Annotated in this window: 111 protein-coding genes, 1 tRNA gene and 1 pseudogene (2 of these 113 only partly in view); 52 read left to right on the top strand and 61 right to left on the bottom strand. The window is 65.6% G+C overall.

Features of this window, described 5'->3' with window-relative positions; translation table 11 throughout:
• Positions 1 to 557, top strand: the 3' portion of a protein-coding gene (locus ACFCV3_RS00540) for a hypothetical protein (protein ID WP_376024757.1). It extends 112 nt beyond the left edge of the window; only the last 557 of its 669 coding nucleotides appear in the window; its start codon lies off the left edge, out of view; the stop codon is at positions 555 to 557.
• On the opposite strand, the gene ACFCV3_RS00545 is transcribed toward ACFCV3_RS00540, so the two are convergent.
• A complete protein-coding gene (locus tag ACFCV3_RS00545; RefSeq protein WP_376024759.1) occupies positions 545 to 1,741 on the bottom strand; it encodes a JmjC domain-containing protein in 1,197 nt (398 codons plus the stop codon). The two genes, ACFCV3_RS00540 and ACFCV3_RS00545, sit on opposite strands and share 13 nt — an antisense overlap.
• 222 nt (positions 1,742 to 1,963) lie before the next feature.
• On the opposite strand from ACFCV3_RS00545, the gene ACFCV3_RS00550 reads away from it, so the two are divergent.
• Both ACFCV3_RS00550 and ACFCV3_RS00555 read left to right on the top strand, forming a co-directional pair.
• Entirely contained in the window at positions 1,964 to 2,491 is a 528-nt protein-coding gene (locus ACFCV3_RS00550; RefSeq protein WP_376024760.1) for an RNA polymerase sigma factor, read from the top strand.
• Entirely contained in the window at positions 2,488 to 3,657 is a 1,170-nt protein-coding gene (locus ACFCV3_RS00555; RefSeq protein ID WP_376024762.1) for a hypothetical protein, read from the top strand. The genes ACFCV3_RS00550 and ACFCV3_RS00555 overlap by 4 nt, the downstream gene beginning before the upstream one ends.
• Positions 3,658 to 3,713: 56 nt before the next feature.
• On the opposite strand, the gene ACFCV3_RS00560 is transcribed toward ACFCV3_RS00555, so the two are convergent.
• Entirely contained in the window at positions 3,714 to 6,698 is a 2,985-nt protein-coding gene (locus tag ACFCV3_RS00560) for a S8 family serine peptidase (protein ID WP_376024763.1), read from the bottom strand.
• 237 nt (positions 6,699 to 6,935) lie between these two features.
• On the opposite strand from ACFCV3_RS00560, the gene ACFCV3_RS00565 reads away from it, so the two are divergent.
• The 6 genes from ACFCV3_RS00565 to rpsT all read left to right on the top strand — a co-directional run bounded on the left by ACFCV3_RS00565 (position 6,936) and on the right by rpsT (position 16,741).
• A complete protein-coding gene (locus ACFCV3_RS00565; protein WP_376024765.1) occupies positions 6,936 to 9,647 on the top strand; it encodes a BTAD domain-containing putative transcriptional regulator in 2,712 nt (903 codons plus the stop codon).
• A 133-nt stretch (positions 9,648 to 9,780) separates the two neighbouring features.
• Positions 9,781 to 9,975, top strand: coding sequence for a mersacidin/lichenicidin family type 2 lantibiotic (locus ACFCV3_RS00570; RefSeq protein WP_376024767.1), 195 nt, complete (start codon positions 9,781 to 9,783; stop codon positions 9,973 to 9,975).
• Between the two features lie 71 nt (positions 9,976 to 10,046).
• Positions 10,047 to 13,133: a type 2 lanthipeptide synthetase LanM family protein gene (locus ACFCV3_RS00575; protein WP_376024769.1), complete on the top strand. Its 3,087-nt coding sequence runs from the start codon at positions 10,047 to 10,049 to the stop codon at positions 13,131 to 13,133.
• A 3-nt stretch (positions 13,134 to 13,136) separates the two neighbouring features.
• Positions 13,137 to 14,993 carry an ABC transporter ATP-binding protein gene (locus tag ACFCV3_RS00580; RefSeq protein ID WP_376024770.1) on the top strand — a complete coding sequence of 619 codons (1,857 nt, stop codon included), beginning with the start codon at positions 13,137 to 13,139 and terminating at the stop codon, positions 14,991 to 14,993.
• A complete protein-coding gene (locus tag ACFCV3_RS00585) occupies positions 14,969 to 16,408 on the top strand; it encodes an FAD-binding oxidoreductase (RefSeq protein WP_376024772.1) in 1,440 nt (479 codons plus the stop codon). The genes ACFCV3_RS00580 and ACFCV3_RS00585 overlap by 25 nt, the downstream gene beginning before the upstream one ends.
• Before the next feature lie 72 nt (positions 16,409 to 16,480).
• A complete protein-coding gene (gene rpsT, locus ACFCV3_RS00590) occupies positions 16,481 to 16,741 on the top strand; it encodes a 30S ribosomal protein S20 (protein WP_132407082.1) in 261 nt (86 codons plus the stop codon).
• A gap of 80 nt (positions 16,742 to 16,821) precedes the next feature.
• On the opposite strand, the gene holA is transcribed toward rpsT, so the two are convergent.
• On the bottom strand, positions 16,822 to 17,805 hold the full coding sequence (gene holA / locus ACFCV3_RS00595) for a DNA polymerase III subunit delta (protein ID WP_376024774.1): 984 nt from the start codon (positions 17,803 to 17,805) through the stop codon (positions 16,822 to 16,824).
• A gap of 252 nt (positions 17,806 to 18,057) precedes the next feature.
• Here holA and ACFCV3_RS00600 point away from each other — a divergent pair, with 252 nt between their 5' ends.
• The 3 genes from ACFCV3_RS00600 to ACFCV3_RS00610 all read left to right on the top strand — a co-directional run bounded on the left by ACFCV3_RS00600 (position 18,058) and on the right by ACFCV3_RS00610 (position 19,359).
• Positions 18,058 to 18,219 carry a hypothetical protein gene (locus ACFCV3_RS00600; RefSeq protein ID WP_376024776.1) on the top strand — a complete coding sequence of 54 codons (162 nt, stop codon included), beginning with the start codon at positions 18,058 to 18,060 and terminating at the stop codon, positions 18,217 to 18,219.
• Between the two features lie 55 nt (positions 18,220 to 18,274).
• On the top strand, positions 18,275 to 18,691 hold the full coding sequence (locus ACFCV3_RS00605; protein ID WP_376024777.1) for a PPOX class F420-dependent oxidoreductase: 417 nt from the start codon (positions 18,275 to 18,277) through the stop codon (positions 18,689 to 18,691).
• A 101-nt stretch (positions 18,692 to 18,792) separates the two neighbouring features.
• Positions 18,793 to 19,359 carry a cysteine hydrolase family protein gene (locus tag ACFCV3_RS00610; protein WP_376024779.1) on the top strand — a complete coding sequence of 189 codons (567 nt, stop codon included), beginning with the start codon at positions 18,793 to 18,795 and terminating at the stop codon, positions 19,357 to 19,359.
• Positions 19,360 to 20,105: 746 nt separating this feature from the next.
• Here the strand turns inward: ACFCV3_RS00610 and ACFCV3_RS00615 are convergent.
• From ACFCV3_RS00615 to ACFCV3_RS00625, 3 genes are all read right to left on the bottom strand, one after another.
• Positions 20,106 to 22,700, bottom strand: coding sequence for a ComEC/Rec2 family competence protein (locus tag ACFCV3_RS00615; protein WP_376024781.1), 2,595 nt, complete (start codon positions 22,698 to 22,700; stop codon positions 20,106 to 20,108).
• A complete protein-coding gene (locus ACFCV3_RS00620) occupies positions 22,687 to 23,343 on the bottom strand; it encodes a helix-hairpin-helix domain-containing protein (RefSeq protein WP_376024783.1) in 657 nt (218 codons plus the stop codon). Before ACFCV3_RS00620 ends, ACFCV3_RS00615 begins: the two co-directional genes overlap by 14 nt.
• Before the next feature lie 117 nt (positions 23,344 to 23,460).
• Complete coding sequence (locus ACFCV3_RS00625) at positions 23,461 to 24,303, bottom strand: DegV family protein (RefSeq protein ID WP_376024785.1); 843 nt, start codon at positions 24,301 to 24,303, stop codon at positions 23,461 to 23,463.
• Between the two features lie 53 nt (positions 24,304 to 24,356).
• On the opposite strand from ACFCV3_RS00625, the gene ACFCV3_RS00630 reads away from it, so the two are divergent.
• Positions 24,357 to 24,866 (top strand): pyridoxamine 5'-phosphate oxidase family protein, encoded by a 510-nt coding sequence (locus ACFCV3_RS00630; protein ID WP_376024787.1) that lies wholly within the window; start codon positions 24,357 to 24,359, stop codon positions 24,864 to 24,866.
• Positions 24,867 to 25,452: 586 nt separating this feature from the next.
• On the opposite strand, the gene ACFCV3_RS00635 is transcribed toward ACFCV3_RS00630, so the two are convergent.
• The 4 genes from ACFCV3_RS00635 to leuS form a co-directional block, all read right to left on the bottom strand.
• Positions 25,453 to 28,017 carry a helix-turn-helix domain-containing protein gene (locus tag ACFCV3_RS00635; RefSeq protein WP_376024788.1) on the bottom strand — a complete coding sequence of 855 codons (2,565 nt, stop codon included), beginning with the start codon at positions 28,015 to 28,017 and terminating at the stop codon, positions 25,453 to 25,455.
• Between the two features lie 162 nt (positions 28,018 to 28,179).
• Positions 28,180 to 28,374, bottom strand: a complete 195-nt coding sequence (locus tag ACFCV3_RS00640) for a hypothetical protein (RefSeq protein ID WP_376024790.1) — start codon at positions 28,372 to 28,374, stop codon at positions 28,180 to 28,182.
• Positions 28,375 to 28,443: 69 nt separating this feature from the next.
• The gene (locus ACFCV3_RS00645) at positions 28,444 to 28,848 is read right to left on the bottom strand and encodes a YjbQ family protein (protein ID WP_376024791.1); all 405 of its coding nucleotides are present in this window, start codon (positions 28,846 to 28,848) and stop codon (positions 28,444 to 28,446) included.
• Positions 28,848 to 31,328, bottom strand: coding sequence for a leucine--tRNA ligase (gene leuS / locus ACFCV3_RS00650; protein WP_376024793.1), 2,481 nt, complete (start codon positions 31,326 to 31,328; stop codon positions 28,848 to 28,850). Before leuS ends, ACFCV3_RS00645 begins: the two co-directional genes overlap by 1 nt.
• A gap of 249 nt (positions 31,329 to 31,577) precedes the next feature.
• Between leuS and ACFCV3_RS00655 the strand changes: the two genes are divergently transcribed.
• Entirely contained in the window at positions 31,578 to 32,021 is a 444-nt protein-coding gene (locus tag ACFCV3_RS00655; RefSeq protein WP_376024794.1) for a DUF3574 domain-containing protein, read from the top strand.
• A gap of 10 nt (positions 32,022 to 32,031) precedes the next feature.
• Here ACFCV3_RS00655 and ACFCV3_RS00660 read toward each other — a convergent pair whose 3' ends face one another.
• The 3 genes from ACFCV3_RS00660 to ACFCV3_RS00670 form a co-directional block, all read right to left on the bottom strand.
• Positions 32,032 to 32,922 (bottom strand): helix-turn-helix domain-containing protein, encoded by an 891-nt coding sequence (locus tag ACFCV3_RS00660; RefSeq protein WP_376024795.1) that lies wholly within the window; start codon positions 32,920 to 32,922, stop codon positions 32,032 to 32,034.
• Entirely contained in the window at positions 32,919 to 33,686 is a 768-nt protein-coding gene (locus ACFCV3_RS00665) for a phytanoyl-CoA dioxygenase family protein (RefSeq protein ID WP_376024796.1), read from the bottom strand. Before ACFCV3_RS00665 ends, ACFCV3_RS00660 begins: the two co-directional genes overlap by 4 nt.
• Before the next feature lie 97 nt (positions 33,687 to 33,783).
• Entirely contained in the window at positions 33,784 to 35,172 is a 1,389-nt protein-coding gene (locus ACFCV3_RS00670; RefSeq protein WP_376024798.1) for a CHRD domain-containing protein, read from the bottom strand.
• A 133-nt stretch (positions 35,173 to 35,305) separates the two neighbouring features.
• Between ACFCV3_RS00670 and ACFCV3_RS00675 the strand changes: the two genes are divergently transcribed.
• Entirely contained in the window at positions 35,306 to 36,445 is a 1,140-nt protein-coding gene (locus ACFCV3_RS00675) for a DUF4303 domain-containing protein (protein ID WP_376024800.1), read from the top strand.
• 3 nt (positions 36,446 to 36,448) lie between these two features.
• Here ACFCV3_RS00675 and ACFCV3_RS00680 read toward each other — a convergent pair whose 3' ends face one another.
• From ACFCV3_RS00680 to ACFCV3_RS00700, 5 genes are all read right to left on the bottom strand, one after another.
• Positions 36,449 to 38,224: a GMC family oxidoreductase N-terminal domain-containing protein gene (locus ACFCV3_RS00680; protein WP_376024802.1), complete on the bottom strand. Its 1,776-nt coding sequence runs from the start codon at positions 38,222 to 38,224 to the stop codon at positions 36,449 to 36,451.
• Positions 38,224 to 39,117, bottom strand: coding sequence for a hypothetical protein (locus tag ACFCV3_RS00685; protein ID WP_376024804.1), 894 nt, complete (start codon positions 39,115 to 39,117; stop codon positions 38,224 to 38,226). Before ACFCV3_RS00685 ends, ACFCV3_RS00680 begins: the two co-directional genes overlap by 1 nt.
• Positions 39,118 to 39,181: 64 nt before the next feature.
• Positions 39,182 to 39,415, bottom strand: coding sequence for a hypothetical protein (locus ACFCV3_RS00690; protein ID WP_376024806.1), 234 nt, complete (start codon positions 39,413 to 39,415; stop codon positions 39,182 to 39,184).
• 13 nt (positions 39,416 to 39,428) lie between these two features.
• Entirely contained in the window at positions 39,429 to 41,114 is a 1,686-nt protein-coding gene (locus tag ACFCV3_RS00695) for a sodium:solute symporter family protein (RefSeq protein ID WP_376026421.1), read from the bottom strand.
• A gap of 131 nt (positions 41,115 to 41,245) precedes the next feature.
• Positions 41,246 to 42,241, bottom strand: coding sequence for an endonuclease/exonuclease/phosphatase family protein (locus tag ACFCV3_RS00700; RefSeq protein ID WP_376024808.1), 996 nt, complete (start codon positions 42,239 to 42,241; stop codon positions 41,246 to 41,248).
• A 152-nt stretch (positions 42,242 to 42,393) separates the two neighbouring features.
• Here ACFCV3_RS00700 and ACFCV3_RS00705 point away from each other — a divergent pair, with 152 nt between their 5' ends.
• Both ACFCV3_RS00705 and ACFCV3_RS00710 read left to right on the top strand, forming a co-directional pair.
• Positions 42,394 to 43,005, top strand: a complete 612-nt coding sequence (locus ACFCV3_RS00705) for a hypothetical protein (RefSeq protein ID WP_376024810.1) — start codon at positions 42,394 to 42,396, stop codon at positions 43,003 to 43,005.
• A gap of 81 nt (positions 43,006 to 43,086) precedes the next feature.
• Positions 43,087 to 45,198: a hypothetical protein gene (locus ACFCV3_RS00710; protein WP_376024812.1), complete on the top strand. Its 2,112-nt coding sequence runs from the start codon at positions 43,087 to 43,089 to the stop codon at positions 45,196 to 45,198.
• A gap of 113 nt (positions 45,199 to 45,311) precedes the next feature.
• Here the strand turns inward: ACFCV3_RS00710 and ACFCV3_RS00715 are convergent, their stop codons facing one another.
• The 5 genes from ACFCV3_RS00715 to ACFCV3_RS00735 are packed head-to-tail and all read right to left on the bottom strand — an operon-like array spanning position 45,312 to position 52,197.
• A complete protein-coding gene (locus ACFCV3_RS00715) occupies positions 45,312 to 46,325 on the bottom strand; it encodes an ABC transporter substrate-binding protein (protein ID WP_376024813.1) in 1,014 nt (337 codons plus the stop codon).
• 11 nt (positions 46,326 to 46,336) lie between these two features.
• Positions 46,337 to 48,556, bottom strand: a complete 2,220-nt coding sequence (locus tag ACFCV3_RS00720; protein WP_376024815.1) for a glycoside hydrolase N-terminal domain-containing protein — start codon at positions 48,554 to 48,556, stop codon at positions 46,337 to 46,339.
• A gap of 5 nt (positions 48,557 to 48,561) precedes the next feature.
• Positions 48,562 to 50,223: an ABC transporter substrate-binding protein gene (locus ACFCV3_RS00725; RefSeq protein WP_376024817.1), complete on the bottom strand. Its 1,662-nt coding sequence runs from the start codon at positions 50,221 to 50,223 to the stop codon at positions 48,562 to 48,564.
• Positions 50,224 to 50,251: 28 nt separating this feature from the next.
• Positions 50,252 to 51,202 (bottom strand): carbohydrate ABC transporter permease, encoded by a 951-nt coding sequence (locus tag ACFCV3_RS00730; RefSeq protein ID WP_376024819.1) that lies wholly within the window; start codon positions 51,200 to 51,202, stop codon positions 50,252 to 50,254.
• The gene (locus ACFCV3_RS00735; protein ID WP_376024820.1) at positions 51,199 to 52,197 is read right to left on the bottom strand and encodes an ABC transporter permease; all 999 of its coding nucleotides are present in this window, start codon (positions 52,195 to 52,197) and stop codon (positions 51,199 to 51,201) included. The genes ACFCV3_RS00730 and ACFCV3_RS00735 overlap by 4 nt, the downstream gene beginning before the upstream one ends.
• A 536-nt stretch (positions 52,198 to 52,733) precedes the next feature.
• Between ACFCV3_RS00735 and ACFCV3_RS00740 the strand changes: the two genes are divergently transcribed.
• Both ACFCV3_RS00740 and ACFCV3_RS00745 read left to right on the top strand, forming a co-directional pair.
• Positions 52,734 to 52,895: a hypothetical protein gene (locus ACFCV3_RS00740; RefSeq protein ID WP_376024822.1), complete on the top strand. Its 162-nt coding sequence runs from the start codon at positions 52,734 to 52,736 to the stop codon at positions 52,893 to 52,895.
• 244 nt (positions 52,896 to 53,139) lie between these two features.
• Entirely contained in the window at positions 53,140 to 54,384 is a 1,245-nt protein-coding gene (locus tag ACFCV3_RS00745; protein WP_376024824.1) for an MFS transporter, read from the top strand.
• 95 nt (positions 54,385 to 54,479) lie between these two features.
• On the opposite strand, the gene ACFCV3_RS00750 is transcribed toward ACFCV3_RS00745, so the two are convergent.
• From ACFCV3_RS00750 to ACFCV3_RS00760, 3 genes are all read right to left on the bottom strand, one after another.
• On the bottom strand, positions 54,480 to 55,484 hold the full coding sequence (locus ACFCV3_RS00750) for a TerC/Alx family metal homeostasis membrane protein (protein WP_376024826.1): 1,005 nt from the start codon (positions 55,482 to 55,484) through the stop codon (positions 54,480 to 54,482).
• Between the two features lie 138 nt (positions 55,485 to 55,622).
• The gene (locus ACFCV3_RS00755; protein ID WP_376024827.1) at positions 55,623 to 56,339 is read right to left on the bottom strand and encodes a TRM11 family SAM-dependent methyltransferase; all 717 of its coding nucleotides are present in this window, start codon (positions 56,337 to 56,339) and stop codon (positions 55,623 to 55,625) included.
• Positions 56,340 to 56,988: 649 nt separating this feature from the next.
• Positions 56,989 to 57,183: a hypothetical protein gene (locus ACFCV3_RS00760; RefSeq protein ID WP_376024829.1), complete on the bottom strand. Its 195-nt coding sequence runs from the start codon at positions 57,181 to 57,183 to the stop codon at positions 56,989 to 56,991.
• Between the two features lie 90 nt (positions 57,184 to 57,273).
• Between ACFCV3_RS00760 and ACFCV3_RS00765 the strand changes: the two genes are divergently transcribed.
• From ACFCV3_RS00765 to ACFCV3_RS00775, 3 genes are all read left to right on the top strand, one after another.
• The gene (locus ACFCV3_RS00765) at positions 57,274 to 57,876 is read left to right on the top strand and encodes a cell wall protein (RefSeq protein WP_376024830.1); all 603 of its coding nucleotides are present in this window, start codon (positions 57,274 to 57,276) and stop codon (positions 57,874 to 57,876) included.
• 13 nt (positions 57,877 to 57,889) lie between these two features.
• The gene (locus ACFCV3_RS00770; protein WP_376024832.1) at positions 57,890 to 58,714 is read left to right on the top strand and encodes a MauE/DoxX family redox-associated membrane protein; all 825 of its coding nucleotides are present in this window, start codon (positions 57,890 to 57,892) and stop codon (positions 58,712 to 58,714) included.
• 218 nt (positions 58,715 to 58,932) lie between these two features.
• Positions 58,933 to 60,990, top strand: a complete 2,058-nt coding sequence (locus ACFCV3_RS00775) for a PQQ-dependent sugar dehydrogenase (protein ID WP_376024834.1) — start codon at positions 58,933 to 58,935, stop codon at positions 60,988 to 60,990.
• Positions 60,991 to 61,077: 87 nt separating this feature from the next.
• On the opposite strand, the gene ACFCV3_RS00780 is transcribed toward ACFCV3_RS00775, so the two are convergent.
• The 6 genes from ACFCV3_RS00780 to ACFCV3_RS00805 are packed head-to-tail and all read right to left on the bottom strand — an operon-like array spanning position 61,078 to position 64,076.
• Complete coding sequence (locus tag ACFCV3_RS00780) at positions 61,078 to 61,212, bottom strand: zinc-binding dehydrogenase (protein ID WP_376026423.1); 135 nt, start codon at positions 61,210 to 61,212, stop codon at positions 61,078 to 61,080.
• Positions 61,173 to 61,436, bottom strand: a complete 264-nt coding sequence (locus tag ACFCV3_RS00785) for a hypothetical protein (RefSeq protein ID WP_376024836.1) — start codon at positions 61,434 to 61,436, stop codon at positions 61,173 to 61,175. Before ACFCV3_RS00785 ends, ACFCV3_RS00780 begins: the two co-directional genes overlap by 40 nt.
• 48 nt (positions 61,437 to 61,484) lie before the next feature.
• Positions 61,485 to 62,003 (bottom strand): NUDIX domain-containing protein, encoded by a 519-nt coding sequence (locus tag ACFCV3_RS00790; protein ID WP_376024837.1) that lies wholly within the window; start codon positions 62,001 to 62,003, stop codon positions 61,485 to 61,487.
• Between the two features lie 44 nt (positions 62,004 to 62,047).
• Entirely contained in the window at positions 62,048 to 62,659 is a 612-nt protein-coding gene (locus ACFCV3_RS00795; protein ID WP_376024839.1) for a hypothetical protein, read from the bottom strand.
• The gene (locus ACFCV3_RS00800) at positions 62,656 to 63,378 is read right to left on the bottom strand and encodes a hypothetical protein (RefSeq protein WP_376024841.1); all 723 of its coding nucleotides are present in this window, start codon (positions 63,376 to 63,378) and stop codon (positions 62,656 to 62,658) included. Before ACFCV3_RS00800 ends, ACFCV3_RS00795 begins: the two co-directional genes overlap by 4 nt.
• The gene (locus ACFCV3_RS00805) at positions 63,375 to 64,076 is read right to left on the bottom strand and encodes an ATP-binding cassette domain-containing protein (RefSeq protein ID WP_376024843.1); all 702 of its coding nucleotides are present in this window, start codon (positions 64,074 to 64,076) and stop codon (positions 63,375 to 63,377) included. The genes ACFCV3_RS00800 and ACFCV3_RS00805 overlap by 4 nt, the downstream gene beginning before the upstream one ends.
• A 121-nt stretch (positions 64,077 to 64,197) precedes the next feature.
• Between ACFCV3_RS00805 and ACFCV3_RS00810 the strand changes: the two genes are divergently transcribed.
• From ACFCV3_RS00810 to ACFCV3_RS00830, 5 genes are all read left to right on the top strand, one after another.
• Entirely contained in the window at positions 64,198 to 65,052 is an 855-nt protein-coding gene (locus ACFCV3_RS00810; protein ID WP_376024845.1) for a sensor histidine kinase, read from the top strand.
• Complete coding sequence (locus tag ACFCV3_RS00815; protein WP_376024846.1) at positions 65,049 to 65,786, top strand: response regulator; 738 nt, start codon at positions 65,049 to 65,051, stop codon at positions 65,784 to 65,786. The genes ACFCV3_RS00810 and ACFCV3_RS00815 overlap by 4 nt, the downstream gene beginning before the upstream one ends.
• 67 nt (positions 65,787 to 65,853) lie before the next feature.
• Positions 65,854 to 66,264: a GNAT family N-acetyltransferase gene (locus tag ACFCV3_RS00820; protein ID WP_376024848.1), complete on the top strand. Its 411-nt coding sequence runs from the start codon at positions 65,854 to 65,856 to the stop codon at positions 66,262 to 66,264.
• A 257-nt stretch (positions 66,265 to 66,521) separates the two neighbouring features.
• Entirely contained in the window at positions 66,522 to 66,668 is a 147-nt protein-coding gene (locus ACFCV3_RS00825; RefSeq protein WP_376024850.1) for a hypothetical protein, read from the top strand.
• Between the two features lie 20 nt (positions 66,669 to 66,688).
• Positions 66,689 to 69,763, top strand: a complete 3,075-nt coding sequence (locus tag ACFCV3_RS00830) for a BTAD domain-containing putative transcriptional regulator (RefSeq protein ID WP_376024852.1) — start codon at positions 66,689 to 66,691, stop codon at positions 69,761 to 69,763.
• On the opposite strand, the gene ACFCV3_RS00835 is transcribed toward ACFCV3_RS00830, so the two are convergent.
• The 7 genes from ACFCV3_RS00835 to ACFCV3_RS00865 form a co-directional block, all read right to left on the bottom strand.
• Complete coding sequence (locus tag ACFCV3_RS00835) at positions 69,747 to 70,487, bottom strand: ABC transporter permease (RefSeq protein ID WP_376024854.1); 741 nt, start codon at positions 70,485 to 70,487, stop codon at positions 69,747 to 69,749. The two genes, ACFCV3_RS00830 and ACFCV3_RS00835, sit on opposite strands and share 17 nt — an antisense overlap.
• Entirely contained in the window at positions 70,484 to 71,416 is a 933-nt protein-coding gene (locus ACFCV3_RS00840) for an ATP-binding cassette domain-containing protein (protein ID WP_376024856.1), read from the bottom strand. The genes ACFCV3_RS00835 and ACFCV3_RS00840 overlap by 4 nt, the downstream gene beginning before the upstream one ends.
• A gap of 67 nt (positions 71,417 to 71,483) precedes the next feature.
• Positions 71,484 to 72,146, bottom strand: coding sequence for an SGNH/GDSL hydrolase family protein (locus tag ACFCV3_RS00845; protein WP_376024858.1), 663 nt, complete (start codon positions 72,144 to 72,146; stop codon positions 71,484 to 71,486).
• The gene (locus tag ACFCV3_RS00850) at positions 72,143 to 73,606 is read right to left on the bottom strand and encodes an FAD-dependent monooxygenase (protein WP_376024860.1); all 1,464 of its coding nucleotides are present in this window, start codon (positions 73,604 to 73,606) and stop codon (positions 72,143 to 72,145) included. The genes ACFCV3_RS00845 and ACFCV3_RS00850 overlap by 4 nt, the downstream gene beginning before the upstream one ends.
• A gap of 93 nt (positions 73,607 to 73,699) precedes the next feature.
• Positions 73,700 to 74,800, bottom strand: a complete 1,101-nt coding sequence (locus tag ACFCV3_RS00855) for a serine hydrolase domain-containing protein (protein ID WP_376024862.1) — start codon at positions 74,798 to 74,800, stop codon at positions 73,700 to 73,702.
• Between the two features lie 76 nt (positions 74,801 to 74,876).
• Positions 74,877 to 75,230, bottom strand: a complete 354-nt coding sequence (locus ACFCV3_RS00860) for a DUF2200 domain-containing protein (RefSeq protein ID WP_376024864.1) — start codon at positions 75,228 to 75,230, stop codon at positions 74,877 to 74,879.
• A 12-nt stretch (positions 75,231 to 75,242) separates the two neighbouring features.
• Positions 75,243 to 75,611, bottom strand: coding sequence for a YciI family protein (locus ACFCV3_RS00865; RefSeq protein ID WP_376024866.1), 369 nt, complete (start codon positions 75,609 to 75,611; stop codon positions 75,243 to 75,245).
• Between the two features lie 163 nt (positions 75,612 to 75,774).
• Between ACFCV3_RS00865 and ACFCV3_RS00870 the strand changes: the two genes are divergently transcribed.
• Entirely contained in the window at positions 75,775 to 76,551 is a 777-nt protein-coding gene (locus tag ACFCV3_RS00870; protein WP_376024868.1) for a phosphotransferase family protein, read from the top strand.
• 78 nt (positions 76,552 to 76,629) lie between these two features.
• On the opposite strand, the gene ACFCV3_RS00875 is transcribed toward ACFCV3_RS00870, so the two are convergent.
• The 4 genes from ACFCV3_RS00875 to ACFCV3_RS00890 form a co-directional block, all read right to left on the bottom strand.
• Entirely contained in the window at positions 76,630 to 77,160 is a 531-nt protein-coding gene (locus tag ACFCV3_RS00875) for an AAA family ATPase (protein WP_376026425.1), read from the bottom strand.
• Positions 77,161 to 77,217: 57 nt separating this feature from the next.
• The gene (locus ACFCV3_RS00880) at positions 77,218 to 77,343 is read right to left on the bottom strand and encodes a hypothetical protein (RefSeq protein WP_376024869.1); all 126 of its coding nucleotides are present in this window, start codon (positions 77,341 to 77,343) and stop codon (positions 77,218 to 77,220) included.
• A 263-nt stretch (positions 77,344 to 77,606) separates the two neighbouring features.
• Entirely contained in the window at positions 77,607 to 78,041 is a 435-nt protein-coding gene (locus ACFCV3_RS00885; protein ID WP_376024870.1) for a hypothetical protein, read from the bottom strand.
• Between the two features lie 234 nt (positions 78,042 to 78,275).
• Positions 78,276 to 78,701 (bottom strand): YybH family protein, encoded by a 426-nt coding sequence (locus ACFCV3_RS00890; RefSeq protein WP_376024872.1) that lies wholly within the window; start codon positions 78,699 to 78,701, stop codon positions 78,276 to 78,278.
• A 324-nt stretch (positions 78,702 to 79,025) separates the two neighbouring features.
• Here ACFCV3_RS00890 and ACFCV3_RS00895 point away from each other — a divergent pair, with 324 nt between their 5' ends.
• The 7 genes from ACFCV3_RS00895 (at position 79,026) to ACFCV3_RS00925 (ending at position 83,976) form a co-directional block, all read left to right on the top strand.
• Positions 79,026 to 79,490: a helix-turn-helix domain-containing protein gene (locus tag ACFCV3_RS00895; RefSeq protein WP_376026427.1), complete on the top strand. Its 465-nt coding sequence runs from the start codon at positions 79,026 to 79,028 to the stop codon at positions 79,488 to 79,490.
• Positions 79,491 to 79,950: 460 nt separating this feature from the next.
• Complete coding sequence (locus ACFCV3_RS00900) at positions 79,951 to 81,141, top strand: helix-turn-helix domain-containing protein (RefSeq protein WP_376024874.1); 1,191 nt, start codon at positions 79,951 to 79,953, stop codon at positions 81,139 to 81,141.
• A gap of 253 nt (positions 81,142 to 81,394) precedes the next feature.
• Positions 81,395 to 81,595, top strand: a complete 201-nt coding sequence (locus ACFCV3_RS00905; protein ID WP_376024876.1) for a hypothetical protein — start codon at positions 81,395 to 81,397, stop codon at positions 81,593 to 81,595.
• Complete coding sequence (locus ACFCV3_RS00910; protein WP_376024878.1) at positions 81,573 to 82,013, top strand: hypothetical protein; 441 nt, start codon at positions 81,573 to 81,575, stop codon at positions 82,011 to 82,013. Before ACFCV3_RS00905 ends, ACFCV3_RS00910 begins: the two co-directional genes overlap by 23 nt.
• Before the next feature lie 365 nt (positions 82,014 to 82,378).
• On the top strand, positions 82,379 to 82,639 hold the full coding sequence (locus ACFCV3_RS00915; RefSeq protein WP_376024880.1) for a hypothetical protein: 261 nt from the start codon (positions 82,379 to 82,381) through the stop codon (positions 82,637 to 82,639).
• A gap of 21 nt (positions 82,640 to 82,660) precedes the next feature.
• Positions 82,661 to 83,515 (top strand): DddA-like double-stranded DNA deaminase toxin, encoded by an 855-nt coding sequence (locus tag ACFCV3_RS00920; protein WP_376024882.1) that lies wholly within the window; start codon positions 82,661 to 82,663, stop codon positions 83,513 to 83,515.
• Positions 83,516 to 83,526: 11 nt separating this feature from the next.
• Entirely contained in the window at positions 83,527 to 83,976 is a 450-nt protein-coding gene (locus ACFCV3_RS00925) for an Imm1 family immunity protein (protein WP_376024884.1), read from the top strand.
• A 29-nt stretch (positions 83,977 to 84,005) separates the two neighbouring features.
• Here the strand turns inward: ACFCV3_RS00925 and ACFCV3_RS00930 are convergent, their stop codons facing one another.
• The gene (locus ACFCV3_RS00930) at positions 84,006 to 84,338 is read right to left on the bottom strand and encodes an Lsr2 family protein (RefSeq protein ID WP_376024886.1); all 333 of its coding nucleotides are present in this window, start codon (positions 84,336 to 84,338) and stop codon (positions 84,006 to 84,008) included.
• A 78-nt stretch (positions 84,339 to 84,416) separates the two neighbouring features.
• Between ACFCV3_RS00930 and ACFCV3_RS00935 the strand changes: the two genes are divergently transcribed.
• The gene (locus tag ACFCV3_RS00935; RefSeq protein WP_376024888.1) at positions 84,417 to 84,734 is read left to right on the top strand and encodes a hypothetical protein; all 318 of its coding nucleotides are present in this window, start codon (positions 84,417 to 84,419) and stop codon (positions 84,732 to 84,734) included.
• An 11-nt stretch (positions 84,735 to 84,745) separates the two neighbouring features.
• On the opposite strand, the gene ACFCV3_RS00940 is transcribed toward ACFCV3_RS00935, so the two are convergent.
• Both ACFCV3_RS00940 and ACFCV3_RS00945 read right to left on the bottom strand, forming a co-directional pair.
• Entirely contained in the window at positions 84,746 to 84,934 is a 189-nt protein-coding gene (locus ACFCV3_RS00940) for a hypothetical protein (RefSeq protein WP_376024890.1), read from the bottom strand.
• Between the two features lie 161 nt (positions 84,935 to 85,095).
• Positions 85,096 to 85,869: a hypothetical protein gene (locus ACFCV3_RS00945; RefSeq protein WP_376024892.1), complete on the bottom strand. Its 774-nt coding sequence runs from the start codon at positions 85,867 to 85,869 to the stop codon at positions 85,096 to 85,098.
• Positions 85,870 to 86,281: 412 nt separating this feature from the next.
• Here ACFCV3_RS00945 and ACFCV3_RS00950 point away from each other — a divergent pair, with 412 nt between their 5' ends.
• Positions 86,282 to 88,357, top strand: a complete 2,076-nt coding sequence (locus tag ACFCV3_RS00950; RefSeq protein WP_376024894.1) for an SGNH/GDSL hydrolase family protein — start codon at positions 86,282 to 86,284, stop codon at positions 88,355 to 88,357.
• A gap of 81 nt (positions 88,358 to 88,438) precedes the next feature.
• On the opposite strand, the gene ACFCV3_RS00955 is transcribed toward ACFCV3_RS00950, so the two are convergent.
• Positions 88,439 to 89,038 (bottom strand): hypothetical protein, encoded by a 600-nt coding sequence (locus ACFCV3_RS00955; RefSeq protein WP_376024896.1) that lies wholly within the window; start codon positions 89,036 to 89,038, stop codon positions 88,439 to 88,441.
• Positions 89,039 to 89,590: 552 nt separating this feature from the next.
• Complete coding sequence (locus ACFCV3_RS00960) at positions 89,591 to 90,208, bottom strand: hypothetical protein (protein ID WP_376024898.1); 618 nt, start codon at positions 90,206 to 90,208, stop codon at positions 89,591 to 89,593.
• A gap of 398 nt (positions 90,209 to 90,606) precedes the next feature.
• On the opposite strand from ACFCV3_RS00960, the gene ACFCV3_RS00965 reads away from it, so the two are divergent.
• From ACFCV3_RS00965 to ACFCV3_RS00975, 3 genes are all read left to right on the top strand, one after another.
• The gene (locus tag ACFCV3_RS00965) at positions 90,607 to 91,107 is read left to right on the top strand and encodes an EndoU domain-containing protein (RefSeq protein ID WP_376024900.1); all 501 of its coding nucleotides are present in this window, start codon (positions 90,607 to 90,609) and stop codon (positions 91,105 to 91,107) included.
• A 466-nt stretch (positions 91,108 to 91,573) separates the two neighbouring features.
• Positions 91,574 to 92,377, top strand: coding sequence for a hypothetical protein (locus ACFCV3_RS00970; protein ID WP_376024902.1), 804 nt, complete (start codon positions 91,574 to 91,576; stop codon positions 92,375 to 92,377).
• Positions 92,378 to 92,381: 4 nt separating this feature from the next.
• On the top strand, positions 92,382 to 93,446 hold the full coding sequence (locus tag ACFCV3_RS00975; RefSeq protein WP_376024904.1) for a hypothetical protein: 1,065 nt from the start codon (positions 92,382 to 92,384) through the stop codon (positions 93,444 to 93,446).
• 458 nt (positions 93,447 to 93,904) lie between these two features.
• Here the strand turns inward: ACFCV3_RS00975 and ACFCV3_RS00980 are convergent, their stop codons facing one another.
• Positions 93,905 to 94,060: a hypothetical protein gene (locus ACFCV3_RS00980; protein WP_376024906.1), complete on the bottom strand. Its 156-nt coding sequence runs from the start codon at positions 94,058 to 94,060 to the stop codon at positions 93,905 to 93,907.
• A 458-nt stretch (positions 94,061 to 94,518) separates the two neighbouring features.
• Between ACFCV3_RS00980 and ACFCV3_RS00985 the strand changes: the two genes are divergently transcribed.
• The 9 genes and pseudogenes from ACFCV3_RS00985 to ACFCV3_RS01025 all read left to right on the top strand — a co-directional run.
• Entirely contained in the window at positions 94,519 to 94,725 is a 207-nt protein-coding gene (locus ACFCV3_RS00985; protein WP_376024908.1) for a hypothetical protein, read from the top strand.
• Positions 94,726 to 95,665: 940 nt separating this feature from the next.
• Complete coding sequence (locus tag ACFCV3_RS00990; RefSeq protein ID WP_376024910.1) at positions 95,666 to 96,865, top strand: type IV secretory system conjugative DNA transfer family protein; 1,200 nt, start codon at positions 95,666 to 95,668, stop codon at positions 96,863 to 96,865.
• Positions 96,862 to 97,818 carry a replication-relaxation family protein gene (locus tag ACFCV3_RS00995; protein WP_376024911.1) on the top strand — a complete coding sequence of 319 codons (957 nt, stop codon included), beginning with the start codon at positions 96,862 to 96,864 and terminating at the stop codon, positions 97,816 to 97,818. The genes ACFCV3_RS00990 and ACFCV3_RS00995 overlap by 4 nt, the downstream gene beginning before the upstream one ends.
• A complete protein-coding gene (locus ACFCV3_RS01000; RefSeq protein ID WP_376024913.1) occupies positions 97,815 to 98,822 on the top strand; it encodes a DNA-methyltransferase in 1,008 nt (335 codons plus the stop codon). The genes ACFCV3_RS00995 and ACFCV3_RS01000 overlap by 4 nt, the downstream gene beginning before the upstream one ends.
• A gap of 44 nt (positions 98,823 to 98,866) precedes the next feature.
• Positions 98,867 to 99,685, top strand: a complete 819-nt coding sequence (locus ACFCV3_RS01005; RefSeq protein WP_376024915.1) for an antirestriction protein ArdA — start codon at positions 98,867 to 98,869, stop codon at positions 99,683 to 99,685.
• Between the two features lie 120 nt (positions 99,686 to 99,805).
• Positions 99,806 to 100,204, top strand: a complete 399-nt coding sequence (locus tag ACFCV3_RS01010; RefSeq protein WP_376024917.1) for a hypothetical protein — start codon at positions 99,806 to 99,808, stop codon at positions 100,202 to 100,204.
• Between the two features lie 241 nt (positions 100,205 to 100,445).
• Entirely contained in the window at positions 100,446 to 100,829 is a 384-nt protein-coding gene (locus ACFCV3_RS01015; RefSeq protein WP_376024919.1) for a helix-turn-helix domain-containing protein, read from the top strand.
• On the top strand, positions 100,783 to 101,526 hold the full coding sequence (locus ACFCV3_RS01020) for an ImmA/IrrE family metallo-endopeptidase (RefSeq protein ID WP_376024921.1): 744 nt from the start codon (positions 100,783 to 100,785) through the stop codon (positions 101,524 to 101,526). Before ACFCV3_RS01015 ends, ACFCV3_RS01020 begins: the two co-directional genes overlap by 47 nt.
• Positions 101,523 to 102,395 (top strand): annotated as a pseudogene (locus tag ACFCV3_RS01025) (recombinase family protein); the annotation flags it as partial. The gene ACFCV3_RS01020 and the pseudogene ACFCV3_RS01025, both read left to right, overlap by 4 nt.
• A gap of 198 nt (positions 102,396 to 102,593) precedes the next feature.
• Here the strand turns inward: ACFCV3_RS01025 and ACFCV3_RS01030 are convergent.
• From ACFCV3_RS01030 to ACFCV3_RS01065, 8 genes are all read right to left on the bottom strand, one after another.
• Complete coding sequence (locus ACFCV3_RS01030) at positions 102,594 to 102,731, bottom strand: hypothetical protein (protein ID WP_376024923.1); 138 nt, start codon at positions 102,729 to 102,731, stop codon at positions 102,594 to 102,596.
• A gap of 204 nt (positions 102,732 to 102,935) precedes the next feature.
• Complete coding sequence (locus ACFCV3_RS01035) at positions 102,936 to 103,100, bottom strand: hypothetical protein (RefSeq protein WP_376024925.1); 165 nt, start codon at positions 103,098 to 103,100, stop codon at positions 102,936 to 102,938.
• Positions 103,101 to 103,272: 172 nt separating this feature from the next.
• Positions 103,273 to 103,348: transfer RNA gene (locus tag ACFCV3_RS01040), tRNA-Ala, on the bottom strand.
• A 259-nt stretch (positions 103,349 to 103,607) separates the two neighbouring features.
• The gene (locus tag ACFCV3_RS01045; RefSeq protein ID WP_376024927.1) at positions 103,608 to 104,255 is read right to left on the bottom strand and encodes a histidine phosphatase family protein; all 648 of its coding nucleotides are present in this window, start codon (positions 104,253 to 104,255) and stop codon (positions 103,608 to 103,610) included.
• Entirely contained in the window at positions 104,252 to 104,674 is a 423-nt protein-coding gene (rsfS, locus tag ACFCV3_RS01050) for a ribosome silencing factor (RefSeq protein WP_376024929.1), read from the bottom strand. The genes ACFCV3_RS01045 and rsfS overlap by 4 nt, the downstream gene beginning before the upstream one ends.
• Before the next feature lie 8 nt (positions 104,675 to 104,682).
• Complete coding sequence (gene nadD, locus ACFCV3_RS01055) at positions 104,683 to 105,258, bottom strand: nicotinate-nucleotide adenylyltransferase (protein WP_376026429.1); 576 nt, start codon at positions 105,256 to 105,258, stop codon at positions 104,683 to 104,685.
• A 37-nt stretch (positions 105,259 to 105,295) separates the two neighbouring features.
• Complete coding sequence (locus ACFCV3_RS01060; protein ID WP_344149127.1) at positions 105,296 to 105,451, bottom strand: hypothetical protein; 156 nt, start codon at positions 105,449 to 105,451, stop codon at positions 105,296 to 105,298.
• An 80-nt stretch (positions 105,452 to 105,531) separates the two neighbouring features.
• The gene (locus ACFCV3_RS01065) at positions 105,532 to 105,660 is read right to left on the bottom strand and encodes a hypothetical protein (protein ID WP_272948569.1); all 129 of its coding nucleotides are present in this window, start codon (positions 105,658 to 105,660) and stop codon (positions 105,532 to 105,534) included.
• A 147-nt stretch (positions 105,661 to 105,807) separates the two neighbouring features.
• Here ACFCV3_RS01065 and ACFCV3_RS01070 point away from each other — a divergent pair, with 147 nt between their 5' ends.
• Complete coding sequence (locus ACFCV3_RS01070; RefSeq protein WP_132405165.1) at positions 105,808 to 106,260, top strand: Lrp/AsnC family transcriptional regulator; 453 nt, start codon at positions 105,808 to 105,810, stop codon at positions 106,258 to 106,260.
• Here the strand turns inward: ACFCV3_RS01070 and ACFCV3_RS01075 are convergent.
• Entirely contained in the window at positions 106,190 to 107,380 is a 1,191-nt protein-coding gene (locus tag ACFCV3_RS01075) for an MFS transporter (protein WP_376024932.1), read from the bottom strand. The two genes, ACFCV3_RS01070 and ACFCV3_RS01075, sit on opposite strands and share 71 nt — an antisense overlap.
• An 85-nt stretch (positions 107,381 to 107,465) precedes the next feature.
• Between ACFCV3_RS01075 and ACFCV3_RS01080 the strand changes: the two genes are divergently transcribed.
• Positions 107,466 to 108,329, top strand: coding sequence for a winged helix-turn-helix transcriptional regulator (locus tag ACFCV3_RS01080; protein ID WP_376024934.1), 864 nt, complete (start codon positions 107,466 to 107,468; stop codon positions 108,327 to 108,329).
• The gene (locus ACFCV3_RS01085) at positions 108,326 to 108,985 is read left to right on the top strand and encodes a 4'-phosphopantetheinyl transferase family protein (RefSeq protein WP_376024935.1); all 660 of its coding nucleotides are present in this window, start codon (positions 108,326 to 108,328) and stop codon (positions 108,983 to 108,985) included. The genes ACFCV3_RS01080 and ACFCV3_RS01085 overlap by 4 nt, the downstream gene beginning before the upstream one ends.
• On the opposite strand, the gene ACFCV3_RS01090 is transcribed toward ACFCV3_RS01085, so the two are convergent.
• The 3 genes in view from ACFCV3_RS01090 to obgE are tightly spaced (at most 22 nt apart) and all read right to left on the bottom strand, a layout consistent with a single transcriptional unit that may run on beyond the window.
• Complete coding sequence (locus ACFCV3_RS01090) at positions 108,970 to 110,214, bottom strand: glutamate-5-semialdehyde dehydrogenase (protein WP_376024937.1); 1,245 nt, start codon at positions 110,212 to 110,214, stop codon at positions 108,970 to 108,972. The genes ACFCV3_RS01085 and ACFCV3_RS01090 overlap by 16 nt on opposite strands.
• A gap of 22 nt (positions 110,215 to 110,236) precedes the next feature.
• Positions 110,237 to 111,349 (bottom strand): glutamate 5-kinase, encoded by a 1,113-nt coding sequence (proB, locus tag ACFCV3_RS01095; RefSeq protein WP_376024939.1) that lies wholly within the window; start codon positions 111,347 to 111,349, stop codon positions 110,237 to 110,239.
• Positions 111,350 to 111,355: 6 nt separating this feature from the next.
• Positions 111,356 to 112,424, bottom strand: the 3' portion of a protein-coding gene (gene obgE, locus ACFCV3_RS01100; protein WP_376024941.1) for a GTPase ObgE. The gene runs 515 nt beyond the window's last position; only the last 1,069 of its 1,584 coding nucleotides appear in the window; its start codon lies off the right edge, out of view; its stop codon occupies positions 111,356 to 111,358.

Raw genomic sequence — 112,424 nt, forward strand, 5'->3', positions numbered from 1 at the left:
ACCACGACATCGGTATGGAGGCACATTCGTTGCCTGGCGAGGTCCTCGCACTGCGCACCCCGTATTGCCAGCAAGGCGATCGTGACCTGGGCGTTCTGGAGATTCCCGCTGGAGTGGATGGGCCTGTCGCGCAATGCTGGACCGACTTCCTGCGGCACCAGTGCACCGTACTCGAGACCACTGCCTGGCTGACCCGCCGACATCTGGGATGCTTCCACAGGCGAGGGAAGGCCCGCTTCGACCTGGCCTACGCGATCGCGGTCGAACTGCTCCACCTCCGGGCAGCTGAGTCGGGAACGATCCAGATGGTCAGTTCCGCGGCGCAACTGCCCGCGGAACTGACTTGGTGGTGGGACGAGCAGGGCTGGGGTCTTGCCGCGGACAAGCCATCGCGGTTCATCGCCGTCTCGGACAGCATCCAGATATTCGGGCTCCTGGGTACCGATGGCGTTGTCGCAGGCACCGAAGGACCAATTGATGTCGCCGCGGGCTGGCAGAGCGGTGCATCTCTGGCTGGTCTGGCACGCGCCCTGATCGGAGCAGGTCAAGTCCTTTGAAGCAGGCCCGAAACAATGAGAACCCGGAGCAATTGAAGCGCGTCACTGCGACTCAATCCCAGCTCCTCGAGCTCCGCCCCGGAAATCGCCGGAGCTTCCAGCGATTTCCGTATTGCCGGCGTAAGCACTGCCGGCAGATCGATGGCTTGGGCCCCGAAGCTGAGCTGAACATTGCTGCCCGAGGTCACAATTCTATGCGCAATACCGGGTGTACGGCTGAGCGAAACCGAACGGTTCAGGTCACGTAAGGTCTCGTACTGAGCGATGACGCGCACCGGACCATCGAGCTCTGCTTCGATCTGGAACTGCCGGGCTCCCTGCAGATCCTCGAGGCTCGACTCGAGGGTTCTGATCAGATCTTCTGTCTCCGCTGCCCCACCCCCGGGCCGGGCATGACCACCCCGTACGCCGAGACGGCCGAACTGAGGGAGCAGCGATTCGGCGAACTCGGCTTCACTTGTGTCAAGGATCGAGAATGTCAGGTGACAGGACACCTCCCCCTCCGTGTTCGCCGCGTGGATGGAACCGCGGCGGACATAGAGACAGTCGCCGGCCTCGAGCACCAGCTCCGCGGCAGGCTCTGCACTCGAGCGCCGTTCGCGTTCCGAAGGGGAAAGCATCGGCCAGGTCCGGTAGCGGCTGGCCGCCGCCTCGCTGTCCGGAAAGATGTGCCAGCGCTTGGTCCCGTGCACCTGGACCACCAGTACGTCGTGTTCGTCGAAATGCGGCCGGAGCCCTTGCGACGCGCGTGGGGTGACGTAACTGTTGCATTGCACCCTGAACCCCAGCTCCGCAGCCAGGGCGCGGGCAACCTCGCGGATCGGCTCGTGGCATTGCTCCAGGTAGTTGACGATCATCGTGTGACCGTCCTGGAAGTGGCTCAGGACACGTCGGGTGTCGACCGGCCGTACTGCCGTGCCCCCACCGGAAAGCGGCGTCCGGCTGAAGGCGTCAGCTGGGACTTCCCGGCCGTCCTTGACCAATTGCACGGCCGGGTGCCGAATCAGTCCGGTGGCCAACAGCTCATCGACAACAGCAAGCGAGAAAAGGCCCTCGACAGAGCCGGCTGCCCCAGCTTTCCAGAAATACCACGGCCGCCGACCGAAGACATCCTCCCGGAACTCGCCGAGGAAAGGAATCACGGGACTTGTGCGTACATTCGGTTTGTCAATTTCAGCAACCACGTCAAGCCTCCAGCACAGAGAATCCGGAAGACCAGTTCCTCAACTCACCGACGCTCTATGATATTCGCACCGCGCTTCACATTAACAACAACAGACTGCAACCACAATATGACTGCACGTTCATGCAATCTCACCCGGCGCCCTTGACCCGCGGCCGGAGCGACTGCGTGGATCGTGCAGCGTTTCGGGCGGACGGGCGTCTCTGGGGGTGTGACGAATCAAATGGTGAGCATCAGCGGCCCTGTCCGGGCCCTGGCGCGTGATGACGCGCAGACCGCCGTGTCGGCGCTCTATCAGCAGCACTGGGCAGGGCTCGTCCGCCTGGCCGTGCTGGTGATGGACGACCGGCAGGCGGCGGAGGACGTCGTGCAGGAGGTTTTCGCCGACCTGTACCGGCACTGGCCGTTGAAAGACCAGGCAGCGGTGCTGGGCTACCTGCGGACCGCGGTCCTCAACCGCAGCCGCTCGGTCCTGCGCCGCCGCCGGGTCGCACGGCTGTACATCCCACCCCACCAGGCCCCCAACGCCTCCGCCGAGAGCGACGTCGTCCTCGGCGAGGAGCGGCTCCAGGTGCAACGGGCACTGCAGGCCCTGCCCACCCGGACCCGCGAGGTTCTGGTGCTCCGCTTCTACCTCGATCTCCCGTTCGCCGAGATCGCCCAGCTCCTGGGCATCGGCGAGTCCAGCGCCCGCTCGAACGCCTCCCGCGGCCTCGCGACGCTGACCGACCGCTTGAAGGACATCCGATGAACGACACCGAATCCCGCCTCCGCGACTACCTCGACACCAAGGCTGCCACCGTCCCCGGCACCGCCCAGGGCCCCGGCCTCCTGACCGACACCTCGCCCCGCCGCCCGATCTGGCCAATCCTCGCCACCGCTGCCTCAGTAGCCGCCGTACTGGCCCTGACCGTCACCGTCCTGACCCACGTGGGCGCCGACAAGGCGGAACCCGCCGGCAAACCAGCTCCGCTGACGAGTGACGTGCCGCAGGTGCCGTTCACCATCATCGATGCCAAGCACAACCGGACGGTGTACGACGGCAGCCAGAAGGTCGCGGCTCCCCCGGAACTGCACGGATTCAGCGCCCGCGTCGACGGCGGCTGGATCGCCAGGTACTACAAGATGTCCAAGAGCAAGACCGACCCCGACGTGACGGACAGCTCGATCGGGATCCTGCAGCCGGACGGCAAGTACCGCGCGGTGAGTACTCCTTGGGCCGACACCCCCGTCGTCTCGCCCGACCACAAGCAGATCGCCTTCGTCGGCCGCGCCAAGCGCGGCGACGAGAAGAACAACTGGCTGGCCGTCGTCGATGCCCGGACCGGTACCGAGGTCGCGAGGGTCTCGCTACCGGACGTCACACCCGTCCTGAGCGGCTGGAACCGCAGCGGCATCTGGATCTCGTCCGGTGGATTCAACAAGTCGGGGCTCGCCGTCTGGCGGCCGGGCGACTCGACTGTCACGCGGGTGCGGATGCCCGCCGGATTCGGAGCGATAGAGGTGAACCCGGCCGACGACACGATCGCGTTCGGTACCACCACCGGAGCCAAGCGCTGCCTTCAGGCCGCTGCGGTGCGGGATGGCAAGCTCGACGTCCTGCAGGAGTACTGCGACCGCGGCCCGGTCGCGATCTACCCGGTCCTGTCGACCGATGGAAAGACCATGCTGCACAGCGCGGACAACCTCGCCGTCGACGTCGCCACGGGAAAGACCACCAAACTGAAACTGCCGCATCCGATCATCGTCTACCCCAAGCCGATGTTCGAAGACGCGACCAAGGTGCTGGTCGTCACCCAGGCCGCGGGCAATGACGCCAACGCGCAGAGCCTGTACCGCTGCGATGTCACCAGCGGTGAGTGCAAGCTGGTCCGGACCGAGAAGAAGGGCAACCAGATCGTCCTCGCCCAGCCCTGAGGATGACGAAAGGGCGGTCCCACCGTGGTGGTGGGACCGCCCTTTGTTTGTTCGTCCTAGCTGTCTACGCGGAGGACGGTTGAGCCGGTGCCGGCTCCGCCGTCGGTGTAGGTGAGCTGGCCCAGGTAGCGGGTGCCTGCCGTGAGGCCGGTCCAGTTCGCGGTGACCGTGGCCTGGGCGGCGGTGGTTACCGCTTGGGCGGCCGGGGTGACCGTGAGGTTGGGCTCGGCTGTGGTGAGGGCCCAGTGGTTGAGCTTCACGGTCTGGTTGTCGGCTCCGGCGAAGTAGTCCAGGTACACGTCGTACGAGCCGGCCGCCGGGGCAACCAGGTTCGCCTCCTCCTCGGACGATCCGCCACCACTGTTCGCCAGCACGGCCGTCGTACCGGCCTTGTAGACGTAGATGTCGACATCCGTGGCCGCCGGGTAGTCCGCGTCGAACGTCGAGAACCGGGCGTACTTCGTGCCGGCCGGGATGTTCACCGTGATCTTCGCGACGTGGTCGTTGACCTGCGGGTTAGTCGTCGGGAACGACACCCCGCCCGCCTTCTTGATGACGGCCTCGCCGACCGTCGCCGCGGTCAGGCCGACCGAGGTGGTGTTCAGCGTGCCGGTGTAGCCGGCCGTGATCGGCACCTGCACCGAACCGCTCACACCAGTGCCGTTGACCTGCACCGGCGCCTTCACGGTCAACGGCTTGACCGCCAGCGTGCTCGACACCGAGTGGAACGCCGACTTCCAGGTCAGCGTGCCGAACGAGTACTGCTCGAGCGGCGCACCGGCGTTCTCGATGGTGACCTTGTACGTCGCAGTCTTGCCGGGCAGCGTGATCAGCATCTTCGGCGACACCGTCACCTTGAGGCCGGTCACCCCCTCGACCTTCGGGAAGTAGACCTCGGGCAGCTTGCTGACGCTCTTCACGGTCCGCGTGATGGTCTGCTTACCGGCCAGGTCGCCGATCGCCATCGTCGGGTAGTTCAGGTCGCTCGGGTCGATCTTGCCGCCCGCGCACAGCTCGTGCGTGGCCGCCACCTCGCCGGCGCCGCAGACGAACTTGGCCCAGTCGGTGTAGGTCGAGTCGTAGACCAGGCCCGGGTCCAGGGCCTTCTTCGGCTGGACCTGACCGGCGCCGTACCCGAACGGGGTGGCCGCCGTACCGGAGTCGTTCTGGATCGGCTTGCCGGAGGTGTCCTTGGCGGTCGCCGTGGTCGCGAGCGCCGACTTGATCGCCATCGGCGACCAGTCCGGGTGCTTGCTCTTCAGGACGGCCGCGATACCGGCGACGTGCGGCGTCGACATCGACGTACCGCTCATGAACGCGTACTCGCCACCGGCCGCGCTGAACGCGGTCGTCGCGGCCAGCACATTGGTGCCCGGAGCCATCATGTCCGGCTTCAGCAGGTCGCCGTTACCGGCCGGGGACGGGCCACGGCTGGAGGAGGCGGCCACCTTCGGTGCCACCACCTTGACCGGCGTACCGGCGCTGATCGTCGCGGTCGGCGTCGCCGTACCGCTCACGTAGGCCTTGACGCCCGGGGTGGCCTTGTCGTCCAGGTGGACCGACGGGACCGTGTGCAGGTCGGAGTCCAGGGTGCCCGGGACGATGTTGACCAGGATCATGCCGACGCCGCCGGCTGCCTTCACCTGGGCGCTCTTGTCGACCCGGGCGTTGACGCCGCGGTCGCAGACGACGATCTTGCCGGTCACCTTGGCCGGGTCGAGCGTGCCGGCCTGGCAGAGCACCAGGTTGGCCGGGTTCGCACCGGCGAGGCCGGCGTCCTTGGCCAGGATGACCGGGGAGCTCGCGACACCCGCGCCGATACCGGCGCCGGTGTACTTGCTGCCGTCGCCGAACGTGACGGTGGTCTGGATGTCCCGGTCATGGGTGCCGTTGGCAACGGTCGTCACCCACGGGTAGGTCTTGCCGACCGTGGAAGCGCCCGGGCCGGTGTTACCGGCGCTGACCGCGACGAACACGCCCGCCTTGGCGGCGCGCAGGAAGGCCAGACCGGTCGCGTTCACGTACGTCGAACCGGTGCCGGAGATCGAGTAGTTGATCACGTCCACGCCGTCGGCGACCGCGGTGTCGATCGCGGCGATGATGTCCGCGTCGGTACCGGAACCGCCACCGGTGGCGTCCACCGCCCAGAGGGCCTTGTAGATCGCGAGCCGGGCCTGCGGCGCCATCCCGGAGCCCTTGCCGTAGTCGCGGCCCATCACGGTCATGTCGACGCCGTAGTTGCCGCCCGCGGTGCTCGCGGTGTGCGTGCCGTGGCCGCCGAAGTCCCGCGGCGACTTGAACTCGTCCGCGATCGGGCGGCTGCCGATGCCCTTGTCGAAGTAGCGGGCGCCGATCACCTTGTTGTTACAGGTGACGAGCGGGGCCTCCTCGCCGGCCTGGCAGGTGCCCTTCCACTTCTTCGCGATCAGCGCGTCGGACGCCTTGCTGGTCTTGATCGGCGCGAAGCTCGGCCGCTCCGGGACGAAACCGGAGTCGATGACACCGATGATCACGCCGTCGCCGGCCTTGTCGATTCCACCGGCCTGCTGCCAGGCGCCACCCTTGCCGGACATCCCGAGGAAGCGCGGCGTGTCGACGGTGTCCTGGTGCTGCAGCTCACTGGGCTCGACGCTCTTCACACCGGACGACTTCGCCAGCTTCACGGCGTCGTCGTACGACATCTCGGCGGAGAAGCCGGAGTACGTGTAGTTGTAGTCGTAGAGCTTCTTGGCGTCCGGCGTGACCTTGAGGACCTGGTCACGCTCACGCGTCAGGTGCTGGACGTAGCCGACGACCGGAGCAGCGCTCTTGAGCAGCTTGCCGCCGGCCGCGACCCGGGTGGCGGGCAGACCGGCGATGTCACCGTCGTACTCGGCCACGGGCGCGTCGTCGAGCTGGACGACGTACGAGCCGGTCACCGACTCCTTCACCAGCGGGTCCGGCAAGGACGGCGAGTCGGCTGCCTGGGCGTGAACCAGGGGCAGCCCGGCCAGGGACGCGGCGAGCGCGCTGACCAGAATGATCGGGGTACGGCGGGACAAGGGGGTCCTCCAGGACGGTGAGGGCTCGTGACTGACCGGCGCTGGGGGCGAGCAGCGGTACGGGGCCCTGAGTATGCCGCCGGATCCTGGACGGTGTCACGCCCGGCACGGACATGTCATCCCACCGCAAGGGAAAACCCCGATGCCGTCGGCGGTCGGCGAAGGACCCTTTCAGCAACTGTCGAAAGGGTATTTTTCTGGAGGCGGGCCGGTTTCATCGGAGGGAGGGAGGGATGCATGATTCGAATTCTCGGGTCCTTGGAGATACGGCAGAACGACGACTGGCGGCCACTGACGGCAGCCAAGCCGAGGCAGTTACTGGCGGCTCTGATCTGCCGGTCGGGCTCGGCCGTGTCGGTCGAGCGGCTCTTGGACGAAGTGTGGGGTGAGCATCCACCTGCCACCGCTCGGCAACTTCTGCACGGATACGTGGCGACGCTGCGCCGGATGCTGGGCGACACCGACGGCGTCGCACTGGTCACCACACCTTCCGGGTACGAGTTGGTCGTCGGCCCCGGCGGGCTCGACTCGCTGAGGTTCCTGGATCTCGTCGCAACCGGCGGTCGCCTGCTGCGTGAGGAACAGTTCGAGCACGCTTCGGCGACCTTCGCGGAGGCGATCGCGTGCTGGCGAGGTGACGGGGCGCTGGCCGGGGTGACGGCGACGCTCGCGGTCATGGCCGAGCGCGACCGGCTGGAAGCGGCGCTGCTGGCCGCTCACGAGGGCCGGGTGGAAGCAGAGCTCGGCTGCCGACGCCATCGCGAGATCCTGCCGGCCCTCGACAGGCTCGTTCGGGAGCATCCGCTCCGCGAAGAGTTCCGTCGCCAGCAGATGCTCGCGCTCTACCGCTCCGGCCGGCAGGCCGACGCGCTGGCGGCCTACCAGGACCTTCGCCGGAAACTCGTCGAGGCCCTCGGAATCGAGCCCGGTACGCCGGTCCAGCAGTTGCACCGGGAGATCCTCGACGGAACCGGCTCGCAGCCGGCCCACGCGACACCGTGGCAACTCCCGCCGGACCTGTTGTACTTCACCGGCCGAGCCGACGAGCTCGCTCTGCTGGGCGCGAGATTGACCAGCGGTCCGGCACCGGTGGTCGCGATCAGCGGTCCCGGCGGCATCGGCAAGTCTGCTCTCGCGATCCATGCCGCCCACGCGGTCGCCCGCGCGTTTCCCGACGGCGTCCTGTACGTCGACCTGCACGGCGCGACCCCTGGCCTGTCCCCGCTCGAACCGCAGGCGGTGCTGGCCAGATTCTTCCGCGCTCTCGGTCTCTCCGCCGAGCAGATTCCGGACAATCGTGACGAAGCGGTCGCGCTGTTCCGCTCGAAGCTCGCCGGCCGGCGGCTGCTCGTCGTACTGGACAATGCGATAGCTGCCGATCAGGTTCGATCACTGGTACCCGCGACCGGCGAGTCGGCCGCGATCATCACCTGTCGCGAGTTCCCGGCGGCGCTCGACAGTGCCACGCACCTTCCGCTGAGCGGTCTCAGTGAGCAGGACGCGATCGGTCAGCTGACCGCGTTGGTCGGTGCCGACCGAGTCATTCGCGAGCGGGAAGCGGCCGCCGAACTCGTCCGGTTGTGTGGCCACCTCCCGTTGGCCATCCGGATCGCGGGTGCCCGGCTGGCCCGCCGGGCCGGTTGGGCGCTGCAGACGATGGTCGATCGGCTCACCGACGAGCGGCATCGGCTGGACGAACTGGCGTCGGAGAATCTCGCCGTACGGTCCAGTTTCGACGTGAGCTACTCCTCACTGGCCGACAGCCTCGACGTGCGGGATCTGGCCGCCGCACGGCTGTTCCGGTTACTCGGTCTGCTCGACGGAGGCGACTTGAGTCTGCCGCTGGCCGTCGTACTGGATGGGCGAACGCCGGCCGAGGTGGACAGGTCGATCCAGCGATTGGTCGACGGGCAGTTGCTGTCTTCGACTGCCCCGGGGCGATACGCCCTGCATGATCTGCTCCGGCTGTTCGCCCGCGAGCTCGCCGAGCAGTTCGAGGATTCGACCGACCGGGTAGCCGCCCGGAGACGGGTCGCGGGCTGGTATGTGGCGACCGCGCGATTGGCCGGCCAGCTGGCGGCTCCGGAGGATCCGCGGTGTGCAGGGGACACCACCGGGGCCCTCTCGTTGTCCGGCGACCGGCAAGGACAGCAGTGGCTGGAGAGCGAGCGGCCGAATCTGCTCGCGGTGGCACGCGGCGCGGCCGGCGAGCCGGAGTTCGCCTGGGTCACCATCGAACTCGCCACGATCCTGCGGAATCTCCTCGACATCAACGGTCTGTGGGACGACATGGCGGAGCTGGCCGACTGGTCCTGGACCGCGGCCCGAACCGTCGGTGACCGGAGTGCCGAAGCTCGTGCCCTCAACGACCATGGTGGCGCGAACATCCGGCGCCGCCGCTACGACGAGGCCGCCCGCCAGCTGCACCGGGCCCTCGCCATCCGGACCGCGCTCCGCGACGAATCCGGACAGGCGGCCACGGTGGGCAACCTCGGCCTCGTCTACCGGCACCTCGGTCGACACGACAAGGCGATCGGCTACCTCGAGAACGCCCTCGAACTCCGCCGTCGGCTGGGGGACCGGACGGGTGTCGTGCGCACGCTCGACAATCTCGGCCTCGTTCTCGGGGACGCGGCACAGCCGAGCCGCCGGATCACCTGCCACGAGGCCGCGTTGTCGCTGGTCCGGCAACTCGGCGACCAGCGCCTCGAGGGGCTGGTGCTGAGCAACCTGGCCGATGCCTACCGGGCCGGCGGCTCGCATGCCCGCGCCATCACCACCGCTCGGGAAGGTCTGCGCATCTGTCGTGAGCAGCGCCATCGGGCCGGCGAAGCGGAGGCGTTGCGCGCCCTCGGAACGACGCACCTGGCCCTCGGCGACCGGTCGAAGGCGGACGAGTACCTGCTGGCCGCCCTCCGGATCGACGAGAGCTTCAAGGATCCGCAATGACCCGGCCAGACGCTTCCACAGACCGGTTCCAGCGTCGCTGCAGCCGGACTCCAGTGCGGCTCCAGCCCTGCTGCCTACCGTGACTCGGCGAGTCCGGCGACCGCCGGGCCGTGCCGAGATACGGAGGTTCCCCATGCCGACCCTCGAAGTGATCAACGCCTGGACCGACTTGGACGTTCGCGCGGCGCTGTCGGAGGCCGAGCTCGCCCAGGTGCCGGTCCACCCGGCAGGCGATCTGGACGAGGAACTGCGTCAGTTGCTGCCGGAGAACTCCGGTGCGACCACGCACTGCACGCAATGGAGCGGCAGGCCGGTCTGCTGCTGCTGATCTCGTTCGAGGTCCGGGCCGGATGCTGTCACGTCCGGCCCGGACGCCGGTCCGTCTGAAGAGGAGATCCCGTGGAGTCATTGCACGCCGTTCCGCTCGCCGACCGCCGGCCGGCCCGGCCCGGCCCGGTGGCCGAGGTAGCTGAACGCCGGCTGGAACGCTGGCGGGAATTCCTCCCCGACGCGGACCTCTGGGTACGGCGCCTCGGTCAGGCCGGCCTGGACGAGCGGAGACTGCTCGGGCTGCTGAGCGAGTCCGAGCACGCGCCCCGCATCGGTCCCGTACCCGGCGACCCGGGTGACTTTCTCAGCGAGGACTTCGAACGTGCGGCCGCCGGCCTGCTCGGCCCGGCCCGTCGTCGCATGCTGGCCGCGGTCACCAGCGCGGCCGGCGCCTCCGAGGTTGTCGACTGCGACTCGATCACGACGCAACTGTTCGAGCCGTTGTGCACGTCGGTGCATCGGATGATGAGCCGGACGATCACGCTGGAGCTCCACCTGGCCAAGCTCCGCGGAGAGCTCGGCGACGGCACCAGTGCCGAGCGGTACCAGAAGTTTCTGGCGAGTCTGGACGACCGCGAGCGTCAGCGCCGGTTGTTCACCGACTATCCGGTCCTGTGGCGGCAGCTGAGCGTGCTCACCGACCAGGCCGTGGCCAACGCCCGGATCCTGACCGAACGGCTCGTGACCGACGCGGCCGTCATCGGTGAGATCTTCGGTGCCGGCGTCGATCCTGGTGCGGTCGACACTGTGTTCCCCGGTACCGGCGACCGGCACCGGCGCGGTCAGAGCGTCGCCAGGATCCGCTGGACCAGCGGGCTGGAGGTCGTCTACAAGCCGCGATCCCTCCGCGTCGACCAGCACTTCACGGACCTGATCGAGCATCTCAACGCGGCGGGTCTGACGCATCCGCTCCGTACCGCCCGGGCCGTCGACCGAGGAGAGTACGGCTGGGTCGAGTTCATCACCGCGAAGCCGTGTGCGGATCTGCCCGCGGTCCGGCGGTTCTATCACCGCCAAGGCTCGCTCCTCGCCTTGCTGGAACTGCTCGGCACCAACGACATGCATGCCGAGAATCTGATCGCATCCGGGGAGGACCCGGTGCTCATCGACCTCGAGACCCTCCTGCAGCCCGGGCTACCGGCTGCGACAGCGCGGGCCGGTGACGCGGAGAACGCCGCGGCCACCGCGGCGCGGCGGTCGGTCCTCCAGGTCGGACTGTTGCCGACGCTGACCTGGCGCAGCAAAGACGGTGGTGGCGTCGACATCAGTGGTCTGGGCAGTCGGCCCGGCCAGCTCACCGCGGTCGGCTACCCGGTCCTGACCGATGCCGGTACCGACGCGATGCGAGTCCAGCTCGAACGTCTGCCGGTCGACCTGCCGGATCATCGGCCGGTGGCCAAGGACGTCGAGCTGAACCTGCTCGACTACACGGATGACCTGATCGCCGGCTACACCGAACTGCACCGGCTCTGTCGCGATCACAAGACCGCACTGCTTGCGGACGACGGACCGCTGGCGGCCTTCGCCGGCGACACCGTCCGGGTGGTCCTGCGGTCGACCATGGCGTACGCGACCGTGCTGCAGACCGGATTCCATCCGGACCTGCTGCGCGACGCGCTGGAACGTGACCGGCACTTCGACTACCTGTGGCGTCAGGTGGTGGATCAGCCGATGCTCGCGGATTTCGTCGCCGCCGAGCAGCGCGACCTCTGGCGCAACGACATTCCCTTCTTCACCTGCCGGGCAGACGACGGCCAGCTCGTCGACAGCGATGACCGGCCGGTAGGTGCGCCCTTCCGGTCCGGCTTGGAGCTGGCCAGGGCCCGCTTGGCAGCCCAGGACGAGGAGCATCTCGATCGGCAACTTGCCCTGATTCGCGGCTCGCTGGCCACCGCGGCGATCAATGCCGCCGATGAGGTCGTGCTGCCGGAGTACGCCCTGCGGCGGGCGGACCGGCCGGCCTCCAAGGATGAGCTGCTCGAGGTCGCGGTGAGTATCGGGGATCAGCTGGCAGCAACGGCCTTCAAGGCCAGCAGCTCTGCCCAGTGGCTCGGTCTGAGCTCACAGCTGGGCCGCAACTGGACGCTCGGCCCGCTCGAGCCGGATCTGTTCAACGGCCTGTCCGGTGTCGCACTGTTCCTCGCCGAACTCGGCCGGGCGACCGGTGACCGCCGGCATCTGGACCTTGCCGTCCGGTCGGTCGCCACCATCCGTTCGCAACTCGCGCGCGACGCGGCGGCTGAGACCGGCGGGATGGCAGGTCGGCCCGGCATCGCTTACGCCCTGGCCCGGTTGTCGTCCCTGCTGGGCGACGACTCGCTGCTCACCACGGCCGCGGAGCTGACCGCCGGGCTCGGCGAAACCATTGCCTCTGACAACCAGTACGACCTGGTCGCCGGGTCGGCCGGCACCATCGCCGCGCTCCGTGCTGTTCAGGCACTTCGTCCGGACAGCACGGCCACCGCGATGATTGCCGCGGCTGCCGACCGGTTGCTGGCCACCTCGGAACCCTGGGATCCGGGGATCGGCTGGCGCCCGGCCGGGATGCTTTCGGCCGGCCTCGCGGAGGTTCCGCTGGCCGGGCTGGGGCACGGTATGGCCGGGATCGGCTGGGCCCTGGCGGAGGCCGGGCGGCTGACCGGATCGTCGGCGTACACCGAGGCCGCGCGCCGGACGATCGGGTACGAACGCACGCTCTACGACGCCGGCCGAGAATCCTGGCTCGACGTACGGACGACGTCGGCGGCGGACCAGATCTCCATCCGCGCCTGGTGTCACGGCAGCGTCGGCATCGGGCTCTCCAGGGTTCGGATGCTCGACGTCGTACCTGGAGCAGCTGATGAACTGCAGGCAGCGATCGAGGACACTCGGCGGCACGGCTCCGGGCTGTCGCATTCCCTGTGCCACGGCGACGCCGGCAGCATCGAGCTGTTCCTGCTTGCGGCGCTCGCTCTGGATGACGCCGATCTGCTGGCCGAAGCCCAGTTGCAGGCCGCCGGACTCGCGGCCGGGATCCGTGCGTACGGTCCCGTCTGCGGCGTGCCGTTCGGTACGCCGACGCCGAGCCTGATGGTCGGCCTGGCAGGGATCGGATTCAGCCTGCTGCGGGCCGCGGATCCTGCCGGCGTACCGTCTGTCGCATTGCTGGACTGGTGACGGATGGCTCTGCTGGATGCTGTTCACGCCCCGGTCACCGAAGCAGGTCCGCGTCAGCTGGCGCGCTTGGTCAAAGCCGCCTTGGGGATGGTGTGGGCCAGCGCACGCCGCGAGTTCTCGGGCGTGCTGGTGGCCGCGGTCCTCGGTGGTGCCGGATCGGCCCTGCAGGTCTACCTGACCGGCCGGCTCGTGGCCGCCCTGACGAGCGCCGGCGCGGGCCTGCCGGCGGGCCTGGGCGTACAAATCTGCGCCCTGGCCGGGGTGACGATCGGACTCGGCTTCCTCGCCTCGTTCCAGCGTGAACGGGAACGAGTGGTCGGCGAGTTGGTCGCGCGGCACGCTCAGACCCAGGTCCTGGAAGTGTCGGCCCAGGTGCCGATGGAGTCCTTCGAGGAGCCGGGGTTCTACGACCGCCTCCAACGGGCGATGGTGACCGCGGAGATCCGGCCCGTGCAGCTTGCCTCGGGGCTGCTGAGCACACTCGTGGCCACTACCGGCGCCTTGGGTGTGGCGGTCGGCCTCCTGACCATCAGCCCCTTGCTGGGAGCCCTCGTGCCGGTGGCCGCTGTCCCACTCTGGCTTGCCGCGCACCACGCGAACCGCGCGCTCTACATGTTCACCTTCCGGATGACCCACGACGACCGGACCCGTGCCTATGTGAGCGACCTGATGGCCTCCAAGGAGAACGCCGCCGAGGTCCGCGCGTTCGGCTTGGCAAGCTTCTTCCGGGGCCGCTTCGACCGCCTGTACGACGCCAGGCTGGCGGCAGTCCGCGACGTTGCCGGGATCAGGTTGCGGGCCAGTCTCGCGGGCGGGCTGGGCAGTGGGCTGGTTGTCGGAGCAGTGATCTTGCTCGCCGTACGGCTGGTCGCCACCGGCAGCTTGAGTCTGCCGGAGGCCGGTACGGCGATCGTCGCGGTTGCCCTCCTCGCGCAACGGCTGGCGGCGGCCACCGACGGCGCAGCCCGGTTGCACGAAAGCACCTTGTTCGTCGAGGATTTCGTCACCTTCGTCGAGCCGGAACGTGCCCGGGTCCGCGCGGTGGCCACCTCCGCGGAACCGGCCGGTTTCGACCGGATCGCGCTGCGCAACGTGTCGTTCCGCTACCCGGCCGGATCCGCCGAGGTCCTGCACGAGATCGATCTCGACCTCCGGGCCGGGGAGGTCATTGCCCTGGTCGGCGAGAACGGCTCGGGCAAGACCACACTGGCCAAGATCCTGGCGGGCATCTACCAGCCCACTCGGGGCACCGTCAGCTGGGACGACGTGGTCCTCGACGAACCGCGCACCCGGGCGGCGCGCGAGCAGATCGCGGTGGCGTTCCAGGATTTCGTCCGGTACCGGTTCCCGATCGCGGAGAACATCACCGTCGGCCGGCCGGCCCGGGCCGGCGATCGAGAGGCGATGATCGCGGCCGCCCGGCGGGCCCGGGCGGACCGGTTCGTCGAGCAGTTGCCGGAGGGGTACGAAACCCAGCTCGGCACGCAGTTCCTCGGCGGATCCGATCTCTCCGGTGGGCAGTGGCAGCGGCTCGCGCTGGCCCGCGCGTTCTTCCGTGACGCGCCGCTGATCATCCTCGACGAGCCGACCTCCGCGCTCGACCCGCGAGCCGAGCGCGAACTGTTCGACGACATCCGCACGTTGTGCGCCGGCCGGACCGTGCTGCTGATCTCGCACCGGTTCGCGAACGTCCGCAGCGCCGACCGGATCCACGTGATGGCGGCCGGCCGGATCGCCGAGTCGGGCACCCATCAGGAACTGCTCGACCTGGGTGGGCGCTACGCGGAGTTGTTCCACCTGCAGGCCTCGACCTACCTCGACCCGAAGGGCGAACCATGGCACCCACTCCAGCCGAGCTGAAGGCGCTGGCCGCCGGCCTCGACGGAACTCTGCTGCTACCGGCGGATCCGCAGTACCCATCGGTCCTCAAGTGGTTCATCGGCCGGTACGACGATCTGATGCCGGCGGTCGTGGTCCGGTGCGCGTCCGTGGACGACGTGGTGGCCGCGCTGGCGTTCGCTCGTGAGCACGAGCTGGAGTTCGCCGTCCGAAGCGGCGCGCACAGCTTCGCGGAGCATTCGTCGACGACCGGTCTGCTGATCGACGTCGGGCAGTTGCGGTCGATGTCGGTCGACGGCGATCTGGTCACGGTCGGCCCGGGCGTCCGGCTCGGCCCGATCGTGGACGAACTGGCGACGATCGGGCGAACCCTCCCCCTCGGCTGGTGCCCGTACGTCGGCGTGGCCGGCGCGACGCTCGGAGGCGGCTTCGGCCCGCTGGCGCGGTACTACGGCTTGGCCGTCGACCAGTTGGTCGCCGCACAGATCGTCCTCGCGGACGGGCGCGTGGTGACCGTGGATGCGAACAACGAGCCTGATCTGTTCTGGGCCTTGCGCGGCGCCGGGGGCGGCCATTTCGGTGTGGTGACACAGCTGGTCCTGCGGACCTCGCCGGCGGTTCCGGTGACATCCTTCGCGGCGTGGTGGCCGGCCGATCAGGCAGTCGAGTTGGTCGACGCTTGGCAGCGATTCGCGCCGTTCGCGCCGGCCGAGCTGAACTGCATGCTGGTCCTGCACACCGCTCCACCGGACGGGACGCACCTCGCGGTCGTGTTCGGTCTGTACGTCGGCGACGACGGTCACCGGGTCCGGGCTGTGCTGGACGAGCTGTCCGCCCAGGTCCGCACAGCACCCGAACGGATCCTGATCGAGCCGATGCTCGCCGGCGACACGACGTACCAATATCGCTTCAACGGTGAGGTGACGCAGCACGAGGAGCTCGGCGGGCGGCCGGTCGACCAAGATCCCGCCGTACGCTTCGTGAAGTCGGACTTCTTCGAGCGGAGGCTGCCCCGCGAGGCGATCGAGGCCTTGGTGGCGAACTGGAGCACCTCGGCCCCGGACCAGCGGCGCGAGATCGAATTCGTGCCGTGGGGCCAGGCCATCGGCCGCGTGTCCGCCGACGCCACCGCCTTCGTGCACCGGAACGCCCTGTTCATGGTCGAGACCACGATCCAGGCGTTCGGCGAGCCGGACCGCAAACGGGCCGCCTTCGACTGGGCGAGCGCCTCGCAGGCCGCCGTCCACCCGTACGGCAACGGGCACGTGTACCAGAACTATCCGGATCCCGGCCTGACAGACCCGTCTCACGCCTACTACGGCTCGAATCTGGGCCGGCTGCTCGAGATCAAGGCGAAGTACGACCCGGACGGCGTCTTCACGTCACCTCAGCCACTGCAGGCGGCCGGTTTGGTGAGCGGGCAGGCTTGTTGGTAATCTGTTCCTTCGTGCATTGCGCGCGACACTTTCCTGTAATGACCGCATACTCCTGATCGAGGCTCTGCTCACGTGGCGAACATCAAGTCCCAGATCAAGCGCAACCGTCAGAACGAGGCTGCGCGACTTCGCAACAAGTCGGTGAAGTCGACCCTCAAGACGGCCGTGCGCCGCTTCCGGGAGGCTGCTGAGGCCGGCGACTCCGCCAAGGCGACCGAGTCCGCCCAGGTGGCCGGCCGGCTGCTCGACAAGGCTGCCAGCAAGGGCGTCATCCACGCCAACCAGGCTGCCAACCGCAAGTCGGCCATCTTCAAGAAGGCCGCCTCGCTCTGATTCGCAGCTGACGATCGGCCAGTCGCTCCGACCGGCCGATCGTTTTTGCGTGCCCGGAATCAGGTCGTTGGGGGAGTTCTTCAGCGGCGGCCGTGGGCGCGGCTGACCGTGATGACCATCCGCTCCAGGGCGTAGCCGGCATCACCGGAGGCCCCCTTCACGTCGGCATCGGCCTGCGCCACCGCCTTGATCGCGGTCGCCAGCCCACCCGGTGTCCAGCCCCGGGACTGCTGCCGAAGTGACTTGAGCTTCCACGGCGGTACGCCGACCTCCCGGGCCAGGTCCGCCTCGCGCATCCCACCGGGAGCGCTCGAGAACTTCGCGAGTCCGCGCAGACCGCCCGCCATCGCGCTCGTCATCAGCACCGGCGCGACGCCACAGTCGAGCGCCCAGCGGAGCTGCTCCAGCGCCGGCTCGGTCCGGCCCGCGATCGCCGCATCCGCGACCGCGAAGCTCGTCACCTCCGCCCGGCCGCCGAAGTACTGGCCGATCAGCTCGGCCGTAACCGCCTGGCCGCCTGAGTCCGACACCAACTGCGCGCAGGCTCCGGAGAGCGCCCGCAGATCGTGCCCGACCGCGTCGACCAATGCCGTCGCGGCACGCTCGTCCACATTCCCACCGTGCAGCCGGATCTCGCCAGCCACGAACTGCGGCAACTCCCACGCCTTCGGCGCCGTCGCCACCACCTCGGTGACCGAGGCCTTCCGCAGCTTGTCGAGTACCCCCTTGCCCTTCTGCCCACCCGAATGCACGAGCACCAGCAGGATGTCCTCAGCCGCAGCACCGGCGTACTCGATCAGCCGCGGCGCCATCTCAGCCGGCAGATTCTCCAGCGCCCGCATCACCAGCACCCGCTCGGCCGCGAACAACGACGGCCCGGTCAGCTCCGCGAACACCCCGAGATCCAGCGTCGAAGCGTCCAGCTCCGTCGTCTCCGCCTCGGCGAACTCCTTCTTCACCGCCGCGATCGCCGACCGCACCGCCCGATCCGCCAGGAACCCCTCGGACCCGGTCACCAGCAACACATCGCCCAGCTTCGGCGCAGAACCCCTACGAACAGCCACGCCCCCAGCATCCCACGCCCCCACCGACAAAACCCCCTGGAGGTCCCTCCGCAGATCCAAGGAGTGAGAGCCATGACTACGGCGAGCTGTTCGACTGGGAGTGCGCGCCCAACACCAACGCATCACCTACCACCCGGTGGCGACGCCGGGCGCCGTCGCCGAGACCGCCCGGCGAGCCGAAGAGCTCGGCGCCACGACTTCATCCAGCGATCACCAGGACAACAGCATGACCAGCCAGGGCTGCACTCGGTCATGGCCAATGGCGATCTGGTTGCCGCGAGCATCCGCTTCGTCGGCCGCCACGGCGATGCCATGGACGGTGTCGACCTGCTGCGCATCCAGGATGGCAAGATCATCGAGATGCGGCTCTTCTCGGGCGATCAGGCCGCCGAAGACGCTTTCTGGGGCCGCTGAGCACGAGGCTGCCCGGCTCATCCGACCGAACGCGAGAGGCACCATCATGCAGAAGATGACCGACGAGCAGTGGCGAGCATTCGTCATGCATGGCACCCGGACCGGCAAGCTATCGACAGTGCGCGCCGACGGCAGTCCGCACCTGGCTCCGATCTGGTTCCTCCTCGACGGCGACGAAGTCGTGTTCACCACTGAGGAGCACAGCGTCAAGGGACGCAACCTCGTCCGCGACGGACGTTTCGTCCTCTGCGTCGACGAGGACATCGCCCCGTATGCGTTCACCCTCCTGCACGGTCGCGCCGAGATCTCCGAGGATCCGGAGCAGACGCTGCACTGGGGCGGCCTGCTCGGCGCCCGCTACATGGGCGAGGACCGCACCAAGGAGTACGCCGACCGCAACGGCGGCCCCGGCAACCTCCTCGTCCGCGGCCGCATCGACAAGGTCATCGCGTTCGACGGCATCGCCGACTAAGACCGAAGAACTACCTTCCACGGATCATTCAGGCGACGCCATCATCACAGCCGCCCGAAACCCGCTGGATTCACTCACCCGCGAGCCGCGAAGATGACGCCATGCCCGCACACGAGCTCCCCGATGTCGATGCGCTGATCCTCGTGGATCTGCAGACCGCGTTCGTCACCGGCGACCACGCCGTACCGAATGCCTCTCGCCTGCTCGACCGAGCGACCGACCTGCTGGACCGCGCCCGCGCCGCCGGAGCGGTCGTCGTACACCTGCAGAACGACGGACCGCCCGGCGCCGACGACGAGATCGGCACCCCCGGCTGGGAGCTCTACCTCCCCACCAAGCCCGGCCCACGCGAACACATCATCCGCAAACCCCGAGACGACGGCTTCGACGCCACCCCACTCGGCGAGGTCCTGGTCCGCGCCGGCGTACGCTCACTCGCGATCACCGGCGTCATGTCCGAGATGTGCGTCCACGCCACCGCCCGCACCGCCCTGGCCCGCGGCTACCACGTAGTCCTCCCCCACGACGCCCACGGCACCTACGACGCCCCCGCCGTACCGGGCGTCAGCGAATCAATCCCCGCCCACGTCGTCTCCCGAGTCGCCGCCTGGTCCCTAGGCGACCAACCCCACATCACCCACCCAGCCTCCGCAGTCACCTTCTCCTAGCCGCCGCGCCTACTCCCCCGCCCGGACCTGAGCGAGCACCCCCCACCTGGGGAGTCCTACAGGTCCTTTCCGGGAGGTACGACGCCCCAGCGCTACGACGGACGCGCCAGCCCGGGCCGATTGGTTGAGAGGGCTCGGGTGGTAGCAACCAAGCCCGTCGCGGTCCGGCTCCCCAAACCAGTTCGGGGAATCCTCCCGTGGCATTCCAGCAGGACCGGGGCGTCCTACCACCCGATTCGGTGGGGCAACACTCCCCAGCACCCCGTACTACACCCACGCCTCGCGCCACCCTGGGTCGCCGACTGACCCGGCCCTGGGATTCCGCCACCCGATGCCCCCGGGGGTGGCGAACCGTCGGGGTTGGCATCTGCGTTGGGTGGGTGGACGTCCGAGGTGGGAGGTTCACCCACCAGATTTCGGAGTGGGAACCCCCAATGAGGTGGGTGCACCCACGTTTGAGGCCGGTGCGCCCAAAGCCCGGTCGGTCAGCGGCTCGTGGCGGCACGCAACGCGTTGGGGCCGTACTGCGCTCGCCGACCCGGGACCGCGGACATCCGGCCGGCTGTCCGACGCCCCAGCAGGTGTACAGGGTCAAGGCGCTCGACCACTACGCATGCCCGAGTCGCGTCCCCGGTCGGCGGGCTCCGAGGGAGCTTGGGCGGGTGGCGGGGCCGCGGGGATGTTCCGCGGCGGCGACTTGGTTCTTTGGTTGCCTTTGGCAATTACTGCGGTGGCGCGGTGAGGGGTTAGCGGGGGTGGTGGGTGGTGAGGGAGAGGTGGTTGTTGGGGTTGGTCAGGGCTAGGGGGCCGGTTGTGCTGGTGGTGGCGGTGCGGGTGGTTTGGTGGGAGAGGAGGTCGAGGGTTCGGGGGGCTGGGTGACCGTAGTCGTTGTCCTGGCCGGCGGAGATGAGGGCCAGGCGGGCCTGGGTGGCGGCGATGAAGGTGGGGTCTTGCTGGGCTGAGCCGTGGTGGGGAACTTTGAGGACGTCGGCGCGGAGGTCGGCGCCGGTGGCGAGGATGGCTCGTTGGGACTCTGGTTCCAGATCGCCGGTGAGGAGGAGGCGGAGGCCGTTGGTCTCGACCATCATGGTGATGCTGGCGTTGTTCTCCGGGGAGCCTTCGTCGGTTGGGGTTCCGGAGGAGGTGCCGGGTGGGGGTAGGGCTGGGACTCGGGCCGGCCAGAGAACGGTCCACGTGAGTTGACCGACGACTCGTTTCTCCTGATAGGTGACGGTTCGGATCGGGATGCGGTGTTGGGTCGCCAGGTCGGTCACTCGGCGGTGCTCCGCGCGAGGTGAGAAGTACGGCGTCACTTCCAGTCCGTCGACGCGTCGACCGTTCAGTACGCCGGCCAGCCCGCCGACGTGGTCGGCGTGGAAGTGGCTAAGCACGAGGACTGGGATGTGCTCGATGTTGAGGTCGCGGAGGCATCGGTTCATCGCTGTTGGGTCGGGGCCGGTGTCGACGACTACGGCGCTGCGCTCCCCTGCTCGCAAGACGATTCCGTCGCCTTGGCCGACATCGCACATGACGAGTACCCAGTCGCGGGGTGGCCAGCCGAAGGAGCTGACTGGGCGCAGTACGGCGAGTGCGAGTAGCAGGATGGCGAGGAGCATCGCGATGGGCCGGGACAGGATGCGGTGGAGGCCGAAGACCAGGGCGAGGCAGAGCAGGGTGAGGACGGCTACGCCGATTGCCGTTGCCGGCCAGGGGTTTGCGGCTCCTGGGAGGTCGGCGCCTTGACGAGCTATCAGAATGATCCATCGCGCCGGCCAACCTGCGGCCCAACCGATGAGTTGGGCGGCCTCGGTGCTGATCAGGGCGACGCCTGCTGCGGCGAAGCCGAGGATCGTGGCTGGGCCAACGGCGGGGGCGGCCAGGAGGTTGGCGGCTACGGCCACGAGGGAGACCTCACCGGAGAGCCAGGCGACGATCGGCGTACAAGCTAGTTGGGCTGCTAGTGGGCAGGCGATGGCCTCGGCGAGCCAGGTCGGGAGCCAGTTGCCGAGTGCATCGCGCCAGCCGGGGCCGAGCAGGACGATGCCGGCGGTGGCTAGTACCGAGAGGGCGAAGCCGGCTGAACGGGCGAGCGAGGTGTCGAGCAGGAGCAGGACGATGACCGCGACCGAGAGACTGCGGACAGCTCGGCGGCGGCCGTCGCCTCCGGTCATGGCGGCTAGGGCGATCAGACCCATGGCGGCGGCTCGGAGGACGCTGGGTTGTGGGCGGGCGAGGATCACGAACACGACGACGGTCATCACCCCGACTGCTGTCAGAGCGTGGGCGCGGACTCCGATCAGGCGAGCGCACGGGAGGACGAAGACGAGGAGCAGGGTGAGGTTGGTGCCGGAGACGGCAGAGAGGTGGGTGAGGCCGGTGGTTTCGAAGTCTTCGGTGAGTTCCTCGGAGAGGGCTGATTCGTCGCCCATGACCAAGGCTGGCACCAGGCCACGGACGTCGGCGGGTTCGTCGGCGACTGCGGCGCGGAGACCGGCTCGGACTTGTTCGGCGGCGCGGAGCCACCAGGAGGGTTCGGTTAGCGAGCGGGGTGCGGTGCGGATGGAGAGCGTCGCTGCTACGTCGTCGCCGTCCTGCACGGCTTCGAGGCGGCCGGTCGTCGCGATCCGTTCCCCGTAGCGGACATTGCGCCAACTCTCGCCGGCGATGACGAGGACGGGGGTGCGTACGCGAACTGGTTGAGAGGAGGCGGGAGGAGGTTGCTCGCCTGAACGGGCGCTTCGGGTGCGGGGACGGACTTCTTCGATCGTTGCTTGGAGAACGACGTACGGCGGCCGGTGGGTTCCTGGAGGACGGCGGACGACGGGGTCGCTGTCCAGCTTCAAGTGGACGTCGACGGTGGTGGAGTCAGCGGCCAATGCGCGGATGGGACCGGTGCGGAGGCTGTGTGCTTGGAGACCTGCGGCGAGGGCCATGCCGGTCACGACAACGAGGACACCGAGGAGAACCCAACCGCGCCGTGGTGTTGAGGAGGTTGGGGACGCGTCGAGGTCTGGGGTGAGTGAGGTGTCGGGAGCGTCGTGGCGGCGGGTGGTTCGGGAGGCGTTGAGGCGTGCGATGGAGCGGGACGGTTGGAGAGCGTCGTGGCTTCGGGCGGTTGGGGCTCGGCGGATTCGGAGGATGGTGATGATGGCGAGGGCGAGGAAGGCTGCTGCGGTCAGGAGGCTGACAGTGGGGTGGTAGCCGACCAGGACGACTGCTGTCAGCCAGCCTGCTGCGGCTGGTGTCAGGAGGCGGATGTCCAGGAGGGTGGCCGGATCGTCGGGGTCGGGTGTGAGATCGAGGGATGCCGGATCGGGGACGGTGGGCTCAGGTGCGGACATGAGGTTTGAGGGAGTCGAACTTCTTGGGGCCTACGCCGGGGACTTCCTGGAGTTGGTCGACGGTGGCGAAGGGGCCGTTCTCGGTGCGGTAGTCGAGGATGCGTTGGGCCAGGACGGGGCCGACGCCGGGGAGGGCGTCCAGTTGGGGAACTGTGGCGGTGTTGAGGTTGAGTGGGGTGGTTGTCGGTGGGACAACGGGTGAGGTGCCGACCGGGGCGGTTGGTGGGGTGGGGATGCCGACGACGATTTGTTCGCCGTCGGTGAGTTGGCGAGCGAGGTTGAGGGAGCTCAGGTCCACGCCGCGGAGTGGGCCACCGGCGAGGGTGAGGGCGTCGGCGACTCGAGACCCGGTGGGCGCTCGCACCAGGCCGGGCCGATGGACTTTGCCTGCTACATGGATGACGACTGTTGTGGTGGGCTTGCCGGTGGAACTCGGGGATGTGGGTTGGGTGACGGGTGCACCGGTGGCGAGGGTTGTTGGTGGGCGGGTGTCGGGGATGGGGCTTGGGCGGGCCCGGATCACCGTGCAGCCGGCCCAGCCGAGGCCGATCAGCAGGACGGCGGCGAGCACCAGGACGTGACGGGCGGAGAGCGTCCAGCGGGTGTCGCGGAGGCGGGTGGGTTCGGGGATCCAGCCGGGCATGGGTGGTCACTCTCCTCCGGTCGAGCGCGCTGGGCGCGGCGTTGTCGACAGAGAAGGTACGAGTTTCGGCGAACTCCCGAACGAAGAATCGGTGCCCTGTGGAAAACCCAGCTGCCTCTAGAGCGGGGAGACGACGACGGCTAGGAGGCCGGGGCCCACGTGGGCGCCTATGACGGCTCCTACTTCGCGGAGGACTATGGCTTCGGCCAGGGGTAGACGGTCGGTGAGGCCGTCGGCGAGGGTTTGGGCTTTCTCCAGGTTGCCGAGGTGATGGACCGCTATCTGGACCGGGGCTTCGCCGGCTCGCTGGACGGCGATGTCGGCGAGGCGGGCGATGGCGCGGCTGGAGGTGCGGACCTTCTCGAGCGGGACGATGCGGCCGCCCTTGATGGTCAGGAGGGGTTTGACGGCAAGCGCCGTACCGAGGAGGGCTTGGGCGGCGCCGATGCGGCCGCCGCGGCGGAGGTATTCGAGGGTGTCCACGTAGAAGTACGACGAGATGGTGGACATGCGGGCTCGGGCGGCGGCTTCGACGGTGGCCTGGTCCTCCCCTGCCGCGGCGCAGGCGGCTGCTGCGAGGACCGGGAAGCCGAGGCCCATGCCGAGTGAGCGGGAGTCGACGACGCGGACCGGGATCGGGGACTCCTTGGCGCCGATCATCGCGGCCTCGAAAGTGCCGGACATGTCGCCGGAGAGGTGGATCGACACCACCGACTCGGCCCCGGCCGCGGCACAGGCGGCGTACGTGTCGGCGAAGGTCTGGGGCGCGGGGCGGCTGGTGGAGACCGGGGCGAAGGTCTTGAGCGCTTCGGCGACCGCGTCGGCCGAGGTGGCGCCGTCGTCGTACGACGTCCCGCCGATCACGACCTGGAGCGGTACGACGGTCAGGCCGTGCCGGAGCACCTCGTGCGTGGACAGTCCGGCCGTGGAGTCGGTGACGACGTGCACGCGGGCTGACATGCAGCGAGGTTACCGGAGAGTTTTTGTCGGCGCGCGGTGTCAGACTGCGGAAGATGAGGGAAACACCGGAGGAAGTCAGCGGGTTGCAGGAGCTTCTGGACGCCTCGATCGGGCAGTCGACGAAGCATCTGCGCAACATCATCACGGACGAGCGGCGGCTGGACGCCGAGGAGCTGGTGCAGGTGCTGACCGGCATGTGCACGCTCAATCTGGCAACGGTCACGCAGAGTGGCGAGCCGCGGATCAGCGCGGTCGACGGGCACTTCCTGCATGCGCGGTGGGTGTTCAGCACCGCCGGATCGGCGGCCAAGGCCAGACATCTGAAGGTCAGACCGGCGGCCAGCATCTCGTACGTCGACGGCGAGCGGGTCGGCGTGTTCAGCCACGGCCAGGTGGAGTTCCTGACGCCCGAGCATCCCGACTTCGACGAGATCGAGGCGCATCTGGTGGCGCACTACGGCAGTTCGCCCTCGACCTGGGCCGACGACATCGTCTACGCGCGGCTCCAGCCCACCTGGATGGTCGGGTACGCCTTCGACAAAGCGGCGCTACAGACCAAGTGAGGTGAAGGCCGACCCCTCCGGAAGCCTTCACCTCACTCTGTGCTGACTCCCCCTGGATGTCAGCCAAGTCCGTGCCTCGCCGAGCTACTCCCCGTGCCGGATCGCTATCGATCCGGTCCGACCGCGAGCTCGTCGAGGTCCCGGGAGGCCCCAGCGGCCAATCCACCGGCGGGTGACCAGACCCACCGGCTTCCCCGTATCAGCCGGACCGGCACTCGTCCCCTGTGTCGTGTGCCTGTCCGTTTGCTGGGACCTCGCCCCGGGTGCGGTGCCCTGACGGTGCACGGCAACCGGTTCGAGCAGGACAGATCCGCACGTTGCAGCACTCCGGAGCTCTCGGCAGCCGGTCGGCGCCCCCACCGTCCGGCCGCCGGATGCTCTCCGCGTCGCCTTCTCCGAGCTCGACGGCGGACCAGCAAGCTTCCGTGGCCTCACACGGATCACCTGCCCTTCGTCTGCCCTGTGCCGCTCGGTGTCGGACTCTGCTGCGTGGAACCTGCCCTACGGCTGTAATCCTCGTCCGGACAGCTATGTCCGGACGAGGCAGAACAACCGGCAGTTGCCCGGCAGCTTTACCGATTCAGCGTCAGGAAAGAGACGTCAGTACGTCGGACGCCAGCCGCTGTACGGCGGCGGCGGGATCGGGCTCCGGCCAACCGGCAGCCGAGGAAGCGCTCTCGCAGGACTCCTGCAGGACCGCCCAGGCGGTCGGCAGCATCGGCGGATCCATCGTGCGCTGCCAGGCCAGCAGCTGCCCGCACAGCGCGTCTCCCGCATCGGTCTTGCCCAGAGCGTGCAAGACAGCAACCGCCTCCGGCAGGACCTGCAGCAGGTAGACGACCCGACCTTCGGCCAGCAGCCGACTGACCGCGTCCCGAATACAGACCCGCGCCTGCTCCGGCTCCCCCGCCGCCCGGGCCAGCCGGCTGCGGTAGAGCATCACCAGGTAGTCGAAGTACCCCCGGTGGCCCCGGATGTCGGCCTCGGCCTCGTCGAGCAGTCTGCGCGCTTCGTCGTACCGGCCGTCGTGGAACTCGACCATGGCCAGGCAGCCGGCCACCTTGGTGCGCTCCGGGTCGTCGGAGGCCTGGACCTCGCGGGCGAGCTCCGCCCAGCGCCGCGCTTCGGCCACGTTGCCCAGCTCGAGCTCGACCCGGCTGAGCGCCATGTAGGCGATCTCGTCCGGATACACGCCCGGGTTGACCAGTGCGGCCTCCCAGGCCAGCAGGAGCTCCTTGGCCTCCGGCAGACGCCCCCAGCGCAGCAGTGCGAGCCCACAGATCGCCTGCACGGTCGCTGACCTCTGTACGTCGCCGTGCTTGCGAGCGTCCTCGACCAGCGCCGGGATCTCGGCCAGGCTCTGGGTGTCCAGCAAATGCGAGCCGGACGACACCCAGCCACCGCGGGCCACGAGACCCATCTCCGTTTCACCGGGGATCAGCTGCCGCGCCTCGCCGTAGTGCCGCCGGGCCCCGTGCACGTCACCGGTCAGGTTGGACAAACGCCCGGCGATCGCCCGGAGCATCCCGCCGACCTCTTTGTCGTTGACGTTGTCCGCGCACACGGTCGCCCAGCGGATCCCGCTCTCGGCCACGCTCGCCTGGTACTGCCACGCGATCCGGAACCCGAGCACGATCCGCGCAGCCACATCCCATTGCGCGAGCACCGCCGCACGCTCCAGCGCCACCTCGAACAGTGCCGAGTTCGCGTTCGCGGCCCGGTAGCGCCGGTCGCGATCCGGTGAGGACCACGCGCCCTCGAGCCCGGCCACGTACTTCGTGCACCACTCGACCGCCCGGTCCTGGAACTCGGTCAGGTCGTCGCCCTGCGAGGACAACCCCGCATACGCGTGCTCCCGGATCGTCTCCAGCATCTTGTACCGAGCGCCGTACAGCTGCTCGAACTCGTGCACCGGCTGCAGCAGCGACTTGTCCACCAGCTCAGCCAGGAGCATCGGTACGTCGGCCGCGTCGATCGGCGAGCCCGTACACACCCCGACAACCGCATCGAGCGTGAACGGCGACCCGAGCACCGAAGCGCGGTACAGCAGCTGCCGCGCCGGATCCGACAGCGCGTCGACACTCCAGGCGATCGTGTCGGCCAGCGTGCGCTGATGCGGCGCCCCGAACCGGCGTGGCCCGGACAGCAGCCGGAACCGGTCGTCCAGCGCCGCCAGGATGGTCTCCACCGACAGGGAGCCGGCCCGCGCGGCCGCCAGCTCCAGTGCGAGCGGCAGGCCGTCCAGCCGCCGGCACAGGCGGGCCACGGTACGAGCGTTCTCCGGGGTCAGCCGGAAGTCGGGCCGCACCCGCGTCACCCGCCGGCTGAACATCTCCACCGCCGGGCTGGCCGCGATCTCCGCGAAGTCTTCGTCGTTCGACGGGACGCCGAGCACCTGCACCCGGCGGACCACCTCATCGGGCAGGCCGAGCGGGATGCGGGACGTGACCAGTACGCCGACACCGGGGAAGCTCCGCACCATCCGGTTCGCGACCGTGGCCACCCCGTCGAGCACGTGCTCGGCGTTGTCCTCGACGATCACCAGGTCACCCGGCTGCCGACCGGACAGTACGTCGTCCAGATCCGACGTACCGGGTGCTGTCCCGAACGCGTCCAGGATCGCCGACGGTACGGCGGCGTCGCGCTGAACCGTGGTCAGGTCGACGACCACGACCGTCGTGTCGGCCCCGGAGAACCGGTCAGCCGCAGCGAGCGCGAGCTCGGTCTTGCCGACACCGCCCGGGCCGACCAGCGTGACGAGACGGTTCTGCCGTAGCAGCCCCTCGAGCTCGACCAGCTCCTCCTCGCGGCCGACCAGACCATCGGGGATCGGACGTGTGCCACGCCAGCGCAGACCGCTCGGAGCAACCGGTGCGATCGAGGCGACTGAGACGACCGGTCGCGTCGCCGAGCCATGTCCGGCGGCGGCCAGGAAGCGCTCCGCGTCCGCCGAACCCAGGCCGAGGCCCTCGCTGAGCAGCCGGACCGAGTCCTTGCGGGGACGGGCCACCCGGCCGGCCTCCAGCTCGCGGATCGTCCGCACACTCAGGCCTGCACGCTCGGCCAGCTCCTCCTGGGACAGACCCGCCTGAACCCTCAGGTCGAGCAGAAGGTCGGCGATGCTCCGACCCCGGCCATCCGTGTCCGGCAAAGCCCGTCACCCCCAAACGTTCCCGACACAACATAGCCTGAGTGGAGCGTTCGCGTCGGGTCTGCCCGGCGTGCGGGATGCGGCCCACATCACACCGAATTGTTGGCGACAGCAACGAAGATTGTGGTCAAGCGCGCAATTGCTGAGCAATCACAAATGGCGTCAGGCGCTCGCCCGGACCGCCGCGGAATCACTCTCGTCCACATAGAGGGAAAGCACGCCGGCCCAATCGTCGAGGCGGGCCAGCGCGTCCGCGTGACCGGATTCCGCGTTCAGCCGGCTGCCGTCGCAGATCCCCTGGGTCGCCCGCAGGAGTAGCTCGGTGCCGAGGTCCCGGAGGGTGTCGAGGGCTGCCATGCGGCATATTCAATCGGACCCGTGTTTCGCCTACGTAACGCAACCACCAACAACGCGATAAGTAACCGCTTACCCGGCCAGGAATGACAGCCGTACCTGCCGCTCCGGATTATCAACATTTGTATCGATAAAGCATATCGACTGCCAGGTACCCAAGGTCAGCCGCCCGCCGAGCACCGGAATCGTCGCGTACGGCGGGATGATCGCCGGCAGCACGTGGTCCCGGCCGTGGCCGGGCGTCCCGTGCCGGTGCCGCCAGCCGAAGTCCCGCGGCAGCAGCTCCTCGAGCACCGCGAGCAGGTCGGTGTCACTGCCTGCCCCGGTCTCCAGGATCGCCACTCCGGCCGTCGCGTGCGGCACGAACACATGCAGCAGACCGTCACCACGACCGGCGACGTACTCCTCGCACCGGCTCGTGAGGTCGAGGACGACCTCACGAGTACCGGTCCGAAGATCGATCAGTTCGGACTCCATCAGGCCGGAACGATGTTGACCAGCTTCGGCGCCCGCACGATCACCTTGCGGGTACCGCGACCGTCCAGCGCCTTCTGGACCGCGTCCGAGGCCAGTGCCAGCTGCTCCAGCTCGGCGTCGGTGATGTCCGGCGCGACCTCCAGCCGGGCCTTCACCTTGCCGGCGATCTGGACGACGCAGGTCACGGTGTCCTCGACCAGCAGGGCGGGGTCAACGACAGGCCAGCCCGCCTTGGCGACGGTCGGCTCGTGCCCCAGCTCCTCCCACATCTCCTCGGCCGTGTACGGCGCCACCAGGCTCAGCATGATCGCGGTCGCCTCGACCGCCTCCCGCACCGCCGGGTCGGCCGCACCAGGACCGGAGTCGATCGCCTTGCGGGTCGCGTTGACCAGCTCCATGATCCGGGCGACCACGACGTTGAAGCGCATCGAGTCGATCAGCTCGGACGCGTCCGACACCGTCTTGTGGGTGATCCGGCGCAGCGCGACGTCACCACCGGCCGGATCGGTCCCGACCGGGGACTCGACCGCACCGGCCACCCGCCAGGCCCGCTGCAGGAACTTCAGCGCACCGCCCGGCGACATGTCGGCCCAGTCGATGTCGTCGGCCGGCGGACCGGCGAAGACCATCGTCAGCCGGACCGCGTCGACACCGAACTCGTCCAGCTGGTCGCCCAGGTTCACACCGTTGCCCAGGGACTTGCTCATCGACTTGCCCTGGTTGATGACCTGGCCCTGGTTCAGCAGCCGGGTGAACGGCTCGACGACCTTCAGCATGCCCATGTCGTGCAGCGCCTTGACGAAGAACCGTGCGTACAGCAGGTGCAGTACGGCGTGCTCCTTGCCACCGACGTACTGGTAGACCGACATCCAGCGGTCGGCCATCCCCGGGTCGAACGGGCCCTCGGTGTACTCCGGCGACAGGTAGCGCAGGAAGTACCAGGAGGAGTCGACGAAGGTGTCCATCGTGTCCGTGTCCCGCTCCGCCGCACCACCACAGCGAGGGCAGGCCACCTCGACCCAGTCGCGGGCAGCGGCCAGCGGGGAGACGCCCTTCGGCGACAGGTCGGCGCCTCGCAGGTCGGGCAGCTCCACCGGCAGCTGGTCGTCGGGAACCGGCACCTCACCGCACGCGGGGCAGTGGATGATCGGAATCGGCGCACCCCAGAAGCGCTGCCGGCTCAGCAGCCAGTCACGCAGCCGGAAGTTGATCGTCCGCTCGCCCAGCCCCTTCTCCTCCAGCCAGTCGATGGTCCGCGACTTGGCCTCGGCAACCTCCAGGCCGTCCAGGCTCAGCTCGGCGTTCGAGCTGTTGATAGCCGGTCCGTCTCCGGTGAACGCCTTACCGTCGAAGCCCTCTTCGGGCTGCACGGTCCGGACGATCGGCAGGTCGAACTTCTCGGCGAACTCCCAGTCCCGGCTGTCCTGTCCGGGCACGGCCATGATCGCGCCGGTGCCGTAGTCGGCCAGCACGTAGTCGGCCGCCCAGATCGGGATCCGCTGCCCGGTGACCGGGTTGACGGCGTACGAGCCCAGGAAGACACCCGTCTTCTCGCGGTCGGTGCTCAGCCGCTCGATCTCGGTGGTCGCCTTGACGGCCCGCAGGTACTCGTCGAAGGCCCCCTGCTGCTCCGGGGTGACCAGCTCGGCCGCCAGCTTCGCGTCCGGGGCGACCACCAGGAAGGTGGCGCCGAACAGCGTGTCCGGGCGCGTGGTGAACACGCGGATGGGCTCGGAGCGGCCCTCCACCTGGAACTCGGCGAACGCGCCCTCGGACCGGCCGATCCAGTTGCGCTGCTGCAGCAGGATCTCTTCGGGCCACTGCAGCTGGTCCATGTCGTCCAGCAGCCGCTGCGCGTACTCGGTGGTCTTGAAGTACCACTGGGTCAGCTCACGCTTGGTGACCTCGAACCCACAGCGCTCACACCGCCCCTGCACGACCTGCTCGTTGGCCAGCACGGTCTGGTCGTTCGGGCACCAGTTCACGTACGACGCCTTGCGGTAGGCCAGACCACGCTCGTAGAACCGCGTGAACAGCCACTGCGTCCACCGGTAGTACTCCGGATCGGACGTGTGCAGCCGCTTCGACCAGTCGAAGCTCATCGCGTACCGGCGGATCGACTCCGCCTGGGTCTCGATGTTGGCGTAGGTGTAGGTCGCCGGGTGCTCGTTGCGCTTGATGGCCGCGTTCTCGGCCGGCAGCCCGAAGGAGTCCCAGCCGATCGGGTTCAGTACGTCGTACCCCTGCTGGAACCAGTACCGCGACAGCACGTCGTGCAGCGCGAACACCTCGGCGTGGCCCATGTGCAGGTCGCCGGAGGGGTAGGAGAACATCGTGAGCGCATAGCGCCGCTCGGCCGAGCCGTCGTCCTTCGCCTTGAACGGGTCCAGCTTCTCCCACACCGGACGCCACTTGGCCTGCATCGCGTTGAAGTCGTAGCCACCCCGGTCGATCGGAGTGTCCTCCACCTGCTCGCTCACGGTCTTACTCTCCCGCTCGTGTCTGTTGAGCCCGAAAATGAAAAAGCCCCTCGCTCAGGAGGGGACGCCGTACGGGCCGGCGCTTGAAGCGCCTGGATGCCAGTACGGCTAACTAAGGAGCAGGCTCACTCGCATAAACCCCACGATAGCACCACAGGCAGTACCAATTGGGCACTCCCTGGCAGACCCCCGGGCAGAGGTCCGCAGAGAACCACTGGACCTGGTCCTCCCCTGGTTAGCGTCGTGGGCATGAAGAATCTGGGCAAGACTGCCGCCACCGCCGCACTCGTGCTGACCGCGCTGGCCACTCCGGCCGCGGTGGCACTGCAGTCCGACGACAAGCCGGGGTCGAGCACTGTGAAGCTGACCGGCGACACCTGGGTCCGCACCGAGCTCTTCTTCGGTACCGACAAGCCGGGCCCGGACGTGTCGGACTACCAGTTCCAGAAGTTCGTGGACTCCACCATCACTCCGCGCTTTCCGGACGGCCTCACCGTGCTGTCCGGCCAGGGGCAGTGGAAGGAGGCCAAGGGCATCGTCAAGGAGCGCTCGAAGGTCCTCATCATCGTCTACCCCGTCGATGGGGCCGAGGCCAGCAGCAAGAAGATCGAGGAGATCCGGGACCTCTACGAGAAGAAGTTCCAGCAGCAGTCAGTGCTGCGGGCAGACAGCACGGAGAACATCTCCTTCTGATCCCTTCGCTCTAGACGAACTCTGTCCCGCCGGACCGCCGGTGCTCGCCGGGTGTGCGTCCGTAGTGGCGTTTGAAGGCAGTGGAGAACGGGCGGACGTCTGAGTACCCGCAGGTCCGAGCCACCTCGGTGACTGTCAGCGCTGGGTCCAGCAGCAGCTGGGCAGCCAGCTCGAGCCGGAGGCGCCAGAGCGTTGCCATGATCGACGCACCGGTCTGCTGGGTGAACAGCCGCTCCGCATGTCGCTCAGACAGGTGTACGACGGCCGCCACATCCCTGACCGTGATCGGCCGGGACAGGTTGTCACGCAGGTGCCGCTGCATCGCCTCGACCACCAGCAGCCCGCGGTCGCGCCGTACCGGCTCAACAGCCAGGTCGTCGTCGAGTGCGAACGCACGGGCAGTCTCAAGGACCAGAGCACCACCAAGAGCACTCAGTACGGCGCTGTAGCCGGAGACGGGAGCAGCTGCCTCAGAAGCGAGTGCGGTGATCAGAGCGGGCAGAGTGCCGACCCGGTCCGACATGACGGGCCCGTGGGCTCGCGTGAGTCCGGACCACCATCCCGGTTCGTCAGACCCTGGGCGGAGGGTGAAGCCCCAGAAGGCGATCCCCAACGGCTCCGAACGACTCGACTCGATCTCGTGAACATCGCCCGGGCGGGCAAGAAAGACAGTGCCCGGCTGTACGTCGTACTGCGTGTCCCCGTTGTTGAAGCGGCCGGAGCCGGAGTAGGCGAGGCAGACCTCGTGGAACGAGTGCGTGTGCCAGTAGTTGCGCCAGTACTCCGGGCGGTAGTGCCCCCAGCTCAGGAAGTCCGCGCGGAACCCGTCGACCTCGCAGGACTCGAGCAGTCCGGCAAGGTCGACGAAACGGTCCGCGTCAGCGACGTGCGCGAGCGTCAAACATTGCTCCTGCCGGTGGGGTCGACTCCTCGCAGCATCATGCCCTGGCCGAGCGACCACTCATGGGTCTTGACCGTCGGCGGGTCCGCCGGGTCGCGGTACTGGACCAGCCAGGTGGTCCGTGGCTGGTCGCTCACGTTCACCCCGGAGCCGTGCACGGTCAGGTAGGTGAAGAACAGTACGTCGCCCGCCTCGGCCGGCTGCGGTGTCGCATCATCGAACGGGACGTCGGTCAGGTGGAACGACCCTTCCGGATCGTGCTCCCGCGGCCCGGACCTGTGGCTGCCCGGGATGATCCGGACACAGCCCTTCTCGATCGGGGCGTCGTCGAAGTGGAAGATCGCCGCCCCGACCCGGTGGTACTTGTGCGGGAAGAACGGGTGGTCCTGATGCAGCGGGAACGGCGACCCGTTCTCCGGCGGCTTCACGAACAGCTTGGTGTGGTGCAGCTGGACGTTGTCCACACCCATCACCGCAGCGGCCACGTCGGTGAACCGCGGGTCGACCAGCAGCTTCGCGAACTCGGCGTCGTAGAACTGCGCGTCGTGCAGGTGTTGCAGCCGGGTGGCCCCGTCGGCCAGGCCCATCGCGGACTGCCAGGTCGGGTCGTCGTTACGGTTCAGCTGCGCCAGCAGGTCGTGGCTGCGGCCGCGATAGTACGCCGCCTCTTCCTTGCTGAGCAGGCCTTTCACGAGCACGAAGCCGTCGGCGGCGTACTGCTGTGCCAGCGATGACAGCTCGGGCCTGTCAGAGGTGATCGTCATCTCGGAGTTCCTCCTGTTCGGGTACTTCGAGACTACGAAAAGCGGCGTCCGGCCGGCAGGACCCGACCGGACGCCGATGTTCGTCAAACGGACACGCTCACCCGAGGAACAGGTAGTCCGCCTGGTAGGGCACCGACACGACAGCCTGGGTCTCCGGGTCGCAGCTGCCGGCCGGCGCGACTCCGCCGACCGTGTTCAGCCGCAGGATCTGGGTGGTGTCCGCGAGGATCCCGCTGCGGCCGCCGACCTGACGAGCCTCCAGCAGCAACTCCGGGATATTGCCGTCACCGTTCGCCGACTTGGTGACCACAGTCGCGGTGACCGCCGTACCGTCCGGTGCGATCCACTGCGGCGGGCCGTCGACCGGCTTGGTGAACGAGTGCAGGATCCCGTCCCGCAGGACGGCCGCCACTCCGAACTGCCCGAAGGCGAACCCACCACCCGGCTGCGCCGCACACCGGTAGATCTGCGAGCCACCGACTACTGCCGCCTGCAGTGCCCGCGGCTGACCACCCTTGTTCTTAGCCAGCTGCCCACGCACCGCACCACCACTGAACTCACCAGTGTGCAGGTTGGTGTAGAACTCGGCCGGGTTCTTGGCAATCCGCCCAGCCAGGTCGGCAGTCACGGTCGTCGTCCCAGCAACCCCCGTCACCGAAGCCGGCAGGCCGTCCGCATCAGCAAAGAAGTCGACCACGACCGGCCCGTTCACCCCGCGCGCCCCGGAGTGGATGTGCCCGTTGGTCGGCGCGCCGATCCCGCTCCAGACCGTCGCGAACGACACCTTGTCCCCGGCCGCCTGCAGCAACCACGCGGCCCGCCCGTCCGGATCACCGACCGGCTTCGGCCCAGGCACCTCTTGCTTGCCATCGGCAACCGACTGCAGGTTGTCCGCGATGCTGCCGTTCAGTACGCCGTTCAGGTCGACGGCCCGCTTCAGCGTGTGCAACTGCCCCCGGACCGCACCACCGGGGAACTCAGCAGTGTGCAGATTCAGATAGAACCCAGCCGGGTTCGTCCGGATCGATTCCAGCAGCGCCGCATCACTGACCTTCACACTCCCAGTGATCGCCTGTACGCCGGCCGGGATGTCCGAACCAAGGAAGTCGACCTTCACCCCACCGTTCACACCGGCCACACCCTGGTGAATATGGAACGCCTTCGGCGCAGAGACGCCCTGCCAGCGGATCGCATACGAGACCTGGTCCGCCTTGACCCGTACGACGGCCATCGCCCGGCCATCCGGATCACCGCCCGCCGGCACCTCGTTACGCCCACTCAAACCTGCCGCGAAGTACACCGCAGGCGCCTTCGACGAACTCTGGTAACCCGTCGCCGATCCAGCGACCGCGACGTGATGACCGGCATGCCCCTGATCCGGCTGCGCCCCCTGCGGATCGTCATGAGCGAAGGCAACCCCCGCAACAACAACCGCAATCCCAACCCCAGCCGCAAAAACAGGCAGCACAAACTTACGAACAGACATCAGAATCCCCTTGTGATGGAGCAACATGACGTTCTTGCCCCACCACACGCAGAGATCCCCCACCTGGTTCAGATCAATTCAAGAACCGCCGTGGGTCGTAGCACCGATCTGGGTCGAGTGGAAGGATGCCCGTGTGACCGCATCCCTGGACTGGGCGACCTTCGAGCACACCCTGAGCGATGCGCTGGAGGCCGCCATCGGCTCGGTCGTCCTCGCACGCCGTGACTCGGAGTTCTATGCCGCGGCACTGGGCGGCATCTACCGCGAGCAGGACGGGGTGATCACGCGGCCGAGCCTCGGGGTGAACAGCGTCGAGGAGCTCAAGCAGCATCCGCTCGAGGACCAGCCGGATCTTCGCTGGAGCCTGTTCGACTGGGAGCACTTAGACGACGACTGGCTGCCTGAGGCTCAGCAGTGGGAACAAGCGCTGACCGCCGAAGCCTGCCGGGACAACTGGGAGTCGACCTTCCAGGGCTATCTCATGATGCTCGTCCGGGTCTGCCGGGAGGTCCGGACATGTCTCCGGACCAGCGGCGTCGTCGGCCCGGACTTCCTGGTTCTGGTGATCGACGACGAGCACCACGAACTGCTGGTCCGGAACATCCTCACCCCGAGCGAGGTCGGCCGGCATTTCCCCGAACTCGACGTACGGGCCGCTGAGGTTGCGCGGGTTGCGGCACTTCCGGAGTCCGAGCGGGCCGCGTACTACCTGTCCCGGCTCGGCTCGTTCAGCGGGCCGATCGGCAGCGAGGCGGCCGAGGAGGCGCTGCGCCGCCTGGGCCGGGCGGCGGTGCCCGGTCTGGTCGCGCGGCTCGGCGTCGAGGACCAGGCGTGGCAGGCAGCCAAGCTGCTGGGCGAGATCGGTCTGGCCGATGACAGCGTGACCCAGGCACTGGACACGGCGCTGACCCGGCTCGGTGGCGCGGATCAGGCGTGGATCGCCCGAGCGTTGGCGTTCCTCGGCCGACTGGATCTGGTGGTCGAGAAGATCGGCCGCCTCCCGGACGACGTCATCGTGACCGCCATCTGTGCGCCGTACACGAGCTTCCGCGACCGGGCGATCGCACCCCTCCCTCTGGACTACGGCCCCCTGGAGGAGTCCGTCGAGCGCTGGCCGGAGGCGATTGCCGAAGAGCTCAAGCCTGGGCGGGGGTACTGCGAGATCTCAGCGGACGAGGTAGTGGAGGCGACTCGCGGTCTGAGCTCGCCGTACGACGTTGTGCGCCAGCACGCGGCCCTGTGCCTGGAAGTACTCCAGGAACAGGACCGCTGACGGCTACAGACCGAGCTGCCCCAGCCGCACGCTGATGCGTGGATCGGTCGAGACGACGGGGGCGCTGGTGCGGACCCACGGGTCGCCGCCGAAGTAGGTTTCGAAGATCTTCTCCGCGGTCCGGGTCGCCAGCGCCTGTGAGGTCAGCGTGGGGTTCGGGCCGCCGAGGCCGTTCGACAGGGCTGAGTTGTCGGCGACGAAGAGACGCTTCACGGCGCGAGTCTCACCGGTGGAATCGAGCACCGAGTTGTGCTCTGAGGAGCCCATCCGCATCGATGACTGGACGTGCAGGATGAGGGGCGCCCAGTCGATCCGGTACACCTTCTTAGCGCCTGCGCCGCGGAGGAGCTCGGCTGCCTTGCGGGCCATGAACTCGCGGTTCTTCAGGGTTCGCTTCGTCCGCTTGCGCTGCTGGAAGGTGACCTTGGGGATCGGGCCGTTCTCATCGGCCGGCAGCGCGGAGGTGGTGACCCGGTTCTGGGCTTCGACGTCGTCGTCGGTGATGACCAGGACGGTGAGGAGTTTGTCGATGCCGCCGGCAACCAACTCCTTGAGTTCCGGGCCCATCACCCGCCCGGCGGGTCCGTCCCATGGCCCGGTTTGGCCGCGGCCGTTCTTGTACTGCCCGCGGATCCCGCTGTCCGACAGCGTGCCCGCGAACGCGTTCAGTGCCGGCGGCAGGCCGACGTTCTCCAGACCCCCGTACGGCGGGTAGTCCAGCCGCGCGCTCGATCCGACCCCCTTGGGGTTGCCGGTGTAGTCGTCGAACGAACCGATCATCCAGTCGAAGAAGTGGTCGGTGTAGCCCCGCCCGACCCAGCCGTTCGGGTTCGGCAGGCCGCTGTTGAACCACAGCCGTGGATTCTCGGTGCACCCACCGGACATCACCACGACCCGGGCGTCCTCGCGATGCTCGTCACCCGTCACGTTGTCCCGCCACGTGACCCCGGACGCAGTCAGTACGCCGTGCCTCGTCTCGGTGTGGACCCGGGTCACATACGCATCCGCGATCAGTTCGGCCGGTTTGCCGCCACGGGACCAGACCTCGGCCGTGAGCGCCATCGGGACGTAGCTGTTGTCCGTCGAGCGCTTCGCGAACTGGTTGCGCGGGGCCCCCTTCGGCCGCATGCACCCCTGGAAGCAGTAACCGCAGAAGGTGCAACCGGTCGCCTGAGGATAGTTCAACAGGTTCTTGTCGGCAGTGCGACCAGCAGTACCACCAGGCTGCAGGATCGCGTTCTCCTGTGGCCGATAGGAAGCCCGAAGAGTCGTCTTGGTGGTCTGCACCGGGAGCCCCATCGTCTCGGCCCCCTTGAAGAACAGCTGCTCCTTGGTCCCCATCGCCGCCGTCTGGACCGGCATGATCGCCTCGACCCACTCGAAGTACGGGACCATCTCGCCGTACGAGAACGGGAAGCGATGGTTGACGTCGTACTCGTTGCGATCGGCACCTTCATACCCGGCGAACACTCCCGGATAAGCCCGCGGGTAGTTGCCGTAGAAATGCTGCGTGGTCCCGCCGACACCGGACAGCTGCCAGACGAACGAGTTCTGCGGCCACTCCCGGTACCAGGCCGGCTTGGAACGATCCGTCGGGCCGAGCCGGAAGTAGCCGGTCAGCGGGTTGTTCGCGTCCTCCTCGAACGTCGACCACTCCTCGCGCGGCTTCGCGTGCCGCGGGCCGGCCTCGAGCAGCAGGACGTCGAGGCCCTTCGCGGCCAGCTCCTTGGCGACCACCGGTCCACCACCACCGGCTCCGATCACGATCACATCGCGCATCAGTCGTGCACCTCTTTGCGTCCCTGGTAGTAGCCGATGAAGTCGTCCCAGCCCTCGACCGGACCGTCGGGCTGATAGCCGGTGAGCGTCCACCCGACCGGTCGCCGGCGCAGCGTCTTGGTGGACCGATCCAGTACGCCGTACTCGCCGTACGCACCGAAGGTCGCGAACTCGATCAGCGCGCCGCCGACGAACTTGAGCAGCCCGGAGACCGATGCCTTCAGCGGCTCGGGGAACTGCACGTCCAGCAACGCGACCAGGTCTGAGTCGGTCTTCTCGATGAGCTCGAACGCACGGGCCTTCTCGGCGTAGGTGAGTCGCGCGAACGGCGACAGGTGCGGGCCGTTCACAGCGGCCGGATTCACCTGGGTCGCCATCAGGTTCAGCAGGCCGGCGATCGGGAACGACAGCGGAATCGCCTCGTCGCTCTGCAGCACCGCCGCGAAGGCCTGGTCCAGGCTGCGCAGCTCGGCCGGCAGTACTTCGAGACCTGGCAGGTTCACACCCGAGTCGGCCAGGCCGGTCACCAGCGCCGCGCTGATCGGCTGGGCGAGCGCGTCCGGGAACGGGACGAAGTTGTCCAACGCGTTGATCATGAAGTCCGTCGCGCCCGCATCGAGAGCGCCGGGCGTGCGGCTCCTGGCGCCCTGGGTGCGGGAGTACTGGTCCGGGCCGGGCAGCGCGAAGACGGTCAGCCCGTTCAGAGTGTCGCGGGCGAGCGCCGCGAGGACCGGGCGGACGAGGTCCACCGCGGGCGGAAGCAACGGGTTCGTCGCGGCATCAGCGGGATTGAGCAGACCGCGCGTGAGCAGGCCGCCACCGCCCAGCGCCGCACCCAGCACACCGATCCGGGCGAGGAACACCCGTCTGGACAAATTTCGGGGTTCGGCCACGAAACACCCTCCGTTGTGGGACCAGTAGAGCTACTGGTCCCACAACGAGCAGATGTGACCTGGGTTACTCCTCGACCGGTACGACGATCGGCCGCAACCGGGCCCAGAGCACGAACAGTCCCGCGAACACCAGCATCGCGATTCCGCCCCACAGGTTGATGTTGATCCCGGCCGCCTTGTCGATCTCCGCCTGCTTCTCGACGATGCCGAGAACCGTCAGGATCACGCCGTACAAGCCGATCAGGGACGCGATGACGACCCGGATGTCGAACGCTCCGGCCTTCTTCTTCTCTGCCATCAGACTCTCCTCGTCAGCCGAAGACGATGTTCAGGACGATGACCATGCCGAGCGAGATCCCGGCCAGCAGCACCGGCTTGCGGTACCAGCCGTGATCACCCTCGCCGGCCGCCTCGGTGCGCTGTTCCTTGGGCGTCAGCGAGTAGACCAGGCCGACCAGCTCGGACTCCTGCTTGGCTCTGGTGACCTTGCTGACCACGACGCTGACCAGGATGTCGACCACGAAGGCCGCACCCGCGCCGACGAAGCTCGCGCCCTGACCGGGCAACGTGATCACGCCGGTCTCGGACAGGATGAACACCAGCACGGCGGTCGCCGTACCGCTGACCAGACCGATCCAGCCGGCCGCCGCGGTCATCCGCTTCCAGAACATACCGAGGATGAACGTGGCGAACAGCGGTGCGTTGAAGAACGAGAACAGCTGCTGCAGGTAGTCCATCAGGTTGCTGTAGCCGGAGGCGATCGCCGCCGTACCGATCGCGATCACCGTGCCGGCGACCGTCACCCAGCGGCCGGTCCGCAGATAGAAGTCGTCGCTACGGTCCTTCACGATGTACCGCTCGATCAGGTCGTAGGTGGTGACCGTGTTGAACGAGCTCAGGTTCGCCGCCATACCGGCCATGAACGACGCCAGCAGACCCGTGATCGCCAGGCCCAGCATGCCGTTCGGCAACAGGTCGCGCATCAGCAGCAGCAACGCGTCGTTGTAGGTGACGTTGCCACCGGTGCCACCGGCCTCCTTGAACTGCTGCAACTCCGGTACGGCGACCGCCGCGATCATGCCCGGGATGATCACGATGAACGGGATGAACATCTTCGGGAACGAACCGATGATCGGGGTGCGCCGCGCCGCGGACATGTTCTTGGACGCCATCGCCCGCTGGACCTCGACGAAGTTCGTCGTCCAGTAGCCGAACGAGAGCACGAACCCGAGACCGAAGACCAGCCCGATCACCGACAGGAAGCTGCTGCTGGTGAACCCGCTCAGCTCTTGCCCGGGCCAGGCGCTCAGCTGCTCGGCGCCACCCTTCGACGCGGTGACCTTGTCGATCAGGCCCTGGTACCCACCGACCTTGTGCAGGCCGACGATCGTCAGCGGCAGCAGCGCGGCGACGATCACGAAGAACTGCAGCACCTCGTTGTAGATCGCCGCGGACAGGCCGCCGAGGGTGATGTAGCTGAGCACGATCACCGCGGCCACGATCACCGACACCCAGATCGGCCAGCCGAGCAGCACGTTCACGATGGTGGCCAGCAGGAACAGGTTCACGCCCGCGATCAGCACCTGCGCGACGGCGAAGCTGATCGCGTTCACCAGGTGCGCGGGTTTGCCGAACCGGCGCAGCATGAACTCCGGCACACTGCGGACCTTGGAGCCGTAGTAGAACGGCATCATCACGACACCGAGGAACAGCATCGCCGGGATCGCGCCGATCCAGAAGTAATGCACGGTCGGCATGCCGTACTGCGCGCCGTTCGCGGACATCCCCATGATCTCGATCGCGCCGAGGTTGGCCGAGATGAAGGCCAGGCCGGTCACCCAGGCGGGCAGCGAGCGGCCGGACAGGAAGAAGTCCAGGCTGTTCGAGACCGCGCGTTTGGCCAGGTACCCGATGCCCAGCACGAAGACGAAGTACGTCGCGATGATGACGTAGTCGACCGCGGTCGCATCCAGTCTCAGGACGGAGTCAAGTGGCAGCATCGGCCCTCCCCATCTGTCATAAGCACAAAGCTATGACGCACAGTGTTGTTACCGCTCAGGAACGTTACTCCTGATTTCAACGACCGTGCCATGGGGGTGGGTAAGTCTTCACTACAGTCCGGTACCGGTCAGATCTTGAGTTCGGCAACAACCGGGCGGTGGTCGCTGCCGGTCGGCGCCATCACCCACGCTTTGGTCGGCTCGACGCCGCGGACGAGGATGTGGTCGATCCGCGCCATCGGGAAACTCGACGGCCAGGTGAAGCCGAACCCGTGCCCGGCCGCGCCCTGGGCCGAGCGCAGACCGGCGGTCAGCGGCGCGAGGCTGCGGTCGGTCGCCGTACCGTTGAAGTCGCCCATCACGATCACGCCGGCCAGCTTCTCGTCGGCGATCTGCCGGCCGAGGGCCCGGATCGTCTTGTTGCGCTGGTCGGAGGTGAAGCCGCTGGTGCCGACCCGGACCGAGGCCAGGTGCGCGACGTACACCGCGACCTTGCCCTCCGGGGTGTCGACCTCGGCCCGCAACGCCCGGGTCCAGGCGAAGCCGACGTCGACCGACTCGCTCTCCTCGACCGGGTACTTCGACCAGAGCGCGACCGTGTCCCGCGTCACCTGGTGCGGGTACTTCTTCGCGAAAGCAGCCTTGTAGACCTTGAGATCCGCCGCCGTCAGCTCCTCGAGCGCGACGACATCCGCGTCGGCGGCCAGCAGGTCCCGTGCCGTGCGCTCCGGGTCCGGGTTGGCCGCATCCACGTTGTGCGACAGCACCCGCAGGTCGTAGGCACCACCCGTCGACTGCGGTATCAGCTGGTTGCCGAACATCCCGCCCCACACCACCGCGGGCAGCAGCAGCGCCACGCCGGCGATGGCAGAACGCCGTACCAGCGCTGCAAGGCCGAGGATCGGTACGGCGAGGCCCACCCACGGAAGGAACGTGTCGAGGAGACTGCCCATGTTGCCGAACGAGTTCGGCACCCAGCGGTGGAAGAGCAGCGGCAGCGCGGAGAGAATCGCCAGCACCGCTATGAACCAGCCACGACGCCACTTGCCGTTCTTCCGCGCACGACGGGCATCGGCCCGTTGCGGCGGCCGTTTGGGCGCGAGTGTCGCGGTGCGGTTGGACATGAGCCGATTGTTGCGGACTCTCCGGCTCTGCCAAAGTCCGCGCAGGCTTCTGTACGGGGATTTCATCCTTGCGGACGACCGTTCGGGCCGAAGTGATTAGACATGTGTGAGAGCGCTGGTGCGTTCGGCGGACAACACTGACAATGCGGTGTATGCCGCCTGACCAAAGTGTGGAGCCGTTTGTCGTCAAGCGACATGGGCTGGGCACCACGAAGACGATGCTGCTCTTCTGCGCACTGCTGGTCGGGGCCGAGGTGCTGGTCACGCTGCTGGCCATCGTGGTCGCGCGCGCCCAGGGCGACTCGGTGCGCAACGCGCTGGAGACGATCTGGCTGTCCTGGGGCGGCAGTCCGCTGATCTTCGCGCTCGGGATGCCGTTCCTGCTGGCGATCGGCGCGATCACGGCACTGGAGGAACGGCAGCAGGCCGACGAGGACGACGTACTGCTGTCGATCGACGCCGTCGGTGTGCATCTCGGTGGCACGCAACAACGCACAGTGCGGTGGACCGAGGTCCGCGGCATCTGCCGGATCGAGCGGCCGCTCGGCAGCGCCGAGGACGACGAGTGGGAGCCATACCTCGTCGTACTGCTGCACGACGACGAAACCCTCCCCCGCAGCTCGAAGGCCTGGGGCCCGTCCCGGCCGTGGCCCGGCGCGCACGAGGTCATCGGACGTGCCATGCCGTACGACGATCTCGTGGCGGCCGTCGCGCGGTACGCACCGGACGTCCCGGTCACCGACCGCGGCCGCGTACCGGACTAGCCCCGTTGTCCATGGTTTTAGCGGGATTCACCCAGCGTTGAAACGGTGGCGGCCGTGGGCCGCTCCCCACACGATGTGCCCATGCGTCTCGCCCGAATCGCCCTGGTTGCGCTGTTGCTGGCCGTCCAGTTCGCCCTCCCGGCCCATGCGGCCGAGCCCGCCGGTACCTGGAATCCCCAGGCTGCCCCGAACGCCGGCGTACCGGTCCCGCCCGGCAGCGGACCGTTCTACATGTACGCACCCTCGATCGTGCAGCTCTCACCGACCGAGCGCATGGTCTACACCTGCGCCAACCGGGTTCCCGGCCAGACCTGGGACCACGTCGGCATGAACTACGGAACCCGCCGCGCCGACGGCACGTATGCGTGGGGAGCGGTCCAGTTCCCACTCAACCCGCAAGCGGCTGACACACCGGCCTGGGCCTCGAACCACATCTGCGATCCCGAGGTGGTTCGCGGCTCGTTCCGGTACGACGGGCACACCTACGGCTGGGCGATGTTCGTCCTGGGCTACCCGGACCTCGGCAAGCACCCCGGCGCGGACCCGATCAACGTGGTCGGTGTCGCCTATGCCGACCAGCCGCAGGGCCCGTGGAAGCTCAGCCGAAACGCACTCCTGGACGCGTCCACCGACGGACCCTTCGGCCCTGGGGCCTGGGGGGTCGGACAGCCGAGTGTGACCTCGATCGACGGCGCCGGCCGGTTACTGGTGTTCTACAGCGGCGTGGGCAACGTGGTGCGGCGCGAGATCGACCTCAGCGACGCCAACAACCCGAACATCGGACCGCGCATCCAGCTCCCCATCGACGGTCTCACTCCTGAGCCCGGCGGCGGGCCGTGGCTGCACAACGCGTCGTTCATCTACGACCCGGCGCGCGACGAGTTCCTGATGTCCCGCGACACCGGCGCCGGTAACGAGCGCGTCCAGCCGGACGTAGAGATCAACCGGATCGCCGGTTCCGCGATCTGGTCGGGGACCGGTACCTGGAGCGTGGTGGGCCGGCTGACCGAGTGCCACAGCGGGTACAAGTACAACCACAACTCGGGCATCGTGCGGAACGCGTACGGCATGATCGCGGACGGTTCCGAGCTGGACGTGTACTTCGCCACCGAACCTCCGGGCGGCAACTACTGGGCCTACCGGCTCGCCCACGCGCAGGCACCACTCGCCTTCACCAGCGGGACCAAGCCTGAGCTGGTTGCGCAGCAGGACGGCCGGCTGACCGTGCTGGGCCACACCGCGAACCGGTGTGAAGCAAACACCTGGAGTTCGACCGAGGCGGCGACCGGGTACGGGTCGTGGACCAAGTTCGGCGCCAGCCCGGCAGGCCGACCGATTGCGGCGCGGCAACCCGATGGCCGGGTAGCACTGTTCTCCCGGGCTGCCGACGGATCGATCTGGTGGAACCTGCAGTCAGCGCCGAACGGCGGCCACCCGGGCTGGGGTCAGCTGGCCGGCTCAGCCAGCGCGGGCGACCCGGTGGCCGGGCGGATGGCAGACGGCCGTCTGGTCGTCGTCACCCGACGGAACGAGGCACCGGGCTCCCGGGTCTACGTGAACGTCCAGCAGGCGCCGAACGGGGCTTTCGGGAGCACGTGGCAAGACCTCGGCGCCAGCCCAGCGGGTCAACCCGTGATCGGTACCAATCAGGATGGTTCGCTGGTGCTGTTCGCCAAGGCGGCGAAGGAGGCCGGTGGCCAGATCTGGTTCAACCAGCAGGCCGGCACCACGTGGACAGGCTGGCAGATCGCGGGTGGCTCGCCTTCCTTCGACGGCGGACCGACCGTGGCCCGGCAAGCTGACGGTCGCCTGGTACTGATGGCACGTCGCTGGGAAGGCGCCCTGTCCGTCGTCTACCAGTCCACTCAGTCGGGCACCGGATTCACTCCGTGGACGAGCCTCGGCGCCGCCCCCGCGAACGACCCGGTCCTGGTCGAGCAGGAGGCGGGTCGCCTGGCGGTGTTCGCCCGAGCCGCGGACGGCAGCATCTGGTGGTCACGCCAGGCCACCGCCAACGGCCCGTTCGGGGGCTGGGACAGTCTGGCCGGCGCGGCCGCCGACGACCCCGTCGTCCAACGCCGCCCCGACAACCGCCTGGCCCTGGTCATCCGCCACCCCGACGGCCGAATCCTCCACCGCACCCAATCCACCCCCGGCGCAACCACCTTCACCGACTGGCAACCAATCCGCTAACCCCGCAACGTCCGAAGAACCCGCAGGGCTGGTCTCCGGATCTTCGGACGTTACGTGCGCCCCTCCAACAACGTCCGAAGGATCCGTAGGCGTGGTCTCCGGATCTTCGGACGTTAGTTTTGGGTGGTGAGGAGGGTTTCGAGGTCGGAGAGGGTGTCCATCGCGCCGAGCGGGCCGAGGCCGAGGAACCAGACCTCGTCGTTGACTCGCTTGGCGTGGCCGGCCTTGACGGCGGGGAGGGCCTTCCAGAGGTTGCCGTTGATGACCTGGTTCTCCTTGGTACCGGTGATCGGGCCGAAGCTGGAGTAGAAGATCCAGTCGCCGTCGGCCTGGCCGATGTTCTCCTCGGAGACCTCGACCGCGAGGTCCTGGACGTCCTGCACCTTCGGCCGCGGCAGGCCGATGTCCTTCAGGATCACGCCGATGAACGACAGGTTGCCGTACAGCCGGATCTCGGCCGGGCGGAACCGGACCAGCGAGATCGTCGGCGACCCCTGGACCTTGCCCTTCACCTCGTCGGCGCGCTTCTGGTAGTCGTTCAGGATCTGGGTGGCCTTGTCCTCCTCGCCGACCGCGTCCGCGACCAGCAGGAAGTTCTCCTTCCAGGGGAACCCGGGCCGGATGCTCATCACCGTCGGGGCGATCGCGTTCAGCTTGTCGTACAGCGTGGCGGCACGCAGCTTGCTGCCCAGGATCAGGTCCGGCTTCAGCGCGGCGATCGCCTCGAGGTTCAGCTCGCTGACGTTACCGACGGTCTTGATTCCCTGCGCCTTGTCGGCCAGGTACGACGGAACGCCGTTCTGCCCGGTGTTGGTCGCCATCCCGACCGGCGTGATGCCGAGCGCGAGCACGTCGTCCAGCTCGCCGCTGTCCAGCACCACGACCCGGGTCGGCTTCTTGTCCAGCTTGGCCTCGCCGAGCGAGTGCTTCACGGTCCGCGGGAAAGCCCCCGGCTGCGCGTCCGAGCCGAGCTTGGCGGTCTCCGAGTCAGCGGTCTTGAACAGCCGCCCGCCGGTCGCCACTTCCTTGTCCCCGGCCCCGGTGCTGGCACTCTTCGTGTCACTACCACCACAGCCGGCCAGCGCCAGGACCGCAGTCACGACGACGATTCCCACTAGTTTCTTCACGAAGGTTTACCTTACCTAATCAGCTCCATCGGCTGATCGGCGGTGAGGCTGACAACAACTTCTCTGTCCTGGATCGCGATCCGGTGCGTTCCGGTGCGCGAAGCAACAACCGTCGCTGCAGTGACCTGCCCACTCCGCCACGTGACGTCGAAGACCAGTCCCCCACGAGCCCGCAGCCCGCGGAACGAGCCGTCCTGCCAAGCCGCGGGAAGCGCAGGCAGCAGCCGAATCACGTCGGTGTGGCTCTGGATCAGCAACTCTGGGATGCATCCGGTCATGCCGAAGTTCGCGTCGATCTGGAAGATGTCACCGTCGCGGTGCAGCAGGTTGTCCGAGACCAGCCGGGCCAGGTAGTCCTGGATGACCTCGTACGCCTTCTCCGCCTCGAACAACCGCGCCCACAACGCCACCAGCCACGCCGCGGTCCACCCGCCGTTCGTCGCACCATCGGTCCGCACGGTCAGCGATCTCCGCGCTGCCTCCGCCCATTCCGGCGTACGGGCTGGATCGATCTCCGCACCCGGGTGCAGACCGTAGAGATGCGATTGGTGGCGGTGGTTGACCTCGGACGGCGTCCAGTCGGTCGGCCACTCGTTCAGTCGGCCGTCGGCGGTGATGCCGATCTCCGGCAACCGCTCCCGCGCTGCTTGCGCACGTTCATTGAGCCCGGATGTCAGCCCTAGCGCGGTCTCGGCCTCGGCGAGGTTGGCGAAGAGCTCGCGGATCAACCAGATGTCGTACGTCGACGTCAGGTCGACCGAGGCCTTCTCCCCCGACGGCAGGACGAAGTGATGTTCCGGCGCGGTCGACGGAACGAACTGCAGCCGGCCGTCGCCGTCCTCGACCAGCATCGCGAGCACGAACTCCGCGGCACCGGCTATCAATGGATAGGACCGATCCCGCAGTACGTCGAGATCCTGACCGAACCGGTAATGCTCCATCAGGTGCGCGGTCAGCCAGACACCGCACGTCGCACACATCGCCCAGACCGGATCGTCACCGCCTTCGCCGACCGGCCAGGTCGCTGCCCAGATGTCGGAGTTGTGATGCGACACCCAGCCGGGAGCGTCGTACAGGATCTTGGCCGTGTTCGCGCCGGAGGCAGCCAAGGTCTCCAGGTTGTCGATGAGTGGCTCGAAGCACTCACTCAGCCCGGTGACGTCGGCGGGCCAGTAGTTCATCTGGGTGTTGATGTTGTTGGTCCAGTCGCTGGCCCACATCGGCCGGCGATCCTCGTTCCAGATCCCTTGCAGGTTGGCCGCCTGTGTCCCCGGCCGCGACGACGCGATCAGCAGGTAGCGACCGAGGTTGAAGGTGAGCGCGGCCCGATCGTCGTTGTCCAGCTGGAGTTCAGCCCTTTGATACAACCGCTGGTGATCTTCGATGTGCCGCTCACGCAGCTTGTCCAGCTCAACAGCCTTCAGTATGTCGGTTGCCGTGCGCAACGCGGTCCGCGGATCTCGGCCGGGCGGAACCGACCACCCTTCGAACGTGCTCGCCGCAGCCAGCAGCACGGTCACGCTGTCCGCACCACGAACGGTCACACCGTCCTCGGACACCACCACCGCGCCACCCTCGTGGTGAACCTTCAGCGCGATCCCGAACCCGATGCCATGACCATCGCGGTACTGGATCGGATCCGGGCTCTCGCGATACTCGATGGTCAAGTCGGACGGCGCATGACCAACCGCACCATAGATGCCGTCAGCAACTACCGGACTGATCGGGTGCTGACTCTCCACGCCGAGGTCCAGATCGATCGCCCCGGCCCGGTCGGCCGTGATCGTCCAGACCAGCACCTGGTCCGGCGCGGACACATAGGTCTCGCGCCGGAACCGCGTCCCCTCCACTGTGTAGTCGACGCCGACCACGCCGGTCCGCAGATCAAGGCTCCGGCGATAGTCACCAGGCTCCCCGACCGTCTGGATCAACAGATCGGCCAGCGGCTGGTACGACTCGACCAGCGGACCCTGGAGATCCCGGGTCCGCTCGGTCGCTGCCAACCGATCACCGTCAGCCAGTAACAGCCGCCGTACGTCGGCCAACGCCTCCGGACCGCCCGTCACGTCGAGCGTGCGCGGCCCGTCGCCGGACCACACATCATCGAGATTCAGCGCGATCCGCTCCGCACCGACCCGGCCGAACACCTTCGCTCCGAGGTGCCCGTTGCCCACCGGCAACGCCTCGAACCAGTCCGGCGCGGGAGTACGGAACCACAGCTCGTGGGACATGAGTGCTACTTGCTCCCGGACTTGTACTTGTCGTACGCCTGCTGGTTGATCTCCAGGTAGCGCGGCATTCCCGTGCTCTCCAGACCCTTCACGTAGGTGTCCCACTCGGCGTCGATGTTCTTCGAGCCGGTGATGAACGCCAACTGGTTCTGGTTCACGTAGTTCTGGAGGTTGGTCTGCAGTGTCGCCGTCTCACTGCTCAGGCTCGGGTCCGGCCAGACCACGGCCTGCGGGTAGAGCTGCGACTTGTCCTCGTGGCCCTCGTACAGCTTGGTGGCCTGGAACAGCCGCCGCTCGTAGCCGGCCCCGGAGTAGATGTCGAGCGGGACGACCTGCGCGTTCCGGTACGCCAGGACGTTGTGGTACTGCGTAAGCGCACCCCAGCTGCTGTTCTTCGGACTGTCCGGCTTCGGCTTGTAGAGCGGCTTGGTGTCCTTGTCCAGCGCGACATCACCAGGGCCGGGCTTGGTCCAGCCGACACCCTCCGGGCCCATCCCACCGATCATCTGACCCTCGTCGGTGAAGATCCAGTCCAGCATCTTGATCGCCGCGACCTGGGCCTCCTTGCTGGCCTTGTTGGTCAGCAGGAACGTGTAGTTGGTCGAGGTCAGGTACTGATAGCCGGTGTAGCTCTTGCCCTGCGGACCGGTCAGCGGCGGGGCGGCGTCGTACTGTTTGTCCCGGCCGTCCTTGGAGTCGGACTGTACGAAGATGTACGGGTGCAGCATCGGTCCGGAGCCGATCCGGATCGCCTTCGGGTCGTTGCCCAGGGCCTGCAACGCCTGGGCGTTCTGGGTGAACGCCGCCTGGTCGATCAGGCCTTCCTTGTAGAGGGAGGCGATGTACTTCAGGCCTTCCTTCCACTCCGGGCTGTTCACCGGTGTGACGACCTTGTCGCCGTTCAGCGTGAGCAGCGAGCGGACACCGTTGTTGGCACCGACCGGGTCGTAGGCGAACGCGTTCATCAGGTACGGGATCAGCGCGCTGTTCTGGATGTCCGCGGTCATCGGGACCTCGTCGGCCTTGCCGTTGCCGTTCGGGTCCTGGGTCTTGAAGGCCTGGAGCACCTTGCGCAGGTCCTCGGTGGTCTTCGGCATCGGCAGGTTGAGCTTCTTCAGCCAGGTCGAGTTGATCCACAGCTTGTCCGGCCGGCTGCAGTGGTAGCAGTCCGCCCACTGCGGCAGGGCGTAGATGTGCCCGTCCGGTGCGGTCGACTCCTGCTTGTAGTCCTTGTTCTCGTCCAGGAACTTCTGGATGTTCGGAGCGTTCTCCTTGATCAGGTTCTCCAGCGGCAGGGCGACCCCCTGCTGACCGAGTTTGAGCACATCGGCCTGGGTGAAGCCGTCCACCCACGGGATCAGGAAGAACAGGTCCGGATAGTCCCCGCTGGCCAGTGAGATCTGCCGCTTCTCCTTGGCCGGCCCGGCGTCCAGGGTCGTGGTCTGCCAGCGGAACTGGATCTTGAACTTGTCGCTCATGATCTTGGTCACCGCGTTGGTGTCCATGTTCGTGTTCTGGTCGGCCGGGGTGAACGTGTCGATGATGACCTTGCCGTCGGCCGACGTCTCGTTCGCCGCCCCGTCGGTCTTGTCCGAACTGCAGGCCGCCACGGTGGCGAGCAAGCCGGCCGCGGCGAGCGCGGACAGTTTGCGCAGTGATACGCGCATTGCTGTGTTCCTTTCTGAGAAGGGCTTTTCAGCCCTTGACCGCGCCGACCATCACGCCCTTGGTGAAGTGGCGGGCAACAAAGGGGTAAATGACCAGTACGGGCAGGCTCGAGATGACGATGAGCGCGTACTTGAGGACGTTGGCCAGTTGCTGCTGGTCGAGCTGCTGGGCCAGGTTCTGGGTGGTGGAACCGGTGGTGGCCTGATTCAGGATCAGGACGTTGCGGAGCACGATCTGCAACGGGTACAGGCCGGGGTCCTTGAGGTAGATGAGGGCGTCGAAGTAGCTGTTCCACTGGAAGATCGCGTACATCAGCGCGATCACCGCGATCACCGGCTTCGACAGCGGCAGCACGATCGACCAGAGGAAGCGCAGGTCGCTCGCCCCGTCGATGGTGGCGGCCTCGTAGAGCTCGTCCGGGATGGTCGAGCGGAAGAAGGTGCGCGCGATGATCACCTGCCAGACCCCGATCGCGCTCGGGATCACCATCGCCCACCGGGTGTTCAGCATGCCCAGGTCCTGGACCACCAGGTAGGTCGGGATCAAGCCGCCGGAGAACAGCATGGTGAAGACCATCAGGCTCATCAGCACGTTGCGGCCGTAGAAGGTCCGGCGGGACAACGGATACGCGATCGCGATCGTCAGCGTGACGCTGATCAGCGTGCCGCCGATCGCGTAGATGAAGGAGTTCAGGTAGCCCTGCATGATCGCCGGGTCCGCGAACGCCGTCTTGTACGCCTTCAGGCTGGGCTCGACCGGCCACAGCAGGACCCGGCCGGCACTCACCGCCGAGGCACTGCTGAACGAGTTCGCGATGATGTAGATGATCGGCACCGCGACCGCGATCAGCGCGATCCAGAGCATGATCCGGACCCCCGCCAGGAAGATCTTGTCGGTCCGGGTCTCCTCGATCGCGGTCCGGTGCGAGCTCTCCGGCTGCTTCGCCGTACGACGGAAGCCCTGCAATGTCACGCTCATGACCAGAGTCCGTTCCCGGTGATCCGCTTGGCGACGAAGTTCACGACGACCAGCAGGACGAGGTTGATGACGGAGTTGAAGAGCCCGACCGCGGTCGCCATGCTGAAGTCGGCGTTCAGCAGACCGGTCTTGTAGACGTAGGTCGCGATGATCTCGGACTGCGACTGGTTCAGCGGGTTCTGCAGCAGGAAGGCCTTCTCGAAGCCGATCGACATGATGTTGCCGACGCCGAGCACCAGAATGATCACCGCGGTCGGCATGATGCCGGGCAGGTCGACGTTCCAGATCCGCTGCAGTCTGCTGGCGCCGTCGATCCGGGCCGACTCGTGCAGGGCAGGATCGATCCCGGCCAATGCGGCCAGGTAGATGACGGCCGAGTAGCCGGTCGTCTGCCAGACATCGGACCACACGTAGATGTGCCGGAAGTAGTCCGGGTTACCGAGGAAGTCGACCGCCGGGACACCGAACAACCCGATCGCGTCGTTCACGAAACCGAGCCGCGGTGACAGCACCAGGATCGTCATCGAGACGACGACGACGGTGGAGATGAAGTACGGCGCGTACGTCACGAGCTGGACGATCTTCTTGAACCGGCCGTTGCGGATCTCGTTCAGCGCGATCGCCAGGATGATCGGGATCGGGAAGCTGGCCAGCACGGTGTAGGCGGCCAGGATGAACGTGTTCTTCACCAGGGTCCAGAACACGGGGTTGGCGAAGAACAGCTCGAAGTTCTTGAAGCCGATCCAGTCGCTGCCCCACGGGCCCTTGACCGGCGAATAGTTCTTGAACGCGATGACGGCGTTGCTGATCGGGATGTACTTGAAGATCACGAAGTACGCGAGCGGCACGATCACCAGCAGGTAGAGCTGCCAATGCCTGCGCAGACTGCGCCGCGCCTGGGTCCAGCGGCCCGTGCGGGGCACCGGCGCCCTGGTCACCGCCTTCACCGCGGCCGGCGCGGGCGGCGCCGGTTTCACCTCGTACGTTGCATTCACTCCGCATCCTTTCCGTCACCGATCGGAGCGAAACCGATATCCGATAGGATCTCGGACTCACTCACCGGGAGGATGACACAGAACGACGGCCGGCGGAAGACTCTCGCCCGGTCTCGATACCCGACCTTGACCGAATTCGTCCGATCTCTTGCAGGCAAGGGGAAACTCGCGTTGCCTCAGGCAACTATCCCGGGAAACACCAGATGGCCCGATGGCGACTTCCCACCGGACCCGGGCACCTCAACAGGCCGCCCGGAGTCGCTCTGAGCCACCGACACCGGACCGCGCCACAATTTATTACCTCTGTGAACTATCTCGCAGTCAACCGCGCACGAGCACCTATGTCAAGACTTTGCCGAGCCCCAACTATCTGCCGACCGGGCCAGTGGGCGGGTAGAAATTCCGGACGTTGAGGACAGCTTCGCGGAGTTCGAGCAGGACGTCGCCGACGACTACCCGGACCACCGGTTGTGGACCTTGGCCTGGGTTGGCGACAAGCTCGCCGGTTGGGTGATCAGCGGGCAGGACGACATCCCATGGGTCGGCGTGCGTCCGGCGTACCGGCGTCGTGGGCTCACGGCGTACGGAAGGCGTCGCTGTGGACGCTGGCGGAGAACCCGACCGGGAGCGTCATTCTGTACGGGTCGCTCGGCTATCGGATCGCCGAGCGGCAGCCCCGCTACCGGAAGTCGTTCTAGACAAAAGACCTGACCCGACCATCACGGGGGAACGGCCGGGCCAGGCACTTTCGATACTACTCCGGTTCGGAGTGCACGGCCTGGTAAATCGAAGGCGGACGCGCCGGGAATCCATCTATTCTCGTCCCATGCAAGCCAGCTCCTGAAAGCGCACCACCGCCGTCACGGCCGTTGTGCGTCACGCCGCGATCGGCCCACTCCCGGGCCGCGCTTCGTCATGCACGCTTTCAGGAGCAAACGTTTTATGGCCATCACCTATCGTTCGGCCGATCCGGTCCGGACCTATCGCACCTACAAGACCGTCTGGTCGTTCTGCGCCGCGTTGTGTTTCACGCTCACCGCCGTGTACTACGTCCGCGAGGCGGGCCTCAGTCCGCTGCAGCTCGTGCTGGTCGGGACGACACTCGAGCTCGCCTGCTTCCTGTTCGAGATCCCGACCGGCATCGTCGCCGACCTGTACAGCCGGCGGTTGTCGGTCGTCATCGGCGTGGCGCTGATCGGTTGCGGGTTCCTGCTGCAGGGACTGTCGCCGACGTTCCTCGCGATCCTCGGCGCGCAAGTGCTGTGGGGAGTCGGGTACACGTTCACCTCGGGCGCCGACCAGGCCTGGCTGGCCGACGAGATCGGCGCCGACCAGGTGGCCGCCGTACTGGTTCGGACTCAGCAGTTCGGGCTCGGCGGGACGATCCTCGGCACCATCTGCGCAGGCGCTCTCGGCCTACTCAACCTGGCGCTGCCGATCATGCTGTCCGGACTCGTGATGATCCTGCTCGCGGTCCTGCTCGCAGTGTTCATGCGGGAGGTGAACTTCCACCGGACGCCGGCTGGTGAGCGGGAGACGTTCAAACACATGGCCGACACGTTCAAGCACGGTCTCGCGGTGGCTCGGAAGCGGCCGGTGGTCCGATCACTCGTGCTGATCAGCCTGATCGCCGGGTTGTCGAGTGAGGCGTTCGACCGGTTGTGGCAGGTGAAGATCCTGGGCTTCCAGTTCCCGACCGTGTTCGGGACGTCGGATCCGGCGTTCTGGTTCACAGTTCTCGGGCTGGTCGGCACGCTGCTGACACTCATCAGCTCGCTCATCCTCAACAAGCTGTCGCCTGAGCGCCTCACGGCCACGCATCCGAACGGCGTACTGGCGTTGCTCGCACTGTTGCAGGTGATCGGCGTGCTGGCGTTCGCCCTGCTCGGCAACTTGTGGCTCGCACTCGCCGCCATGTGGTTGCGGAGTATCGCGGACGCGTTGTCCTGGCCGATCGAGTCCGCCTGGCTCAACCGGAACATCGAGTCCCGCTCGCGGGCGACGGTCATCTCGTTCGTCTCCCAGGCCAACGCGATCGGCCAGGTCGCCGGCGGTCCCCCGCTAGGCGCACTCGCCGGCCGAGCCGGTCTCCGCACCGCATTGGTGGCCTCCGGCCTCCTGCTGGCGCCGATCCCCGTGCTGTTTGCCCGGCTGCGCACGTCGACCGCGGAGCTGGATCGGGTCTGAGCCGGACCCCCAGTACTCCACAATTGCCGCCGCGCAGAGGTCCCCACGCTCAGGGACACCTGCGCGGCGCAATTGTGATGGCCTGGGGGTCCGGCTCAGTCCTCGGTCTTGACTTTCACCGGCACCCGGCGGGCGTCAACCGACGACTTGATCAGGCTGGCGGCCGTGGTGACGAGCAGGGTGGCGGCGATGAAGCTGAGTGAGGTGATGATGCCGATGTGCGGGAGGTGGATCGCGCCGATGTCGTCGATATGCGAACCGTGCAGCGCCTCGACGATCAGCTTCACGCCGATGAACGCGAGGATCACCGACAGGCCGACGTTCAGGTAGACGATCCGCTCCAGCAGGCCGCCGATCAGGAAGTACAGCTGGCGCAGGCCCATCAGCGCGAAGGCGTTCGCGGTCAGCACGATGTACGCGTCCTGGGTGAGCCCGAAGATCGCCGGGATCGAGTCCAGCGCGAAGATCACGTTCGCCATCCCGATCGCGGAGATCACGATCACCAGCGGGGTCAGCAGCCGCTTACCGCTCTGCCCGTCACGGGTGGCGAGCTTCGCGCCGTCGTAGTCGTGCCCGAGCGGCAGGATCCGGCGCAGACCGCGAAGGACCACGTTCTCCTGGAAATCGGCTTCATCGTTCTCACCTTCGACGGCCAGCTTGATCGCGGTGTAGACCAGGAACGCGCCGAAGATGTAGAACACCCAACTGGCCGCCGAGATCGCCGCGGCACCGGCCAGGATGAAGACGGCCCGCAGCAGCATCGACACCACGATGCCGATGTACAGGACCTTGTCCTGCGCCAGCGCCGGCACACTGAACCGCGCCATGATGATGACGAACACGAACAGGTTGTCGACACTCAGGCTGTACTCGGTGATGTAGCCGGCCACGAACTCGCCGCCGGTCCTGCCGCCGCTGAACAGGAACAGCCCGACCGCGAACAGCCCGGCCAGCCCCACGTAGAACAGCACCCACCGGGTCGCGTCCTTGATCGTCACGGCGTGTTTCCGGCGCGCGATCACGATCAGATCGAAGGCGACGATCGCGATCAGGCCGACGATCGTGAGCACCCAGACCTGTGGGGGCATGACAGAAACCATGAGTGATCCTCCGGACGCGTGACCTCCCGTGATGACGACACTGCTGTTGCGGAATACTCCCCTCCACAAACACTTCAACTGTATCCGATACCGATACACTTGAGCGTATACCGGATACAGTCGCCCGCGCCACCCCCATCATCGACGCCTGGTCGGCATCAGCACGAACGTCGTCGGAGTGGCCCCGTTGAACCGCAGCACCCGCTCGCGCACGATCTTCAACCCGCGAACGCCGGCCACTGCCTCCCGCAACAGCCGCTTGTCCTCGGTCAGCAACACGGCACGCCCATCCCCGGTGAGCACCCGCGCGATCTCACCGAGCGCGGCCGGGTACAGCCGCTGGTTGTCGCGATGACTGCCGACCCGCTTCCCGAACGGCAGGTTCGCGACTACTCGGTGCACGCTCCGATCCGCCTGCGGCAAGGCCTCGGCGAACCCGACCTCCACCTGGATTTGGAGTCCGGCGACATTACGCCGAGCCAGCTCGACCGACCCAGCCGCACAATCCGATCCAACCACCTGTACGTCGTCCGCCTGCCGGTTCGCGGCCACGAGCAGCGTTCCCGAACCGCAGAACGGATCCAGCACTCGCTGTCCGGACCGGATCTTCGCCAGCCGCACGAGCACCTCGGCCACCACCGGATTAGTGGCCCAAGGCAACCGCTCCAGCCGCCCGAACCGCCGTACCCAATGCAAGGCCCCGATCTCGGCAACCCACCCATCGACCGACTCGGTCACGTTCACCGCCCAGTCCCGAGGGTCGTTGCGCCACCCCAACCGCGCCTCGACCTCGGCCATCAACACCTGCCTGAGCCGCGCATCCGGCGTACCGACTCGGAAGGTGGTGGGCGCCAAGAAGCCCAGTGGAGCATGGAAGTCCGGGTCTCCTGGACTGCCCGGCAGGGGGATCGCGGCCGACGAGTAGAGGCGGCAGCGTGGAGCTCGCGGAGGCTGCCGCGCACGCGACAGTCGAGCGAAGAACGTCCTGAATGCAGGACGGTGACAGCGGAAAGGGCGCCGAGTTCGGCGGCGAGAAGGTCCACCGCCCCCTCGACAGAGCGAAGGTTCAACTGCACTGGTGACTCCTGAGGTCGCGTCGATGAGTTCGGATCGATGCGCGACGTGCCTCATCACCACCATCAGCTCTGGCTGTGGCGGCGGAGCACGTCTCTCAGGAACCAGTCACTGCCCGGAAGGCTACGACCACCCCCGGCCGGACACCACCCATTTCTTCCGGGTCGCCGGAGTCTCGTTAGGCAAAAAGTTTCCGTTTCCGTCGAGGTCTGGGAGATTTCTGCTCTGAGGAGTACAAAGATGTTCTGAGGTCTTACCGCCCCTAGGCCTGGAGGAACGTCATGGATGTGATGTACGGACTTGTCGGCGAAGCGTCGTGGTTCTGTTGCGGAAACGCATGGGGACCTTGTGCGAGCACCGGGAGAGGTGCTTGCGGGACATGTCATTCGGGAAACATGCAGCATGCGTGGACGAATACGTCGGATGCTTGCTACGCGATCACCAGGCCGGACCAGTGCGGAGTCACCGGGGTTTCCCGGCGGACGTGCGGGTTCCGGCATGCGACAACCAACCTGTGCAACGGCTCACGGGTGGTGACGTCGATTGCGGACTGTGGGCCGCGAACCCGGTCGTTCTGTGGTGAGCGGTCCTGCTGCGGAGGGACGTGCGCGTCGAACCGGGTCATGGACCTGACCCCGGCGGCGTTCACGCGGATCGCCAGTCTGAATGCCGGGTTGATTCCGGCCGGCATCGATGTGGGATGAGGTGAGCTGAGATGACTTCATCGATGGATCGACGCGCTCTGCTCACGCGTGCCGCACTCGGCGCGACCGGATTGATTGCGGCCAGTGCGATGGGATCACTGGCCCCGGAAGCTGCTTTCGCGGCGTCGACGGAGGTGCTGGAGCCGGGTGCTCCGGACCCCAACTTCGCCGAAGGCCTGATCACCGGCCGCAACCAGGATCTCCTGCAGGTACAGGGATCCGACGGCCGGCTGCACAAGATTCAGCTGACCGGAGTCACCAGCGTGTGGAAGCTCCGGCCGACCACGATCGACCAGGCCAGGATCGGCGACGGCCTGTACGCGCGTGGTGTGAAACTGCCGGACGGCGTGCTGGCCGCCGAGTCGGTCTGGATCAACATCGTCAACCTGGACGTGATGATCAACTCGATCGGCCGGACCGGTCTGAACCTGGACCACCACGGCCAGAAGGTCGTCGGCCATGTGCAGGAAGGGATCACGGCGGCCGTCTACAACGGGACACCGGCGATCTCGGACCTGTCCATGCTCAAGGTCGGCCGGCATGTCCAGGTGATCGGCGCCTGGCGACCGGGGACGAACGAGATCGACCTCGCGACGATCTACGCGGCGAACTGAAACGGGGGCCGCGATGTTCGCACAGCAGGTGGCGGCCGCCCAGCCGCTGCTGATCGGACTGCTCCTCCTCTGGACGTCGTACGGGAAGCTGACCCGGCCGGAGGAAGCAACGAAGACCGCTCTCCCGAAGCTCGTCGGTGAAAACCGGGCCAGGCCGGCCTATCTCACCGTCGGTGCCATCGAGGTGGTCCTTGCCCTGGCACTGCTGAGTCCGCCCGCCTGGACTGCAGAGGTACTGGCGGCAAGCGCACTCGGCGTGGGCTTCACCGGCTACCTCGTCTACGCCAAGCTCGTGGTCCCCGAGGCTTCCTGCGGCTGCGCCGGTACGGCGGCCAAACCCGTGGGAGCACGCTCGATCGCCCGCGCTTTGTTGCTGACGGCAACAGCAGCAGCCGCGCTGACGGCATCCCAAGGATGGTGGTCGGCCGGTCCGGCTGCGTTGATCCTGATCGCGGAGGCGGCGGCGTTCGTCGTACTGTCGCCCGAGCTCGACCGCTACTGGCTCCTACCGCTCCGGAGACTGCGCATCCAGCTCAGTCACCCACTCGCCGGCACCGCGAGCAACGCCGTACCGCTCGCTGCCACCCATCGCCTGCTCCTCCTCAGCCCAGCCCATCGCGCGGTGACCGGACTCCTGCGGTCCGACATCCGCGACTACTGGGACGAGGCGGACTGGCGGTTCGTCAGCTACACCGCCCGGTACGACGGCCGCCCGGCAACCGCCGTCTTCGCCGTACCGCATGGCGACGCCACCCCGGAGTCCGTCCGGGTCGCCGTCGTCGACGAGACATCGGGTCAAACGCTCTACCGGCCGGCGCTACTCAGCCTCGCCGGTTAAGCCCCCACCCCAGCCCTCGCGGAGCCAATCAGATGGTTCCGCGGGGGCTTTATCCTGAAACCGGAAAGCGCATGCCCAGCGTCTTTCCGAGGACCGGCCCTCACCGGTTGACACCAGTTGCTCACTGGTGGTGTCATGCCCAATATCGTTAGGAAACTTTCCTAATGATGTGTGGTTCCCCTGCAGCTCCTCCGCCCCGGAACACCAGGAGACCTCCGATGACACCTCGCACGCTCCGGCGCAGGCTCGTCTCGGGCGCGGCCGTACTGGCCACCGCGCTCGCTCTGACCTCCGCTCCCCCGACCGCCACGGCGGCACCGACCGACTACCAGGCCGAGACCGCGACCATCTCCCAGGGAGTGGTCGAGTCGAACCACACCGGGTACACCGGCACCGGCTTCGTCAACTACGACAACCTCGTCGGCAGCTACGTCGAATGGACTGTCACGGCACCAGCCGGTCCGGCCGACGTGACACTGCGCTTCGCCAACGGTACGACGGCCAGCCGGCCGCTGGACTGGACCGTCAACGGCGTCTCCGGCGCTGTCGGAATCACCTACCCCGGCACCGGTGCGTGGACGACCTGGGTGACCAAGACCGTCCGCCTCCAGCTCGCCGCCGGGACCAACAAGATCCGGGCCCGCGCCACCACCGCCGACGGCGGACCGAACGCGGACAAGCTCACCGTCAACCCGGTCAGCAACGACACCACACCGCCGACCCCACCGAGCAACCTGGTGGTCAGCAACATCAAGTCGAACGCGGCCACCTTCACCTGGTCCGCGGCCAGCGACAACGTGGCGGTGACCCGTTACGAGATCAACCGCGGCGGCAACGTCCTGAAGGTCGTCGACGCCAACACGCTGACGGCGACCGTGGACACGCTGACCCCCAACACGGCGTACGACATCTCCGTCGGTGCGTATGACGCCGCGGGCAACGCATCCCAGCAGAGCAACGTGGTTGCCTTCACCACGCCACCGAGCAACGACACCACACCGCCGACGGCACCGGGCAACCTGCGCTCCACGGCCGTGACCTCGAACAGCGTCTCCCTCGCGTGGAATGCGTCCACCGACGACAGCGGCAGCATCGCCGGGTACGACGTCTACCAGGGCACGACCAAGGTCGCCACGACCGGCTCGCTGACCACGACCGTGACCGGCCTGACCCCGAACACCAGCTACACGTTCACCGTCAAGGCCCGTGACCCCAACAACAACGAGTCGCCGGCGAGCAACGCGCTGACGGTCCGTACGTCGACCACCGGCACCGGCGGCATTCCGGCGTACGACCGGGATATCGCGAAGGTCGACCTCGGCTGGAGTGTCGCGTTCCTGCCGGACGGGTCGGCGCTGGTGACCGAGCGGGACCGGTTCGAGGTGGTGCGGGTGACGTCGACCGGCCAGAAGACCACTCTCGGCAAGGTGCCGGGCACAGTGACGACCACTGGTGAAGGCGGTCTGCTGGGGATCGCGATCTCGCCGAACTTCGCGACCGACCACTGGGTGTACTTCTACCACACGGCTTCCGGGGACAACCGGGTCGTGCGGATGAAGTACGAGAACGGCGTACTGGGCACGACTTCGTCGCCGGTGCTGACCGGGTTGACGAAGAACCGGTACCACAACGGCGGGCGGATCGCGTTCGGTCCGGACGGCAAGCTGTACGCGTCGGTCGGCGATGCGCAGAACACCGGCAACGCACAGAACAACGGTTCGCTGAACGGCAAGATCCTGCGGATGAACGCCGACGGTACGGCGCCCAGCGACAACCCGTTCTTCAGCTCCGGCGGTAACGCCCGCTACGTCTGGAGCCGCGGCCACCGCAACCCGCAGGGCCTCGCGTGGGACTCGCGCGGTCAGCTGTGGGCGACCGAGTTCGGTGACAGCAGCCAGGACGAGCTCAACCTGATCCAGAAGGGCGGCAACTACGGCTGGCCCGCCTGTGAGGGAACCATCGGCGACTGCGGCGGCTACATCGCGCCGAAGCGCACCTGGTCCACCTCACAAGCAGGACCGAGCGGCCTGGAGATCGTCAACGACTGGATCTACATCGCCGGCGTCACCGGCCAGCAGTTGTGGGTCACCCAGATCAACTCCAGCGGCACCGGCGTCGGCACCCCGCAAGCCGTCTTCTCCGGCCGCTGGGGCCGCCTGCGCAGTGTCACCAAGACCCCCGACGGAGGCCTCTGGCTGACCTCCACCAACAACGACAAGAACGGCGGCACCCCGAACGTCCTCGACAACGTCATCGTCCGCCTCAAGTTCGGCTGACCGTTGTAGCACTACGGACAGGACGTATAGGTCCAATCGCCCGGCCTGCTCACTCGCTGAGCGTGGCCGGGCGGTGTACGTAGAGGCCTACGTGCTGTCGTTAGTGACGAGGACCGTCTTGCCGATGGTGGTCCTGGCCTCGATCGCGGCGTGGGCAGCGGCCGCCTCAGTCAGCGGAAGGGTCAGGCCGACGGGCGGTGTGAGGCTTCCGGCCGCGAGCAGCTCGAGCGCCCGCCGCGGGAGCTTGCGCCACTACGCCGCGCGGCCGGCGCCGTGGCCACATCCAGTCCGTCCGGTACCGGGAACACCTCGCTCGCCGGTACGGCGCTCTGTTCGGCGTACCCGCCGCCGCGATACTCCCCGACCCCACCGGTCCCCGCGATCACCCGCTGCCCGATCAGCCAAGCACGATCGGAAGCGGGAGCTGAAAGTACTCCTGTCCCCATCCTCAAGTCGTCAGCTCTCGAACGGTAGAACCTGAATCAATGGTGAGGTCAAGCTGTCGGCGACCGGCCGAAGTCCGAGTACTGCGGGACGCCGGTCTCCAGAGCGTGCAGTGCGAGGGTGAGGCGGCGGTGCATGGAGGGGCGCAGCTGGGGTTTGGCCTCGTCGAGGGTCAGGAAGGTGGCGGTGCGAACCTCGGTCGGCTGCAGGACAAGTTGTTCGTCTCCTGTGAGTACGCCGCCGTCGAAGACGAAAGCCAGCGCGTCGTGCCAGACACCGCGTGCCGGATCCCAGTCGACCACCAGCATCGGGCCGATGGTCAGGTCCAGCCCGACCTCCTCGAGCACCTCCCGCCGGCAGGCGTCGTACGGCGACTCGTCCGGCTCGGCGATCCCGCCGGGGATGTCCAGCAACGGCTTGTACGTCGGTTCGATGAACAGGATCCGGCCGTCCCGATCGCGGATCAGCGCACCGCCCGCCACCCGCTTGCGCGGCAGGATCTGCGCGATCCCCGGCTGAAACTCCTCCTCGGGCTCCCCCTCGGCAATCAGGTCCTCTTGTCGGCTCATGGGGACACCCTAGGAGCCGCTTCTGGGAGATCCGCGGTGCACTGTCAGGCGTCGCGGTGGTGGAAGCGGTGGACTGCGATGGCGCCGAGAGCTGCGATCCACGCGCCGGCGACCAGCAGGCCGGAGACTGGGCTTCCGCCTGGGCGGTAGAGCTCGGCGGCGCCTTGGTCCGGGAGCCAGCGGGCGTGCTTCGTGATCTCGGCCAGCAGGGGCGACAGGACCAGGACCAGGCAGAGCATGCCGACCAACGCCGGCACCAGGTGCCGGACGAGCAGGGCGACCGCGTACGCGAGCAGACCGATGAGCGTCAGGTACGCCGCCGCGCCCACTGGCCGTTCCGACTGCGCTAGGACTGTTGCCATCGCGGTGAGCGCAAGGGTGACGAAGGTCGCGACGGTCTTGCCGATGAGCAGCTGACCACGAGCAGGTACGGCGGTGAGCGACGTACTGAATTGGCGGCCCGCATGCTCGTGCGCGACCGGGATGATTCCCAGGAGCACGAAGCCTGCTTGGACATACGGCACCACGTCGACGGGTTCGCCGGATCGCGACAGCGCGATCGCGATCAGGGCCGAGACTGCGACCGTGCCGGCAATCGTGAGGACGGTGATCGGGAGCGTGCGGAGTTTCGCGACCTCCGCCAGTACGACGTTCATGCGTCCCGGCGGGTGAACACGAACCCGGCGACGATGCAGAACAGCACCGCCCAGCCCGTCATCACCAGACCACCCGGTACGGCGTCGAGGCCGCCTTCGACCGTCCTGACGCCTGCGAAAAGCCTGCGCCCGGCCAGGTCGGGCAGGTAGTGCGCGAGCGGCGTGAGCTTCGACAGCAGGAACGACACGGAGACGAGTGAACTGTTCACGATCAGCACGATCAGCGGAACGACACCATTGCGGATGATGACCGTGATCGCGAAGCCGAGTAGTGCGCTCAGCACCCAGTACAGCGTGCCACCGAGACTGCGCGTCAGCATGAAGTCGACCGGCGATCCAGTCACCACACGCGCGACGGCGATGGCGACCGGCAGGGTGACCACGGCACTCGCGACCACGAGCAGGACGATGGTGACCCCCTTCGCGACCAGGACCCGAACCCGGCCTGCTGTCACCGTCAAGGTGGTGGTGATCTGCCGGCCGCCGCCGGCGTCCGCGTTGTTGGCGGTGTATTCGCTGCTGAAGGCAACGACTCCGATGACGACCGCACCCACCGTCCCGAACGGCATACTCGCGTACGCCGTGTCGAACGACGACCCGGTTGCGTGGCCGGCGTTGAGCACCGTGATCGCCACGGATCCGAACAGCGTGACGGCGAGACCGGCCCAGACCGCGGGCAGCGTGGATGCCTTGCGTAGCTCGGCTCTGAGCGCGTTCATCGGGTCACCCCGGTCAGTGCGAAGAAGGCTTCCTCGAGATCGGCGTACCCGGCCGTCACGTCGGTGACGGTCCCGGTCGTCACGATCCGGCCGCCCGCGATCACCACCAGATCGTCGGCGACGTCGGCCACCTCGGTCATCAGATGGCTGGAGAGCAGCACGGTGCCGCCGGCTTGGGCGAGGCCGCGCAGCAGCCCGCGGATCCAGCGGATGCCCTCCGGGTCGAGTCCGTTGACCGGTTCGTCCAGCACGAGCATCTCGGGCTCACCGAGCAGTGCGGCCGCGATCCCCAGCCGCTGCCCCATCCCGAGCGAGTACTTCGCCACCCGGACCTTGGCGTCCCTCGCCAGACCGACTTCCTCCAGCACCTCGTCGATCCGGCGCTGCGGGATCCCGTTGCTCCGGGCGATCCAGGCGAGATGGTTTCGGGCAGTCCGGGACCGGTGCGCGCCCGACCCCTCGAGCATCGATCCGACGGTACGCAACGGATTCGGCAGTGCTCGGTACGGCTGTCCGTTGAACAGCGCAAAACCACTGTCGGCGCGGTCGAGGCCGAGCAGGATGCGCAGGGTGGAGGACTTGCCCGCGCCGTTCGGGCCGAGGAAGGCGGTCACCCGTCCGGGCCGGGCCTCGAAGCCGACGTGATCCAGAACAGTCCGGGAACGACGGCGTTTGACGACTTGGTCGATCGTGATCATGGGCCCATCCCAGCCGTCGCCCACAGCGCCCGGATCGGTCCCGGGTCCGGACCTCCTCGGCCGAAGGTCTGTCAGACCTAGGTCCGATGTGCGGGAGGCACTGGCTCTCTAGACTGGCCGGATGGAAGCCAGCGATCGGCCCGTACTGCGTTCCCGCGCATGGCCGATCGCACTTGCTCTGCTGGGTTTTCTGCTGCTCATCCTGGTCAGCGTCGGAGCCAGCCCGCGCGCAGCCGCCATCGCCGTCACGGTCACCGTGGTGAGCTGTGCGGCGGCGGTCGTCGCCTGGGCCCTGCTGTACACCCGACGAAGACGGCAGCGGTACGAGGAGGAACTGACCGCGTGGGCCGCCGAGCGGGCGATCCAGGCCGAGCGGTTGCGGATCGCCCGCGACCTGCACGACCTCGCCTCGCACGGGCTCGGTCTCGTCACCGTCCGCGCCGCCGCAGCGCGCACGCTGACCGGACCGGCCGGTGACGCGGAGCGGATCGCCGCCCTGACAGACATCGAGTACGCCGGACGCCAGGCGACCACCGAGCTGCGCCGAATGCTCGCCGTACTGCGGTCTCCGGACGACGACACGTCGCTGCATCCGGCCGAGACGCTTACCGATCTCCCGCGGATCATCTCGCTGGCTCGCACTAGCGGGGTCCGCGCGGAACTGGTGGTCGGTGACGTCGGTGAGGTGTCGGGTGGGGTTCAGCTGACGGTGTGCGCGATTGTTCGCGAGGCCCTCGCCAACACCGCCCGGCATGCCGGGCCGACGCGCGCCGACGTCGCCGTACGACGGGAGGCCGACACGATCCTGATCACCGTCACGGACGACGGGCCTGGGGCGGACTGGGTTCCGCATCCGGGTGGCGGTGCCGGGCTGGCCGGGCTGCGGGAGCGGGTCGGTGCGTTGGACGGGACGCTGGACGCAGGGGCTCGCTCTTCGGGGTACCAGGTCGTCGCGCGACTGCCGGATCGCAGATGAGCGCCGTACGGGTGCTGGTTGTCGACGATCAGCCGCTGATCCGGCACAGTCTGCGGCTCATCGTCGATGGTTCCGGTGACCTCGAGGTGGTCGGGGAGGCCGGCACCGGCGAGGGCGCGGTCACGCAGGCCGTTGAGCTGCGGCCGGACGTCGTACTGATGGACATCCGGATGCCCGGCGGCGACGGGATCGAGGCCACCCGGCGCATCACGACCGACCTGCCGGGGACGCGCGTCGTCGTCCTCAGCATGTTCGAGCTGGACGAGTACGTTCACGCCGCCTTGCAGGCTGGGGCGAGCGGGTTCTTGCTGAAGGATGCGGAGCCGGATCGGCTTGTCGATGCCGTACGGCGGACGCATGCGGGCGAATCGCTGTTCGCCCCCAGCATCCTGACCCGCCTGGTCGAGCACTACCTCGGCCGGGGCCGATCGATGCCCCAAGCAACCACCGCCCAGCTGACCGACCGCGAGGCAGAGGTCCTCACCCTGATCGGCCGCGGCCTGTCGAACCAGGAGATCACCCGCACCCTGACCATCTCGATGGGCACAGCCAAAACCCACATCGGCAACCTGCTCGCCAAACTCCACGCCCGCGACCGCGCCCAACTCGTCATCGCCGCCTACGAGCGAGGCCTGGTAACAGCCCCGCGCCAGGACCACCGGACGCCCACGCCATCACAACTGCGCGCGCACCCCGAATCCACGCCTGGCCAACGGAGATCCAGCCAATTGTGATGGCCTGGCGGTCCGCGATGGGGTACTGCTCGGTGCTGCGGTTGAGTGGAAGAGAGGTAGTCGCGCCATGACCGAACCAGCGATCACCGTTCGCCCAGCCACGTCGGCGGACCGGGCTGAGGTGCACCGGGTGCTGCGCCAGCTGCATCCCGATCTGCCGGAGGAGCTGACGCTGCCGCGGGTGCGGCAGGAGGCTCGGACCTTCGTGGCGCATGACCAGGACGCGGTCGTCGGTGTTGGCGTGGCGACGTTCGTGGACTACGGGTACGGCGCCTACGGGATGATCGAGGAGCTGGTTGTCGACGCGCAGAGCCGGGGCGCCGGGGTCGGGCGGGCGCTGCTCGACGAGTGTCGCGGCTGGCTGATGGGGCTGGGAGCCGAGGTGGTTTTCGTGTCGGCGGTGGATGAGGGAGCCGCGGGGTTTTATCGCACGGCAGGGTTCAGCGACTGCACGGGACCCTGGTTGTTTGTGAGGTAGGTCACAGGAGTCGTGCGTGGGCCGCGGCCCGTGTGATGTGGTCGAAGGACTGACCACGAAGGGGTGCGAATGGACGCGGGTACGGCGGCGGAGCGGTTGGGGTTCCCGGCCGAGGGGTGTGCGCGGATGGCGGCGAACGACGTACAGGTTCCGGAGACTGCAGTCGAACTACATTCATGTGCCGCCCACCGGGCCGCTGGACACGACCGTCTCCGAGCGGTCGATCACCACGGCCGCTCAGTTCTTCCCGCAGTGGTATGCAGCTCGCACCACCCGACGGTGCGCTGACCGCCGACGATCTCGCCCGCGTGCCGCGGGGCACCACGCTCCAGCGGGCGTTCGTCAGTCATCTGAGGTCGGGGCGGCACTTCCATGTCCGCACCGGCATCCGAGAGGTGACGTAGCAGGTGGCAAGATCTGCGGGGTGCAGATCGCGATGCTGGGGCCGTTCGAGGTTCGCGGGGACGATGAGGTCCTTGTGGACGTGCCGGGTGCGCGGTTGCGGGGCTTGCTGGTTGCGCTAGCGCTTGACGCGGGTCAACTGGTTCCGAAGGCGCGGCTGGTGGACTGGGTGTGGGGTGAGCAGCCGCCGGCCGAGGCTGCCAATGCCCTGCAGCGGCTGGTCTCGCGGTTGCGGAAGTTGATCCCCGTCGAGGGTACGCCGGACGGGTACCGGCTCGTGGTCGAGCCGGACGCAGTCGACGCGGTCCGGTTCGAGCGGCTGGTCGGGCAAGGGCGGTTGCGTGAGGCGCTGGACTTGTGGCGGGGCGCCGCGCTCCAGGACGTCGGGCTGCAGGACAGTACGGCGTTCGACGCGGCCGCCACCCGGTTGGAGGGCCTGCGGCTGACCGCGGCCGAGGACTGGTTCGATGCCGAGATCGCGCGGGGTCGGGGTGCCCAGCTGGTCACGGAGCTGACCGATCTGGTCGCAACGCATCCTGTGCGGGAGCGGCTCGTCGGGGCGCTGATGCAGGCACTGGCCGCGAGCGGGCGTGATTCCGAGGCGCTGCTCGTCTACCAGCGCACCCGAGATGCGCTCGTCGAAACGCTCGGCGTCGACCCCTCACCGGAGCTCTCCGCGCTGCATGTCGCGCTCCTGCGCGGCGAGTCGGTACGGCGCGACGAGCCGAACCGCGAGACGAACCTGCGCGCGGAGCTCACCAGCTACATCGGCAAGGCGGCCGATATCGCCGAGGTCCGCGAACTGGTCGCCACCCATCGGCTCACCACTCTGATCGGACCGGGCGGTGCCGGGAAGACGCGGCTGTCGACGGAGGCCGGCCGCACGCTGACCGACGTACTGCCGGATGGTGTGTGGTTCGTGGAGCTCGCGCCGATCGGTACCGAGGCGGATGTCGCCCAGACTGCGATCGCCACGCTCGGTCTGCGGGACGGCCTGCTCGGTGAGGCGGCCGAGGTCGATCCCACCGAGCGTGTGATTGCCGCGTTCCGCGAGCGGGAGGCGTTGCTGATCCTGGACAACTGTGAGCACGTGATCGATTCGGCCGCACGGTTCGCCGAGCGTGTGCTCGGGCAGTGCCCGAGGCTGCGGATCCTCGCGACCAGCCGGGAGCCACTCGGCATCACCGGCGAGGCGCTGTGGCGCGTCGCACCGCTGAGCCTGCCGCAGGCGGACGCCGACGCCGAGTCCTCGCCTGCTGTCCAGCTCCTGCGCGACCGGGCGAGCGCCGTACGGGATCTTGGGAGCGACGCGCACACCCTCGCCACGATGGCCCGGGTCTGCCGAGCGCTCGACGGGATGCCGCTGGCGATCGAACTCGCCGCGGCGCGGTTGCGCACGATGTCCCTGGACCAGCTCGCGGATCGGCTCGACGATGTCTTCCGCTTGCTGACCGGCGGCAGTCGTACGGCGCTCCCCCGGCAGCGCACGTTGCGTGCGGTGATCGACTGGAGCTGGCAACTACTAAGCGACGACGAGCGGATGGTGCTGCGCAGGCTCTCGGTCTTCGCGGGCGGCGCGAGCCTGTCCGCTGCCGAACACGTCTGCGGCACCGCGGATGCGCTGGAGCTGCTGACCGCCCTGACCGAGAAATCGCTGGTGGTTGCCGACAGCAACAAGGCGCCGCGGTACCGGATGCTCGGGATGATCAAGGAGTACGCCGCGCAACACCTTGCCGACGCGGATGAGGTGGAACTGACCCGGCACGCGCATCTCACCTACTTCACCGAGCTGGCCGAGACCGCCGACCCGCATCTCCGCCGCGCCGAGCAGCTGGAGTGGCTGGCGGTGCTGGACGCCGAACACGACAACATCAGCGCGGCGATGCGCGGAGCGATCGCGGCCGGTGAGGCTGCCGCGGCGATGCGGCTCGCCTCGGTTGCCGGTTGGTACTGGTGGCTGAGCGGGCACAAGGCCGAGGGCAACGACCTGATCAAGGCGGCCATCGATACGCCAGGTGAGGTGCCCGACGAGATCCGGGCCTTTGTCTACTCGCTGTTCATCCTGTTTCTGAACTCAGGACCGGGTGACGAGCATCTGGCCCGGGAGTGGATCCATGAGATCCACCGGATCGGCAAGCGCACTCAGCTCGTCAACCCGATGCTGCAGCTGGTCGAGCCGCTGGAACGGATGCTGCAGGTGCCGGGCGACTTCCTGTCGGCCTGGGAACCGCTACTCGACAGCCAAGACCCTTGGGTGCGGGCGCTGGCCCAGCTGCAGCTCGGCAAGATGCGGGTGATCCTCGGTCACGGTGGGTACGAGGCGGACAACTTCCTGCAGGCTGCGGTCACCGAGTTCGAGGCGCTCGGCGAGCGCTTCGGCATCACGTTCGCGCTCTCCGAGTTGGCCGACCGCATCGCCACCCGGGGTGAGTTCGCGACCGCGTGCGCGCACTACGAGCATGCGATCGAGGTCATCGCCGAGATCAGTGGCACCGACGACCTGGTCCGGATGCGGTCGCGGCAGGCTGAGCTCTACTGGCTACTGGACGACCCCGAGCGCAGCGCGGCCGCACTCGCGGAGGCACAACGCCTGGCCGAGCAGGTGAACTGGCCGGGTGCGCTGGCCAATCTCGCTCTCTCCAAAGCGACCCTGGCTCGCTGGCGTGGCGATGCGGCCGATGTGCTTGCCCAGCTGACCACGATCACGGCCCTGCTCGGCGAGGCGGCGGAGCAGTCGAACATCCGCGCCCTCAGGCATGAGCTGCTGGGCTCGATCGCCGAGGATCTCGACGAGGCCCGGGAGCATTGGACGGCAGCCTGCGCGGCCGCGACCGAGACCGGTCATGCCAGCGGGATCGCGGGGCTGCTCGTCGGGGTGGCCGGTTATGCGCTCCGCCGGGAGCGGTACGCCGACGCCGTACGGTTGCTGGCGGCAAGTACCGCCGTACGGGGGTTGGCCGATCGCTCGAACCCGGAACTGGCCCGGATCGAGCAGGCAACGCGCAACCGCCTCAGCGACGCGGAGTACGCCGAGGCGGCTGCGGAAGGTGCGCAAGCGGACTGGAACCAGCTGGTCGCGGTCACGCTCGCTTCGTGAACGTGGACGAGGCCCAGAAGTAGCCGACGATCGCGATCGCGAGGCACCAGGCGACGGCCTGCAGTACGTCGGAGGTCTGCGGAGTGCCGTTGAGGAATCCGCGCAGGGTCTCGATGATCGGAGTGAAGGGCTGGTACTCCGCGAACTGCTTGACCCCCGGACCCATCTTGTCGGCCGGCACGATCGCGCTGCTGAAGAACGGCAGCATGACCAGCGGTACGGCGGCCATCCCGGCCGTCTCCGGCGATTTCGCCGACAGGCCGAGGGCAACGGTGAACCAGCCGACCGAGATCGCGAGCAGCAGGACGACACCGAGGACAGCGAGCCAGTCGGCGAGACCGGCCGACGGGCGGAAGCCGAGCGCGAACGCGACGCCGAGCAGCGCGACGATCGCGATCAGGTTGATCAGCACGCTGGACACGACCTTGCCGGTCAGGACCGCCGACCGCGGGACGTCCATCACCTTGAACCGGTTGATGATGCCCTTGGTCATATCGGCGTTGGCGGCGATCGCCGTACCGCCGAGGCCGTAGCAGACGGCCAGCAGGATCATCCCCGGGGTCGCGTAGTCGACGTAGTCGACGCCGACGCTGAACGCGTCACCCAGCAGGTAGACGAACATGAACATCATCACGACCGGCATCAGGATCGCGTTGAAGATACTGGTCGGGTTGCGGACGAGGTGCTTGACGTCGCGGCGCACCATGGTGCTGGTCGGGTTCATGATGCGGATACCTCCGTGGCGTGGCCCGTCAGGGCGAGGAAGACGTCGTCGAGATCAGGGGTGTGCACCGAGAACTCCTCGGCACTGAGGGCGTACTCGTCGAGCCGGTTCAGCAGGTCGCGCAGCGAGCTCGTCCCGGCGTCGCTGGGGACTCGCAGAGTCAGGGACTCGTCGTCGCGGGTGGCGTCGGCGAACAGCTGCGCGGCCGCCGCGAGCTGCTCGGCATCGGCGAACCGGAGCCGGACATGCGTCCCCGGGATCTGCCGCTTGAGCTCGTCAGGGGTGCCCAGGGCAACCAACTTGCCCTGGTCCAGTACGGCGACCTGGTCCGCGAGCTGATCGGCCTCGTCGAGGTACTGGGTGGTGAGGAAGATGGTCACGCCGTCGGCGACCAGCTCCCGGATGATCGTCCACATCGTCCGCCGGCTGCGCGGGTCGAGCCCGGTCGTCGGCTCGTCCAGGAAGATGATCCGCGGGCTGCCGACCAGCGTCATCGCCAGGTCGAGCTTGCGCCGCATACCGCCCGAGTACGTCGACGCCGGCTGCTGCGCGGACTCCGTCAGGTCGAACCGCGCCAGCAGCTCGGCGACGGTCTTCCGGTCGGTTCCCGGGCTGAGGTCGACCATCAGCTCCAGGTTCTCCTGGCCGGTGAGCAGCTCGTCGACGGCCGCGAACTGGCCGGTCACCCCGATCGCCTTCCGCACTGCCTTCGCGTCGGTGGCGACGTCGTACCCGGCTACCTTCACGGTGCCGGCGTCGGCCCTGAGCAGGGTGGTCAGCACGTTCACGGTCGTCGTCTTGCCGGCGCCGTTGGGGCCGAGCAGCGAGAAGACCGTGCCCGCGGGAACGTCCAGGTCGATGCCGTCCAGGACGATCTTGTCCTTGAATGTCTTGCGCAGCCCCGAGACTGCAATCGCCGTTTCTCTCATGCCTCCAGCATCGGCAGGTGGTCAGACACCGCTCTGACACGGCGCTGACGCACCTGCCTGCACCGTGTCAGGCAACCAGTTGGAGCCAGGCCTCGGCGAGCGCGGCGTGACCAGCCGGAGTGGGGTGGACGCCGTCCTCGGCCCAGTGCTCGGGCTCGGCGACCGCGCAGAGCTCGGCGAAGATCCGGTCGGCCGGCAGCAGCTCGGCGCCGTACTGGCGGGCCAGGTCGTTGACCACCTCGATCTTCGGGTCCAGGTCCGCACGCCACTGCTTGCGGAGTGCCTCGTCGATCCGCAGCTCCCCGTGTTCGAGCGTGCCCCGGATCGGCAGCATGAACGATTCGATCAGGATGAGCTGTGTACCGGCCTCGGCGAGTGGGGTCAGCAGGCGCTCGTAGCCTGCGCGGTACTCCGCGGCCGTGATCACTCGACCATTCTCGGGATCGAACGACCACCAGGCGGCGTCATTGCCTCCGACCATGATCGATACGACATCGGGTTCAGCGGCCAGTACGTCGTTGTGCCAGCGGGCTTCGAGGTCCATCACCTTGTCTCCGCGCCAGCCGGTGTTCAGCCAGGTCACCGGCCGATCCGGGTGCCGGAGTCCCCACTCCCCGGCGACGCGCAGCGGATAACCCGTGCCGAGTCCGTCCGGATCCTCGAGGCGGTGGGAGTCGGTGACCGAGTCGCCGGTGAACATCACCGTGCTGCCCGCCTTGAGCGTGATCATGCGAACCACCGCTTCGCGGCCTGCTCGACCCCGTCCCGATCGGCATCCCCGGCCCACGCCACCACGCCATCCGGCCGGACCAGTACGGCGGCCAGTCCGAGATCGTCGGTCGCCCGGCCGGCGGCGTACCGGAAGTTGCTGTTCAGCTCGGCATCGGCGAGTTCTCCGGTGAAGTCGAGCAGTACGCCGTGGCCGTCCTGCATCAGGTCGGCGAGCCGGGCGCCATCCGCCAGGCGGAACTCCGGTGCGATCCGTCCGACCAAGGGGTGCTCGCTGCCGAGGTCGTAGCGGTTCACCATGCCGGAGATCTTGCTGTAGATGTACTTGGAGCCATCGGGGGTGTCGAGCAGATCGCGCATCACGGCTTTGATGGCTCGGCCGTGCGGGCCTGGTTTCAGAACCGTCACCTGGGCGCGGGTCCAGTCGAGGACCCACTCGCCGATCGGGTGCCGCTCGGTGGTGTAGGTGTCGAGCAGCCCGTCCGCCGCATTGCCCTGGATGGTCGCCGCGAGCTTCCAGCCCAGGTTCATCGCGTCACCGAGACCGCAGTTGAGCCCTTGCCCACCCAGCGGCGAGTGGATGTGCGCGGCATCGCCGGCCAGCAGTACACGGCCCTTCCGGTACGTCGTCGCCTGCATCGCGCGGTCCGTGTACGTCGACGCCATCCGGACCTCGGTCAGCGTCACATCGGTCCCCGACACCCGCCGCAGTACCTCCTGCAGGTGGTCCTTCGTCGGCTCCTGCGTCCGGTCGTAGGCGCCGCCGTCGAAGTCCATCACGCCGATGTGGCCGGGGGTCCACGACATCATCACGTACAGGCCGTTCGGGGTCGGGTTGAAGCCCGGATTGAGCTTCGCCGGATCGAACTCGGCCTGGAAGGTGTAGCCGGTGAAGAGCGGTTCAGTCCCGACGAACTCGAACCCGGCCAGCTTCCGGACCGTGCTGCGGCCGCCATCGGCACCGACGACCCAGCGCGCGGCGTACTCGTCCTGGCCGGTCCGGACGGTGACGTGGTCGTCGTACTGCGTGAGGTCGGTGACGGCCTCGCCGCGGCGGACCTCCACGCCGTACTTGATCGCACGGTCCTCGAGGACCTGCTCGACGTGGGCGAGGTCCGTCATCAGGGCTTCGGGGGCCGGGGTCGGTAGCCGGTACGGCATGCTTTTGACGTCGATCTTGGCCGGGTCGATCATGATGCCGGCGAAGTGCCCGACCCCCTGCAGAGTCGCGGGTTGGTCCACGAGCTCGTCGACGCCTAGCAGCTCCCCCAGCATCCCGCGCCGGTAGAACCCGGCCAGCGAAGCTGCCATCAACCCCCGCACGCCGAGCGGCGCCGCGCGCAAAGCCGACCCCGCCTCGGGCTCACGCTCGAGCACCACCACTGACAATCCCCGCAGGCCGAGTTCGCACGCGAGGTACAACCCGACTGGTCCGGCACCGGCTATCGCTACGTCGTACATGAGATCTCCCTGTCCTTGAGTCACGGGAAGACCTTCACACCGGTGGCTTGTAGGGCGCTGACATCGGACGCATTTCAGTGCTGGCACCGAATCTCAGCGGCAGAGTGCGTTGCCGATCAGTTGGTCCGCTAGCTTTTGCTGACGGAGGGCGTCGGCCCATTCGCGGCCGAGGACGCTCGACATCGAGACGACCGCGCTGCGGCGTCCGTCCGTCGTAACTCCGGTCTCCGTGATGAAGCCGCCGTCGCCGCCACCGTGTCCCCAGTACTCGCCGCCGCACGGCAGCGGTCGCTTGAAGATGCCGAGACCGTACTGGCTGTCGGGCATCAGCTCTGCGACCTGAGGGTCGAGGTCGCTGAGGTTGGTGGTCATCTCGGTCAGCTGGGCGGGCTTGAGGAGCCGCCCGTCGAACAGGGCCCGGAAAAACTCGTTGAGGTCCGCGGTCGTCGACACGAGCGAGCCGTCTTGGTCGTTCAGGACTTGTTCGGTGACGTCGATCAGTCTCTCGAATGGCTGGTACGACCGGGCGTGCGGATGCGGCAGCATCGGGCTGCGATCGGCCCGCGTGTGGTGCAGGCCGAGCGGGCGGATCACGCGCTGCCGGAGTACGTCGTACCAGTCTTGGCCGGTGGCCTTTTTGATGATCATGCCGAGCAGCACGTAGCCGATGTTGGAGTAGTGCCAGTCGGTGCCGGGCCGTGGTTCGTGGCGCAGGGTGCGGGCGACCAGGTCGGCCGACGTGTAACGGTCGAAGCGGTGCCGATAGAAGTCCGCCTCGGTGGCGAAGTCGGGGAAGTCGTCGCGTAGTCCGTGTGTGTGCTGGAGGAGCTGGCGGATGGTGATCCGGCGGCCGTCGTTGCCGTTGCCCCGGATCAGCCCGGGCAACCACCGCTCGACCGTGTCGTCCAGCGACAGCCGTCCGTTGCCCACCAACTGCAGCACCACGACAGCCTTGAAGGTCTTGCCTGTACTCGCGATCCGGAAGTACCCGTTCGACGGGACCGGACGGTTGGTGTGGAGGCTCGCCACGCCGGCGGTCGCGACCTCGGTTTTTGTTCCGACCGCCCGGGCCTGCACTCCGGTGACACCGGCTGCATGGATCGCCGCGGTGTCCCTTGTCAGCTGGTGTGCTGGGGCTGCGATCGCGGTTCCCGCCGTACCGATTGTTGCCATCACTGCCGCAAGGATTCTCATGGTTCGAACGCTAGATCTGCGGCCGGACGGCTCCCAGGGGCTTATCCCCCGGAAGAAATCGCGCGGAAGGTATTGACTAGGCCGTCCGGAGGATCTTGGCCATCGCCTTGCCACGGGCCAGCTCGTCGACGAGCTTGTCGAGATACCGGATCTCGCGCATCGTCGGCTCCTCGATGTCCTCCACGCGAACCCCGCAGACCACGCCCTTGACCAGGGCACGGTCCGGATTCGGCCGCGGCGCCTCCGCGATGAAGGTCTCGAAGTCGACCTCCTTCTCCAGCTGCGCCGCCAGCTCATCCGGGCTGTACCCCATCAGCCAGCAGATGACCTCGTCCACCTCCGCCTTGGTCCGCCCCCTGCGCTCCGCCTTGGCGACGTACAAGGGGTAGACACTCGCAAAGCTCGTCGCATAGATCCGAGGTTTCGCCATACCTCCAGGGTGTCACTCCAGCTCAGGGTCGTACATGAACTTGCGGACATCCTGCGCACACCGGCACGCCGCGGCCACCTTCGCCGCCCACTGGAGGGCCTCTTCCCTCGTCGGCACCTCGACGACGAACACGCCGCCGATCAGCTCCTTGCTCTCCGGATAAGGCCCGTCGGTGACCAGCCCGTCGGTCGAGACCACTGCGGGCTCCGCGGCGTACAGCGGGTCCTCGGTGTCGTAGTGGATGCCACCGGTGAAGACCAGCACGCCCGCATCCTTGGCCTCCCGGCAGACCGCATGCGAATCCTTACCCACCTGCTCGAACTCCTCGTCGGGGATGTGATCCATCGCGCCCTTGTCGAACGAGATCAAGTACCTGGCCATCTCAGCACTCCCATTCCGGCAGCCACTCAGCCACCTCTCACCCCTGCAACGAACCGCATCCACCCAATCCGACACCCTATGACCTGTCTCCGAAGAACAGGGTCCTGCCGTTCGGAGGATAAATGCGCTGCGCCGCGTAGTCGTTCCCGCGATACTCGCCGGTGTGGATGAGGTGCAGATCGTCGTCGCCCACAGCGAGCGCGCAACGCTCCGCGTGGGCGACGTCTTCTTGAAGGTCGACTCCAACCGGGCCAACCTGGAGGTTGAGGTCGCGGCGATGGGGCTGGCTCCCGTCCCGACCCCGAAGGTCCTCTGGCACAACCCGCCTGCACTCGCCCTGGCCGCCGTTCCCGGTACCGCCCTCGGTGTCCTCGGCAAACCCTCCCCCGCCTCGCCGGCCGCCTGGGCTGCCGCCGGCGCCGCCATCCGCCGGCTCCATGAGGCCCCGTTACCGCCTTGGCCTGGCCGTCCTCTCGACCACATCAGAACGAAGCTTGACGCCGAATGCGAGTGGCTGATCGCGAACGCCGTACTCCCCTCCGCCGTCATCGAGCGCAACCGCGAGATCGCCGAAGCCGCCCTCCGCCCGTACACCCCCGCCTTCACCCACGGCGATCTGCAGATCACCCACGTCTTCACCGAGAACGACGCCGTCACCGCCATCATCGACTGGTCCGAAGCCGGCCAGGACGACCCCCTCTGGGACCTCGCCACCCTCACCCTCGGCCACGAGGACCGCCTCCCCCACCTCCTCACCGGGTACGGCGAGGACGTGGACCACGAAGTCATCCGCGCCTGGTGGTCCCTCCGCAGCCTCTCCGCCGCCCGCTGGCTCCTCGAACACGGCTTCGACCCCAACACCCCCGGCGCCGAATTCGACGTACTGCGAGCATGTGAAGCACCGGAGCCGTCGATCGGCAGCACGAAGGACAGCAGATAGTTGCCTTTGGCGCGCTCGGCAGGAGCGCGTGCGGCGTGAACTACCCCGGACGCCCACCACACATCCTGTCCTTCGTGCTCATGGCCGCGACAGGTAGGCCAGAGCTGTCGGCAGGTACTCCGAGAGTGGTGTGGAGGTGTCTACAACCAGGTAGTCAGCAGCCGGCCGCTGCATGTTCTCCGCTGCGCGTACAAACTTCTCCACTTCGTCCGGCGTCGACTCGTGATCCACCGGCGGACGATCAATACTCAACCGTTGACTGCGTAGACGCTTCCTGGTGCGGAGCCTCGAGTCGACGAGCGCCAAGTCGGCCGTCTTGCACTCGATGTACTTGTAAGCCGCCCCATGTTCCTTCGCCATCGTCTGCCCCTCCAGCAGAATCCTGGGCCAGAAACACGGACTGTCGATGATCACGCAACTACCACCACCAAGAGCATCCCGAGCCAACGCATAAAGCACCTCGTACGACGCCCGCCCGCTCAGCTCAACCGCAACCCCGGCCTCGAGCAGCCCGCTCTTCACCACATCATGATCAAGCCGAACCGCCCCAACCGCCCGAGCAACCTCCTTAGCTAACGTCGTCTTCCCCGACCCCGGAACCCCCGACATCTGCAACAAGAACAAGTGACACCTCCACCGACAAGCATGCCGCAGACAACTACGTCGTCAGCGGGTCCGCGCGCTGGCCGTGGTCTTGTCGTGAAGGTCGTAGACGCGGCCCAGGGCCTGATAGGTGGCCTCGCCCCCGTACTTGCGCAGCGGCGTTCGGCACGTCTTGATGTCGCCGTACATCTCGCCGCCCGCACCACCCTGATCAGCACAGGTGAGCTGAGTACGCCGGATCTCGGTGGTCCCGTTCGACCAGGCGACAAGGTGGGCGCAGGGTCTTGATCGAGTTCGCGGAGACGATCCGCGATCCCGAGTTCCCGTAACAGTTGTGGTGGTAGCCGCGTTCGCCGTACCGGCCGCCGCAGTCAGCGAACCTACGCAGCGAGCGCGCCGCCCGCGCCGTTCCCGGACGCGACCGCTTCCTCAGTAACCGTGTTGCACGGGGTTCATCGGGCCTGTGTTTGTCGCTGGTGACGTCTGAGCATGCGGATGAGGAACACCGGCATTGTCAGGCACAGCACCAGGAGAAGTGCACCGCCGACCAGCGACGATCCCCAACTGTGGTCTTTGGCGTAAGCAACGGATCCGCTGTCGTCGTCATGCAACCTCACATCGGCGATCTCAGCGGGCATCGGGTCAGTGCGGGAGACGTCGACCCCGTCGAGCAACTTGATACCAGTGCGGGTGATTCTGCCGTCGTGGCTCACGAAATCACCGATCCAGGTACAGCCGTACTTGCCGCAGACGCGGTCGGTCGGGGCGAACGTGCCGGCCGGACCATCCGCCAAAGCAGACCGGCCATCCAGGCCACCTTTGATCGCGAAGCCGCCGCCGAGAAGGCCGATGAGAACAACGAAGACGATCATGAACCAGATGAACACCCTCCCAACCCGTGTCAACGGCTTCGGTCGCCTCGATGCACTCATGGCGCACAGCGTGCCACGAGCCCACGGTCAGGACTCAACTCAGCCAACTTCATAGGGGCATCCGGTGCTGCCACGTCCCTGGTTGTTGCGTGTTGGCGCATCTTCAAGACTGTTGTTACGAGTGGTTCGCTCCCAAAATCGTCCCACGGCGGTCGACGGTCCGGTGGTCTGTGGGCGCGGCCCCTGCTGCTAACCAGCGCCGACAGTCTGGTCAATCGGAACGTAGTCGGCGTGGCGGTGGGCGATCTTCCACTCGCCATTCTCGCGGCGGAAGATGTGGGTAACGCGCAAGGTATACGGTTCAACCGGGACGCCCACTACCGAATTCGCCACGTGCTCGAAGCCGACGATGTAGGCCAAGTCTCCGCTGACGTCGGCGGCGACCACCTCGAAGCGATAGTCGGTCGCGTCGGACCATCGCGACGCCAGCCAGCGCAAGACCTCGCTGATCTCGCTCCATCCCTGTCTGACGGGCACTTTCGCCCCGAACACGGTGACCGGGTCGTGACTCGACGTCAACGCCAGTCGGGGACCGGCGTCGCCGTTGATCAGCGCCTGCTCTGCTTCCAACTGGCGGGCCAAGGTGGGCGTAAGGAAGTCATCGAGCTCAGTCATGGCCCGCCTCCACGGGTGCGTGTTCGATCACCGATTCCTCGAGTCTGGCAGGTACCTGGGGGCCGCGCGAGAGCATGGCGCGGGTCTCTGACCACGTCACGCCGGAGATGGAACAGCAGACCCTCGACGTCCTGGAGGCGCGCTTCCTGGCGTCTGTGCTGGAGCTGACATCTGATCAGCGTCACAAGCTCACTGAGCTGGGTTCCTGTTATCGAACCGATGCTCAAGAAGGGCGTTGAGGAGGCTCAGCAGCTAGCTGCCAAGGTGGTGGAGCCGAGCGGTTCTCCCACTGGCCCCTCTAACGAAAACAGGCCAGGGGCGAAAATGCCCTCTGGCCTGCTGCTTCTTGCGGTGGAGCTGGTGGGACGTTACTCGAAACAATCCGCCTATCTGTTACCAGTGACACGACTGACACGGCTACTGGCCGTGGAGAAGCGTCCTACTGAATGTAACGACTCTCCAGTCGTGCAGGCTCACAAGCTTGCGCATCGATTCACGCCGGAACAGTTAGGGGAGCTGGTAGCCGCTTACGAGGCTGGAGCCACCCCAGCCGAGTTGGGCCGACAGTACGGCATCAGTCATACGGGCATCCCCCGACTGCTGGAGCGATTGGGTGTCACACTCCGTAAGCGCGGGCTGTCCGACGACGAGCTGGTCGAAGCTACACGGCTGTACGAATCAGGACTGTCACTCGTTCGGATTGGGTCAAAACTATCCAAAGACCCCAGCACCGTAAGGAATTATCTACGTCGGGCCGGAGTGAAGATGCGGGACACGAGTGGCCGATAGCCCCTCTCACCAGCCGTCCGATCGAAACCATCCCGACCCAGAGCCGAACCACGCATCTAGCACCGCATCGTCGGTCAGAACGTCGTCGGCCGGACGTTCGATGATCCGTAGCAGCACGACGAGGCGTTGCGCAGTCTGATTTGTAAGCATCGAGTTTCCCCCTCGCTCACCTATCGGTGAGGGGGACTCTGCGTTTCATCCCCTCGCCTCACACATCCCTAGTGATTGCAAACTGTAACCAAGTTCAGCTTTGCCGCACCGTGAAGCGGAGATCACGCGACAGACAGTAGCCGTTCGCCTGCAAACACTGAAGAGCGCGGCTGAACCGATCGCCGGCCTACTGGGTGGCCGCGATCCGTCGTAAGCACACCGTCATCACTCCGGTCAACTCCGTCACCGCCGATCGCATACGCTGGCAGTACGCCCAAGAGGGACGACGACCAGCAGGCGGGGTGTAGAGATGGAAGCAGGGCCTATCGGTACCCGTATCCGCGAACTTCGCGGGAAGGTACTCACACAGAAGCAGTTGGCAGACAGCGCCGGAGTCAGCGTCGATCTCATCCGCAAGTTGGAGCAAGGTTCGCGCCAAACCACCACCATCGCCAGCCTGCAAAAACTTGCCCGTGCGCTTGATGTGGAGGTCGGAGAACTCGTGAGTCATCCAGCGTCGCTTCCCTCCGTTGATCCAGAGGCCGGAGTCGTCGCAATCCGACGAGCGCTCACCCCCATTGACGACCTGATCGGCGAAGACATCTTCGACGCCGAAGCACTGACGTTGCAGGAAGCATCGCGCACGGTGGACTACGCCTGGGGTGCGTACTGGAATGGTCGCTATGAACTCCTCGGCAGCGTCTTGCCGACAGCGTTGTCTCAGCTCCGAGCAACAGCCCACGCAGTGTCAGCCGAAGATCGAGCGCGAGCCCACGAACTGCTTGCACGTATCTACTGGGTGACGGGATGCAGTTTGGTGCACCTCGGTCACGCTGATCCGGCGTACCTGGCGATCCGACAGGCACTCCAAGCAGCCAACGAGGGTAACGATCCCCTACTTGATGCCACATTGCGCGGCTCGGTTGGTTGGCAGCTTCTCGTCCAGGGCCGCTACAAGGAATCCGAAGCCGTGGTGATGCGAGCCGCAGCCTCGATCGAACCTCGCGGCGACGCCTTGCCACAGGAGCTCTCTACCTATGGATCGCTTGTCCTGCAAGGAGCCACAGCCGCCGGCCGCGATCACCGTTCGGCCCAAGCCCAAGACTTCGTAGCGACAGCCGCAGAGATTGCTGATCGGGTGGGGAGCGATCGACGCGACTACGAAACGTACTTCGGTCCGAGTCAAGTCGTCATGCAGACCGTTGACGTCAACGTCGTCACCGAAAACTACACGCAGGCCATTTCAGCCGCTAAGCGGATGCCCGCTGAACCGAACCTCCCGCTTGCCTCTCGTGCCCGTCACTTGGCAGACCGCGCGTTGGCACATGCCAACCTCGGTCAGAGCCAGAAGGCACTCGACATCTTGCTCACGGCAGAGCGAATCGGACCGGACTGGATCAAGCACCAATCCCTGCCCCGTCAGATTGTTTCGTCCCTTCTCGACAACGACCGTCAGGCGCCACTCCGCAGTCTCGCCCGACGATTGGGTGTCCACGACTAGAAATTTTCAGCGAGTAGGACAATCTGTCCGACTCCGCTCCGTCACAGGCCAAATACGCTCCATGTATGACGCCAACCACCCAGGTCCGAAACGCGGGACTCCGCGCCAGTGAGGCGCTGAGTGAATCTGAGTTAGTCGCGCTGACCGCCAGATGTCCGGCTGAACACCGCTGGGCGTTTGGCGGTTGGCTGCGTGGCACTCACCAGCTCGACGGTGACCTGATCGAGCATCCAAAGCCAGTTGGGGATATGCGATGACCACGCTCGCAGAACGTCCCCTCCCCACCGAACGTTGCGTCAAGGTCTGGTTCGGTGAACACGTCGTCGCGGAGTACACCGCCGAGCCAGAGACCGCGTTGAGGTATCAGGCCGCAATGACACGACGCTTTGCCAGCCTGCGCGTAACCATCGAGCCGGTCACATCGGTGGTGGATGAAGATGCAGCCGACTCGTGAAGGGGCAGCGCCGCCGCGGATGGTGGGCACGAGTCTGGGAACGGATCGTCGCCAAGTTCCGCCAATGGATGGAAGAAGAGCGGTGAATGATGGCATCGATTACACACGTCCGCTCCTCATCGGGTACATCCTCAAACATCTCCTCATGACCGACGGCGAGTTGGCAGGCATCGAGGACAAGTTGGAGGAGTTCGCCAAAGTCGAGGGCTACACGATGGGAACCATCTTCAAAGAAGATTCCTCGACGGCACCCGCAGCGTTCAGGGCCATGATCGACCACGTCATTCACTACGAAGTGACCACCGTCATCATCCCGAGTCGCTTGCATCTCGGTGCCCTCGATGTGAACCACGACGTCCAGAAGACCTTTGAGCGAGCAACCGGCGCTCGGGTCATTGTCGCAAGCAACATCCCATGATCTGGCGGAACCGGTGGGGAGTCGTCGTCCTCACATCTCCTCTCACGTGCAGTGGATCGCTGCACACCCATCGGTTCCGTCACTAGAGGTCTGTGGCCGAGTCTTCCCCTCCCCTGTGGAGGGCTCGGCCGCAGATCGCACAAACCGGCTGGCGCGGAACAACCGAGTGAGGCTGCCTGCGCCAGCCGCTCCAACCTCCCAATAAGGTGTTGACGCGCCTGGGAGTGGCCGCACTGTTCTTGTGGACCGGAGCCACAGCTCCGATGAGAGACAGCGAAGGCCTGATTCCCCGTCGTCCCTTGTCGCCTGCCAAGGGACGACGGGGACACCTTGTTCACTGACCGCTCCCAGTAAGTGAGGAAATTATGTCGCAAGTCGAGCAGATGAAGATGCAGCTCCATGGGTTGGCCGATCAGTCTCGTCAGGGAGCCGCCAGTTTGGCGGGGTTCAAGCAACGTTTCGAGCAGTCCAGCGAACAAGTACAAGCCCTCATCCGTGGATCGGCTACCGGCGCGGATCGCGACATCTCGACCGTGCTCGAGGCGGCCGGAAAGTCGGTTGAACAGGCGGTCCAGGCCTTGCAAATCGCCGAAGCTGGTTGCCGCAGCTACGCCGACCAGATTTAGCCTGGCCAAGGCGGCGAACGCGTGCCCTCGGAACTGCAACGAGTCGCACAACAACTGCTGGCGACCCTCGACGAGATTCCTCGGGTGGTGGCCTACCTCCACGAGCGGGCTGGCAAGTACCGAGAGTCGGCCGGATGGATCGGCAGCATGAGCAGCAACCAGAATGCCCAGCGAGCAGCGATGCAACTGGACGAGGCTGCCAGACGGTGCGAAGAAGCTGCCCACTACCTCTTACAGGCGCACGCCCGCGGACGATCCTGGGTTGAACAGATGGTTAGCGGAGTACGTACAGCGGAACCGGCCGGAGGCTCGACGGTTCCAAGGCCACTTGGACCAGGTGGAAGCCCACCAGCCGCGGAACGCCGGCAGAACGAGGACGAGGAGAAGCCGGAAACAGACAAACCGCGGGACGATGGCTCGGCCGGCGATGACGACAGTCCCAAGGACACCTCTCCGACGCCGAGGATCAGCGACGATGAAGGCCACCGGTTACAGCGCAAGCTCCCAGTTCGCGACGAAACTGGACCGACTCGGCAGAAGACACGCGGTACTTGGGTGGATAACAAGGGCCGTGAGCAACCACTGACGAGTGGTCAGACCGACTTCTACGAGCGCGTCGATCAGTTCTTGCGGGAACGTGGCGTCGGTGATGAACGCGGCGACTTGATGGTTTCGTCGCACGTTGAGTTGAAGTTCGCCATGTTCATGCGGCTGAACAAGCTGAAGCACGAGACGATCATGGTCAACAAGCTCCCCTGCGACGGTCAATGGGGGTGCGAAGAACTACTCGGCGATGTCCTCCCAGACGGCGCAACGCTTACGATCTTCGGCCCAGGTGGCTTCAAACAGACGTATCCTCTGCCCAAAGACGAGTGATTGGACCATCCATGACAGACCCCATCGTCCAGGCCTACTACGTGCGTGGCCACGGGAAAGACCCCGTTACACTGACGACCGCCGCAGACGCCGACGCCCTGATCGACGCCATGCTGGCAGAGACCTTCTCCAACTCGGTGGGGACTCTCTACGCCGATACGCGGCCCAAGTCGGCAGCCGGACGAGCGGATCACGAACTCCGAATTGCGCTGCATAGTGAGACGAAAGTCGGTGGGATTCGCTATGCCGGCGGTGACGTCAAGGGCAGCTGGTACGTGTCGGGACAGATGAGTGAGCGCGAAGAAGTTTTCTACTACTACCAGGGTCATGACGAAGGTTGGCCACGAGACTCAGAGGTCAGCATCGACCAGGTACGCCAGGCGGTTCGGGAGTTCATCGAGGGCAACGGGGCACGACCCACCGGCTTCGAGTGGACGAAGTGGCCAGATGACGTGCAATGAGCCTGACGACACTACGGCTCTGATCGTGGTCAGTTCGCGGCTTCAAACGCCTCACGGACGTTGGCGGGGATGCGGCCGCGGTCGCTGACCTCGTACCCATTGGCTCGTGCCCACTCCCTCAGGGTGGTGGCGTCTGGGCCAATTTGTGTATGCCGAACCCTTGCGCCTCGGGACGTCTTCACACGCCGGCCAGCGCCGACGTACGGCGAAAGAACCTTTCGAAGCGCTCCGGCGTTCTTGTTCGTGAGGTCAATCTCGTAGGTGTGGCCGTCGAGGCCGAAGGTCAGCGTCTCACCCTTACCAGTGGCGATGTCGGTACCGTCGAGATCATCGGTGAGCTGTACTTCTACACGTTGCGCCATAGGGTGAATCTAGCATGCGATGCGTACTCAGGGGACACGCGCTTTCAATCCATACTAATTGACGTATAATTAATCTATATGGATCAATCTAACAAAGTTCCTCGGACCGCAGAAGATGACGACTGGGAAGTCGTTGTTTCAGCTGATAACGGGATTGATCTTCTTCAATACATATTCAGGGTAGAAAATTTCACGGCCGCTGCCTCAGCGGGTAGTGAGATTGCCGTGCTTATTTCGCAGCACGAGGAAGCAGAAGAAGTCAAATACACTCAGGTGACGCTTCAAGCGTGGCAAGTTGAAATCCGTGTCTCAGCCCCAACGGGGTGTTGGTATTCACCGTCGCAGCAAGCTTTTACGAAAGACATCCGCAACCGCTTCAACCAACACCGCCGCTAGAGACTAGTTACCTACCAAAGGATTCCAGCGGCATCCTTGGCATACGTGAAGAACTCTTCTTTGGACTCGAAGGTTCGATCACGATCCTTCAAGAAACCGTGGCCGTCCGTGATCTCCGCCTCCGTCATCTTTCCGGCGAAATCGACCCAGCCGTTCGCCATGTACTTACTTTTCGGTTCGAGCCACGTTTCGCGGTCCATAAGCCCACTGCCCCTAAGTTCAGGTGGCGCTCGTTCAGCACCAAAGCCAACCACTGTCTGTCGGATAGCCTCCAACTAGGAATCATCGACGTCAACAGTGGTAGGGAGGCAGTTGACTCTCTCTACGCCGTTGGTTATCCACAACCAAGGCTCGTCTACAGTTACTCGATCACGGAGTTGAGGGCTTCATTCACGGTATGCTCTTGATTGTCCACATCAAGAATGCCAAGGGTAAAAGCGACCACAGCTTGCCCAAAGAGGCTCACATCCGTTCGGCAAGCCTCCATCTGTGGCGCCTGAACACGGGAGCGCATCAGGAAACCGTCCAACATGGACTGCAATGTGAGTCCGTATCGTTCGATGTTCCATCCAGGGCGCATGCGAACTCCGAAACTCTCGAACAGCGCGGCGTACCCCTCATGCCACGGAGCGAGTGCCCGCCTCATGTCCTCCACAATCGCTTCTTTCAAATCTGGATGTTGGTCGAGCAGCGGACCTATGTGGAGTAGAAGGAACGATCTCGGGTACGAGAGCAGACTGCTCAGCATGGAATCGCTGAAGAGGGCGATCGCAGCTGCTACGTCAGTTGCATCCGCAACCGCGGCCATCTCGACACGCTGGAGCGCGGGATCAGCGTTCGGCGCATCACGGAACAACATCGTGTGGATGATCGCATCCTTCACAAACGCTTCCTTCGACTTCCACCGGTTGTGAAAGGCCTTGTGACTCGCGCCCTGATCACGCCCATCCTGAGCGAGAGTGATCACATCCTCCAGGCGGAGCCACTGGAGTGCCGCCGGAAAGTCGATGGAGCGTAGTCGTCGCGGCCTGTCCTCCTCTGAGACGACGAACATGGCATCGATCAGCTGGGCTGCCGCATCGAGGAAGTAGCCGGCGCTCTCGTCGTCGGTCGTTGCTGTCGGTCGTGGTGACACCGCGCCTCCCAGATCGCTCGCTCAGATGCCATCGTGCGGCCAACGCTACGTGGATCGTGGCCGCTCGTCTCCCTCTGAGGCGTAGGGGTACTCAACTCATTCCTTTCAGTCGTTGACCGTAAATTGAGCGTCGCGGACGCTAGGCCTGTACGTGTGGCCATAAGAAACTTCAAAAGGTGGGGACGGAATGGCGAACGTGTCTCGAAAACGGTATGTAGCAGTCTTAGTTGCTACTTCTGGGTTATTGGCTTCAGGTCTTGTGATGGTAACTCCAGGTTCGGCGTCAGCCGCGGAATCGATGCCGGAGCTCTTGTGGCCGGCCCTCACCTCAGATTCACGGAGGACGGACCAGATAGCGTCCAGCCCTCAGGGCGAGTTAACTGTCGGCTGCAATTACGAGCCTGGTGATCCGATGACGCAAGATCTCACCACCTACAGTGCGACAGGGAGCGTTACGCGTCAACTGGACCGGACCGCGCCTGTCAGTGGTGAGACACATAACTGCATCGCTGTTCCAGCGATAGACAAGAACGGCGACCTGTACGGCCGTCCCGCGTGGTCAAAGACGCTGCTGGCCTATAGCCACGACGGCACCCTGAAGTGGAAGTACTACATGGGGACCGGTGGATCTGATCCGGTTGTTGGCGCAGACGGCAACATCTACTTCACCGTCGGCTCAAGTATCGTCGGGCTGGCTCCGAATCTCGCACCGAATCGGACACAGCCCACGAAGGTACTCCAGGCGTATTCAGGCATCCAGTACGACGGGCTCTATCCGCTTCGTGCGTACACCGGCGGCATCATTATTAGTGGCCCGCAACCTTCGTCATGGCAAAGGCGAACAGCCATTGTCAGCTACAGCGGTCAGATTCTGCTTAACGTTCCGCTGAACAGTTTCTCGGTCGGCAATGTGAACGCTCAAGGGACTATGTTTGAGGGCGGGTCGATCGCGGGCGAAGATGGCGAACCAGATTTATCTCAGGTGTCGTCGGTCAATCCGATCACGCAGGCGACTGCGTGGACGACTACCGTGTCTACTCCTGGAGCGCCAACCGACTGGGGAGGTATGAGCAATGGAGTCTTCCCTGCTCCGAACGGCGGAGTGGTCGTGGACGTCAGGGAGCAACTAATGGAGGGCGGTACCGCGGCGGTTCCCGAGGAGTTCGTAGACAATTTCGTATACGTCAATGGGAGCGGTCAGAAGATCAGAACGATCACGTTTCACGACCATGATTCCTCGGGCAACACCTATACCAGCAGTTATGTGGTTGTCGATACGGCTGGGAATCTCGTCGTCGTACGCAACCTGATGGAACAGATTGATTCCACAACGAGCGTGCCGTCTGTCGAAATCCAGGCTATCAACCTGACGAGCGGCAACGTGATCTACTCGCAAACGATGCGGGGCAACCATGACGACACACAAGGTCCGGTCTATGGATATAAGGCACTCAACAATGATATGTCCGGCATGGTTGGTCCTGGTGCGGTCTACTTGAATGTCGGCGTCTGCACCGATGATTGCTACTACAGTGCAGACATGAAGCTCCGAGCAGTCAAGGTGTCGGGGCTGGGTATGGATTATCTCCATGGAACGATCCTTGCAGCTAATGTGCCGTCGCAACCTCGGGTGAACTACGTTGCACTTGGAGACTCGTTCTCCTCTGGAGAAGCGTTGGAGCCGTTCATCGCCGGCACTGACGATCCTGGAATAGATGAACCTGGTAGTGACGAATGCCACCGAAGCGAACAGGCGTATCCGTTCCTGCTCTCACAGAGAGAAGATATCGATCTCGACTTCCAGCCTAACGGATTTGCTGCATGCTCTGGAGCGGAGACAAAGAATATAACCACTGCTGAAAGCTTCAATACAGAACCGACCCAGTGGACACGGCTCAGCGGTCAGACCAACTTTGTCACAGTCACGATCGGCGGTAACGATATAGGGTTCGGGCCGTTCAGTTACGCATGCATCGTTGGGACGTGTGCTATCGGCAGCGATGCGTACGCCGTTGCGTTGAACAAGCTGAACAATACGTTACCGACAGCCTTGGTGGAGACGTACAACAAAATTCTTGATAAGGCGCCGATTGCAGACGTCTACGTCCTCGGATATCCGTATGTCACGCCGGAGAAAGAATCGGGCGACCCTCCGATTCCAGCCTGCTACCTTCTGTGGGACAGCGGCTTCTACCCCAACTGGTCTGATGCTCAAGCGGCACGTGACATCACTACAAGGCTGAACGACAAGATTCGTGATGCAGTGCTGGAGGTGCAGTCCAGTGATCCTGCTCTCGGCAGCCGACTACATTTTGTCGATGTGAATGCGGCAGGGTCTCCGTTTGAGGGGCACGAGCTGTGCTCTACCGAAGTGCCCTATTTCCAGAATGTGAACGTCGCAGCTATTAACCAGAAGTACGTCTTTCATCCCAACGCGATGGGCCAGGCGAAGTACGCTGAACTTGCGGCAGATGCAATGGCCCGCTGAAGTCGGAGCTTAACCCAAGACTGAGCCTCACCTTCGCGCCTGTCGCAAAATGGCGTGAAGGTGAGGCTCTTCGGCTCTTAGTTACTGTGGTTTACTCGGTGGTGCAGGACAAGGCAACTTCAGAATAGATGCATGGCATGACCAATACATCACGCTGATATCCACTCTGAGTATCGACTCGCTTGAGGCCGGTGTGGATAATGCCCCATTCTTGATGAGTGCATCAATCACTTCATCATGTCGCGATGGGTTGTTGCCTTCATATATATGCTGCGACACCACGAGCGGAATACTACCGCGCTCATAAAGCGCCAACCCATCTTCCGCGGGCGTAGTGAGAATCTGGTCGAAGTCGGCAGGAGTTTGCCCAGTCTTGAGACTCCTCTTCCATCCGTTGGCAATCAGTGCCTGGTCCAGTGGTCGAAGGTCAACACTTGGCGTGCCTTGGGATCGATAAAATCTTCTACCGGATATGGCACAGTGGGTCCAAAGGTCGAGCCCCACAGAATTACCGCTGTCGCAGCCCTGATCTACGACATCGGAGTACTCTACATTGCCGGCGGGATCTGACTTAGAAACTATTGATTCGAGCTCTGCATGTATGTCGTCTCGATCTACCGCATGCAACGTGTCGTTGCGGAGTGCCCAGGCGACCAGCAATCCAGCCAGAATAATCAGCACGACGATGATAGTGATACGTCTTCTTTTGTTGCTAGTACTTACCATTGCTTTTCAGTTTATGACTGTGTGCACGGAAACGCAAGCGTGATAGAACGCAGCTCGAACGGAAATTAGACGATCGTTGACCGACGAGCTGACTTGAGCAAAACCTCTCTGCGCAGCACGCATCAGTCTTATTAAGTCGGTGTGTCAATCATTTTCGGATACCCCGCAGACTTTGCGTCGTTCTCGGAACAGAAGAATTTGTCATTGAAGGGCTCCACTCTGTAAGCATTCATGTCTGGAGTCATGTAAGCACTGCTCATAAACTGGGTAGCGATGATTGGCTGATGCCCGCAAGTAGCATAGTAGACTGGATACTTTAAGTACGGTCCAGTAAACGGATTGATGTACGCAATTATTAAGACGAAGGCTACGACGACGACGGTGTAGACAGTCGTGATCCATCTATGCCGTTGTTCGTCCCCTTTTTCTTTATTGCTATGTGAGTTGCGCACTGCCATACATTCATATTAAATCATAACCGTCTTTAATCCTACCTGCACCGCAAACTCACCACTCCCAGCGGAACCCGACGACAGCCTGTTCGAGGTATGGCACGAACTGATGCAGTTCTGAGGTGGCAGAAAGATCAACTGATACCTCGTAGCTCGGCTGGCCGCCGGCGTAACCGTCCCAATGGCACCACCAGCTCCTACGAGGTGGCTGTCCGTCGAAGATTACTCGCATATCGACGTTCTCAAGACGTTTCCTCGCCGCCCTCAGTACCTGATTCCGCGGTTGGGTTTCTCTCTGATGGATCGTGGAGTATTGGAGTGATGAGTGCTGCCCCAGCATCAGAGGTGGATCGAGTTCGATCTCGACTCCGACGAACCCAGGGTCACTGTCATGCAGGCCGACGAAGCGGCCACCGGAGTCAACGATGACTTCCTCTACCGTGTCACGCGGGCTGTAGCCGTACGAGGTAACGCGATCTTCAAGGGCGGCGATGATGTGACTAGTTTCGATCCGGTACAGCGAGTGTTTCGGCTCGATGAAATAACGTGAGAACAGGGCTATCGTTCGGTGGTTCTGTGGCTTGACAAGCGGAACGGCTGGATGTGTAAGGGTGAACGCAACTCCCTCACCTCCAAGATCGGTTGCACTCTTGCCCGCCAGCAATCCCCACACTCGGCGCGAATCCTCAACGTCAAAGTTAAATGCTTCCGTGATCCACGTCAGCGTCTCATGCGCAAGTTGCTCACCAAGCAGTGCTTGGCGGATTCTGTCCCGTAGCCGGCGTGGGAGACCTCGATCAGTATCAGATTTCAAGCCCGAGTCCCACAAGTGGAGCGCAACTACTTGGGAGATTGCCGCGTAGCTGACATCACCGGATCGCATCCTCTTTGCGTGGATTGCCCACCGCTGCCTGTACTCAGGGCGACTCGCTAGAAGCGTATGCAGGTATTGTGCTGCCGCGGTAACGTTTTCTGACGGTATCGGGCTCGGCATCAAGTTTCCCTCTGCGGCTGGCGGAACACTGCGGATGGGCGGTACCTTTCACTAAGTCGAGTGTAGAGGAACAGGCCATGTCCACCGACTCAGACCCATACGACGCCAAACGCCGTTACAGCCACGAAGCGTCCAACCGTCCACCGATGAGCGGGCGGTACGGCGGTCCAGATGAGCAGGATATAGAGGGCGAAGCTCTCGAAGTGACGCCCGAGATTAGGGAACGCGGGAGTTACCTTTCCCCATACCGTATGGATCACATTGCCGAGCTCCATTCTGACCGCGCTGCTGCACGCGAACTTGGCAAGACGCTATTTCCGGCCGATTGGTCAGATGATAAAATGTTTGAAGCGGCTCAGTCTGTTGCGAGTGATCCATCATCGCGATGGACACGCGGAGACGATGATTTCAGCGGAGAGCCCGACACTCTATTCAATCCATGGCACAAGATGTCGGATGTGGAGTTCGCAATCCCTGCCCGCTTCAGAGTCGATGGAACTTTCGACGGCGTGAAACTCCGTGTCATCGTTGAACCATACGGCGAAGGAATCATCTCGGCCTACACGCTCACCTATTAATTCTAAACGGAACTGCACTACCTGGAACGCTTACCCTCTGAACCCACCGAACCGAACCCGTATCGCTCGTACGTCGCCGAACTGAAAAATTGGATGTGGCGCTTAGAGCCGCTTGTCGCCTCTGGCCACCTGGAGTCCGCTTACGAGTGGCTCGAAGTCGGAGAGATCACGGAAGCTGTCAGGGCATTCACCGGTGGTATCGCGGATACAGGTTGGAGCGACGAGGACATCGATCGCTACGCCGATGAACTCACAACCATCTGCGAGAAACTGTCTACTGTGGCACCCGCCGTGTACTCCGGTGAAGCTGTCCGCATGCTGCGCGAGCACGCCCGCCGCCCCCGTTAGTTCATCGCCATAAGCCCGCCATAGCGTCCCTACGTTCAAGCCGTCAGCTCATCTGAGCCGACGGCTTCTCTCGTCTCAGACGAACGAAGCCTCCCCGCAAACGGAGGAACTGAGCACCGTGAACGTACGCACACTACGACTTGCAGCAGCTTCGGCAACGGCTGTCATCACTGCCACAGTTGCCCTCACTGCATGTGGTCCGAAGGCCGGCGACACCGGTCAATTCGCTCAAGACAAGCAACTTCTCACTACCTGCCCCAAGGACAAGAAGGTTGGCGCCAAGGTAGACGTCGACGTCAGTGGGAGTGGTCGCAGCGCCCAGCTTGGGGCGGACCGAACCAACGTTGTCGAAACCGTCGCACGCCGAACTGCTGTCTGTGGTGGTCATCTCCGCGTGTCCGCGTTCTCGGTCACCACTGCCGCAACCGTCATCCTGTACGACCACGAAATTTCTTTGTCGGGAGCTACGGACAATGCTCGTCTTCGTCACGTCCAGACGGCCGTTGACGATGTGTTGCAGAAGGTCAAGGATGCCTATCCGGCGTCACTGAAAGCTTTGTCTCCCAACGGATCGGACATCCTCGGCCAATACCGGTTGGCCGCTGAATACCTCGGTCAGCTCAAGAGTGGCTACCGCCTCGAGCTGGTGATTGTCAGCGACGGTTACCAGGCCGGACAGAACATCAGTCTGGGCGGCAAGGTGCTGTCGCAAGCAGAGGCGAACGCCATCGCTGCTCGGATCACTGTGCCGTCCCTGCCTGGCTCGTCGGTGACGGTGGCTGGAATCGGCAAGGTCGCCACCGGCAAACCGGCCGATTCAGCGATCGTGGACGGCGTCGTCCGGTTCTGGAACGCCGTGTGTCATCGCTCCAAGGCCGAACAGTGCAGCTCTGTCACCGACTACACCACGACCGGTCGGTGATCAGATGCCGACCAGCCACGAACAGAACCTCCAGGCCGCCACTGACGAGGCGGACAGCATCGTCCTTCCACGGATCGATGAAGCAGCCGCAACGGCTCGACCATCCACAGTAGGAACGACCTACGTCGAAACCGAGTACGACGAGCTGGGAAGCGAACAGCAGTCGCTCTACGCGGCCGCCGGCGAATCGGCCGCACGTCCTTATCAGGCACAGGCTGATGGACTGACCACCCACGCCGAACAACTTGCATGGTTGCTGAAGTCGAGTCGAAAGCGGCTGATCGTCGCACGGAAGCAACTCAATCACGCGACTACCACCCTCACCTGCTACACCCGTCGCGATCGCTTCGCCAAACACCGCTACCTGCTGGGGTGGGTGATCCTCGGTCTCGGTGACACAGCCGGAATCTTGGGTGCAGCGATAATGCTGGGAGAAGTTCCCATGATCGCTCTCGGACAAGCCTTGGCCACCGGTTTTGCTGCGGTGACCTCTGGGCAAGCCGGTGCCGATCTGAAGGACGTTCGGATGTCACGGCAGCGACAACGCGACCCCGACAAGCTCACCAAGGCCGAACAGCGTTACCGGTATCTGTTTTGCGGGATCGATGCTGGCATGTCGATTGTCCGTCTCGTCAGCTGGCTCAGCGTGACAATCGTCCTCGTCGTCAGCGTCGGCATCTTCAGCCTGCGATGGACCGTTGAGGGCATGGTTTCAGGGTTGGCATTCGGAGCCCTGGCAGCGGCAACTGCCCTCGGCTCGTTCTTGTCCACCTACAGCTACACCGACGACGTTGCCGATCTCCTCGCGACGTACCAGAAGCGATACGACAACGCCGTCAAGCAACACACCCGACTGAGTGCAGAGCGCTCCTTCCGACAGCGTGCAACTGCCCTCGGTCAGGCGGAATCAGTACGACGCGAGCACGACCACCGCGGTACGGCCGCCAGCCGGCATATCGGGGCTCTGTGTCAGCGAGTACTTCGCCGCAACCCTGGCGTGATGGGACACGGCCCCGCTAGCGAGGAACCAACCATCATCGGCCGCCGACTGCGCGGTGATGCCGCATGATCGCCCTCCCTGCACTACTTCCTACCCGACTGCTGAACGCCGAACTGCGTTGGAGCTCGGGGAGCGTTCGACGGTCGCAACCGGAGACTAGCTTCCGGTTGGGCAACCCTGGCCGGCCCGCCAAGGTGCCGACGCTCACGATAATTATTTCGGATGATTCCGGTTCGGTCATCGGTCCTGCTGGAGTCGATCCCGTTTCCAACCGATACGCCGAAGCACGACATGCATTCGAGGTTGTTGCGCGTCGAGGTAGCAAACACGAACTCGGCACGGTTATCCATTTCGATAGCCCAACCAGCTGCGACGTACCTGCAACACCTCTCAACAGATCGGGGCTTCGTCGTTTGAGTCGGGGACTTCGGACGCCACACGATGCGGCTGGGAGCAGTTACCTGGGGCCATCCCTCGACCGTGCAACGGGCCTCGCCAACAAGTACGCGGATCACCAACGCACGCTGCTAATCCTGAGTGACTTCCAACTGTTCGATGACGACATGGGCCAGGTGCTCCGAAATCTGGCTCTCTTCCCTGGTGACGTTCACGCCGTTGTACTCGGCGGTACGCAGATTGACGGTCTCCTCGATGAGCGGATCACCGTCACCCCTGTGATTCACACCGATCCACCTGGAGCAGTTGCTCGTGCCTTGTTCTCCAGCCTGACGACCCATCGCAGCGGAAGCCAGTCCGCGACTCCTGGGAGGTGGTCTCGTGGCTGAGCACAACGGTCCCACTGGCAACCCAATGCAGTGGCTCTGGCGAACTTGCTTGCTCCTCCTGGCCTGCGTCGTGGTTCTCAACGTCGCCGTGACGTTTCTCCGGCCGATTCTGCCTTGGATCATCGGCGGCCTGGTCGCCGCCTGCCTGCTATGGGTCGTCATCACGATCATCCGGTGGTACCGCTCTCGCTGGTAAAAATTCCTACATTTTTTGCGTGAAGTAAACAGCAAATATAACTGAGGAAAAGACCGTCGCACCGCTGTTGTGTAATGCGCAAAACCTATTGCCTGTTGCGTTTGTGCAACATATAACTAGTTGCAGGATGTTGCACAAACGCAACAGGAAAGGAGGGTATATGAATAACAAGAAACAGCCCGCACGAAGCGGGAAATCACGGAAGCGCGAGTACCGAATTTCAGTTCATTCCGAACGACGCACCAAACCAGACATGCGAAAACTTGCTCGCGCTGTCATAGAGTTTGCCGCTGCACAGGAAGAGGCTGACGCGAAAGCCCAGCAAGCATCCCGCACCAAATCCAAAGGAGACGCCGATGTTTCCTAGCCCTTTGGATGAACTGGTGTGGTTACAGTTGCACTTTCAGCGCCCAGTGTCACCAGAGCGAGTATTGGAGTTACTACAGCTCTGGAGTGGCGATCCGCGGAATCCTCGCCTTGTCCTGGAGATTCGATCCGGTCGCACGACACAGATGTTGATTGGTGTTCCTCGTCGGGCGGAAAGCAGTGTCAAAGCAACCATTGCATCCGTCGTCATAGGTACTCGGTTCACGACTGACGACGTACACCGTCCATCTGTAAGGCATTCTGTATCAGTTCGACTGAGTAATCACTCTCGTCCCTTGCGGACAGATGACCCAGAAGCGTCAACCCGAGCAATCCTCGCGGCAATGGCGCGTGGGTTTGACACTGAGGAATTGGTACTCCAACTAATTCTTGGTCCGCAAAAGGCTGCTCGCATTGTGCCTACTCACGCGACCCCTGGCACTACAGGACTCCTGACGGGGCCGGCCGGACGATCGGACGGAGAAGCTCGAAGCGCACTTCGGACTAAACAGAAACTGTCAGGTTTTGCTTGCTCCATCCGCATCGGAGTAAGCGCCGAAACGACGCAGCGACGTCGATCACTCATCGCAGGGGTGCTTACCGCCCTTCGTAGCAGTGATGCCCCTGGAGTTCGTTTCCGTCTCGTCGGTGAACGCCCACGACGATTGAACAAAGCACTCAGTCCTTGGTGGTGGCCGTTGGCTCTCAACGTAGCGGAACTGACAGGATTGATTGGGTGGCCACTCGGTGAATCCGATTACCCCCGTGTATCTGGATTGCATCCACGACTACTGCCACCTTCGGACTTGCTTCCCGTGCACCCAGATCGAGTAATTGCCTCGCCAAAGGCACCAGGACATACACAACCAATCGGGTACGGTGTGCAGGGATCGTTGCGGCATACATGGGTTCTCGGACCAAACGGTACCGGAAAGTCCACGTTGCTCGCCAACCTGGCAATCCAAGATGTTGCTGCGGGACGTGGCCTGGTGGTCATCGAGCCAAAAGGCGACTTGGTGACAGATATTCTAGAGCGCATTCCGAACCACCGCATAAAAGATGTAGTCGTGCTCGACCCGACCGATGCCGCTCCTGTTGGACTCAATCCACTGAGTGGCAGCGGGCGTGAAGAAACTCGGGTAGAAGGATTACTCAGCGTCTTTCGTTCGCTCTATGCAGATTCATGGGGTCCGCGGACACAGGATGTTGTCCACTCGGCACTATTGACGTTGGCTCGCCGTGGTGATGCATCTGTGGCAATGGTCCCGTTACTCCTCACCAACACTGGCTTTCGCCGTTCAGTAGTTCGTCGGGTAGCCGCTGCTGATCCCATCGCTCTTGGTCCGTTTTGGGCTTGGTATGAAGCACTGTCAGACGGTGAACGCGCAACCGCCATCGCGCCGATCATGAACAAAATGCGACCGTTCCTGCTCAATCCAGGACTTCGGGCTGTGGTTGGACAGCGGAAACCGCGGATCACGATGAGCCAAATTCTGGCCGAGAGGAAGATTTTGCTTGTACCACTTAGAAAGCAGATCATCGGTTCCGAAGCAGCGCGCCTCACCGGCTCTCTGGCAGTTGCCGAACTATGGCAAGCCATTCAAGGCCGGCTGGCCCTTCCTGCCGAGGAGCGTCACCCAGTGATGGTGATGGTGGACGAGGTACAGGACTACTTGCACCTGCCGACCGACCTCGCCCACGCATTGGCGCAAGCTCGTGGCCTCGGTGCAGGGTTCACTCTTGCTCACCAGTACACCTCGCAGCTCAGTACGGGGATGCGAGCTGGGTTTCTCGGTAACGTCCGATCCCGCGTCGTCTTCCAGTTGGCTCACGACGATGCAACGTTGCTTGCCAAGGGGCACCCAGAGATCACCGCTGACGACTTCACCGCCCTACCGGCCTACAGCGTGTACGCCAGTCTCGCTACCGACAACGGAGAAGTCACTCCATACGCAGCGGGAGCGACCAATCCCCTGCCGCCGGCATTTTCCGACGCCGACCGTATCCGCAGCACAAGTCAAAACAGCTACGGACAGTCACTCGATGCCGTCGAAGCAGACCTCGCCAGTCTCCTCGACGATCCGGCGAAAGTCACGAGCGAAGCGACAGCAACGAGTGGACGGAAACGGAGGACGACATGACCAATCCTCAGGAAGGAGACAACCGTCGCATCGCTAGTCGAATCGCGTTGAGCAAGAATCAGCCTTCACGCTGGTCAGAGGGCCAGGACTCCCCTTTAAGAACCGGTAATAGTTCTCCCATCTCCGATGCTCAACTCCCCGACTCGTCCGCCCCCTCCCCTCGTACCAGCCGACGCACTCTCCGGCGCATCCAGCGCGACGCAAATTCTCGTGATTTGGAAATTTTGCGCTCGGTCGGAGAGTACCGATTCCTCACTACCAGTCACCTCGAAGCCCTGCATTTCACCGACCACGCATCGAAGCTCGCGGCTACTCGGAGCGCGAACCGAGTCCTGAAGCGACTTAGCGAACAGGGGTTGGTGACACCACTTGACCGGAGGGTCGGCGGAGTTCGTGCAGGCTCGGCTGGTTACACCTGGCGGCTAACTGCAAGTGGCAACCGACTGCTTCACGCCGCCGATCCAGACGCCCGCACCCACCGGTTCCGAGAACCGTCCGAACGACTCCTGAAGCACACCATTGCTGTGGCCGATACCCATATCCGGCTTCTCAAGGCCACCACCACGGGGGTTGAGCTCGTTCGCGTACAGGTCGAACCCTGGAGCTGGCGCCCCTTCCTTGGCCTGAGTGGCGAACGTCGGCTTCTTCGTCCTGATCTGGCAGCCGTGACCGCTCAGGGTGAGTACGAAGATCACTGGTTCCTCGAAGTCGATCTTGGTACAGAGCATCCGCCCACGATCGTCCGCAAGTGCCAGCTGTACGAGGACTACCGCCGGAGCGGTGTTGAACAGGAAACTCACGGGCTGTTTCCCCGCGTGCTGTGGATCATGTCCAGCCAAGTACGAGTCGAGAAGATCACGGCGGCACTCGAAAGCAGCCACATCGACATGTCGCTGTTCAGGGTCATCACCGCAGATCAGCTTGTAGATACCGTGATCGGAGGTGCCGCATGAGCAAGCCTCTCCGAAACACCATTCTCGTCGGTGATGCTTTGGACCAACTCCGCCACCTTCCGCCTGAGTCGGTAGACATGGTCCTGACTTCTCCTCCGTACTACCAGTTAAGAAACTACGGCGTAGGCGGTCAACTCGGGCAAGAGGCCAACATCCACGAGTGGGTCAGCAATCTCACCGAGGTTGCCGCCGAAGTCCGCCGAGTCCTCACCCCGACCGGAACTTTCTGGCTCAACGTGGCCGATCGGTACTCCATCCACGACAAAGAGGGTTCACCAAGGAAAAGTTTGCTTCTTGGGCCGGCGCGACTGGCAGCAGCGCTCGCGGCTGACGGATGGTTGGTCAGAAATCAGATCATCTGGAGCAAGACGAACCCGATGCCGTCGAGTGTGCCGGACCGGCTGACGACCACGTACGAAGTCGTGTTCCTGCTGACGAAACAACGAAGATACTTTTTCGACTTGGACGCGATCAGGGTTCCCCACACCAGCAAGCCCACCACCCCGCAAGCTTCGGCGAAGGATTCAATTCCTCAGGAGTGGCGAGCCCGCTCGACGGACAACATCCGTGGGTTGGTCTCCATGAAGCAACGCGGCATCGTCGGGCATCCCCTTGGAAAAAATATTGGCGATGTGTGGCAACTGCCGACCAGCACGTACCGAGGAGCACACTTCGCGACCTTCCCAGAGCGTCTAGCTGAACGGGCAATCCTTGCCGGCAGTCCTGAAGCTCGCTGCTCCAACTGCTTTAAACCACACCAACGAGTGACACGACGTCTTGGAGCTACAGCGATCCGCGGAACGTTGCTGGCGACATGTACTTGTGAAGCACCAAGCGAACCGGCCATCGTCCTCGATCCGTTCATGGGCGCCGGAACAACAGCTGTTGCGGCCGAGAAGCATGGCCGTGACTGGCTGGGTGTCGAACTGAACCCCGAGTTCGCTGACCTCGCCACCGACCGCATCCAAACTGCCCGCGGTACACCGGAGGACAAAGCCGCATGACGGCCACTCCCCCCGAACCAACCACTAACACGAAAGGAGGTGACATGAGTGAACACCAACCCCCACCACAACCAAACCCCGAAGCCGTCAACACATACGGCACCGACGACCCCGAAAAGCAAGCCGAGATCGAGGCTGCCCGCACCGCAGCCGGTGAAGAACGACGGGCCAACCGAGAGAAGCTGGAACGCTACGTCGGCTACGGGCTCAGCGCGGACGATGCCGAAGGTCTCATCGAGCACGAACAGATGCTCAAAGATCGTCGAGATGCTCTCGTGGCCGGCGATCCCGAACAGGGCGAAGCCGACAGGCGATCGCGGCCACACATCTACATCCGATCCGTCACCGACCACACCGAAGGTCACGAGATTGGCGACTGGATTGACGCCAGCCAAGACCTCGAGGACATCCACCGAGATGTCCGTTCGATTCTGTCCCGTTCGCTACACGCTCACTGGACGGACCAACCGGTCGAGGATTGGGAGATCGTTAACGCAGAGGGCTTCGGCGGTATTCGCATCGGACCCAACGAATCTCTCGATGTGGTGTGCGTCCTCGGTAAGGGCATCACGGAACATGGGTTGGCCTTCGCGGCCTGGGCTGAGATTCATCCTCAGCGCGACACGCACACGCTGGAGCGGTTCACGGATGCCTACATCGGAGACTTCCCCGACCTAGAGGCCTATGCCCAACACGTCGTCGGAGAACGCGGAGGCGACGAAGAACTCGCCAAACTCCCCGAGTGGCTGCAACGGATCATGCGCTTCGACTGGCAAGTGATGCTCCAGCGCATGCAGCAAGACGGCGAAGTCCACATCGTCGAGCATCCAGGCGGCGTCTGGGTGTTCAACGGCCAAGGGTGAAGCCCTCGCCACGCACCTTGACAACTCAAACGGAAACCGACGACTCGTCGGTGCCGTGCAGCCGTCCTGTCATCCCATACAGGGGTGGCCGGCTGCACCAACACCGAGGAGGTACTCGCGATGAGCGAGGACGAAAACCCCACGAGGCCTGGCAGCTACAAGACGATTGGCGTCCGGTTGCAGACGCCGATCCACGCCCAGCTGAGCACGATTGCGGGGATCGACGATCTCTCGCTGCAAGTGCTCCTTGTTCGCGGCGCAAAGCTGCTGATCGAGGCCAAGCAAGCGGCACCCGACTTCAAGGATCGGGTGACCGCCGAGCTCAAGAAGATTGAGCTCGAAGCAGCCGAACGACGTGGAGCGATCGAATCGCTGTTTGGGTCGAACAGCCAGACAGACGACGTCGCATCCACCGAAGCGGCCGACGCTTCCGCCATAACGGAGGAAGCAGACGACAAGCCGGTTGCCGCAACGGCAGCCAAGAAGACGACCGCCAGGTCGTCCGCGCCGAAGAGCTAACGCCCCTCGGTCCACCCGTCCCACTCCCCTTGAGGTTGAGCGGGACACTCACGCGGGTGGGAGGCGAGAGCGCTCGATGCGCCCGCCTCCCACCCATTAATCCAAAATAACAACAGGCAATCCTACCCTATTTAACGGATATAAACGTTGCGAAATAGGACACCCTTGTTGATTTTACGCAACAAACGGCGGACAATGAATGTTAGGAAATATTGATAAATAAACTCTGGGAGATCGACCAATGAAGAAAAGAAGCGCAAACCGTCTAGCCAAACTCATAAAGGAACGACGGCATGAGCTTGGGTTTTCGATTCAGGAACTAGGTCGCCGCTCAGGAATCAACATCGCAACCATAAGCAGGTTGGAAAATGCAGAAATCCCTTCTCCTCACGCAGAGAATCTGAGAGCACTGGCTGAATCTCTGGACCTACCTGTTACAGACGTGTTTGTCTGCGCTAACTGGATTCCAGACGGTCAATTGCCCACCTACCAGCCGTACTTCAGATCAAAGTATGGCGGTCTGCCCGCAGATGCGATGGACGAAATCGAGACTTCAGTCGCTCGCGTACTCGAAAAGTATGGGTACGACGGAAGTGTTCCCGCGCCAGGAGAAGACGAAGCATAAAACAATAACTACCACCATCAAGCTCCAAACACATACGACAAACCGAAAGGAGGAACATATGCACCACGAAACTACCGATGGGCGCAGCGTACTTGTTGCGCTGCGATCACTCATCCCAGACCGACCTACGGACTTCACCGAAGCCAAACAGATTGCCGAATTGCAGGCCAATCGACTACTAGCCCTATTCAACGTCACAGAGGGTGCGGTTTCCTCCGAGATCGTCGCATCCTTGCCACGAGTTCGCGTGATCTACGTCGATCTACCTTCCGCTGTCAGTGGCACAAGCCACTGGGATAAGCGTCATTGGGTGATCGCCCTCAATAAGAACGACGCTCCCGTGCGGCAACGCTTCACACTCATGCATGAGTTCAAACACATCATCGATCACGGCCGGACGCATCTGCTCTATGTCAGTAATAGCCGCTACACCGCAGCAGAACAGGCAGAGCGAGCCGCCGATCACTTCGCCGGCGCGATCCTGATGCCGAAGCGACTCCTCAAGAGCGCCTGGGCGAGTGGCCTGCAAACGTCATCCGCATTAGCACGCTATTTCAATGTCTCGATTATCGCTGCGGAGGTACGTCTTTCACAAACACGGCTCAACGCAGCACGTGACATTGTCACGAAACCGCTTAACAACGCAAGTCATGCACTTCACTGCCGTCCCTCTCTCGCGGAAGGGTTTCTGTTATGAGTAGACGCTCCCTTGCGGCCGACGCACTATCGGCGTCAGGAGAGTTCTCCGTCCTTTATTTGCGTGTTTCATCGAAACGCCAGATGGACACTGCCGCCGATATCGACCAGGACGGCAACTCGATCTCGACTCAGCGCGAATGGACAACTAACAAGTCCGACTCTCTCGGTGCGATCATTAAGCGAGAGTTCATCGAGCCTGGCGCCTCGGCTCAAACCATCGAAGATCGTGCTGTCTTTCAAGAGATGATTGCTTACCTAAAGAAGCATCCTGAGGTCAGATACGTCATCGTTTACATGCGTTCACGTGCTTTCCGTGACTTCTACGACGCCGCGATCACTGGCCGCATGCTAGAGAAGCTCGGTGTCAAACTGATCTCTGCACGCGAAGATTTCGGCGAGGGCATCATGGCTCGTGCGATGGAAGGCTTTACGGACATCATGAACGATGTCCAAAATAAGCTGACCGGACAAGACATCAGTGTCAAGATGGAGCACAAGGCCAGGCGCGGCGGCACAAATGGTCGCGCTCGTCTTGGCTACCTCAACACTCGAATCGACTTCGACGGCCGTATGATCAATAGCATCGGCGTCGATCCTGAACGTGGGCCACTTATTACTACAGCCTTCGAGCTGTACGCCACGGGGAATTACTCGATCGAGGAACTGTACGAGACGATGGATGACCTCGGACTTCGGACTCGCCCCTCTAGACGGCATCCGAATTTGCAACCAGTCTCGACAACAAAACTGCACACCATGCTCCGTGACCCGTACTACATGGGCCTGGTTCCCTATAAGGGAGAGATTCACAAAGGTAATCACGAACCACTCGTCAGTGCTGAATTGTTCGAACGAGTACAAGCAGTCATGGATGCTCGCAGTGGTGCGGGCCAACGAGATCGAACGTTGGATCACTACCTGAAGGGCAAGCTCTACTGCAACCGCTGTCGCACAGACGACAGCATCAACAGAATCCTTTACATCGAAGCCCCTGGACGTAACGGCACTGTCTACCGCTACTTCCTCTGCCGAGGACGGCAACGTGGTACATGCGATCTGCCATTTCTACATGTCGAGACTATCGAGCGTGCGATCGCAGAACACTTCGGCACACTGAAGCTCGAAAAGACCGAAGCCGACGAAATCGCAGCCATGCTCCACGCGATCACAGCCGAAGAACAGAACACCATCCGACTCACCCATGAGCAACTCACCAAACAACTCAACGATGTGACCGCCCGTAAGCAACGCCTCCTCGACTTCATCGAATCAGGCGAATACTCCCGTGAAGAAATCAGCGAACGACTCAGTAGACTCGCCGTAGAGCGCAGCAGTATCGAGGAGCGGCTAGAGGCCACAGCTGAGAAGCTGGCCAACGGCCTAGCCGTCGTTCGTCAGTACACCGAGCTACTTCGCACCCCTGAGGAGCTCTACCAGGGAACCACGAACGCTGTTCGTCGTCTGATGATTGAGACGTTCTACCGTCGCCTCCGTATCGACGAGCACGGCAGGATCACCGACGAGCGGCAGCCGGTCGTAGACGATCTCCACGCCTTCGGCCAGTTCATCCACTACACCGCGCCCGAACCACAACATGCCGTCAACGCCGCCAGAACGCGATCTGACGGGCGAACAGGGGTCGGGACGAACAGAACCCCCAACCGTACGGTTGGGGGTTCTGGGGGTACCAAGACGGACCGGCTCGGTTTCACCGATTTTGTCGGCGTTTCGAGTAAGACCGTCATGGTGGAGCTTAGGGGATTCGAACCCCTGACCTCTTCCATGCCATGGAAGCGCGCTACCAACTGCGCCAAAGCCCCGCGGTGTAGTTCCTTGCGACTCCGGAAGTTTAGCGGATGGGGGGCGGAGAAGAAAAATCGAGGGTCGGGCTGAGGTTGGTGAGGTAAATGACAGGGTTGCTGGGGGTGTTGGGCTTGCGCTGGACGGTGGCGGAGATGCTGTGTCTGGCGCATCAGACGACGCCAAACGGATAGCCCGCCAGCGGGCGCGAGTGCAGGCGGCGGACACGGGCCGTCGCCGGAGGCGACCAAAAGTACTGTCGCCGCGGAGCGGTGTCCTTTAGCGCTGGGGGTCGTCGGACATTACTGGTTCGGGGAGGGAGCCGGCGTTCCATTCTTCGATGCGCCAGCCGGTGGTGCGGTTGGGGAGGAGGGAGACCCAGTTGCAGTTGGAGAGGCCGCCGAAGGCGGGGTAGTGGGGGGTGGGGATGCCTAGGAAGTGGCAGATGCCTACGCGGGCGGCCATGCCGTGGGTGGCGATGACGATGGTGTCCTCGGCGGTGCCTTGGGTGGAGATGCGGTGCAGGGCGGCGGCGAAGCGGGTGGCTACCTCGTCGACGGTTTCGCCGGCGGTGCCGCGGCGCTGGGGCTCGTTGGCCTTGATGCGGGCGGCGGCTTCGGGGTTGCGGGCGGCCAGTTCGGCCTGGGTGAGGCCGGCCCAGTCGTCGACGTCGATCTCGCGGAGGGCCTTGTCGTACTCGATCTTGAGGCCGGTCAGGAGCGCGAGCTCGCCTGCCGTGGCGGCGGCGCGCTGGAGGTCGCTGGAGAACAGGCGGGTGGGGGCGAGGGCGGCCAGCCGGGCGGCGGCGGCGCGGGCCTGGCCGATGCCCACCTCGTCGAGGGGGATGTCGGCCTGGCCCTGGATCTTGTCCTGCAGGTTCCACTCGGTCCGGCCGTGCCGCCAGACGATCAGTCGCCCAGCGGTCATTCGGCCGGGCCCGAGGCCGAGCCAGGGGTCGAGCCAGAGGTCGAGTCTGAACCCGGTACGGCGGACGGGAGCTTGATGATCGGGCAGTCGCGCCACAAGCGCTCGAGGGAGTAGAAGCTGCGCTCCTCGTCGTGCTGGACGTGGATCACGATCTCCAGGTAGTCGAGCAGCACCCAGCGGCCTTCGCGGGCGCCCTCGCGGCGTACCGGCTTGGCGTCGAAGTCGACCCGGAGCTTCTCCTCGACGGCGTCGACGATGGCCCGCACCTGCCGATCGTTGGAGGCGGATGCGACCAGGAAGGCGTCGGTGATGGCGAGCTGCTCGGAGACGTCGAAGGCGAGAACGTTCTCGGCCTTCTTGTCGTGCGCCGCCTCGGCGGCCGCGGTCAGCAGCTCGATAGCGCGTTCACTGGCTGGCATGAAAGGTCCTAACGGTTGATGTAGAGCTCGCGCTTGGCGATGTACTGGACGATGCCGTCCGGGACGAGGTACCAGGTCGGGTTGCCCTTGGCGACCCGGGCACGGCATTCGGTCGACGAGATCGCCAGTGCCGGGACTTCCAGCAGGGTGATCCGGTCCATCGGCAGCTTGTCCAGCGGCAGCTCGAGACTCTCGGTCCCGGGCCGGGTACAACCGACGAACTGCGCGAGTTTGAACATCTCGTCGACGTCGCGCCAGGTGAGGATCTGGGCCAGCGCGTCGGCACCGGTGATGAAGAAGAGTTCGGCGTCCGGGTAGAGCGCCGACAGGTCGCGCAGGGTGTCGATCGTGTACGTCGGTCCCGGCCGGTCGATGTCGACCCGGCTGACCGAGAACCGCGGGTTCGACGCGGTGGCGATCACCGTCATCAGATACCGGTCCTCGGCCTCGGAGACGTCGCGGTCGAGCTTCTGCCAGGGCTGGCCGGTCGGGACGAAGATGACCTCGTCCAGATCGAAGTACGCCTGGACCTCGCTGGCGGCGACGAGGTGGCCGTGATGGATCGGGTCGAACGTCCCACCCATCACACCCAGCCGGCGGACCCGCTCGACGGCAGTCATATCAGCTGTGCGGCCGGCCCTTGCCCATGATCACCGTGACGAGCAGCAGCAGGACCAGGACGAAGAGCGCGAACCCGCCGTACCACCACGGCGAGATGTGGGCGGCCTCGGAGGCCTCCTCGAGGGCCGCGAGCTGCGGCACGACAAGCTTGAGCATGGACAGAGCCTATCTCGTGGCCGGACACACGAGCGCGACCGGTGGCACTCGGGTGGCCATCCGGTCGCGCGAGAGGTTGATCAGCTGTGGCGGATGTGACGGGTCAGCAGCCGGCGCCAGAGCGACGGCACGGCGGCTGCGCGCTGGTACTGCGCGGCGACACGGTGCATCTCGTCGATGTGGGCACGGGCGACGTCGGGGGTGATCATGTTTCCTTCACGGGTTGTACGGCGGAGATCGGGCGGACCGGCCCGACTCCTCAAATTGTATGACAATATGCCGCTCCACACAAACGAATTAAAGGCAGATCAGGTCACATGCCTACGAATCTGCAGTGAACAGGAGGTTCACCCGATATGGACGTGATCGATCGGCAACTGATCGAGGCCCTGCGGCTGAACGGCCGCTCCAGCTGGGCCGAGCTCGGCCGGGTGGTCGGGCTGTCCGGTCCGAGCGTCCAGGAGCGGGTACGGCGGCTGGAGGAGCGCGGCGTACTGCTCGGCTACCGCGCGATCGTGGCACCGAGCGAGGTCGGACTCGGCACCAGCGCGCTGATCGGCCTGTTCCAGCGTGACGACGTGGAGACCGACGACATCGTCGACCAGGTCCGTGAGATCGCCGCGGTCGAGGACTGCTGGTTCGTGGCGGGTGACCAGGAGCTGGTGGTGAAGATCCGCGTCGCCGACGTGAGCCAGCTGGAGGCCGTGGTCGGCTCCCTGCGCCGCGTGAACGGCGTGGTCAGGACCCGGACGACCGTTGTCCTGTCGACCCGCTGGGAAGGGCGTCCCGCGCCGCTGCCGGACGAGTGAGCGCGAGTACGACGCCTGCCGCGACCGCAAGTCCGCCCGCAACCGGGAACAGCAGCCGCGGCACGTGGTCGTACGCGATGCCGCCAAGGGCCGGGGCGAGGAACATCCCGCTGACCGAGGCAGCGGCGTACAGGCTGGAGTAGCGCCCGACCATCCCCTCGGGCGCGAGATCCGCGACATGCGCGGTCGCGGTCGGTTTGTAGAGCATCTCCCCCGCGGTGATGACGACGACCGCGACCACCGCGCCCATCAGCGCCGGCCAAATGCCGAGGACCGCGAGGCCGACGCCGACCAGCGCGCTCCCCGCCGCGATCACGCGGAGGGCCTGGTGACTGCGCAGCCGGATCGCGAGCGGAGCCTCGAGGCAGACGATCAGGACCGAGTTCACTGCGATCAGTACGCCGTACGCGACCGGCGGCGAACCGGCGTCCCGGAGCAGCAGCGGCATGGTGACGTAGATCTGCCGGCAGGCGGTGTCGACCACGACGATCATCGCGAGCAGGATCAGCAACGACCGGTCCACCGAGCCGCGCAGCCGCACGACCTGGCGCACCTGCCGCGCCGGCGGGACCCAGCGCCAGATGACGAACGCGAGCACCAGGCTGGTCACGGCGTCGAACACGAAGACCAACGAGAAGTCGTACGCCGCCACCAGCCCACCCAACGGTGGTCCGATCATGAACCCGGCGTTGCTCGCGGTCCGGGACAGCGCGATCCCCTCGCGGCGCCGTTCGGCGGGCAGCGAGATCGCGACCAGCGCGCTGAGGTTCGGCCGGGTCACTCCCCCGCACAGACCGGCCAGCGCGCCGAGCGCGGCCAGCCATCCGTTCGGGGCCAGCGGCATCGCGGCACAGGTGATCGCCCAGGTCAGCTGGCTGGCGACGGCCGTGGTCCGCAGCCCGAAGCGGTCGCCGAACCACCCGCCGCCGAGATTGCCGCCGACCAGGCCAACGCCGTACGCCGCCGCTGCGAAGCCTGCCTGCTGTGCGGACATCCCGCGGTCCTGGACGAGGTAGAGGGTCAGGTACAGCCAGGCCAGCGCACCCGCGGCGCTGACCAGCTGGCCGAGCATCACGGCACGCATCCAGCTGGGCAGTTCGGCGATCCGGCGCCAGTACATGCTTCCCCCGCGAGCTAGAGTGAGTTCCTCAGAGGAACTTACGACGGCCGCTAGCGTGGTGGCAAACCGGATTTGGGGGTCGACCGTGCGACGGAGCACCTTCTCGCCCGAGCCGGACTGTGCGATCGCGCAGTCCCTCGGCGTGATCGGCGACGGGTGGGAGCTGCTGATCGTTCGCGACCTCGCGCGCGGGCTCGATCGGTTCGACCAGCTCGCGGAGTCGCTGCGGATCTCCCGGAAGGTGCTGACCGAGCGGCTCGGCGGGCTGCTCGACTCGGGCGTGATCGAGCGAACGGCGTACCAGGAGCGGCCGACGCGCTACGCGTACGGGCTCACTCCGCGCGGGCGGGCGCTGCTGCCGGTGCTGGTCGCGTTGCAGGACTGGGGCGACCGCTGGGTGCTCGGCGACGGCGAGCTGACCGGGACGAACACGGCCGACCAGGCACCGGCCCAACGCGTGCACGAGCTGGTAGGCCGACGGGTCCCTCAGGTTGCCTTGCCGTCAACAGCCGGTACGACGCTCGACGTGGTGGACGCGGATGCGCGAGCGACCGTGCTGTTCGGCTACCCGGCGACGGGCCGGCCGACGCCGTTGCCGGTGGGGTGGACGGATATCGCGGGGACCGCGGGCTGCACGCTGGAGAACCGGTTGTTCGCGGCAAAGTACGAAGAATTCGGGTCGAGGCGGATCGCGGTCCGTGGAGTCAGTACGCAGCGCACGGACGAGCAGCAGGCGTTTGCCGCGGCCGAGGAGATTCCGCAGGTCCTGCTGTCGGATGTGGAGCTGGAGCTGGCCGCGGCGCTGCGGTTGCCGACGTTCCGCGCAGGGGGGTACGAGCGGCTCAAACGCGTCGTCCTCGTGGTCGGCGCAGATCGGGTGGTCACCGCGGTGAAGTACCCGGTGACGGATATTGCGGAGGCAGTCGAGTGGGCGCTGGCGACCGCGTGAACGAGGTCGAGGTGTGGTGGGCGCGGGTCGGGCAGGCCCGGCCGGAGTTCGTGGCGGATCTGAACGCGGTCGAGCAGCAGCGGTACGCGGCCTACCGAAGGGATGCGGACAAGGCGCGGTTCCTGCTCGGGGTGACGATGGTACGACGGTTGCTCGGGGCCCGGATGTCGTTGCCGTCGGCAAGCGTCGTACTGGATCGGACGTGTCCGGACTGCGGGAAGCCGCACGGGAAGGTGCGGGCCGACGGTGTCGAGTTGTCGGTGTCGCATTCGGGTGACTGGGTCGGGCTGGCGATCGGTACGGCGCCGGTCGGACTCGACGTGGAGCAGATCGACTCGCGGGTGGAGGTGGACGGGGTCGCGGGGATGAGTCTGGCACCGGAGGAGTTGGCTGAGTTGGCCCGGGCCCATGACAAGCCACGCGCGTTCGCTACGTACTGGACGCGCAAGGAAGCGCTGCTCAAGGCGACCGGGGAAGGGATTGCCGGGCTGCAGAGCGTGGTGGTGAGCGGGCCGGATCAGCCACCGGTTGTGCTGAAGTGGGAGGGCGGGGCTGTGCAGCTGGCCGATCTCGAGGTCGGAAACGGGTACGCGGCGGCTCTGGCTGTACTCAGCCCAGAACCGCTCAACGTGGCCGTGGATCAGTTTCGGGTTTGACCTTCGCCGGTCACGACGTACTTGGTCGAGGTCATCTCGGGGAGGCCCATCGGGCCGCGGGCGTGCAGCTTCTGGGTGGAGATGCCGATCTCGGCGCCGAAGCCGAACTCTCCCCCGTCGGTGAACCGGGTGCTCGCGTTCACCACGACCGCCGCCGAGTCGACCGCCTGCACGAAGCGGCGGGCGGCCGCCTGGGAGCGGGTGATGATCGCGTCGGTGTGCCCGGAGCTGTAGCGGCGAATGTGCTGTACGGCGCTCTCCAGCGACTCGACCACCGCGGCCGACAGGTCGAGTGAGTTGTACTCGGTCCCGTAGTCCTCGTCCGTCGCCGCGACAATGTCCTTGCCCGCAGCAACCACCGTCGGATCACCATGAACGGTGACACCGGCAGAAGCCAGCGCCGGAAGGGCAAGCGCGAGGAACTCCGAGGCCACGTCAGTGTGCACCAGCAGCGACTCGGCAGCGTTGCACACGCTCGGCCGCTGGGTCTTCGAGTTCAGCAGGATCTCCAGCGCCAGGCCGAGATCCGCGTCGGCATCGACGTACACGTGGCAGTTGCCGACGCCGGTTTCGATCACCGGCACGCTCGACTCGCTGACCACGGTCTGGATCAGCCCGGCACCACCGCGCGGAATCAGTACGTCGACCAGCCCGCGCGCCTGCATGAGCTCCTTGACCGCGGCCCGATCCGTCGGCACGCCCTGCACCACATCAGCCGGCAACCCCACCGACGCCGCGGCATCCCGCAGTACGTCGATGATCGCGACGTTCGACGCGGCCGCAGAGGAGGAACCCCGCAGCAGCACCGCGTTACCGGACTTCAGGCAGATGCCGGCCGCGTCGGCCGTCACGTTCGGCCGGGCCTCGTAGATGATCCCGACCACGCCGAAGGGGACGCGGACCTGGCGCAGCTCGAGACCGTTCGGCAGCGTGTACCCGCGCACAACCTCGCCGACCGGGTCGGTCAATCCGGCCAACTGCTCCAACCCCGCAGCCATCCCGTCGACCCGACCGGCATCCAACGCCAACCGGTCGACGGTCGACTCCGGCGTACCGGCCTCACGAGCAGCCGCCACGTCCTTAGCGTTCGCCGCCACGATCGCGTCCGTGTTAGCCCGCAGTGCCGCCGCCATCGCGTGCAGTGCCGCATCCTTGGTCGCCCGCGAGGCTTCCGCCAACGCGTACGACGCTTCCCGCGCCCGCCGGGCCAGTCCGATGATCTCGCTCACGTTTGCATCCTAAATTCGCAGGTCACAGCAGGACCAGGTCGTCTCGGTGGACGACCTCTCGTTCGTACGCCGGGCCGAGATCGCGGGCGAGGTCCCGGGTGGAGCGGCCGAGGAGGCCGGGGAGCTCGGCAGCGTCGAAGTTGACCAGGCCGCGGGCGACGACGACACCGGAGGGTGAGACCAGGTCGACGGGGTCGCCGGCGGCGAAGGTGCCTTCGACCCTGGTGATGCCGGCTGGGAGGAGGGACTTCCGGCGGGCTGTCACGGCTTGGACAGCGCCTTCGTCGAGGTGGAGAGTGCCGACGCCGGAGGTGGCGTGGGCGAGCCAGAGCATGCGCGTCTTCTGCCGGCGGCCGGTCGGGTGGAACAGGGTGCCGACCCGCTTACCCTGCAGGGCATCCGCTACCAGGGCAGCCGAGGTGAGGACGACTGGGATCCCGGCCTCGGTGGCGATTGCGGCGGCCTCGACCTTGGTCTGCATCCCGCCGGTCCCGACACCGGACGAACCGGTCTTGCCGATCGCGAGCGGCTCCAGGTCGGCGGCACCACGCACCTCGGTGACCATCGTCGTCCCCGGTTTGCGCGGATCGCCGTCGTACAGGCCGTCGACATCGGACAGCAGCAGCAACAGGTCCGCGTGCACGAGGTGGCTGGTCAGTGCGGCCAGGCGATCGTTGTCACCAAAACGGATCTCGGTGGTCGCGACCGTGTCGTTCTCGTTCACGATCGGTACGACGCCCAGCTCCAGCAGGCGGGCGAACGTCCGGAACGCGTTGCGGTAGTGGCTGCGCCGGGTCACGTCGTCGACGGTCAGCAGCACCTGGCCGACCCGCAGGTTGTGCGCAGCGAACGCGTCGCTGTACCGAGCCATCAGCTCGCCCTGCCCCACCGAGGCCGCGGCCTGCTGGGTCGCCAGGTCACGCGGTCGCGAACGCAACCCCATCGGCGCCAGCCCGGCCGCGATCGCCCCGGACGAGACGAGCACGATCTCGGTCCCGGTCGCCCGGCGCGCCGCAATGGCGTCGACGAGCGGCCGGAGCCGGTCCAGATCGATCCGGCCGCGCTGGGTCAGCGACGACGAGCCGACCTTGACGACAATTCGCGTGGCCGCGACAGCCTCCGCGCGTTGGTCCATCAGGTATCAACCGTTCTGGTCGAGTTCCTTTTGCAGAGCCAACTCGCGTGCTTCCTTGCGCGCCAGCTTCTCTGCCTTCTCCGCAGCTCGCTTCGCCTCGGCCGGGGACAGGTCGACCTCGTCCTCGACCCAGCCCTGCCCGTACTCCGAGAGGTCGGTCTTGGCCTCGCCCGAGCGCAGTGCGTGGTACTCCTCGTCCTTGCGCCGACGCCGCTGCAGCGCGGGCCGGTCCTCCTCCAGCCGCTGGTCCTCGCCACGCCGCGACAGCAGCTCGGCGCCGGCCTGGACCTCGGGAGCGAAGTCGAACATGACCGCGTTCGGGCCGTCGCCGATGACGACCCCGTCGCCCTCCACCGCACCGAGCTCCAGCAGGCGCTTCTCAACGCCGAGCCGGTTCAGCCGGTCGGCCAGGTAGCCGACGGCCTCCGCGTTCGTGAAGTCGGTCTGCTTGACCCAGCGCTCGGGCTTCTCGCCCTGCACCAGCCAGCCGCCGTCCTCCGGCAGCTTCTTGACCTTGAACTCGGGCCCGCCCTGGACCTGCGGCCGGATGATGATCCGCGTGTTGTCGGGCTTCTCCTGCTCCGCACGACGCTTGACCACGATCTCGGCCATCGCGAACTTGAGCGCGTCCAGGCCTTCGTGGCTCGCGGTCGAGATCGGGAAGACGCGCAGCCCGCGCCCCTCCAGCTCAGCCTGCACCATCTCCGCGATCTCGCGCGCGTCCGGTACGTCGATCTTGTTCAGGGCAACGAGTCGCGGCCGGTCCTCGAGCCCGCCGTGGGCCGTCAGCTCGGCCTCGATCGTGTCGAGGTCGCTGAGCGGGTCCCGGCCCGGCTCGTACGTCGCGCAGTCGATGACGTGCACGAGTGCCGCACACCGCTCCACATGCCGCAGGAAGTCGTGCCCGAGCCCGCGTCCCTCGCTGGCACCCTCGATCAGGCCCGGTACGTCGGCCACCGTGAAGGTGGTCTCGCCCGCGACCACGACGCCGAGGTTCGGAATCAGGGTGGTGAAGGGGTAGTCGGCGATCTTCGGCCGGGCGCGGCTGATCGACGCGATCAGCGACGACTTGCCC

The sequence above is a fragment of the Kribbella sp. NPDC056345 genome (assembly GCF_042262745.1).
In the GTDB taxonomy this organism is placed as follows: domain Bacteria; phylum Actinomycetota; class Actinomycetes; order Propionibacteriales; family Kribbellaceae; genus Kribbella.

What these genes read in the sequence shown, in the direction of transcription:
- ACFCV3_RS00550 (WP_376024760.1), top strand. Translation starts at nt 1,964, where the DNA reads ATGGTGAGCATCAGCGGCCCTGTCCGGGCCCTGGCGCGTGATGACGCG.
- ACFCV3_RS00555 (WP_376024762.1), top strand. Translation starts at nt 2,488, where the DNA reads ATGAACGACACCGAATCCCGCCTCCGCGACTACCTCGACACCAAGGCT.
- ACFCV3_RS00565 (WP_376024765.1), top strand. Translation starts at nt 6,936, where the DNA reads ATGATTCGAATTCTCGGGTCCTTGGAGATACGGCAGAACGACGACTGG.
- ACFCV3_RS00570 (WP_376024767.1), top strand. Translation starts at nt 9,781, where the DNA reads ATGCCGACCCTCGAAGTGATCAACGCCTGGACCGACTTGGACGTTCGC.
- ACFCV3_RS00580 (WP_376024770.1), top strand. Translation starts at nt 13,137, where the DNA reads ATGGCTCTGCTGGATGCTGTTCACGCCCCGGTCACCGAAGCAGGTCCG.
- ACFCV3_RS00585 (WP_376024772.1), top strand. Translation starts at nt 14,969, where the DNA reads ATGGCACCCACTCCAGCCGAGCTGAAGGCGCTGGCCGCCGGCCTCGAC.
- ACFCV3_RS00600 (WP_376024776.1), top strand. Translation starts at nt 18,058, where the DNA reads ATGGCCAATGGCGATCTGGTTGCCGCGAGCATCCGCTTCGTCGGCCGC.
- ACFCV3_RS00605 (WP_376024777.1), top strand. Translation starts at nt 18,275, where the DNA reads ATGACCGACGAGCAGTGGCGAGCATTCGTCATGCATGGCACCCGGACC.
- ACFCV3_RS00610 (WP_376024779.1), top strand. Translation starts at nt 18,793, where the DNA reads ATGCCCGCACACGAGCTCCCCGATGTCGATGCGCTGATCCTCGTGGAT.
- ACFCV3_RS00615 (WP_376024781.1), bottom strand. Translation starts at nt 22,700, where the DNA reads ATGTCCGCACCTGAGCCCACCGTCCCCGATCCGGCATCCCTCGATCTC.
- ACFCV3_RS00620 (WP_376024783.1), bottom strand. Translation starts at nt 23,343, where the DNA reads ATGCCCGGCTGGATCCCCGAACCCACCCGCCTCCGCGACACCCGCTGG.
- ACFCV3_RS00625 (WP_376024785.1), bottom strand. Translation starts at nt 24,303, where the DNA reads ATGTCAGCCCGCGTGCACGTCGTCACCGACTCCACGGCCGGACTGTCC.
- ACFCV3_RS00630 (WP_376024787.1), top strand. Translation starts at nt 24,357, where the DNA reads ATGAGGGAAACACCGGAGGAAGTCAGCGGGTTGCAGGAGCTTCTGGAC.
- ACFCV3_RS00640 (WP_376024790.1), bottom strand. Translation starts at nt 28,374, where the DNA reads ATGGCAGCCCTCGACACCCTCCGGGACCTCGGCACCGAGCTACTCCTG.
- ACFCV3_RS00645 (WP_376024791.1), bottom strand. Translation starts at nt 28,848, where the DNA reads ATGGAGTCCGAACTGATCGATCTTCGGACCGGTACTCGTGAGGTCGTC.
- ACFCV3_RS00655 (WP_376024794.1), top strand. Translation starts at nt 31,578, where the DNA reads ATGAAGAATCTGGGCAAGACTGCCGCCACCGCCGCACTCGTGCTGACC.
- ACFCV3_RS00665 (WP_376024796.1), bottom strand. Translation starts at nt 33,686, where the DNA reads ATGACGATCACCTCTGACAGGCCCGAGCTGTCATCGCTGGCACAGCAG.
- ACFCV3_RS00670 (WP_376024798.1), bottom strand. Translation starts at nt 35,172, where the DNA reads ATGTCTGTTCGTAAGTTTGTGCTGCCTGTTTTTGCGGCTGGGGTTGGG.
- ACFCV3_RS00680 (WP_376024802.1), bottom strand. Translation starts at nt 38,224, where the DNA reads ATGCGCGATGTGATCGTGATCGGAGCCGGTGGTGGTGGACCGGTGGTC.
- ACFCV3_RS00690 (WP_376024806.1), bottom strand. Translation starts at nt 39,415, where the DNA reads ATGGCAGAGAAGAAGAAGGCCGGAGCGTTCGACATCCGGGTCGTCATC.
- ACFCV3_RS00700 (WP_376024808.1), bottom strand. Translation starts at nt 42,241, where the DNA reads ATGTCCAACCGCACCGCGACACTCGCGCCCAAACGGCCGCCGCAACGG.
- ACFCV3_RS00705 (WP_376024810.1), top strand. Translation starts at nt 42,394, where the DNA reads ATGCCGCCTGACCAAAGTGTGGAGCCGTTTGTCGTCAAGCGACATGGG.
- ACFCV3_RS00710 (WP_376024812.1), top strand. Translation starts at nt 43,087, where the DNA reads ATGCGTCTCGCCCGAATCGCCCTGGTTGCGCTGTTGCTGGCCGTCCAG.
- ACFCV3_RS00720 (WP_376024815.1), bottom strand. Translation starts at nt 48,556, where the DNA reads ATGTCCCACGAGCTGTGGTTCCGTACTCCCGCGCCGGACTGGTTCGAG.
- ACFCV3_RS00725 (WP_376024817.1), bottom strand. Translation starts at nt 50,223, where the DNA reads ATGCGCGTATCACTGCGCAAACTGTCCGCGCTCGCCGCGGCCGGCTTG.
- ACFCV3_RS00730 (WP_376024819.1), bottom strand. Translation starts at nt 51,202, where the DNA reads ATGAGCGTGACATTGCAGGGCTTCCGTCGTACGGCGAAGCAGCCGGAG.
- ACFCV3_RS00740 (WP_376024822.1), top strand. Translation starts at nt 52,734, where the DNA reads ATGGGTCGGCGTGCGTCCGGCGTACCGGCGTCGTGGGCTCACGGCGTA.
- ACFCV3_RS00745 (WP_376024824.1), top strand. Translation starts at nt 53,140, where the DNA reads ATGGCCATCACCTATCGTTCGGCCGATCCGGTCCGGACCTATCGCACC.
- ACFCV3_RS00750 (WP_376024826.1), bottom strand. Translation starts at nt 55,484, where the DNA reads ATGGTTTCTGTCATGCCCCCACAGGTCTGGGTGCTCACGATCGTCGGC.
- ACFCV3_RS00760 (WP_376024829.1), bottom strand. Translation starts at nt 57,183, where the DNA reads ATGACCCGGTTCGACGCGCACGTCCCTCCGCAGCAGGACCGCTCACCA.
- ACFCV3_RS00765 (WP_376024830.1), top strand. Translation starts at nt 57,274, where the DNA reads ATGACTTCATCGATGGATCGACGCGCTCTGCTCACGCGTGCCGCACTC.
- ACFCV3_RS00770 (WP_376024832.1), top strand. Translation starts at nt 57,890, where the DNA reads ATGTTCGCACAGCAGGTGGCGGCCGCCCAGCCGCTGCTGATCGGACTG.
- ACFCV3_RS00775 (WP_376024834.1), top strand. Translation starts at nt 58,933, where the DNA reads ATGACACCTCGCACGCTCCGGCGCAGGCTCGTCTCGGGCGCGGCCGTA.
- ACFCV3_RS00785 (WP_376024836.1), bottom strand. Translation starts at nt 61,436, where the DNA reads ATGGGGACAGGAGTACTTTCAGCTCCCGCTTCCGATCGTGCTTGGCTG.
- ACFCV3_RS00790 (WP_376024837.1), bottom strand. Translation starts at nt 62,003, where the DNA reads ATGAGCCGACAAGAGGACCTGATTGCCGAGGGGGAGCCCGAGGAGGAG.
- ACFCV3_RS00795 (WP_376024839.1), bottom strand. Translation starts at nt 62,659, where the DNA reads ATGAACGTCGTACTGGCGGAGGTCGCGAAACTCCGCACGCTCCCGATC.
- ACFCV3_RS00800 (WP_376024841.1), bottom strand. Translation starts at nt 63,378, where the DNA reads ATGAACGCGCTCAGAGCCGAGCTACGCAAGGCATCCACGCTGCCCGCG.
- ACFCV3_RS00805 (WP_376024843.1), bottom strand. Translation starts at nt 64,076, where the DNA reads ATGATCACGATCGACCAAGTCGTCAAACGCCGTCGTTCCCGGACTGTT.
- ACFCV3_RS00810 (WP_376024845.1), top strand. Translation starts at nt 64,198, where the DNA reads ATGGAAGCCAGCGATCGGCCCGTACTGCGTTCCCGCGCATGGCCGATC.
- ACFCV3_RS00815 (WP_376024846.1), top strand. Translation starts at nt 65,049, where the DNA reads ATGAGCGCCGTACGGGTGCTGGTTGTCGACGATCAGCCGCTGATCCGG.
- ACFCV3_RS00820 (WP_376024848.1), top strand. Translation starts at nt 65,854, where the DNA reads ATGACCGAACCAGCGATCACCGTTCGCCCAGCCACGTCGGCGGACCGG.
- ACFCV3_RS00825 (WP_376024850.1), top strand. Translation starts at nt 66,522, where the DNA reads ATGCAGCTCGCACCACCCGACGGTGCGCTGACCGCCGACGATCTCGCC.
- ACFCV3_RS00835 (WP_376024854.1), bottom strand. Translation starts at nt 70,487, where the DNA reads ATGAACCCGACCAGCACCATGGTGCGCCGCGACGTCAAGCACCTCGTC.
- ACFCV3_RS00840 (WP_376024856.1), bottom strand. Translation starts at nt 71,416, where the DNA reads ATGAGAGAAACGGCGATTGCAGTCTCGGGGCTGCGCAAGACATTCAAG.
- ACFCV3_RS00845 (WP_376024858.1), bottom strand. Translation starts at nt 72,146, where the DNA reads ATGATCACGCTCAAGGCGGGCAGCACGGTGATGTTCACCGGCGACTCG.
- ACFCV3_RS00850 (WP_376024860.1), bottom strand. Translation starts at nt 73,606, where the DNA reads ATGTACGACGTAGCGATAGCCGGTGCCGGACCAGTCGGGTTGTACCTC.
- ACFCV3_RS00855 (WP_376024862.1), bottom strand. Translation starts at nt 74,800, where the DNA reads ATGAGAATCCTTGCGGCAGTGATGGCAACAATCGGTACGGCGGGAACC.
- ACFCV3_RS00860 (WP_376024864.1), bottom strand. Translation starts at nt 75,230, where the DNA reads ATGGCGAAACCTCGGATCTATGCGACGAGCTTTGCGAGTGTCTACCCC.
- ACFCV3_RS00865 (WP_376024866.1), bottom strand. Translation starts at nt 75,611, where the DNA reads ATGGCCAGGTACTTGATCTCGTTCGACAAGGGCGCGATGGATCACATC.
- ACFCV3_RS00875 (WP_376026425.1), bottom strand. Translation starts at nt 77,160, where the DNA reads ATGTCGGGGGTTCCGGGGTCGGGGAAGACGACGTTAGCTAAGGAGGTT.
- ACFCV3_RS00880 (WP_376024869.1), bottom strand. Translation starts at nt 77,343, where the DNA reads ATGTACGGCGACATCAAGACGTGCCGAACGCCGCTGCGCAAGTACGGG.
- ACFCV3_RS00890 (WP_376024872.1), bottom strand. Translation starts at nt 78,701, where the DNA reads ATGACTGAGCTCGATGACTTCCTTACGCCCACCTTGGCCCGCCAGTTG.
- ACFCV3_RS00895 (WP_376026427.1), top strand. Translation starts at nt 79,026, where the DNA reads ATGCCCTCTGGCCTGCTGCTTCTTGCGGTGGAGCTGGTGGGACGTTAC.
- ACFCV3_RS00900 (WP_376024874.1), top strand. Translation starts at nt 79,951, where the DNA reads ATGGAAGCAGGGCCTATCGGTACCCGTATCCGCGAACTTCGCGGGAAG.
- ACFCV3_RS00905 (WP_376024876.1), top strand. Translation starts at nt 81,395, where the DNA reads ATGACCACGCTCGCAGAACGTCCCCTCCCCACCGAACGTTGCGTCAAG.
- ACFCV3_RS00910 (WP_376024878.1), top strand. Translation starts at nt 81,573, where the DNA reads ATGAAGATGCAGCCGACTCGTGAAGGGGCAGCGCCGCCGCGGATGGTG.
- ACFCV3_RS00915 (WP_376024880.1), top strand. Translation starts at nt 82,379, where the DNA reads ATGTCGCAAGTCGAGCAGATGAAGATGCAGCTCCATGGGTTGGCCGAT.
- ACFCV3_RS00925 (WP_376024884.1), top strand. Translation starts at nt 83,527, where the DNA reads ATGACAGACCCCATCGTCCAGGCCTACTACGTGCGTGGCCACGGGAAA.
- ACFCV3_RS00930 (WP_376024886.1), bottom strand. Translation starts at nt 84,338, where the DNA reads ATGGCGCAACGTGTAGAAGTACAGCTCACCGATGATCTCGACGGTACC.
- ACFCV3_RS00935 (WP_376024888.1), top strand. Translation starts at nt 84,417, where the DNA reads ATGGATCAATCTAACAAAGTTCCTCGGACCGCAGAAGATGACGACTGG.
- ACFCV3_RS00940 (WP_376024890.1), bottom strand. Translation starts at nt 84,934, where the DNA reads ATGGACCGCGAAACGTGGCTCGAACCGAAAAGTAAGTACATGGCGAAC.
- ACFCV3_RS00950 (WP_376024894.1), top strand. Translation starts at nt 86,282, where the DNA reads ATGACGCAAGATCTCACCACCTACAGTGCGACAGGGAGCGTTACGCGT.
- ACFCV3_RS00965 (WP_376024900.1), top strand. Translation starts at nt 90,607, where the DNA reads ATGTCCACCGACTCAGACCCATACGACGCCAAACGCCGTTACAGCCAC.
- ACFCV3_RS00975 (WP_376024904.1), top strand. Translation starts at nt 92,382, where the DNA reads ATGCCGACCAGCCACGAACAGAACCTCCAGGCCGCCACTGACGAGGCG.
- ACFCV3_RS00985 (WP_376024908.1), top strand. Translation starts at nt 94,519, where the DNA reads ATGAATAACAAGAAACAGCCCGCACGAAGCGGGAAATCACGGAAGCGC.
- ACFCV3_RS00995 (WP_376024911.1), top strand. Translation starts at nt 96,862, where the DNA reads ATGACCAATCCTCAGGAAGGAGACAACCGTCGCATCGCTAGTCGAATC.
- ACFCV3_RS01000 (WP_376024913.1), top strand. Translation starts at nt 97,815, where the DNA reads ATGAGCAAGCCTCTCCGAAACACCATTCTCGTCGGTGATGCTTTGGAC.
- ACFCV3_RS01005 (WP_376024915.1), top strand. Translation starts at nt 98,867, where the DNA reads ATGAGTGAACACCAACCCCCACCACAACCAAACCCCGAAGCCGTCAAC.
- ACFCV3_RS01010 (WP_376024917.1), top strand. Translation starts at nt 99,806, where the DNA reads ATGAGCGAGGACGAAAACCCCACGAGGCCTGGCAGCTACAAGACGATT.
- ACFCV3_RS01015 (WP_376024919.1), top strand. Translation starts at nt 100,446, where the DNA reads ATGAAGAAAAGAAGCGCAAACCGTCTAGCCAAACTCATAAAGGAACGA.
- ACFCV3_RS01020 (WP_376024921.1), top strand. Translation starts at nt 100,783, where the DNA reads ATGGGTACGACGGAAGTGTTCCCGCGCCAGGAGAAGACGAAGCATAAA.
- ACFCV3_RS01030 (WP_376024923.1), bottom strand. Translation starts at nt 102,731, where the DNA reads ATGGGTGAGTCGGATGGTGTTCTGTTCTTCGGCTGTGATCGCGTGGAG.
- ACFCV3_RS01045 (WP_376024927.1), bottom strand. Translation starts at nt 104,255, where the DNA reads ATGACCGCTGGGCGACTGATCGTCTGGCGGCACGGCCGGACCGAGTGG.
- rsfS (WP_376024929.1), bottom strand. Translation starts at nt 104,674, where the DNA reads ATGCCAGCCAGTGAACGCGCTATCGAGCTGCTGACCGCGGCCGCCGAG.
- nadD (WP_376026429.1), bottom strand. Translation starts at nt 105,258, where the DNA reads ATGGGTGGGACGTTCGACCCGATCCATCACGGCCACCTCGTCGCCGCC.
- ACFCV3_RS01060 (WP_344149127.1), bottom strand. Translation starts at nt 105,451, where the DNA reads ATGCTCAAGCTTGTCGTGCCGCAGCTCGCGGCCCTCGAGGAGGCCTCC.
- ACFCV3_RS01065 (WP_272948569.1), bottom strand. Translation starts at nt 105,660, where the DNA reads ATGATCACCCCCGACGTCGCCCGTGCCCACATCGACGAGATGCACCGT.
- ACFCV3_RS01070 (WP_132405165.1), top strand. Translation starts at nt 105,808, where the DNA reads ATGGACGTGATCGATCGGCAACTGATCGAGGCCCTGCGGCTGAACGGC.
- ACFCV3_RS01075 (WP_376024932.1), bottom strand. Translation starts at nt 107,380, where the DNA reads ATGTACTGGCGCCGGATCGCCGAACTGCCCAGCTGGATGCGTGCCGTG.
- proB (WP_376024939.1), bottom strand. Translation starts at nt 111,349, where the DNA reads ATGGACCAACGCGCGGAGGCTGTCGCGGCCACGCGAATTGTCGTCAAG.